Source organism: Microvirga rosea, assembly GCF_020595095.1.
GTDB classification, from domain to species: Bacteria; Pseudomonadota; Alphaproteobacteria; order Rhizobiales; family Beijerinckiaceae; genus Microvirga; species Microvirga rosea.
Genome location: NZ_JAJDOP010000003.1, coordinates 517302 through 629511 on the forward strand (window position 1 = coordinate 517302; position 112210 = coordinate 629511).

Sequence of the window (112210 nt, forward strand, 5' to 3'; positions counted from 1 at the left end):
ATCCGCCGAATTACACCTCTGCTCCAAGGCCAGAACCAGGCGCCACAATAAGGCGTCCGACTTTACGGATCTGTCATGGATTTCGCCCGGTCCTCCTCCCCAGGACCGGGCGAAATCATGAATTCTCAGGAGTAAAATCCAACTATTCGAAAGAAAATCGGTCGTTCTTCATTATTTAACCTTTTGATCTGACCTTAGGTTAACGCCATCAGTAATGAGAACTTTACGATGCTTGGCCTTCTGCGACGCGCGCCGCAACCGGTCACGCCAGACACGGACCTTCCATTGGAGGCTCCGCCTGTCACGCACCTCGATGGAAATCAAGGCAAGCTGGAGACGGAGGCGGTCGACGCGCTCGAGGGGGACGTTCTCAAAGCGATCTCCGGCGTCACCAGGGCCATTGCCGAGGCGGCCTCCGACGTAACCGCCGTTGAGCGTGACCTGGCGTCCATCCGCTCGCATCTCGGAGAGCTTGCCGCATCGGGCCAGTCCGCTTCGGCGGAAACCGTTTCGCTGGCCTCGTCCACCGAACGGCTCGCCGCGACTTCAGCGGAGATCGGCCGGGCCATGGATCGGGCCAGCGGTCGCATCGGCGATGCGGTCCATGCGGCGCAGAAAGCCAGCGAATTGATCGGGCAGCTTTCCGCCGCGACGGCGGAAATCGTCGGCATTGTCGACACCATTTCGGCAGTTGCCCGACAGACCAATCTGCTCGCGCTCAATGCTACCATCGAAGCCGCTCGAGCCGGGGAGGCTGGCCGGGGCTTTGCGGTGGTCGCCGGAGAGGTGAAGGCCCTGTCCGTAGAGACCGGCAATGCGGCGGATGACATTCGTCAACGGATCGCCCGCCTTCGCGACACGGCAGGCGCCTCGACGGCGGCCGTGATGGAGATCGCGAACGTCGTGCAGGACGTACAACCCGTCTTCGACACGGTCCGGGAGGCCGTGGGCGAGCAGGACGCCGCGATCAGCGAGGTCACACGCTTGGCAAGTTCCGCCTCCGGCAGCGTGAGCCAGGTGAGCGAGCGGGCGGCCGAAGTCGACCGCATCACTCTCGACGCCAGCGATCTCGCGCACCGGGCCGATATCGCCACGAAAGCCGCCGACAGCCTCGCGAAGGCCCTTGGAGAGCGGTTCATCACCGCCGTGCGCCAGAGCGAAATCGGCGACCGCCGCCAGTCCGATCGGTTCCCGGTCGATCGCGCGGTTTCCGTCCTCACCAAAGGACGCCACTTCCCGTCACGCAGTATCGATGTGAGCACGGGAGGTATTCTGCTCGCGCGCATTCCCGACATGCCGATGGAGCCCGGCCTCCAGGCGGAGCTCGACATTCGTGGGATCGGCAGGGCTTCGGTCCGCGTGGTGGCGACAAGCCCCATGGGGCATCACTGTTCCTTCGACGCGCTTTCCGCAGACAACCGCGCAAGGATTGACCGCTTCATCGGAGAAGTCGAGGCGAGCTACCGCCCGCGCATCATGCTGGCCCAGGAAACGGCCGCCAAGATCGAAGACTTGATCGCCAAGGCGCTCGCGGATCGGCGCCTCTCCCGCGAAGCCGTATTCGACACGGATTACCGCGCCATCGCCGGTACAAATCCTCTCCAGTACGAGACCACGTATCTGTCCGTCTTCGAGCGGCTGCTTCCGCCGGTACTCGAGCCGGTGCTCGCCTCCGATCCGAAGATGGCGTTCTGCCTCGCGATCGACCGCAACGGCTATATCCCGGTCCATAACAAGGTCTATTCCCAGCCACAGCGGCCGGACGACCCGGTATGGAACGCCGCGAATTCACGCAACAAGCGCATCTTCGACGATCGCGCCGGAATCACGGCGGCACGCTCGACCCGTCCCTTCGTCGTCCAGGCTTATGCCCGCGACATGGGCGGCGGAAATATCGTCATGATGCAGGAGGTCGATGCACCGATCCGCGTGCTCGGACGGCACTGGGGCGGGTTGCGGACTGCCTATCGGCTTTGAAACGGGCTCACCCTCGCGGGAATTCCAGCCCCATTTCCCGGTAGCGCTCGGGATCGTCGCCCCAGTTCTCGCGAACCTTCACGAAGAGGAAAAGGTGGATCGGCGCTTCGGCGATCTCGGCGATTTCTTTCCTGGCGGCCTGGCCGATGGCCTTGATGGTCTGGCCGCCCTTGCCGAGCACGATCTTCCGCTGGCTGTCACGTTCGACGAAGATCGTCTGCTCGATGCGCACCGAACCGTCCGGCCGCTGTTGCCATTGGTCGGTTTCCACGGTCGACTGATAGGGCAGTTCCTCGTGCAGCCGCTCGTAGATCTTCTCGCGGGTGATTTCGGCGGCCAGCATCCGCAGCGGCGCATCCGAGATCTGGTCTTCCGGATAGAGCCACGGCCCCTCCGGCATCATGCGCGCAAGCTCGGTCTTCAGCCGGTCCGTTCCATCGCCCTTCAACGCCGAGACCATGAAGGTATGGGCGAAGCCGACCCTCTCGTTGAGGGAGGCTGCGAGCGCCAGCAGCTTCGAGCGCTCGATCAGATCGATCTTGTTGAGGATCAGGACTTTCGGCTGCTTCAGTTCGGACAGTTTTTCCAGGATCGCGTCGGCTTCCTCATCGACGCCTTTGCGGGCATCGAGCAGGAGCGCGACCACATCGGCGTCCCCCGCCCCGCCCCAGGCGGATGTCACCATGGCGCGGTCGAGACGGCGCTTCGGCTTGAAGATGCCCGGGGTGTCGACGAAGATGATCTGCGCCTGCCCTTCAATCGCGATGCCGCGCACGAGGGCCCGGGTCGTCTGCACTTTGCGTGAGACAATCGAGACCTTGGAACCCACAAGCGCGTTCAAGAGGGTCGATTTCCCCGCATTGGGTGCTCCGATCAGCGCGACGAAGCCGGCCTTCGTGGATGTCTCGTCAGCCATGTGTGGAATCTTCCTGTGTCCAAACGTCTTCCCGGAGGAGAAGGCTTCGCGCTGCTTCCTGTTCCGCCGCCCGCTTGGAAGTGCCGAGGCCGAAGTCGCTCTCGAGGCCCTTCACCTTCACAGCCACGCGAAACTTCGGAGCATGGTCGGGTCCGGTCTGCTCCACGACCGCATAGGTCGGTGGCGGCAAGCCCTTGCCCTGTGCCCATTCCTGGAGAGCGCTCTTCGGGTCCCGGAGAGGACGGCGCGGCGCCTGGAGGAGCTCCTTGAAGGCGCCTTCCACCAACGCCGTCGCAGCGTCATAGCCGCCATCGAGAAAGACGGCTCCGATGATCGCCTCGCACACATCCGCAAGGATGGTCAGGTTCCGCCGCTCGCCTGATTGTGCCTCGCCAGCGCCGAGCTTGAGGTAAGGGCCGAGATCCCAGGCAATCGCCACTTCGGCACAGCTCTCACGTCTGACAAGCTCCGCCAGACGCCGGGACAATTCCCCTTCGGGCGCCTGCGGAAAGGCGTGATAGAGCATCTCGGCGACGATCAGTCCCAGGACGCGGTCCCCGAGGAATTCGAGCCGCTGATAGCTCTGCCCCCCGGCTCCCGGTGCGCTCACATGGGTCAGCGCTTCCGTAAGCAACTCCGGTCGCTCGAAGCGATAGCCGAGCGTTTCCTGCAATTGCTCCGGTTCGGGTGTACGCCGCGCCACGGATTAATGGATCCGCTCGAACATCCGGTTCCACCGGATATGGCTGGGCCATTCCCAGGGGCGCCAAAGCGAAGCATCCTCGTTGATGGAGAAGAAGATGATCTCCGCCCGGCCGACGAGATTTTCCGCCGGCACCTCGCCCACATTGGCTTCATCGCGGGAATCGGTCGAGTTGTCCCGATTGTCGCCCATCATGAAATAATGTCCGGGCTTAACGGTATAGACTTCCGTGTTGTCCCAGTAACCACGGTCGCCGTCGCGCTCGATGACGTAGTGGCTCGTGCCCTCCGGAAAGGTTTCCCTGTACTGCGGCACCGCCATCGTGCGTCCGTAAAGGTCGGTCGTCTTGTAGTCTTCGACCCGCTCCCGCTGGATCGGCTTTCCGTTGATGTGAAGGACGCCGCCGATCACCTGGATCTTGTCGCCGGGAAGCCCGACCACTCGCTTGATATAGTCGGTGGAGTTGTCCTTCGGCAGCTTGAACACGGCGATGTCGCCGCGCTTCGGCTGCGAGCCGAAGATGCGGCCCGAGAAAAGCGGTGGCCCGAACGGGATCGAATACCGGGAATAGCCGTAGGCGTACTTTGATACGAAGAGATAGTCGCCGATCAGAAGGGTCGGGATCAGGGAGCCCGAGGGAATATTGAAGGGCTGGAACAGAATGGTCCGGACGACCACGGCGATCAGCAGGGCCTGAAGGATGACCTTCACGGTTTCCCAAATGCCGCCTTCGTCTTTCCGGACGGCTTCGCCGGTGAATTTCTTGGCGTTTTCGCTCACGTCTGTCGTTCCATGCTTGAGGAATGAAAGGCCGCTCGGGCCGTCTCAAGTCGTCGCGGCGGTCTAGCCCATGCCGCGCCCCATCGCAACGCGGCGGATTTACTTTATGGGGACGGCTTCGATGATCACGAAGGCTTGAGCCAGGGGAGGATCATCCGTGAGGGAAACGTGCAGGATGGCCTCGTGCCCCTCGGGAATCATCGTTTTCAGTCGGGTCAGCGCCCCTCCCGTCAACTTCAACGTCGGCTTTCCGCTCCTCAGGTTGACCACTTCCATGTCGCGCCAGAATACACCGTGACTCAGGCCCGTGCCCAGGGCCTTGGCGCAGGCCTCCTTGGCGGCGAACCGCCGGGCATAAGAGGGAGCCCGGGCTGCGCGGCGGTCGCTCCGGGCGCGCTCGACCTCCGTAAAGATCCGATGCGTGAACCGGTCGCCGAAGCGCGCGATGGAACGCTCGATCCGGCGGATATCGCAAAGATCCGACCCGATTCCGACGATCATGGGGCCGTACCGCCCGGTGCTGCCGGGGACCCGGCCTGCCGGCGCCCCTCGTCCATGGCGGCCCGCATGCCACGAACGGCCTCGTCGAGACCGAGGAAGATCGCCTCGCCGATGAGCGAGTGTCCGATATTGAGCTCCGCGATCTGCGGGATGGCCGCCACGGGCCCGACCGACTGGAGATCCAGGCCGTGGCCTGCATGGATTTCAAGCCCGATCGAGGCCCCGTGCGCGGCGGCTCTGCGCAATCTTGCGAGTTCATGGGCAATCTTGACCTCGTCGCCTGCGGCGACAGCCTCGCAATAGGTCCCAGTATGAAGTTCGACGACGGGCGCCTTGAGTTCGCAGGCCGTGTCCATCACGTCGATCTCCGGCTCCACGAAGAGGGAGACGCGGATGCCCGCATCCTTCAGTTCTCCGATGGCCGGCCGCAGGTGCTCCGCCCCGCCGATGATGTCGAGCCCGCCCTCGGTCGTGCGTTCCTCCCGGTTTTCCGGCACCAGGCAGCACGCATGGGGCCGCAGCCGGGTCGCAATGCCGATCATTTCGGCCGTCGCGGCCATTTCAAAGTTCAACGGTACGAAAAGCTGGCGCTTCAGGCGCTCCATATCCTGGTCACGGATATGGCGCCTGTCCTCCCGCAGATGGGCGGTGATTCCGTCGGCGCCGGCCAGAACTGCGAGGTGCGCGGCCCTGATCGGATCCGGGTGGACGCCCCCACGGGCGTTACGGACGGTGGCGACATGGTCGATATTGACGCCGAGGCGAAGAGGAAGAGATGTCATAGAATGGTTGTAGCAGAGAGCCGCTTATTTCCTAGCCGTCCGTGAACCTGGCCTGCACCCTCTCACCCATAATCCGTGATCCGACCCGCTATCCCTTGCCATCCAAGGTCATATCGACTATAGCCCGCGCTTCGCGTTCGCTCCGGCCGGGGGCTGAACGGACGGTACGGCTTGGCCGTGCAGGGTTTTCAAAACCCGTCGTCCCGTGTCTCCGCCTTCGACAACCGCTCGGGCCTTGCAGGCTCGAAGGGCTTGGCGCCGATCGGACGCGCGAAACCGGCCCATGGCGTTCCTCAAAAACGACTGGGCTCAACTCAAACCTGAGAAAGGCCCACTATGCCTCTCTACGAGCATGTCTTTTTGGCTCGCCAGGACGTCACGTCCCAGCAGGTCGAAGCGATGGTCGACCAGTACAAGGACGTCATCGAGCAGAACGGTGGCAAGGTCGAGAAGACCGAAATGTGGGGCGTGAAGTCCCTCGCCTACCGGATCAAGAAGAACCGCAAGGCGCATTTCACGATGTTCAATCTCGACGCTCCCGCCCAGGCGGTTGCCGAGATGGAGCGTCAGATGCGCATCAACGAAGATATCCTCCGTTTCATGACCATCCGGGTGGAAGAGCTTGAAAGCGAGCCCTCCGTGATGATGCAGAAGCGCGACCGCGACGAGCGCAAGGACCGTGAGCGCCGCGAACGCGAAGGCGGATACGAGACCGAAGGCGAGGAGGCGTAACGATGGCTATGGGTGCTGGTGGCGGCGGTGGCCGTCGTCCTTTCTTCCGTCGGCGCAAGACTTGCCCGTTCTCGGGCCCGAACGCTCCGAAGATCGACTACAAGGACACGAAGCTCCTGTCGCGCTACATTTCCGAGCGCGGCAAGATCGTTCCTTCGCGCATCACGGCCGTTTCGGCCAAGAAGCAGCGTGAACTCGCCCAGGCGATCAAGCGTGCACGCTTCATGGGCCTGCTGCCCTACGTGATCCGCTAACAACCGGTAAGGCTGCGCTTGCGCAGCCTTCCTCTCACGTCGCCCGGCGGTGAAAACCCGCCGGGTCAGTTGGGGCCAGGAGCCTCTAACCCTGCAATCAGCAGCGGGACAGCGGGACCCATGAACTTTCTTCTTCCAGGCATCGGCGCGGGCCTTGTTTCGGCCCTTCTGACCGCGGTGATCGTGAAAGCGACCCCGCTGGCGGCCGTCCTGTATCTTCTGTCTCCCATTCCCGTCCTGATCGTCTCGCTCGGCTGGAACCACCGCTCGGGCCTCGTGGCGGCGCTTGTGGGCGGCCTCGCGATCGGTCTTGGAATCTCACCGCTGAGCGGGCTGGGCTTCGCCGTCGTGACGGCCCTTCCCGCCTGGTGGCTCGCATATCTCGCTCTTCTGGGGCGCCCGGTGGATGACGGCGTCATCGAGTGGTACCCGGTCGGGCGCTTGCTGACATGGGTCGCGGCGACCGCCGCGCTGACCGTCGTTGCCGCAGGATTGATCTCGACCCGCGTCGACTACGACGCTTTCCTGGCAAACGCCCGCGAAGTCGCCGAGGCCTTCGTGAACCTTCAGTTCCCGCAAGGCCAGCCCGACAGCCTGGACGCCGAGACGCGCGGCGAGCTCATCGAGGTCTTTTCCCGGCTCACGCCCTTCCTGTCGGCCCAGGGCTTCACGATCGTTCTGGCGCTCTACCTGTGGGCCGCCGCCAAGGTCGTGTCGCTGTCGAAGCGCCTGCCGCGGCCCTGGCCCTCCGTACCGGAACTGATCATGCCGCGGGCGGCGGCTCTCTTGCTGGCGGCCTGCGTGCTCGTGATGGCCATGTCGCTCGAGAATTTCCTCGGCGTCCTCGCGGCGGCCCTGGCCGGCGCCCTGTTCATGGCTTTTGCCCTTCAAGGGCTTGCGGCCATCCACGAGCGCACGCGCGGCAGCGCGGTCCGCGGGCTCATTCTTGGCGTGGTTTACGTCGTCCTTTTCGTGTCGCAGGGCATCCTGATGGTCGCCCTATCCCTTTTCGGCCTTGCCGATTCCGTTTTCAGACTGCGTCTTCGCCGACGCGGCAACGGGCGCGGGCCGAAACTGCCTCCCACCCTTTCCACCTGATCACGAACATTCAAGGAGAAAACCAATGGAAGTGATCCTTCTCGAACGCGTCGCAAAGCTCGGCCAGATGGGCGAAACCGTGAAGGTGCGCGACGGTTATGCGCGCAACTTCCTCCTGGCCCGCGGCAAGGCTCTGCGCGCCACCAAGGCCAACAAGGAGCATTTCGAGAACCAGCGCGCCCAGCTCGAGACCCGCAACCTCGAGCGCCGCAAGGAAGCGGAAGCCGTCGGCGAGAAGCTGAACGGGCAGAGCTTCACCATCATCCGTCAGGCTGGCGAGACGGGCGTGCTCTACGGTTCGGTTTCGACCCGCGACCTCGCCGAGATCATGACCAAGGACGGCTTCTCGGTCGATCGCAACCAGATCGTCCTCAATGCGCCGATCAAGACCCTCGGCCTTCACCCGGTGCCGGTTTCCCTGCATCCGGAAGTCGAGGTTCAGGTAACGATCAACGTCGCCCGCAGCCCCGAGGAAGCCGAGCGTCAGGCCCGCGGCGAGCAGGTCACGACCCGCGAGGAGACCAACCTCGACGATCTCGGCCTCGAAGTCGGCGCCGCGCTGGCAGAAGCCGGCGACGTGGAGCTCTGAGATCCGGAGCTGAGCGGCACTTGCGGCCGTTCACTTTTTGTTCCAAAATGGCGCTTTCCGTCGATTCGACGGGGAGCGCTTTTTCATTGGGAGACCAGGCAAGGACGCCCTGCCCTTCCGTGGAAAAGTACGGTGTGGGAATCGGGGACAACGAGGACAAACCACATCGAGACGGACGGAGTCCGAACCTGTGTCCGGGCGGTAACCTTTCGGTGCCCGAATCTGGTTTATGGATATCCGATCCCTGAACTCTTTTTCGGAGCGCCGGATGGCCACCGCCAATGCCCTGATCGCCCGCATCGACACGTCCGAGCCGCAATTTCGCGTTGCTCCGAGCAATATCGATGCCGAGCAGGCCTTGCTGGGCGCGATCCTCGTCAACAACGATGCCTATTACCGGGTGTCCGACTTTCTCGAGTCCTCGCACTTCATCGAGGACCTCCATCGGCGCATCTACGAAGTCGCCACGAGCCTCATCAAGGCCGGAAAGGTCGCGACCCCCATTACCCTGAAGACCTTTCTGGGCGACCAGGATCTCGGCGGCGTCACGGTTTCGCAGTATCTGGCACGCCTGGCGGCAGAGGCCACCACCGTCATCAATGCGGAGGATTACGGCCGCACGATCTATGACCTCGCGATCCGCCGGAACCTGATCACGATCGGCGAGGACCTGGTCAACGTCGCCTATGACGCCCCCGTAGAGACCTCTCCCAGAGACCAGATCGAAGAAGCGGAACGCCGGCTCTACGAGCTTGCCGAAACGGGCCGCTACGACGGAGGCTTCCAGCGCTTCTCGGACGCCCTGACCCAGGCCATCGACATGGCCGCGGCGGCCTACAAGCGCGAAGGCAAGCTGTCGGGCATTTCGACGGGCCTCATCGATCTCGACCGCACCTTGGGCGGCCTTCAATCGTCCGACCTTGTGATCCTGGCGGGCCGTCCGGCGATGGGTAAGACGTCGCTCGTGACGAACATCGCGTTCAATATCGCGAAAGCCTATCAGGCGGAGAAGCAGCAGGACGGCACCATGAAGACCGTGAACGGCGGGATCGTGGGCTTCTTCTCCCTCGAAATGTCGGCCGAGCAGCTGGCCACCCGTATCATCGCGGAGCAGTCGGGCGTCGCGTCCTACAAGATTCGCCGCGGCGACATGCGCGAGGACGACTTCTACAAGATCACGGAAGCTGCCCGGGAAATGCAGTCGATCCCGTTCTACATCGACCAGACCGGCGGCATCTCCATCGCCCAGCTGGCAGCCCGGGCCCGCCGCCTGAAGCGCCAGCGCGGGCTCGACGTGCTGATCATCGACTATCTCCAGCTCCTCTCTGCCTCCGCGAAGAAGGGCGAGAACCGGGTGCAGGAACTGACCGAGATCACCACGGGCCTCAAGGCGCTGGCCAAGGAACTCGCGGTGCCGGTCATTGCCCTGTCCCAGCTCTCGCGCCAGGTGGAAGCGCGCGACGACAAACGGCCTCAACTCGCGGACCTGCGTGAATCGGGCTCCATCGAGCAGGACGCGGACGTGGTCATGTTCGTTTACCGCGAAGAGTACTATCTAAAGAACAAGGAGCCGAAACCCGGCACCGAAGAGTACTTCAAGTGGCAGGCCGAAATGGACCAGGTCCACGGCAAGGCGGAGGTGATCATCGGAAAGCAGCGTCACGGACCGACCGGCACCGTGCAGCTCGCCTTCCAGGCGGACATCACCCGCTTCACCAACTTGGCGGACGAAGACAAACTTCCTGAACGGATGGGCGATTGAACAAGCATATTCCGCAGAAGGCGCCTCGGGTCTCCGTTTCGGACGACATGGCCGGGGGGCTTCTCCAGATCGACCTCGATGCGCTGGCGTCCAACTGGCGCAGGCTGCGTGATGCGGCCGGTGTCGAGACCAGCGCCGTGGTCAAGGCGGACGCCTACGGCACAGGCATCGAGCGGGCCGTTCCGGCCCTCGCCCGCGCGGGCTGCCGCACGTTCTTCGTCGCCCATTTGAGCGAGGCCGTCCGCGTCCGCGCGGTTGCCCTGGATGCGACGATCTACGTACTCAACGGCCTCCTGCCCGGCTCATGCGCCCATTATGCGGCCCATGATCTTCGCCCCGTTCTCGGATCCCACGAGGAAATTGCCGAATGGGCGGCCTTCAGCCGCGCACAAGGCCATCGCTTCCCAGCCGCGCTTCACGTGGATACCGGCATGAACCGGCTCGGCCTGACGGTGAGCGACGGGCTGACCCTCGCCGGCCGTCCGGAGCTGAAGGATTTTGAGCCAGCCCTTCTGATGAGCCACTTCGTGAGCGCTGAGGAGCAGGACAATCCGCTCAATGCCCAACAGATCGAGGCGTTCACGGCGGTCAGGAACACCCTTCCGAAGATCCCGGCGTCGCTCGCCAATTCGTCCGGCATCTTCCTTCCGCAAAAGCCGCATTTCGACCTCGCTCGCCCGGGTTATGCCCTCTATGGCGGCAATCCGACCCCGGACGCGGAAAACCCCATGCAGGCCGTCGTCGGCCTCGAAGGCCGGATCGTGCAGCTCCGCTGGGTCGAGGCGGGTGAGACCGTGGGCTACAACGGCCGCTGGACGGCGCAGAAGAAGCGCCGCGTCGCAACGGTCTCGATCGGCTACGCGGACGGTTACCCGCGCTCCGCGAGCGCCCGTGGCCATAGTGGAGAAACGGCCCTGGCGGGAATGGCGATCGTGGCGGGCCAGGCCTGCTCGTTCGCCGGAAACGTCTCCATGGACCTCCTGGCCGTCGACGTCACGGACGTCCCGGAAGCCCGGATTGCGAGGGGCGATCCTGTGACCTTCATCGGCGGCGCCCTCACCGTCGACGAAGTCGGCCGCCGTGCCGGGACGATCGGATATGAAATCCTGACGAGCCTCGGCTCGCGCTACCATCGGACCTATCGCGAGGCGACGGTCTGATGGCCAAGCGTCAAGCGTCTTTCGCGTGCCAGAACTGCGGCGCGGTCTACAATCGTTGGAAAGGCAAGTGCGAAGCCTGCGGCGGCTGGAACACGATCGTCGAAGAGACCGCCTCCTCAAATCCGATGGTCGGCCCGGTGGCGACGCGCCCATCCCGGGCGAAGGGCCGGATCTTCCCCCTCGAAGGCCTGTCGGGCGAAGCCAAAGAAGCTCCGCGCACGCCTTCCGGCATTGCGGAACTCGACCGCGTGACGGGCGGCGGCTTCGTCCATGGCTCGATCATTCTTCTCGGCGGCGATCCCGGCATCGGCAAGTCCACCTTGCTCATGCAAGCCTCGGCGGCTCTCGCCAAGCGCGGGGAGCGGGTCGCCTACATCTCCGGCGAGGAAGCGGTGGCGCAGGTGCGCCTGCGGGCCGAGCGGCTCGGCCTCGGTCAGGCCCAGGTCGAGCTGGCGTCTGAGACCAACGTGGAGGATATCGTCGCCACCTTGTCCCAGGGCCGTCCCCCGGCATTGGCGATCATCGACTCGATCCAGACCATGTGGACCGAGACCGTCGAATCCGCTCCAGGCACCGTGACCCAGGTCCGCGGCAGTGCCCAGGCGCTGATCCGCTTCGCCAAGACCACCGGAACGGCCGTGATTCTCGTCGGCCATGTGACCAAGGACGGTCAGATCGCCGGCCCTCGCGTCGTCGAGCACATGGTGGACGCCGTGGTCTCGTTCGAGGGCGATACCGGGCACCATTTCCGTATCCTGCGGGCGGTGAAGAACCGCTTTGGCCCCACGGACGAAATCGGCGTTTTCGAAATGTCGGACCAGGGCCTTCGCGAGGTTCCCAATCCCTCCGAGCTTTTCCTGGCCGGTCGCGATCTCGCGACGCCGGGAACGGCGGTCTTTGCCGGCATGGAAGGAACGCGTCCGCTTCTGGTCGAAATCCAGGCGCTCGTCGCGCCCTCCTCCCTTGGAACGCCGCGACGAGCCGTGGTCGGCTGGGATCCGGCGCGCCTTTCGATGGTGCTCGCCGTTCTGGAGGCCCATGGCGGGCTGCGGCTCGGCATGCACGACGTCTACCTCAATGTCGCCGGCGGCTTGCGCATTACGGAACCCGCCGCCGACCTTGCCGCAGCGGCAGCTCTCGTTTCATCCCTGTCGGGTTCACCATTGCCGCCGGACACGGTTTATTTCGGTGAATTGGGACTGTCCGGAGCCATCCGGCCCGTCGCCCAGGCGGAGGCAAGGTTGAAGGAAGCCGCAAAACTCGGCTTTGCCAATGCCGTTTCACCGGCTGCGCGGGCCGACAAGAAGAAAGAACGCCTGCCGCTGGCCCCGTCCTCGATCGGACACATCACCGATCTGGTCGCTGGCATCGCAGTCCGCCGGAAAGCGTCCTGAAGGCTTCGTCGGTGCGACCGACGAAATCGCCCTTTGATAAGCTTTCCTTGATTTGGATTTGATATATTATATCGTATAATGACTGATGAAGAGGCTCCGAAAGCTCGACAACCAAGCAAAGCCATCAACATATAAGCGAGGGGCCCATGGCTGCGACGATCACGCTTTCAAACACGAATATCGCCGAGGATATTGCCCCTGATCAGGTCATCGGCACGCTTCATGTGACCGGCGGGGCCAATGGCGAGACCTTCATCTACACCCTTGCCGACAGCATCGACGATCGGTTCGAGATCCGCCAGAACGCCACGACGAACGACTTTGAGATCGTCGTGAAGTCCGGTGGAGACGATCTTTTCAACTTCGAGCGGAATTCCTTAAATCACTTTGAGATCTCGATTTCAGCCGCCGGCAATCAAAATACCTCGATAGGCGCGACCTCGTTCACGATCAACGTGACCAATGTGAACGAGGCTCCGACCGATGTCTCGATCGCGGCGCCACGGACCCCGACGGTTTTTGAAAACGCCGCAAACGGGACCGAGATCGGGCCTCTCGATGCCGATGATCCCGATCTGAACGACACATTCACGTTCAAGCTGACGGACGACGCCGGTGGTCGCTTCAAACTCGATTCAACCGGAAAGAAACTGCTCGTTGCCGATGGCTCCAAGCTGGACTTTGAAACTGCGCCATCCCAGCAGATCAAAGTCGAGGTAAAGGATGCCGCCGGCCTGACCTTCGAGAAGACCTTGACGATCGATGTCATCAACAACGTCGACATTTTTACCGGCACATCCCGCAACGACAAGCTCAGCGGCACCGCCAGCATGGACTTTCTCTACGGGGCCGCAGGGAGTGACAAGCTTTACGGGCTTGCAGGCGACGATGTTCTGAATGGCGGCGCGGGAAAGGACATCCTCTACGGGGGTGCAGGCAAGGACCGCTTCTTGTTCGATACACCGGTCAAGAAGGGCCAGTTCGATCAAGTGATGGACTTCAACCCTGCGGACGATACGCTCCAGTTCAGCTTGTCTTCGATCAAGTCTTTCAAGATTAAAGCCATGAAATCTGGAAAATTAAACAAGAAATTCTTCACGTTGGGTGACCACGCAAAAGATAAGAACGACTTTGTCTACTATAATCCAAAGAACGGTTTCGTTTATCTCGACAGCGATGGCTCCGGCAACAAGAAAAGAGCGGAAATTCTAAAGCTCAAGCCTCATCTGAAGCTTACAGCTGACGATTTCATGTTTCTCTAAGGAATATCGATCAGAAACTTGTTATTCCGGCAGGGTTCCGCCGGAATTTCCCATAGGAGGTGGTCTCGCAAACCCGGCTCCCGAGGCCGCCTCCGCTGATATGCCCTCACGGACCGCCCTGCCTTTTAGCCCGTTCACGGGCAGTTGCCGGGCCGCATGGACTCACAGGGTGACGAAATGGTTTCTTGCGGCTATACACCCGACGCCTTAACCGCGTTTTGAGGCCGTTCCACCCGTTCCTGCGTCAGGCTTGACCCATGCCATTTTCAATTCTGGATCTTGTCGTTATCGGCGTTGTGCTGATTTCGGGTCTATTGGCAGCCGTTCGCGGCTTCACGCGCGAAGTCCTGGCGATTGTCGCCTGGGTCGCGGCCGCCGCAGTGGCCTGGTATCTGCATCCGGCGATCCTGCCCCTGGCGCAGCAATACATCCACAACCATACGGTCGCGCTTGTGGCCGCCATCGGCGGCATCTTCGTCGTCACGCTCATCATCGTGTCGATCATCACCGTTCAGATTTCCGACCTGATCCTCGATTCGCGGATCGGCGCCCTGGACCGGACCCTGGGCCTCTTCTTCGGGGCCGCTCGCGGCTTCCTGATCTGCGTCATCGGCTGGGCCTTCCTCGGCTGGCTCCTGCAGGGCAAGAACCCCGAGTGGGCCGTCACGTCCCGCACGCGCCCGGCCATGGAGAATACCCGTGACAGCATCATCGCCATGCTGCCGGACAACGCCGAGGCCCTGATTCAGAAGCTTCGCGAGAAGGGAGCAAGCCCAGAGGCCGAACCCGGCGAACCGGCCGAGCCCGATCCGCAGCGGACGAGCCCCGCTCCCGGCACGCCGGCAACTCCTCCTGCCCGCCCCGCCCAACCGCGCGGCTGAGCCTGACCGGGGCGAAGCTTGCACGGCTGATGCGTCGTCTTTGCAGGGGAGCCCTCGCAATAATCGTTGGCGATTGACGCAACGCTCATTAAATAGGGGCCTTACGCGCCGCCTGTGGTGCCACCCCAAGGAAATGACGATGTCTTCTCTGTCTGAGACGTGGCAGGTCCAACCCAAGACGGTGGACCTTGACCTCGACGGCGATACCTTGCGCGAAGAATGCGGTGTCTTCGGCATCTACGGACACCCGGATGCGGCCGCCATCACGGCGCTGGGGCTTCACGCCCTTCAGCACCGGGGCCAGGAGGCCGCCGGCATCGTCTCCTTCGACGGCCACGTCTTTCACCTGGAGCGCAAGCTCGGCCTCGTCGGCGACGGGTTCTCGGACCGCTCGGTGATCGAGCGCCTGGAAGGTCTCTCCGCCATCGGCCACGTGCGGTATTCGACCACCGGCGAGACGGTTCTGCGCAACGTACAGCCTCTCTTCGCGGAGCTTGACGGCGGCGGCCTCGCCGTGGCCCATAACGGCAACCTGACGAACGGCCTGACCCTACGCCGAAACCTGATCCGGGACGGAGCCATCTGCCAGTCGACCACCGACACGGAGGTGATCGTCCATCTCGTGGCCCGAAGCCGCCATGGGCGGGTCGTGGATCGTTTCCTGGAATCCATCAGGCAGATCGAAGGGGCCTATTCCCTCGTCGCCCTGACCAACAAGAAGCTGATCGGCGCCCGCGACCCGTTGGGCATCCGCCCGCTGGTGCTCGGCGAGCTCGACGGCCGCTACATCCTGACGTCCGAGACCTGTGCGCTCGACATCATCGGCGCCCGCTTCATTCGCGACATCGAAAACGGCGAATGTGTCGTGATTTCCGAGGACGGGATCGAATCCTTCCGATTCGCCCCCGAGCAGCCTCCCCGCCCCTGCATCTTCGAGTACATCTACTTCGCCCGCCCCGATTCCATCGTGAACGGCCGCAGCGTATACGCGGTCCGCAAGGGCATGGGTCATGAACTCGCCCAGGAAGCGCCCGCAGACGCAGACGTGGTCATTCCGGTGCCCGATTCCGGCGTCCCGGCCGCTCTCGGCTACGCCCAGAGCTGCGGCCTTCCGTACGAGCTCGGCATCATCCGCAACCATTATGTGGGCCGTACCTTCATCCAGCCGACCCAGTCGGTGCGAGAGCTCGGTGTGCGGATGAAGCACTCCGCGAACCGCTCGGCGATCGAGGGCAAGCGCATTGTCCTGGTGGATGACAGCCTCGTGCGCGGCACCACTTCGGTGAAGATCGTGCGCATGATGCGCGAGGCTGGAGCGAAGGAAGTTCACTTCCGGATTGCCAGCCCACCGATCACTCACCCGGATTTTTACGGCATCGATACGCCGGAGAAGGAAAAGCTGCTCGCGGCCACCCACAATCTCGAGCAGATGCGTGAGTATATCGGCGCCGACTCCCTGGCTTTCCTGTCCATCGAAGGGATCTACCGGGCCATGGGCGAGGCAGGACGCAACGCCGCGTTGCCGCAGTTCACGGATCACTGCTTCACGGGCGACTATCCGACACCCCTGACCGATCTGACGGTGGCGACGCCTCGCCGCCTGTCTCTCCTTGCAGAAGCTGACTGAGGATCCATGACCAAGCCTCTTGCGAACCGCGTCGCGGTCGTCACCGGCGCGTCGCGCGGCATCGGCCGCGCAGCAGCGCTCGCTCTCGCGGAAGCCGGAGCGCATGTCATCGCGCTCGCCCGCACCCAGGGCGCGCTCGAATCTCTCGACGACGAAATCCGCCAGAAGGGTTCGTCCGCGACCCTGGTTCCTGTGGACCTCAAGGACCTGGAGGCGCTCGACCGCCTTGGTGCGGCGATCTACGAGCGCTGGGGCAAGCTTGACATCCTTCTCGGCAATGCAGGCATTCTCGGCGAACTCGCCCCCATCACCCACGTCGACCAGCCCGTCTGGGACGCGGTGATGGCCATCAACGTCACGGCGAATTACCGTCTGATCCGCTCCCTCGACCCGCTGCTGCGCGCCTCCGATGCAGGCCGGGCCATTTTCGTGACCTCCGGTGCGGCGACCAAGTGCACGGCTTATTGGGGCGTCTATTCCGTGTCGAAGGCCGCACTGAACGCGCTCGTGCGCACCTACGCGGCCGAGACCCTGACCACCCCTGTAAAGGCGATGCTCCTCAACCCCGGACCGTTGCGCACGGCGATGCGGCGCACCGCCATGCCCGGAGAAGATCAGTCGACCCTCAAGACTCCCGAGGATCTGGCCCCGCACATCGTCAAGCTCGCCCTGCCCGACTGGAGCGAAACCGGCAAGATCTACGATTTCACGCAGGACGGAAAAGTTCTGACGCCGCAGATGCCGGCCTAGCGTCGTCGACATCAAACGGCGGGGCTCGCCCTGCCATCATTTCGCTCTTCTTCCAGAGCCCGGCCCTGAACGCGCAAGAACACCACGCTTCCGCAGCGAAGGCTTCGCCGAAGCCCGGCACCCTGCGTTCCTGAAAGACAAGGAAGGATGTCGCGGCCGATTTGGGAACCCGCGAGGCGGCCGACCCGCTTACTTCCGATCCTTGTCGAAGGGATTCTTGCCCATCCTCAAGGAGACGCGAATGGGCACGCCGGGCAACTCGAACGCTTCTCTGATGCCGTTGACGAGGTAGCGGGTGTAGCTTTTCGGAAGGGCGTCCAGCTGGTTTCCGAAGATCGCGAAATGCGGCGGCCGCGCCTTGACCTGCGTCATATAGCGGATCTTGATCCGCCGCCCGGAGACGGCTGGAGGCGGGTTGGCGTCGATGGCTTCGGTGAGCCATTGGTTGAGCCGCGCGGTCGCGATGCGACGGTTCCAGGTGTCGTAGACCTGAATGATCGCCTTCATCAAGCCGTCGATGCCGCTACCGGCAAGGCCGGACAACGGCACGACCGGAGCCCCCCTGACTTGCGGAAGGAGGCGCGTTGCCTTTTCCTTCAGGTCCTTCAGCAAGCCCGGCTGATCGGCAACCAGGTCCCACTTGTTGAGGCCGATGACGAGGGCCCGGCCTTCCTGCTCCACAAGATCGACGATGGACAGATCCTGCTTCTCGAAGGGGATCGTCGCATCCAGCAGCACGACCACCACTTCGGCGAACCGAACGGCCCGCAACGCATCGGCGACGGAGAGCTTTTCGAGCTTGTCTTCCACCCGGGCGCGTTTGCGCAGGCCAGCCGTGTCGAAAAGCTTGAAGGGCCTGCCGCGCCACGTCCAGTCGAGAGAGATGGAATCCCGTGTGATTCCCGCTTCCGGGCCGGTGAGAAGGCGCTCTTCGCCGACCATTCGGTTGATAAGCGTGGATTTTCCGGCGTTCGGCCGCCCGACGATCGCGACCTGCAGCGGCTTGTTCGGGTCCTCCTCCTCGCCCTCGGTCTCGTCCTGAGGGTCGGGGAAGTAAGGCATCAGAGCCTCGAACAGGTCCGCCATGCCTTCGCCGTGCTCGGCGGAGAGAGGAACAGGTTCGCCAAGGCCAAGCGAAAAAGCCTCATAGGCGCCAGCGAGGCCCGCTCCCCCTTCGGCCTTGTTGGCGATCAGGATCACAGGCTTGCCGGAACGGCGCACAAGCTCCGCGAAGGGCCGGTCGGCCGGCAGGATCCCGACCCGGGCATCGATGACGAAGAGGATCACGTCGGCGTCGCCGATGGCGGCTTCCGTCTGGGCGCGCATGCGTCCGAGGAGCGATTCTTCCGTCGATTCCTCAAGACCAGCGGTATCGACGATGCGGAATTCGAGATCGCCGAGCCGCGCCTCACCCTCGCGCCGGTCCCGGGTCACGCCCGGCCGGTCGTCAACGAGGGCGAGCTTTTTCCCAACCAAGCGGTTGAATAGGGTCGATTTGCCGACATTCGGCCGCCCGACTATGGCGACGGTCGCCGTCATGTCCTGCCTCACATTCCTTTATTGCGTCACCGCAACGGGGCCACCCGCCACCAGAGCCGTATAAACCGCAAGCCGCTGCTTCAACGCGCTCGGCGTCTCGCGGTCAGCGGCGATCTGGTCGAACCAGCGTCCCGCATAATCCATATCGCCGGCTTTAAGTCCGGAAAGGCCAAGAAGTTCGCGAGCCGAATGCCGCCAGGGATTTTCCGGCACCGCAAGACGCTCCAGATCCGGGCGGATCTTGGCGGGATCGGCCGTGTCGATCCGCAGCCAGGCGGCGCGCAGACGGGCGAGATCTTGCCAGAGGGCGCTCAGCTTTCCGTCCTTGGCGAGGGCATCATAGGCCGAAGCGCCGTTTTCGGCGTTCTGGCGGCCAAGTTCCGCGGCCAGCCGGAAACGGGCGAGCAGGCCGTAGCCGCTGTCGCCTTCCTTGGCGAGGCTCTCCAAGGCACTCTCGGCGTCCTTGCCCTTGTCGTCACGGGACAGCCTCAAGGCATCCTCGTAGCGCAGGGCGTCGGCCTGGGACCGCGTCTCCTGGTAATGTTCCCAGTAGCGCCAGCCGCCGACGGCGGCGACAACGAGAATCGCGGCGCCGATGATGACGCCGTTGTACCGCTTCCAGATCTGGGCGACCTGATCGCGGCGATATTCCTCGTCGACCTCGCGGATAAACTCGTCGTTCGGAGCCATGACACTCTTGCGGCCGGGACCGCCTCCTCAATCGAAGTGGGTCGCCTAGCACAGCCCCCCGCCGAAGGCGAGAGGCTGAAAGCGCCTCGGGCCGGATATCGCGGCCTTCAGCGCGCTCAAGCCCTTCCTGGAAGGACCGGAACCCCGATCAGAAGGGGATGGAGCCAAAAAACGAAGGCAAGATAGGCAATCGTCCCGATCACGATGGCGAGAGCATCATTCCGGTTATCATGGAGCCCGCCTTTGGCAGCCCCGTGCTCAGCCGCCACATCGCGATGCTTCGCGCTGATCCGGGCGAGCACGCCCCAGACCAGAATGGAGCCGAACAGGAGGATCGACCCGAGATCCCCATTGGCGAGGAGGTGCGCGAGAGCCCAGATCTTCACGCCTGCCAGCATGGGGTGCTTCAGGCGCCGCTTGATGCGTCCCGGTAGATACGCCGCCGCGACCATCACGAAAGCGAACCATACGAGAAGCAGCGCGAGATGCCGGGTCCAGACCGGCGGATCCCACACAGGAATGTAGCCTTCCGCCCGATAGCGCCCGAACCCGATGGCGATGAGCACGATGCCGGCCAGCGACAGGAGCGAGTAAAGGCCCTTGTACGGCCCCTCCCCGACCTTGGCGATCACGCCGGCTCTTGCTTGGCGTGCCATGCTGAAAGCGTGCGTCCCGATGAAAACGACTAAGCCGAGAACGAGCAGGGCCACGATACGATCTCCTGTGCCGGCGGCACCATAGCGACAGGGTCCCCGCTCCGCCATTGCCAAGCCCGAGGGCCACGGGACGCCTCACCTGCCTTCATATGCATTCGTTGCCGTGGGAAAGCCATTGACAAACCATAACTTTCAATGTCAGCCCCCCTTGTGACAGGAATGCATAGAGAGTACTCGCCTTAAGTCGAGTACGGTCAGGCCGTGTTGGCTCTAGCGGAGGCGATGTAACTTCGGTAGCTACACCCTGACAAAACCAACAACGGAATTCATCAGGGGACGAAACGGATGACAGCACTCCTGAAGCTGTCCCAGGCGATCGACGGTTTGAACGAGCGTCTAGGGAAAGTCGTGGCATGGGCCATCGTGGTGGCCATCCTGGTCTCCGCCATCAACGCCATCATTCGACGCATCTTCGGCGTCTCCTCGAACGGCTGGCTCGAATTGCAGTGGTATCTCTTCGGTGCCGTTTTCATGCTCTGCTCGCCCTGGACCCTGAAGGCGAACGAGCATATCCGGATCGACATCGTGTCGAACACGCTGTCCAAACGGAAGCGGGACTTGGTCGATATCTTTGGCCACCTGTTCTTCCTGTTCCCGTTCGTGACGATCATGCTGTGGCTCAGCGTGCCCTACTTCATCAGATCGTTTCAGTCCGGCGAGGTCTCCTCAAATGCCGGCGGCCTTCTGATCTGGCCCGCCAAGGGTCTCATCCTCCTCGGTTTCATTTTTCTTTTCCTGCAGTGGTTGAGCGAACTGATCAAACGCGTCGCCATCATGCGCGGCGATCTGGCTGACGTCGAAACAGTTCACAGCGCGGAGGCCGAGGCCGAGCGTCTCCTGACCGAGCTCGGAACCGCACAGGATCCACGTACCGGGACGCCTCCGGGCGACGGCATCAGCTAGTGTCCCAATCCAAACCATTGCTTTCCGCGTCCGGAGCTCTCCGTCCATGGCACAGTTGATTGCCCAGAACCTCGCACCGATCATGTTCGGTGCCCTTATCGTCTTCCTGCTGCTTGGCTATCCGGTCGCTTTTGCCCTGGCAGCCAACGGCCTCCTGTTCTTCTTCCTCGCGGTCGAACTGGCACCGCTTGCCCCTGATACGATCACGCTTTCGTGGCCGCTCCTTCAGGCGCTACCGGACCGCATCTTCGGCACCATGTCCAACGAGGTGCTCCTGGCCGTCCCGTTCTTCACCTTCATGGGACTGGTTCTTGAACGGTCCGGCATGGCGGAAGACCTTCTCGACACCATCGGCCAGCTGTTCGGCCCCGTGCGCGGCGGCCTCGCCTATGCGGTGATTTTCGTGGGTGCGCTGCTGGCCGCGACAACCGGCGTCGTGGCCGCATCCGTGATCTCGATGGGTCTGATTTCCCTGCCGATCATGCTTCGCTACGGGTATGACCGCCGCCTTGCATCAGGCGTCATTGCGGCATCAGGAACCCTTGCCCAGATCATTCCGCCTTCGCTCGTGCTCATCGTCATGGCGGACCAGCTCGGTCGCTCTGTCGGCGATATGTACGAAGGCGCCTTCATCCCGGGGCTCGTGCTCACGGCCATGTATGCGGGCTACGTGCTGTTGATGTCGATCTTCTACCCGAAGTCCGCCCCCGGCCTTCCGCCGGAAGCGATCGGATACCGTGAGCCCAATGGCGCTCGCGGCGTCTGGCAGCTCGGCATCCTCGTGCTCTTCTCCGGAGCGGTGGGCTATTATGCCCTGTCTCAGACGGAGATTCGGGGTGGATCGGATTTCGTCATCCTGACGATCTGTGCCTCGACGGTCGTTGCCCTGATCTGCGCCATCATCAACCGCTGGCTCGGTGCCAAGCATGTGATCGCCTCTGCGGTCCTCGCCGCCGCGCTCATTGCCGCCTATATTCTGCTTCGGAAGAACGGCCACGAGAACTATGGCCTCGTTGTCGAGATGTTCGTTGCCGGCGCCCTCTACTCGCTGTTCGTCGGGCTGGTGGAGCGACTGACGGGCCTTCGCCTCATGTCGCGTATGGCCGAGCAGGTCACTTTCGTGATGGTGCCCCCGCTCCTGCTCATCTTCCTCGTGCTCGGCACGATCTTCATCGGTGTCGCGACGCCGACGGAAGGCGGCGCCATGGGCGCCCTGGGATCGGTGATCCTTGCCGCGATCAAGCGCAAGCTCGACAACAATCCAAGCCGGTTCAACTGGACCCTCCTGCGCCAGGCAACTGAAGCGACCGCCAAGCTCTCGGCCTTCGTGCTCTTCATCCTGATCGGCGCGCGGGTGTTCTCGCTCACCTTCTACGGCGTGAACGGCCATATCTGGGTGGAGCACCTGCTCACGTCGCTGCCCGGCGGCCAGGTCGGCTTCCTCATCGTCGTGAACCTGCTCGTGTTCTTCCTGGCCTTCTTCCTCGATTACTTCGAGCTCGCTTTCATCATCATTCCGCTGCTGGGGCCCGCGGCCGAGAAGCTGGGGATCGACCTGATCTGGTTCGGCGTGATCCTCGGCGTGAACATGCAGACATCGTTCATGCATCCGCCCTTCGGGTTCTCCTTGTTCTTCCTCCGCTCGGTGGCGCCGAAGGAGCCCTATATCGATCGCGTCACGGGCAAGCGGATGGAGCCGATCACCACAGGCCAGATTTACTGGGGTGCCATTCCGTTCGTTATCATCCAGCTCATCATGGTCGGCCTCGTGGTGACCTTCCCGCAGATGGTCATGCATTATAAGTCGGCAGGCGCCACAGTGGACCCCGCAGCCGTGCAGAAGAAGCTCGACGAGCTGCTCGTCCCCGGGATCGGACCGGGTGGAGGCGATACGGGCCTCCCGCCCTTGAACTTCGATGAGCCGCCGAAGATCCAATAACGGCGGCGCTCAAGACAAATAGAAAAGGCAGGCACAACGCCTGCCTTTTTTGTTTCGTATGAGAACCGGAGTGCTTTCTCGACACCGCACGCCTGGACTGAGGCTTGGGTCCATTCCAGACAGGAGCAGCTTTGCCGCCCCTGCTTCCGATCAGAAGGTCGCCGTCATCGGATTGGGCCCGATCCGCCCATCCGCTGCATCGAGCTTGGCGATCCGATTCAGATCGTCCTCGTCGAGCCTGAAGCCGAAGACGTCGAAGTTCTCGACGATACGGCCCGGCGTCACGGATTTCGGGATCACGACCAGATTGTTGTCGAGATGCCAACGGATGATCACTTGAGCCGGGGTCCGGTCGTGCTTGGCGGCAATGGCGGCAATCACCGGATCCTGAAGCACCGTGCCCTGGCCGAGGGGGCTCCAGGATTGCGTGACGATACCGCGCTCGGCATGAGCCTCCCGGAGCGCCTTCTGCTGGAACCGGGGATGCAGCTCGATCTGGTTGAGGACCGGCGCCACGCCGGTTTCGCCGATGATGCGATCAAGGTGCTCGGCTTCGAAGTTCGACACGCCGATGGACTTGGCCCGTCCCTCCTCCTTCAGCCGCACGAAAGCACGCCACGTATCGAGATAGAGATTACGATGCGGCGCCGGCCAGTGGATCAAATAGAGATCGACATACTCGACCCCGAGACGCTTCAGGCTCTCGTCGAAGGCGGCCAACGTGGCGTCGTAACCCTGGTTGGCATTCCAGAGCTTCGTGGTCACGAAGACGTCGCCACGCGAAACGTCCGCAGCGCGGAGCCCCTCGCCGACCCCTCTTTCGTTCTCGTAAACCGCGGCGGTGTCCACATGCCGGTATCCGGCCTCGACGGCGGCCTGCACCGCCGACACGGCAACATCATCGGGCGTTTGCCAGACCCCAAGGCCGACCTGGGGAATGGATCGGCCATCGTGAAGCGGAATGTATGGCTGCTCAGACACGGGAACTCCTTTTCAATGAACCGAGATCGTCGGGCCTATAAGGCTGGATCCTGGGGAAACCTGGTCAGGCAATGGCTCGGAGCAAGCTCAGCCGAGAAACCGGAATGAATGGGACGATGCCGGCGCGACGATTTCGAACGAAATCACCCTTCTCCTTCTAGAGAGGGAACGTGTGGCGCTATTCCTCCAGCGCTCCGATCATCTCCACCCGTGTCGCATGGCGACCGCCCTCGAACTCAGCGCTCAGGAACGCGTCGACGATATCGAGCGCCAGCCCTTCGCCCACCACGCGCGCGCCTATCGACAGCATATTGGCATCGTTGTGCTGGCGGATCATGCGGGCTGAGAACGTATCGAGGCAGACCCCGCAACGGATGCCCTTGACCTTGTTCGCCGCCATCATGATGCCCTGGCCGGTGCCGCAGAGGATGATGCCAAGCCGGCAATCGCCGGAGGCGACGAGCCGCGCCGCCGCTTCGCCGTGCTGAGGATAGGGCGTGCTCTCCGGTGTCGTCGGCCCGATGTCGACCACCACCCAGCCCTGCGCCGCGACATGGGCGACGATGGCCTGCCGGAGCGGAATGGCGGCGTGGTCGCTGGAGAGGACGATACGGTTGTTGGCTGTCATGGAGAGGTCGTCCTATTTCCCGAAGCAATTTTGGCGGCTTGGCCGAGTTGGATCAGCTCGGCTTACTCCCACTCGATCGTGCCCGGCGGCTTCGACGTAATGTCGTAGGTCACGCGGTTGATCCCCTTCACTTCATTGATGATCCGGGTCGCGACGTTGCCCAGGAAGGTCATGTCGAACGGGAAGAAATCGGCCGTCATGCCGTCGATGGAGGTTACGGCGCGCAGCGCGCAGACATGGTCGTAGGTGCGCGCATCGCCCATCACGCCCACGGTCTTGACCGGGAGCAGCACGGCGAAGGCCTGCCAGATCTTGTCGTAGAGTCCGGCCTTGCGGATCTCCTCGAGATAGATCGCGTCGGCCTTGCGCAGGATCTCGAGCTTCTCACGCGTGATCTCGCCGGGCACCCGGATGGCAAGGCCCGGACCCGGGAACGGATGACGGCCGACGAAGGCCTCCGGAAGGCCCAGCTCACGGCCGAGCACCCTCACCTCGTCCTTGAAGAGTTCGCGCAGCGGCTCCACGAGCTTCATTTTCATGCGCTCCGGAAGCCCGCCGACATTGTGGTGGCTCTTGATCGTGACCGAAGGCCCGCCGGTGAAGGAAACGCTCTCGATCACGTCGGGATAGAGCGTGCCCTGAGCCAGGAAATCCGCGCCGCCGATCTTTTTGGCCTCCTCGTCGAACACATCGATAAAGAGCTTTCCGATGGTTTTGCGCTTCACCTCCGGGTCGGATACCCCTTCGAGGGCGCCGATGAAGAGGTCCTGCGCCTGCACGTGGACCAGCGGGATGTTGTAGTGATCGCGGAAGAGCGTGACCACCTGCTCGGCTTCGGACGCGCGCAAGAGGCCATGATCGACGAAGACGCAGGTGAGCTGATCGCCGATCGCCTCATGGATCAGGACCGCCGCGACGGCGGAATCGACGCCGCCCGAAAGACCGCAGATGACCTTGCCGTTCCCGACCTGGGCGCGGATGCGCTCGATCGCCTCCTCACGGAACGCCTTCATGGTCCAGTCGCCCCGGCAGCCCGCGATGTCGCGCACGAAGTTGCGGATCAAAAGCTCGCCCTGGGGGGTGTGCACCACTTCCGGGTGGAACTGGACGGCATAGAACTTGCGGCCCTCGTCCGCCACGATGGCGAATGGGGCGTTGGGCGAGGAGGCAAGCGGCTCGAAGCCTTCCGGGAGCTTGGTCACCCGGTCGCCGTGGCTCATCCAAACCGGGTACTTTTTCCCGACATGCCAGACGCCCTGGTAAAGCGGGCTCTCGGTCAGGATTTCGATTTCGGCCCGGCCGAACTCGGAATGATGGCCGCTCTCGACCTCTCCGCCGAGCTGCGCCGCCATGGTCTGCTGGCCATAACAGATGCCGAAGACTGGGACATCGCAGTCGAACACTTCCTGGGGCGCCCGAGGCGACGTTTCCATGGTCACCGATTCCGGGCCGCCTGAAAGGATCACCCCCTTCGGCTTCATCTCCCGCAGCGCCTCGGCCGCCTTCTGGAAAGGCACCACCTCCGAATAAACGCCCTCTTCACGCACCCTGCGGGCGATGAGCTGCGTCACCTGGGAGCCGAAATCGATGATCAGGATCTTGTCGTGGGACTGGGTCATGGGATGGTCTTGAGCCTCGGGACGTAAACAGCGATGGCGGGCATGCGGCTGACTTATGGATTTTTGACGAGAACGGCAACGTAGAAGCCGTCCGTGCCGGTGCGAAGCGGCGTCATCTGCCAGCCGATCCTGGTGGGACGAAGAAACTCCTTCAGAGAGGTCATTCCGGCCCTTTCAAGGATCTGATCCTGCGGCAGGGGTTGAATGTTCCGGGCTTCGGCGAGAAAAGCCGCCAACGCCTCGTCGTTCTCCTCCGGCAGGATCGAGCAGGTGATATAGGCGATGCGTCCGCCCGGCTTGGCCAGCTTTGCGGCGCGATCCAGCACGGCCGCCTGTTCCTTCCGACGGACCTCGAGGCTACCCGGCCGCAGACGCCATTTCGCATCCGGATTGCGTCGCCAGGTCCCGACGCCGGTGCACGGCGCGTCCACGAGAACGCAGTCGATCCGCCCGTCGAGGTCGGCCACCGCGTCCGCTCCGCCTCTCGGCGTGCGGACCTGCACGTTACGAACCCCGGCCCGGGTCAGGCGGTCATGGATGGGAGCAAGGCGCCGCGCATCGTTATCCGTGGCGTAGATCTGGCCGTGGTTGTCCATCATCGCCGCCAGCGCCAAGGTTTTTCCGCCCCCACCTGCGCACAGATCAACCACCTGCTCGCCAGACTCGACGGCCGAAAGAAGCGCCGCGAGCTGCGATCCCTCGTCCTGAATCTCGATCCAGCCCTTGAGGAATTCAGGCTCGGCTTGAACCGCCGGCCCGCGCCCGTCCTCGCCGGGCATGATCCGCAGACCAAGAGGAGAATGGGGAGTCTCGACCGCGCCTAGATGCGGCAGCGCGTCGTGAGCTTCCTCGCGGGACGCGACTTTCAGGGTATTGACCCGCAGATCGAGCGGCGCGCGAGCCGTCAGGGCTTCCATCTCACGAACGAGATCCTCGCCGAAGAGACGTTCCAGGGATGGGGCGATCCATTCGGGAAAATCCCCGGCCGCAGCGGGCGGGGCATCCTTCAGGCTCGCTGTAGAAAGCCGCGCCCGCTCCGCCTCGGTCAGGGGCTCCGGCGCAAAGCGCTCGCCGGAGAACAGCCGGGCGATAGCATCAACATCAAGGCCCCTTTGCAGCTTGAGCATGCCGAGAACGACGGCGCGCGGCGTCGCCTCGCCCATGATCCAGGAGGCGGAGGATTTGCGGCGCAGGGCATCATACACGAGGCTTGCGATGGCAGCCCGGTCCTTCGAACCAGCGAAACGGTGAGAGAGGCCCCAATCCTTCAAGGCATCTGTCGCGGGACGCCGGCGCGCGTCGATGTCAGCAAGAACCTCGATGGCGGCGGCAATGCGGGCTGCTGGCGTCATAGGAATACAACACTCGAGCTTGGCCGTGGAAAAGACATATTATTACCCAGTTTCGATCTCGATCCGGATCGTATGGAAGGACCTGCGTGCATGTCGCACGCGGTCTTGGAGCTCTTACTGATGTCGATCAAGCTGACTCGCATTCTTGCCGTCGGTGTTACTCTCGCCATTGCGGCGTGCGCCACCACGCCGCCGCCCGTCGTGGATACCAATCCGCCCCCGCGCAAGGCCTATGATGCCAAGACGCAGCTGGAAAGCGGCCGTCGATACTAAAGACGATGGCGGGATGTGCCTTCGCCCATCCCGCGCATCCTTGCCTGTTCACGAGCCGCCCGGACGGGCCCCCTGCCGGCCCGATCCTAAACGCCAAGCTCGGAGGCAAAAATCCGCAAGGCGAAGATGATCCACATGAGCATGAGGATCAGCACGCCGAGGAGAAACGCCATAAAGCGCTGAGACACTTTGTTCCCGGTGACATGGATGCCCGCGTGAACGAGGCGTGTCACAACGAACATCCACGACATCACGACGAAGATCAGGTCGGCCTTCTTGGTGATCAGCGCCAAGGTCACGATGGCATAGAACAGCACCGGCAGTTCGAACTGATTGTGATACGCGTTCGTCACTTTGAGAACGCGATCCGGCCAGTTGCGCTCGCCGAGCGCGATGTCCCGGACCTTGACCTCGCCGGCCTTGAGAAGGCCGATGCGGGAGCGCCCCATCCAGAAAAGAAGGACGAAGGTCAACCCGACCTGGACGAAGACCGGAAGAAGAACTGCGGTGATGCTCATGAATGCCCCTTTGAAGCCCTAGCTTAGCTGCGGGTCGGATAGTTAGGGCTCTCCCGGGTGATCGTCACGTCATGAACATGGCTTTCGCGCAGGCCCGCTCCGGTGATCCGGATGAACTGGGCCTTCTCCTGGAACTCCGGCAAGGTGCGGGCGCCCACATATCCCATCGAAGCCCGAAGGCCGCCGGCGAGCTGATGCAGAACCGCCGAGACGGGTCCTTTGTATGCCACCTGGCCTTCGACGCCTTCCGGAACGAGCTTGAGGGTGTCACGGACTTCCGCCTGGAAATAGCGATCCGCGGATCCTCGCGCCATGGCGCCCACGGAGCCCATGCCCCGATAGGACTTGTAGGAACGGCCCTGGTAGAGAAACACCTCGCCGGGCGTCTCGTCGGTGCCCGCAAGCAGGGAGCCGACCATCGCCGTGGACGCGCCGGCGGCAAGGGCCTTGGCGAGATCGCCCGAGACCTTGATGCCACCGTCCGCGATCACCGGAATTCCAGCCGCCGATGCCGCCTCGACGGCCTCCATGATCGCGGTGAGCTGTGGGACGCCGACACCGGCAACGATGCGGGTGGTGCAGATGGATCCGGGACCGATACCGACCTTCACCGCATCGGCGCCCGCGTCGATCAGAGCTTTGGCTCCCTCGCGGGTCGCGACGTTTCCGGCAATGACCTGGACGGCGTTGGAGAGTTTCTTGACCCGGGTCACGCTCTCGAGCACCCGGACGGAATGACCGTGGGCCGTATCGACGACGATCACGTCGACACCCGCATCGATCAGACGTTCGGAGCGCTCGAAGCCCTGTTCGCCGGTGGTCGTCGCGGCGGCGACCCGCAGGCGACCCTGCTCGTCCTTGGCGGCGTTGGGATGAGCGACCTGCTTCTCGATATCCTTGACGGTGATCAGCCCGATGCAGCGATAGTGATCGTCGACCACCAGGAGTTTCTCGATGCGGAACTGGTGCAGGAGGCGTCGGGCCTCATCCTGGTTGACGCCTTCCCGGACGGTGATCAGGCGGTCCTTCGTCATCAGCTCGGAAACGCGCTGGGACGGATTGTTGGCAAAGCGGACATCCCGGTTGGTCAGGATGCCGACAAGCTTGCCCTTGGAACCGGAAGGGCCCCGCTCGACGACCGGGATGCCGGAGATGCCATTTTGCTTCATCATCGCGAGCGCATCGGCCAGGGTCTCGTCCGGATGAATGGTGATCGGGTTCATCACCATGCCGGACTCGTAGCGCTTCACGAGGCGGACCTGCTCGGCCTGCGCATCGGGTTCCAGATTGCGGTGGATAACTCCGATGCCGCCGGCCTGGGCCATGGCGATGCCCATTCGCCCTTCCGTGACCGTGTCCATGGCGGAGGCGATGATCGGAAGGTTAAGGCGGATGGACTGGGTCAGCTGGGTTCCGACGTCGACATCAGCCGGCAGAACCTCGGAGCGCCCGGGCCTCAGCAGCACATCGTCGAAGGTCAATCCCTCGATGAGACGATCGGCGATTGAGGCCATGGCCAACTCCTTGATGAGAGAAATGGATCCGCGCTTGGCAGCGACGAGTTGGCGAGGGTCCGTAGCATGGGCCGTTCTTTTCGCAAAGCGGTAAAACCCTGTTGGATATGAAGATCTGCCGTGCAGATGTAACTCTATGCAAGTCGCGGCGAAGGCGCTAAGTGCCAAAGGTCATGCGCCCTTCCCGCCTCCTCCCTCTCATCATCGCCACCGCGCTGTTCATGGAGAACACGGACTCGACCGTGATCGCCACCTCGCTGCCGATGATCGCGCAGGATATCGGCGAGGATCCCATCGCCCTCAAACTGGCCCTGACGTCCTATCTCGTGGGCTTGGCGATCTTCATCCCGATCTCGGGCTGGATGGCCGACAAGTTCGGCTCCAAGACGATTTTTCGGGCCGCCATCGGCGTCTTCATGATCGGGTCCCTGTCCTGCGCCGCCGCAGGCTCCCTGGAAGGCTTTGTTCTTGCACGGTTTATCCAGGGAATGGGAGGCGCCATGATGGTGCCGGTCGGGCGCCTCGTGCTTCTGCGCAGCGTGCCGCGCCATGAGGTGGTGCAAGCCCTGGCGACCCTGACCATTCCGGCCCTGATCGGCCCCATCGCCGGCCCACCCCTCGGCGGGTTCATCACCACCTATTTCGACTGGCGCTGGATCTTCTTCATCAACATCCCGATCGGGATTCTCGGAATCGTTCTGGCGACGATCTTCGTCCCGGAAATCAAGGAAGAGGAGATCCCACCCTTCGATTTCACGGGGTTTATCCTGGCCGGTGCCGGCTTTGCCTTGCTGATGCTGGGCTTTGCTTCCGGGGGACGCCACATGATCCCCTTAAGCGTCTCGGTCGCCTGCGTCGTGATCGGCGCGATCAGCGTGATCCTCTTCATCAGGCACGCCCGACGCACGCCCCATCCGGTGCTCCAGCTCGGCCTGCTCCGGCTCCCGACCTTTCGGGCGAGCGTTACCGGCGGATCGCTCTTCCGGGTCGGCATCGGAGCCATACCGTTTCTTCTGCCGCTGATGTTCCAGGTCGGCTTCGGCCTGTCGCCCCTGGCGTCCGGCTCCCTCACCTTCATTGCGGCGGTCGGTGCGCTGTTCATGAAGACCATGGCGAAGCGCATTCTCGAACATGTCGGCTTCAAGCGCCTTCTGACCATCAATGCGGTGATCGGGGCGGCGTTCGTCGCCGCGAACGGGTTCTTCACCCCGACGACTCCGCACTGGCTGATCATGACCGTGCTTCTTGTGGGCGGCTGCTTCCGGTCCCTTCAGTTCACGAGCCTCAACGCCATTGCGTATGCCGAGGTGTCCAACCGTGACATGAGCTCGGCCACGAGCCTGTCGAGCGTCGCCCAACAGCTTGCGCTCAGCATGGGCGTCGCGCTCGGCGCGTCCGCTCTCGAAGGCGCGTCCCGCTTTCATGGGTCCCCGACCATCGTCGCGCAGGATTTCGGCCCGGCATTCTGGATCGTAGCCGCCGTCGCCGTGCTCTCGACCTTCGCGTTCATGGGGCTGCCGCACGATGCCGGCGCCGAGATGTCCGGTCACAAAGCTTTGAAACGCCAGACCCCGTCGTCCGGTATGGGCGATGGAACGGAAACGCCTTAAGGTTGAGCCTTCCGACCAGGGAGGCTCCGTTGGACCAGCGCATCATCGACCTTTACGACCATTTCACCCATGGCGGCATGAACCGCCGAGCATTTCTCGACCGCCTCGCCAGTCTCGCCGGAAGCGCGGCGGCTGGAGCCGCTCTCCTACCGATCCTCCAGAACAACTACGCCAAGGCCGACACCGTCGACGAGAAGGATCCGCGCATTACGGCCGAAATGGTCGATGTCCCGGGGGTCCAGGGCCTGAAAGGCTATCTTGTGCGCCCCAAGACGGGCGATCGTCTCCCGACCGTTTTGGTCATCCACGAAAACCGGGGCCTCAATCCGCACATCAAGGACGTGACCCGCCGTCTGGCGACGGACGGCTTTCTGGCGTTGGGCCTCGATTATCTGGCGCCCAAGGGCGGCACTCCCCAGGATGAGGACAAGGGACGCGAGATGATCGGTGAGCTCAAGCAACCCGATATCCTTGCCTCCAGCCGCGCCGCTGTCGCCTATCTGAAAGGCCTGTCCGGAGGCAATGGAAAGGTCGGGGCCGTCGGCTTCTGCTGGGGCGGGGGTGCCGTCAACAACCTGGCCGTCAACGACCCGGACCTCTCTGCGGGGGTCGCCTATTACGGCGGGCAACCCAAGGCGGAGGATGTTCCGAAGATCAAGGCGGCCCTCCTCCTGCACTATGGCGGCCTCGACGAGCGGATCAATGCAGGCATTCCAGCCTATGAGGAGGCCCTGAAGCAGTCGGGAAAGACTTACGAGATCCATGTCTATGAGGGCGCCAACCATGCCTTCAACAACGACACGAATGCCGCCCGCTACGACAAGGAGGCGGCCGATCTGGCCTGGAAGCGGACGGTCGCCTTCCTGAAGAAGAACCTCGCCTGACGCAGCCTCACGATCCCCCTTAACGTGAATTCAGGGGGCACGTCCTCACGGGCTGCCCCCTAGCCGTTTTGCCGACAGCTCCGCAGCGGGAGGGAATTTCCCTTGCCCCGTTAATGCCCGCCCTGGGCCGGGTCGTCGTCGAAGGCCTCGACCTGCACCCGCCGCCCGATCATGAAGGCGTCGGCGGCCAGCCGGAACGGCGCATCGTCGACCTCGACCCGGCCGCTCGCCAGCAGGGTCTCGAACCGCCGGTAGATCTCGGGGTATTCGTCGTCTCCCTCCTCGACAACGAGAGAGCCGTCGACTTCGAGCCGTCTGCCGCCATGGGAGAGCTTCAACAAGGGTCCGCCTTCGCAGTCGACCTCGATGTCCCAGGTCTGAGGCCCAGTCTGCCGCCAGTCGAATACGGCCTGGAGATCGGCCCCCTCGGTTCCGGTCGAGAGCTTGAGGCTCGCCGCGATGGGGGCGTCGCGGTTCTCGGGAAATTGCAGCACCGACTGCTTGATGAAAACCGGCTGCGGCATGATCTTCGTCACGATCGACAGAGCGTTGATGCCAGGATCGAAAACGCCGAAACCGCCTGCCTGCCAGATCCATTGCTGCCCGGGATGCCAATGGCGGACATCCTCTTTCCATGTCACCAGAAGGCGACGCACGGTGCGCCCCGCCAGCGTGTCGCGGGCGACATCCACCCCTCTGTTGTACTGGGCGTGCCAGGTCGTGAAGACGACCTTTCCCATTTCGCCGGCGATGCGTCGGAGATCTTCGAGCTCGCTCAACGTGGCGGCCGGGGGCTTTTCGAGCAGCACGTGCTTTCCCGCCTCGAGGACGTCCCGGGCGATGGCATGCCGAACCTGGGGCGGCGTGCAAATGGCAACCGCGTCGAGATCGGGCACCTCACGAAGCATTTCCCGGTAATCCGTGAAAGTGTGCTTGGCCTCGTCCGGCGTCAGCCCGCGCTGGCTGGCCACGGCCGTCAACTCGAAATTCGGATTGCTGCGGATGGCGGGAAGATGCTGATCCTGCGCGATCTTGCCGAAACCGATGATCCCGACCTTGAAAACCATGCGTCCATCCCCTTGTGCTGCTAGTCCCGAGGAACGGGCGCGTCAGTCCGACCGCATAGGTTCCGCTCGCCCTCGAAAACCGGTTGCCATGACGTAGAGTTCCGCCGAGTCCGCCCGGCTCGCGGCGGGCTTCACATGCCGGACCACCGCAAAATCGCGCTTCAGATCCGCCAGGAGCTGACCCTCGGTTCCGCCCTGAAACACCTTCGCGACGAAAACGCCGCCAGGAGCGAGGATCTCGCGCGCGAACTCGATCGCCGCTTCCGCAAGACCGATGATGCGCAGGTGATCCGTCTTCTTGTGACCGGTCGTGTTGGCGGCCATGTCCGACATGACGATATCCGCAGGCCCGCCGAGCAGATCGATCAGCTTCCCCGGAGCTTCTTCGTCGAGGAAGTCGAGCTGGATGAACTCCACACCCGGCATCGGATCGATCGGCAAAAGATCGATGCCGACCACCCTGCCCTTGTCGCCGACCTTGCGCGCCGCGATCTGGGACCAGCCGCCGGGAGCGGCTCCAAGATCGACCACGCGCTGACCGGGCTTGAGAATGTGAAATTTCTCGTCGATTTCCAGCAACTTAAAGGCGGCACGAGAGCGATAACCCTCGCGCTTGGCGCGCGCCACATAAGGATCGTTCAGCTGTCGCTCGAGCCACTTCTGCGAGGACAGGGACCGCTTGTTCGCGGTCTTGACCCTTTGCTTCAGGGTTCTGACACCCGATCCGGATTTCGATGTACTCACCGGCGGTTCTCCCGCCATACACTGTCTTCACGCATCATATTCATCAGGATTCCTTCGCGCAGCCCGCGATCCGCGATCCGAAGCCGATCCGCCGGAAAGGCCCGGCGGATCGCCTCCAGGATCGCGCAGCCGGCCAGCACCAGGTCCGCCCTGTCCTTTCCAATGCAAGGGTTTGCGGCGCGCTCCTGGAAATCGGAGGCGAGCAAGTTGTCGATAACGGCGGAAATGTCGTCGTCGGTCATCCACATTCCGTCAACCCGGCGACGGTCGTAGCGGGGGAGGCCGAGGTGAATGCCGCCGACGGTCGTGACGGTCCCGGAAGTACCGAGGAGATGGAAACCGGGCGCGCGTCCTGCTTCGGCGGCGACGAGGGCGAAGTCGAGGAGAAGCTCGGTCACCTCCTCGACCATGCCCTCGAAACTCTCCGGCGTCACGTCGATACCCCCATGCCGCTCGGCCAGGGTCACGACCCCGACGGGAAGCGAGTCCCACGCCCGGATCCGTTTGCAAGGATCCGCGAACATGTGAGGCGCAACCCCGTCGACCCAGGCAATTTCCGTCGATCCGCCACCAATGTCGAAGACGATCACGGAATGGGCCTTCGGGTCGGCCAGGGAGGCGCAACCGGTGACAGCCAGATAGGCTTCGGTTTTCCGATCGACGATCTCGAGATCGAGGTCCAGATCGGTCCTGACCCGCTCGATGAAATCCGGGCCGTTCGACGCAAGGCGACAGGCTTCGGTAGCGACCAGCCGCGCCCGCATGACATCCTTGGCGGCCATCTTGTCCCGGCAGATGCGCAGGGCGTCGATGGTGCGCTCAATGGCGTCCGCGCTCAGGTGATTGCCGAACCCCAAGCCCTCACCGAGCCGCACGATGCGGGAAAAGGCATCGACGACGCGAAATCCAAAATGCGCCGGCTCCGCAATGAGCAGGCGGCAATTGTTTGTCCCAAGATCGAGCGCCGCATAGCTGCGCGACGGGCGTCGGCGGCCATTCCGCCGTCCCGGTGCAGTATGGGTGCGATCGGCGCGCAAGGACGAATCCCCGACAGGCTCCGCTAGCGGCTTCGATCGACCTCCCTCTGCTTCGACGAGCGCATCGTACTTAACGGTCAAAACACTATCCCTGGCATCGAACCGATGCCCGTTTGGAATCGAGAGTAACAACCCCTTCGGCACTCTGCCAAGGGTTGGAGACAAGTTTTGGGCAGGAGCAGAAGGGGTGTTCTAGATGGAAAGAGCCCGGAATCGGTCCGTCAAACTCGCCAGAGTTTCGGCTCCGACATTGGCGAAAGCCACTCGCAAATGCTCCTCCTGCCCCGGTCCGAAATAACTTCCCGGCAGACAAAGAACACCGCGATCCACGGCGAGGCGCTCCGCAACCACTTGGGCCGGCGTGCCCGGAAATGGATGCTTCAAATAGGCGAAATACGCGCCGACCGATTCGACCTGCCATTCCGGAAGCGGCTCGAGAGCTTTCCGGAACACCGCCGCCCGATCGTTGATTTCCGACCGATTGGCCTCCCGCCAATCCCGAAGAGCGTCGATCGCCCAGGGCAAAGCCGCCTGCGCCACCCGTGGAGCGCAGATCTGGATGCAATCGAGGATCTTGGCGATCTGCTCGATGAGCCCGGCATCCGCCGTGACGGCGCCCGTCCGATGACCCGGGATGGCATAGGACTTGGAGAACGAATAGAGCTGAATCACGGTGTCGCGCCATTCACGTCCCGTGAAAAGGCCGTGCGCACGGTTCACACCGCGTGGGAGGAAATCCCGGTATGTCTCGTCGATAACGAGATAAATCCCGCGACGACGGCAAAGCTCGGCGAAGGCCTCGATCACGTGTGCCGGATAAACGGCGCCGGTGGGATTATTGGGCGTGACCAGAACGATGGCCTTCACTTTTCCGTCGATCAGGATCTCGGCATCCTCGACCTGCGGCACGAAGCCGGCCTCCGGATGACACGGCAGAGGCCGCGCCTCAATGCCGAGCATGTCGAGGCTCATCTGGTGATTGAAATACCAGGGCGTGGGCAAGAGAATGGCGTCCCCCTGCCGGGCCAGGAGCATCATGGTCGCGAAAAAGGCCATGTTGCATCCGGCGGTTACGGCCGTGTCGGCGGCCTCGATCGCGCCGCCATAGATCCTCGACAGCTCCGCTGCGTAAGCCTCGCGCAGAGCATGATCGCCGCTGATGGGTCCGTACTGCGCTCCTGCGGCGGATCCGGCCGATGACGCCAGGCGCTCCAGCAAGCCCTGATGGGGGGCGTTGCCGGGCACCGCTTGCGACAGGTTGATCAGCGGCCCGAAGGCCCCGGCATAGCGCTTCGTCCAGGCCTGCGCCTCAGGGATCGGCGGGCTTCCCACATCCGCGACCAGGGAATTGATGGGGTTGTGAACGGCGCTCGCCATGGAGATCGTTACCTTGCCAAAGAGAAATGGGCGGTCCGGCGAAGGTTCACCGAAACCGCCCATCCTTCAAGACAGATTCCTGACGAAACGTCAGGACCGAATCCGAAAATTATTTAGTCCTTGGCGCGCTCAACGTAGGAGCCGTCCTCCGTCATGATGACCACGCGGGTGCCGGCCTGGATATGAGGCGGCACCAGGGTGCGCACGCCGTTGGAGAGCATGGCGGGCTTGTAGGAAGAAGACGCCGTCTGCCCCTTCACGACCGGCTCGGTCTCGGTGATCTCAAGGGTCACGCGAGCGGGCAGCTCAATGGCGATTGCAAGGCCGTTGTGGGTCGACAGCATGACGGCCATGCCTTCCTGCAGGTAGGACTTCTGGTCGCCGATGATGTCTTCCGGCACGACCACCTGGTCGTAGGTCTCGGGATTCATGAAGTGGTAGCCCTCGCCGTCCGCATAGAGGAAGGTGTGCTCGCGGTCCTCCACGAAGGCACGCTCGACCTGCTCGGTCGTGCGGTAGCGCTCGGAGACCTTCACCCCGTCCGAGATCCGGCGCATGTCGAGCTGGGTCACGGGCGTGCCCTTGCCGGGATGGATGTTCTGCGCGGTAAGAACCACATAGAGCCTGCCGTCGATATCGACGACATTGCCTTTGCGGAGGGTTGAGGCGATGACCTTCACGGGAAGCTTTCCTTGTGACAGATAGGCACGTCCCCAGGGCCGGGTTATCCGGCCTTCTGCGACGCGTCAGAAATCTTTTCGGTGCCGCAACTAGCCTATCTTCGCGAAATTCGCCAGTCTGCCGGCCAACCTCTGAGTGAATTCTTGATACGAAGCAACGCCTCACCTGCCCCCTCTCCCTGGTGGACGCCTCATATTCACGCGGACCGGCGCCCGTTCCTGCTCGCCCGCAACCGAATTCAGGCGGCATTCCGGGATTTCTTCCTTCGGCAGGATTTCGTCGAGGTCGACACGGCGACCCTCCAGGTATCGCCCGGCAATGAGGCCCATCTCCATGCCTTTGCGACCGAAGCCTTGGGCATGGGCGGCGCGAGAACGCCGCTTTATCTCCACACCTCGCCGGAATTCGCCTGCAAGAAGCTCTTGGCAGCCGGGGAAACGCGGATTGCCTGCTTCTCCCATGTGTACCGCAACCGGGAGCGCGGCCCCCTCCACCACCCCGAATTCACCATGCTCGAGTGGTACCGGGCAAACGAGCCTTACGAAGCACTGATGCAGGATTGCGCAGAGCTCCTCGGACTGGCGGCTGAGACGGGCCGCGCCCGCAGCTTCGCCTATCGGGGCCTGACGGCGGATCCGTTCCTGGAGCCCGAACGCCTCACCGTCGCGGAAGCCTTTCATCGCTTCGCCGACATCGATCTCCTGTCTTCCATCGGCAGCGACGGGACAACAAACCGGGAGCAGCTGGCGGCCGAACTCAAGCGCGTCGGCTTGCGCCGGGCGGACGACGATACCTGGTCCGACCTTTTCAGCCGGGTGATCGTCGAGAAAATCGAGCCGCATCTCGGCCAGGGCCGGGCGACCATCCTTTACGAGTATCCCGTCGCCGAGGCGGCGCTGGCGCGGCCGACCCCGCACGATCCACGGGTCGCGGAACGGTTCGAGCTCTATGCCTGCGGGGTCGAACTCGCCAATGCGTTCGGAGAGCTGACGGATCCCACGGAGCAGCGGCGGCGCTTCGAAGGCGAGATGGCGGAGAAGATGCGCGTCTATGGCGAGCAATACCCCATCGACGAGGACTTTCTTTCCGCCCTGACCCTCATGCCGCCCGCCAGCGGCATTGCCATGGGATTTGATCGTCTCGTCATGTTGGCGACCGGCGCTGCGCGGATCGATCAGGTCATTTGGGCGCCGGTCCCGGAGACGGCCCCGTGAGCGGCACCGAGACGCTTCGAACCGCCCGGGACCTCGTCGATGCCGGCCTGCTTCCGGAAAGCCGCGCGCAGGAACTCAGCGCGGTCGCCGACCGCTATGCCGTGGCGATCACACCCGCCATGACGGCTCTGATCGACCACCAGGATCCGAACGATCCCATCGCACGCCAGTTCGTCCCCGACGCCGCAGAGCTCGTCACGACCGCCGAGGAGCGGGGCGATCCCATCGGAGATCTGGCGCATAGCCCGGTCGAAGGAATCGTTCATCGCTATCCGGACCGTGTCCTGCTCAAGGCCGTCCATGTCTGCCCGGTCTATTGCCGCTTCTGCTTCCGGCGGGAAATGGTGGGACCACAGGGGCTCGGGACCCTTTCGGCCGAGGCCATGGACAAAGCCTTCGCCTATATCGCCGGACACCAGGAGATCTGGGAGGTGATCCTCACCGGCGGGGATCCGCTGGTTCTCTCCCCGCGCCGCCTCGCCGAAATCACGGAGCGACTCGCGGTCATTCCGCATGTGAAGATCGTCCGGTTCCATACCCGCGTCCCTGTGGTCACCCCGGAGCGCGTGGATGCGGCCCTTGTCGAGGCGTTGAAAGCCAGCCGGAAAACCACCTATGTGGCTCTCCACGCCAACCATCCGAGGGAATTGACGGAAGCAGCCCGCGCTGCCTGCGCCCGCCTCGTGGATTCAGGAATTTCGATGGTGAGCCAGTCCGTTCTGCTGCGCGGCGTCAACGACGATCCCGACATTCTGGCGGATCTCATGCGCGCCTTCGTCGAAACGCGGATCAAGCCCTATTACCTCCACCACCCCGACCTGGCGCCGGGAACCGGACACTTCCGTTTGTCCATCGCAGAAGGGCAAGCGCTGGTCGCGGGCCTGCGGGGCCGGATCTCGGGCCTCTGCCAGCCCACCTATATCCTCGATATTCCGGGCGGCCACGGCAAAGCCGTCATCGCGCGAAATACGATCAGCCCCGAAGGTGACGGACGGTATTCCGTCTCGGATTTCAGGGGCCGCGAACACTTCTACCCGCCGGAGGACGCAGGTGCATAGAGCCCGGTTGACGAGAACTTCCGCTACGGGGACGTGATGCAATCGGAAGCCGTTCAGCCTACGCAACATTATCGTTTCTAGGGCCAGTCCCGCATCCAGGGTGCTTTCCACACGACCGAGCCCTAGTCGAATCCCGGTTTTGCGCCCCGCCCCTTCTTGATCTCCGAACGCTTGGATTTCGACTCGAGACGACGCTGTTTGGACGCAAGGGTCGGCTTCGTCTTGCGCCGGGGTTTGGGAACCTCCGTCGCCTGCCGGATGAGATCGACGAGGCGCTGGAGCGCATCCTCCCGGTTCCGTTCCTGGGTGCGGAAGCGCTGCGCGGTAATGACGATGACGCCGTCATTGGTCAGCTTGCTGCCGGCAAGCTTCATCAGCCGGATCGCCACCGGGTCCGGCAGGGACCGGGAGCGCCTGGCATCGAAACGCAGCTGAACGGCTGTCGCCACCTTGTTCACGTTCTGCCCGCCGGGACCCGACCCGCGAATGAAGGTTTCCTCGATCTCGGATTCATCGAGCGAAATGGTATCGGTAACCGGGATCATGAGGGCCTCGGGAGAGCGAACGAACGGAAATGCCGTTTCCACTCCGATCAATGATGGCAAGCCACGCGCTTGTCGAGGCTCAAGATCCGGTCTAAGCGCCTGCTGAACTTCCATAACCGTCCTGCCGACGGCACCGATTTCACCTTTCAGCCCGCACCGATTTTCCCCATGTCCGCCGTCCTCGCCAGCCTGATTCCCACCTTTCTCATCATGGCCACGGGCTGGCTGGCGCGGGCGACGAACTTCGTGGACGAAAGGCAGTGGAGCGGATTGGAGCGGGTGACTTACATCATCCTGTTCCCGGCCCTCATCATCGATACTCTGTCCCGGGCGGATCTGTCGTCCGTGCCGGTCCTTGGCGTCGGCGGCGCGCTGGTTTCCGCCATCCTGCTCATGGCCGTCCTCATGCTGGCCCTTCGGCCCGTCCTGGAACGCCGTCTCGGAGTCGACGGACCGAGCTTCACTTCGATCTTCCAGGGCGCGACGCGGTGGAACACCTTCATCGGCCTTGCGGTCGCCGGCAGCCTGTTCGGCCAACGAGGCGTGGCGCTGATCGCCGTCGCAATCGCCGCGATGGTGCCCCTGCTCAACCTCTTGGCCTTCTATGTTTTCATCCGCTACGCAGGCCGACCCCGTCAGAGCCCATTTGAGATTCTGCGGTCCTTCGTCACCAATCCCTTCATATGGTCCTGTGCCGTCGGCCTTGCCCTGAACCTGCTGGCGCCGCCCCTGCCGAAGCCGCTCTCGGCCTTCATCGACATGACCGGACGCGCAGCTCTTGCGGCGGGATTGCTCGTCGTTGGAGCAGGACTCGACATCCGCCGCCTCACAAGGCCAGGTTCGGCGCATTTCCTTGCGGCGGCCCTCAAGCTCGTCCTGCTTCCGGTCATGGCCGTGAGCCTCGCACGGCTGGCCGGCGTGTCGGGGGACGATTTGGTCGTAACGATCGTTGCGGCGTCGGTCCCCTCCGCGAGTGCGGCTTATGTCCTCGCGCGCCAAATGGGTGGCAATGCTCCGTTGATGGCCGAAATCCTGACCCTGCAAACCCTCCTGGCCATGGTGTCGATGCCCTTCTTGATTGCCTATCTCTGACGCATTACAACCAAAAGTTAAATTAGTGATCTTGTAATATTTCGGGTTGTATTGCTATCTAGAGCGTCCCTCGCAACTCAGATCGGCATACGCGACTCATGTCCAAAGCTTCGCTCCGCACCAGCAAGAAGAAGTCCACGGCACCGGCCACGAGCGAGCGGGGTTTGGCGGCAGGTTCCTCTCTCGTGGAGACGGCCCAGTACATCGCTGAATTTACGGCAGAACTGTCGTTTCTCGCCCGACGCTCGAACCTGGACCTTCTCGCCTACCTGCTCGATATGGCGCGACTGGAGGCGACCCGGAGCGTCCAGAGCAGCAAGAGGGAGCGATAGCGCTCAGCGGCCCGGCGTCAGAGAGACTGCATTGCCGCCATGCCTCTCGAGACGGCCGGCGATTTCAAGTTCGAGCAGGCTCATCTGGATGACGCGGATCGGGAGGCCGGTCTGGCGCACAAGATCGTCGACGGAAACCGGTGACGGACCAAGATAGTCTTCAAGACTTACGGTTGTGGGGACGGACACGGTTTCATCGAGGGTTCCAGCCTCTGGCTCGATGGCGCCGACAGGGGCACGGGGCACGCCCGGCAGATCCAGCTCGTCCCACAATTCTTCGGTCTGAACGAGATGGCGGGGTTCCTCCACGCCCGTCTCGGGGCGCAGACCGGCCGCAACAAGCGGCTCCAGCACGCTGGTGATATGATCGAGTTCAGCGCAGAGATTGGCCCCGTCGCGAATCAGGTCGTTGGTCCCCTCGGCCCGGGGATCGAGCGGAGATCCCGGGACGGCGAACACCTCGCGACCCTGTTCCAAGGCAAATCGCGCCGTGATGAGCGAGCCTGAACGGCGCGCCGCCTCGACAACCACAACTCCATAGGAGAGTCCGGAAACGATCCTGTTCCGGCGGGGAAAGTCACGGCCGCGCGGTTCCCACCCGAACGGCATTTCCGACACGATGGCTCCGCCATGGTCCACGATGGCCTCGACGAGAGGCTCGTTCTGAGACGGATAAATCCTGTCCTGTCCCCCGGCCAGGACGGCAACGGTCCCCGCCTCCAGGGCAGCCTTGTGGGCTCGCGTGTCGATCCCTCGGGCGAGCCCGGAAACAACGACGTAACCGGCCTCCCCCAGCTGCCGCGACAATCGCTCCGTGAAGGTCAGCCCGGACGCGGACGCGTTGCGCGAGCCGACCATGGCGACGGCCGGCCTCGATAGAACCTCGGTCGAACCACGGACCGCGATCAAGGGCGGCGCGGTGTCGACCGCTTGCAGCGCCTTGGGATATTCCGGCTCACCCATGGCGATGAAGCGTGCGCCCAAACGTGACGCAGCGGCCATCTCCTTCTCGGCTTCCGCCCGGCCCGTCACCTTGAGGACAAGCCGACCGCCGCGCCGTGCAAGGTCCGGCAAGGCTTCGAGCGCGGCCGATGCGCCGCCGAATTGGTTGATCAGAGCCCGAAAGGTCCTGGGCCCCACATTCTCGGAGCGGATGAGGCGCAGCCAGTCGAGCCGCTGTTCATCGGTGAGGCGGGACCCGCTCATCCTTTTTGTCCGATCTTGCCTTCGGTTCCGGCTACCAGACGGCTGATGTTCTCACTGTGCTTCCACCACAGCAGAACCACGAGAATGAGGATGACTCCGGCCATTTTCGGCTCGCCGAGAGCCCAGAGAACCAGCGGTGTCGCGGCCGTGGCCACCAGGGCCGCGAGGGATGAATAACGCTTGAGATAAGCAAGGCTGAGCCAGATGAGAGCGAAGACTACGGCTGCCAGCGGCATCAGTCCGATCAGAACACCGATGAAGGTAGCCACGCCCTTGCCGCCCTTGAAGCCGAGCCAAACGGGGAAGAGGTGGCCCAGGAACGCCCCGAGCGCCGCAATGGTTGCGAGATCCTGCCCCCATCGCCCGGCAATCAGGACCGCGACGGTCCCCTTCAGGGCGTCGCCGACCAGCGTCGCGGCGGCGAGACCCTTGCGGCCCGTGCGCAGCACATTCGTGGCACCGATGTTGCCGGATCCGACCTTGCGGATGTCGCCCAGCCCGGCCAAGCGGGTGAAGATCACGCCGAACGGAATCGAGCCCAGCAGATAGCCGAAGATCAGCGCGGCCAGGAGATGCAGGAGGTGGATATCGTCGGACATTCGGATCTCTTCAGTTCGGACGGCGGTCGAACACAATCCTGCCTGCAACCATCGTCACCGTCACCTGTCCTTCCAGACGGGCCTCGTCGAAAGGCGTGTTCTTCGAGAGCGACCTGAGGTGGCGTTTATCGAGCACATAGGGGGCGTCAGGATCGAACACGACAAGGTCGGCCGGGGCGCCCTGTTCCAGCCGTCCGCTTGGCAGGCCAAGGATTTCCGCCGGACGCGTCGAGAGGGCACGGAGAATTTTGGGGAGCGCCAGGCGCTCGGAATGGAGGAGCCGCAAAGCCGCGGACAGCAGGGTTTCCAGCCCCACGGCCCCGTTCGCGGCCTCAGCGAAGGGCAATCTTTTCGTCTCCACATCCTGTGGATTGTGATCCGACACGATGACGTCAACGGTCCCGTCCGCGACCGCTTCGATCATCGCCTGACGGTCGTCCTCGGTGCGCAGGGGAGGCGAGAGCTTCAGGAAAGTGCGGTAATCACCGATGTCGTTCTCGTTCAACGCGAGATTGTTGATGGAGACGCCGCAGGTGACCGGAAGCCCCCTCGCCTTCGCGTCACGGACGATTTCCACCGAATCGGCACAGGAGATCATCGCGGCGTGATACCGGCCGCCCGTGAGGCGCACGAGGCGGATATCCCGTTCGAGCATGATGGTTTCCGCCTCACGGGGAATTCCCGGCATGCCGAGCCTCGTGGCGAATTCGCCCTCGTTCATCACGCCGGTGCCGACGAGATCCGGATCCTCCACATGATGGACGATGAGGGCACCGAAATCGCGGGCGTAGGTCAGGGCCCGGCGCATGACCTGGGCGTTCGTGACGGAGCGCAGCCCGTCCGTGAACGCGACGGCTCCCGCTTCCTGAAGCAGGCCAATCTCGGCCATTTCCTCGCCCTTGAGGCCCTTCGTCAGCGCCGCAGCCGGGCGGATATGCACGATGGAGGTGTCGCGCGCGCGGCGCGTGACGAAGTCGACGATAGCCGGATCGTCCAGAACCGGATTGGTGTCGGGCATCGACACGATGGTCGTCACCCCTCCGGCAGCGGCCGCCTCCCCGGCGCTTTTCAGGGTTTCCCGATGGGCGGCGCCCGGCTCTCCGATAAAGGCGCGCATGTCGATCAGACCGGGCGCCAGGACCTGCCCGCCGCAGTCGATCACCCGGGCGTCGGCGGCGGCCTCGACCTGCGCGCCAAGGCCCTCGATGACGCCGTCTCGAACGAGCAAGGAGCCCCGCGTTTCCCGACCGCCGGCGGGATCGACCAGGCGCGCATTCGTGAAGAGGATCGGTTGTTCGCTCATGGCGCGTCTCATCGGTTGGGCAGATGGCTCGCGAGAGCCTCGAGCACGGCCATGCGCACGGCGACCCCCATCTCTACCTGCTCGCGAATGAGGGATTGGGCGCCATCGGCAACCTCGGACGAGATCTCGACACCCCGGTTCATGGGCCCAGGATGCATCACGAGGGCGTCGGGCTTGGCATAGGAGAGCTTTTCCTGATCAAGCCCATAGAACCGGAAGTACTCCTTCACGGACGGGACGAAGGACCCGTTCATGCGCTCCAGCTGGAGACGCAGCATCATGACGATGTCGGCGCCTTCCAGCCCCTGGCGCATGTCCGTAAACGTCTCGAAACCCAACCGCCCGATCACCGGCGGCAACAGGGTCGAAGGAGCCACGAGGCGGACCCGCGCTCCCATGGCGGCCAGCAGGATCATGTTGGAGCGTGCGACCCGCGAATGAAGAATATCGCCGCAGATCGCGACCGTAAGCCCCTGGATGCGCCCCTTGTTGCGGCGGATGGTCAGGGCGTCGAGCAGCGCCTGCGTCGGATGCTCGTGGGCTCCGTCGCCCGCATTGACCACCGAGCAGTCGACCTTCTGCGCCAAGAGATGAACCGCACCCGCCGCGTGATGGCGGACGATGATCAGATCCGGCCGCATGGCGTTCAGGGTCGCGGCGGTGTCGATCAGGGTTTCGCCCTTCTTCACGGAGGAAGAAGCCACGGACATGTTCATCACATCCGCGCCGAGGCGTTTTCCCGCGATCTCGAACGAGGATTGGGTCCGGGTCGACGGCTCGAAGAACAGATTGATCTGCGTTCGGCCCCGGAGGGTGGTTTTCTTCTTCTCGACCTGTCGGCTGACTTCGACCTGCGCATCCGCGAGATCGAGAAGAGCCTGAATGTCCAGCGGCGAAAGCCCCTCGATGCCGAGCAGGTGTCGATGGGGAAAAACGGAAGGGGGCGCGTTATTCATCTTAAAAAGATGGCTATAGGCGGAGTCGACCGGGGCGGCAAGCCAAGTCTCAAGCCAAGCCTGAAACCAACCCTGAAACCAAGTCTCAAACCAAGTCTCGCATCAAGGCCCGATCTAAGTCCGCGGCGGGGCCCCGCCCGGAGCATCCGCGATATGCCCCGCCCTTGACTTGAACATTATCCATCCGACACCTGGGCAGTCCGTGGAGGATAGGCGGATGGCAGGCGCAAAGACCAGAACGGCATCGAAGGAATCTGCGACGGACGCGGATCCGGGCCCTCAACAGCGCCCGCAATCCCTTCGCATCATCGACACACCCGGTATCACGGAGCAGTTCGCCAACCAGGTCCTCGATGTCTTCCTGGTGAACGGGCACACGATTTCCATGACGTTCGGGGCCAAGCGCACGGTGCGCGAGGAAACCCTGGGCGAGCGGGAAACGGTCATTGCCGTCAACGCCCGGCTGACGATCGATCTGGCCGCCGCAGAGGCCCTGAGGAGCGCCCTGACGAAAGTCATCGCCCTGACGAAGCCCCCGTCCGGCGGGGTGAACTGAATTCGGGTCGGAACCCTTACCGGTGCCGCCCGATCGATGGCATGATGGGGATCGGGAACAGGCTCATGGATACGCACGACGTCTTCAACCAACCTCCGGCCTTCGGCGACGTGAATCTCGTGACGTCGGATCCGGTTCTGACGGGAGCGCTGCAGGCCAACGGGATCGACCTTGAAGCCAGTCGTTTGACCGCCTTCGGCGAAGCCTGGGGGACGATGGAACGGCTGGACCTGGGACGCCTCGCCAACGAAAACCCGCCCAAGCTCAGGACCTTCGACCCGCGGGGCTTTCGCATCGATGCGGTGGAATTTCACCCGGCCTATCACGCGCTCATGCGGGCCAGCATGGAGGACGGGCTGCATGCGTCCACCTGGGACCAGGAGAGCCCGGCCCTCGGGACGGCAGGCGGCCATGTGGCGCGGGCGGCCCGCATCTACACGGCGGCGGGCGTCGAGAGCGGTCATATTTGCCCCATCACCATGACCCACGCATCGGTCGGAGCCCTTGCCGCGTCCCCGGACCGCCTCAAGGAATGGCTCCCGCGGATCGCCTCGCGCGAATACGACGCCAGATTCATCCCATTCTGGGAAAAGACGGCCGTCACCCTCGGGATGGGGATGACGGAAAAGCAGGGCGGCACCGATGTTCGCGCAAACACCACCCGCGCCGAACCGAAAGGAGGCGACGAGTACCTCCTGACCGGCCACAAATGGTTCATGTCGGCGCCCATGTGCGACGCCTTTCTCGTGCTGGCGCAGGCACCCGGAGGCCTGACCTGCTTCCTCGTGCCACGGTTCCGGCCCGACGGATCCTTGAACGCTCTCCACCTCCAGCGGCTCAAGGACAAGCTCGGCAACCGGTCCAACGCCTCCTCGGAGGTCGAGTTCGACCACGCCTTCGCGTGGCGGATCGGCGACGAGGGACGCGGGGTCCGGACGATCATCAGCATGGTTCAGCTGACCCGCCTCGACTGCGCCGTGGCCTCGGCCGGGCTCGTGCGCATGGGTCTCGCCTTGGCGGTCCATCATGCCCGGCACCGCAGCGTCTTTCAGAAAAAGCTCATCGACCAGCCTGCTATGCGGTCGGTTCTGGCCGATCTTGCGCTGGAGAACGAAGCAATGACGGCCTTGGCCCTGCGCCTTGCGCGCAGCTTCGATGAAGCCCCGCGTGACGAGGGAGAAGCGGGCTATTCCCGCCTCGTGACGCCTGCGGCCAAGTTCGGGATCTGCAAGGCCGCGCCGCGCCTTCTCTACGAAGCGATGGAATGCCTCGGCGGCAACGGCTACGTGGAGGAAAGCCCCCTGCCCCGGCTTTACCGTGAAGCGCCTGTCAACGCGATCTGGGAGGGCTCGGGCAACGTGATCGCCCTCGACATCCTGCGCGCGGAAACCAGGGAGCCCGAGGCCGCCACCGCAGCCCTCGAGAGCCTCATGAGCACCATTGCCGAACTGCCCGGCGCCGAGGAAGCCGCGCGGGACATCGTGCTTGCCCTTCATTCTCCCGAGGCGGAAGGGAAGGTCCGGCTGATTGCGGACCGCCTCTTCACCCTGGCCGCGACCGCCGCCCTCGCCGCATCCGCTCCACCTGAAATCACGGAGATTTATGCCCGGACCCGGCTCCTGCACCCGGCCCGCATGATCGGCGCGAACGATCTCGGCTCGGCGGCGAATGCCTTGCTTGACAGGAGTTTCGTCCCCATATGAGGGAGGCGGAAAACGGTTGGATTTGACTTGTCCGCGATCATCCACCACTTATCCCGCCCCACGACGGTCTAAGGGCTGACCGCCGATTTCGCCATTATCTTCGAGCTGTGCTCGCGGCTACTTTAGGAAGTCGCAATATGAAAGTTCTCGTCGTCGAGTCGCCTGCCAAGGCCAAGACGATCAACAAATATCTCGGCAAGGATTACGAGGTCCTGGCCTCCTTTGGGCATATCCGCGATCTGCCGGCCAAGGATGGCTCGGTCGATCCCGAGGCCGATTTCCGCATGATCTGGACCCTGGAGGACCGGGGTGCCAAGCGCATGTCCGAGATCGCCAAGGCCATCAAGGGCGCCGAGAAGCTGATTCTGGCGACCGACCCGGACCGTGAGGGCGAGGCCATTTCCTGGCACGTGGTCGAGGCGCTGCGTGAAAAGCGGGCCCTGAAGGACCTGCCCATCGAGCGCGTCACCTTCAATGCCATCACCAAGGACGCGGTCCAGACGGCGCTGCGCCAGCCGCGGGAAATCGATCAGGCGCTCGTGGACGCCTATTTGGCCCGCCGCGCCCTGGACTATCTCGTCGGATTTACCCTGTCTCCCGTTCTGTGGCGCAAGCTCCCGGGTGCCCGGTCGGCCGGCCGGGTCCAGTCGGTCGCCCTGCGCCTCGTCTGCGACCGTGAGCTCGAGATCGAGACCTTCAGGACCCAGGAATACTGGTCCTTGGTCGCCACCCTCGCGACCAAGGAAGGCGGCATCTTCGATGCCCGCCTCGTAGGCGCGGACGGCAAGAAGATCCAGCGTCTCGACATCGGCAGCGGCGAACAGGCCGAAGCCTTCAAGCGGGATCTCGAACTGGCGACGTTCTCGGTCGCCAATGTCGAGGCGAAGCCCGCCAAACGCCACCCCTACCCGCCTTTCACGACCTCCACGCTGCAGCAGGAGGCCTCCCGGAAGCTCGGCCTCGCACCGGCGCAGACGATGCGGATCGCCCAGCGTCTCTACGAGGGCGTCGATATCGGCGGTGAGACGGTCGGCATCATCACCTATATGCGGACGGACGGCGTCGACATGGCGCCCGAAGCGGTCCAGGCGGCCCGCCGCGTGATCGGCAAGGAATACGGGGAGCGCTATGTTCCCGGCGCTCCGCGGCGCTACACGACCAAGGCCAAGAACGCACAGGAAGCGCACGAGGCTATCCGGCCGACCGATATGGCCCGCCTGCCCAAGCAGGTGGCGAAGTATCTCGAGCCGGAACAGGCAAAGCTCTATGACCTGATCTGGACCCGTACCATCGCGAGCCAGATGGAATCGGCGGAGCTGGAGCGGACGACCGTCGACGTCACCGCCCAGGTCGGCCCGCGCAAGCTCGATCTGCGTGCCACCGGCCAAGTGGTGAAGTTCGACGGCTTCCTGACCCTCTACAACGAGAGCAAGGACGACGATCCGGACGAGGACGAGGGCCGTCTTCCGCCCATGAAGGCGGGCGATCCCCTGGAGCGCCGCCGGATCGCCGCGAACCAGCATTTCACCGAGCCGCCGCCACGCTACTCGGAAGCGAGCCTGGTCAAGCGCATGGAAGAGCTCGGCATCGGCCGTCCTTCCACCTACGCGGCCGTTCTTCAGACCCTCCGTGACCGGGAATACGTGCGCATCGAGAAGAAGCGCCTCGTCCCCGAGGACAAGGGCCGCATCGTGACCGCGTTCCTGGAGAGCTTCTTCCGTCGCTACGTGGAATACGACTTCACGGCCGATCTGGAGGAGCAGCTCGACCGGATTTCCAACAGCGAAATCGACTGGAAACAGGTTCTGCGGGATTTCTGGCGCGATTTTTCGGCCGCCATCGGCGAAACCAAGGAGCTCCGCACGACCGAGGTCCTGGAGGCGCTCAACGAGCTCCTCGGTCCCCATATTTTCCCGGACCGGGGCGACGGCTCGAACCCGCGCACCTGCCCGACCTGCGGCACCGGACAGCTCTCCCTGAAGCTCGGCAAGTTCGGCGCCTTCATCGGCTGTTCCAACTACCCCGAGTGCAAATATACGCGTCAGCTCGCCGCCTCCGGCGTCGATGGCGACGGGGAAGCCTCGTCCGAAAACGGTGGCACCCCCGGGGTGAAAGTCCTCGGCGACGATCCGGAGACCGGCCTGCAGGTGACCCTCCGCGACGGCCGTTTCGGACCGTTCGTCCAGCTCGGCGACGGCGAGAAGCCGAAGCGCTCCTCGATCCCGAAAGGCATGTCGCCGGCCCTCGTCGATCTCGACAAGGCGCTGAAGCTCCTGTCGCTCCCGCGGACCGTGGCGATGCATCCGGAATCCGGCGAGCCGATCCTGGCCAGCATCGGGCGCTACGGACCATATGTTCAGCACGGAAAGACCTATGCCAATCTCGGCAAGGACGACGATGTGCTGGAAATCGGTGCGAACCGTGCCATCGACCTCATCATCGCGAAGGAGAGCGGCGCTGGCGGCGGCTTCCGCCGCGGCGCGGCCGATCCCGGGCGCTCCCTCGGAGAGGATCCGGAATCCGGCAAGCCGATCGTGGTCAAAGCCGGGCGCTTCGGTCCTTATGTGACGGACGGTGAAACCAACGCCACCCTGCCGAGAACCGTGGCGGCGGAAGCGGTGACGCTGGACGAGGCCCTGGGCCTTCTCACGGCGCGCCGCGCCCTGGGAGGCTCGAAGAAGCCCGCCCGTGGCCGAAAGGCCGCGACCAAGGCGGCTGCCAAGAAAGCCCCCGCCAAGAAGGCCGCGTCGAAGAAGGCACCGGCCAAGAGCGCTGCTTCCAAGACAGGGACCAAGACCAAGGTTGCCAAAAAGACGGCAGCCGGCAAAGCTTCCGGGAAGACCGCCAAAGCTTCCTAGGAAACAGAATGGATTACCTGTCGCCCGAATCGATGGAGATCATGCTCCGCCTCGTGGTTGCCACGCTGGCGGGCATGATGATCGGGATCAACCGGGACTTGAAGAACAAGCCCATCGGCATGCGGACCCTGGGCCTCGTCGCCCTGAGCGCAGCCATGCTGGTTCTGTCGGGTTCCGTCTACAAGGGATTGATTTACGATCAGGATGCCGTCAGCCGCGTGGTTCAGGGCATTCTGACAGGCCTCGGATTTCTTGGAGCAGGCGTGATCCTGCGCGATCGCTCCCGCATGGAGGTCAAGGGCCTCACGACCGCCGCGACCGTCTGGGTCGCCGCGGCCCTCGGCATAACGGCCGGGCTCGGCGCCTGGATTCTCACGGCAACGGGATGCGCGATCGCACTGGTGCTGCTGGTTCTCGGCAAGCCGTTGGAATTGTCCGCGAATCGCCTGTTCGGTGGAACGTCAGAGGAGGAACCGAACAGCTAACCGGCGATCATGTAGAGGGCGGTCAGCGCAACGGCTGCGAGACCGGCGAGAAAAACGGTGATCGGCAGGCGCGTACGGGACGGCTCCAGGATTTCCGGCTCGTCGAAGGCGAAAGCCTCCCCGGCCGTGCGCGCGGCCCGGCTCAGATGGAGCTGTTGTGCCGTTCCCAAGGTCGTCCGCATCGTCACCGCGATTCTCCGTTAAGCTTCCGCTAAGCGTAACAAGCCAACGTGAATAAGAGCTAAACTGTTCCGGGCTTCCCGCAAAGATCACCTTTGGGTGAAAGGTTGACGACAAGGGGACTTCCCCGAAGGTGGATTTTATGGCTTTTGCTGCAGGGTCGCACTTCACGTTTACGTTTTGTTCTCTTATACATTGAAGAATGAAAACCAATGCCAAGAAACGCGAATCAGCACGGACGAAAGTCCCCATGACGGATAACGACGATCTCTTCGGGGGCGACTCGGCGCCTGGGAAAAGGGCGGCCGCCGCATCCGCCAGGGCTGCGAACGCGCGGGTTGCCCGCAGCGCCCCTCAGGGCACGCCGGGGGAAAGCGGCTACGACGCTTCCGCCATTGAAGTCCTGGAAGGGCTGGAGCCTGTCCGGCGCCGTCCGGGCATGTATATCGGCGGCACGGACGAGAAGGCTCTGCACCATCTCTTCGCGGAAGTGATCGACAATTCCATGGACGAGGCCGTCGCCGGCCATGCCAGCTTCATCGAGGTGGAGGTGGAGGAAGGCGGCTGGCTGTCCGTGACGGATAACGGGCGCGGCATTCCGGTCGACCCGCACCCGAAATTTCCGAAAAAGTCCGCCCTTGAAGTGATCATGACCACCCTTCACGCGGGCGGCAAGTTCGACTCGAAGGTCTACGAGACGTCCGGCGGCCTGCACGGTGTGGGCGTGTCGGTCGTGAACGCCCTTTCCGAGATCCTGGAGGTCGAGGTCGCCCGCGGGCAGACCCTTTATCGCCAGATCTTCTCGAGAGGCGTTCCGAAGACCAAGCTGGAGACGGTCGGGCGTGTTCTCAACCGGCGCGGCACGAAAGTGCGCTTCAAGCCTGACGCCCAGATCTTCGGCAAGGACGCTCATTTCCTGCCACGCCGCCTGTTCAAGATGGCGCGGTCCAAGGCCTACCTGTTCGGCGGCGTCGAAATCCGCTGGAAGTGCTCGCCGACCCTGCTCGAGGGGATCGACAACGTTCCGGCCGAGGCCACCTTCAAGTTCCCGAACGGCCTGAAGGATTACCTGGTTCACGACATCGAAGGAAAGGAACTGGTCACGGACCAGATCTTCTCCGGAAAGATCACCAAGCCCGGGAGCCACGGCTCCCTGGAATGGGCGGTCGCGTGGATGACGAACGAGGACGGGTTCTCGATCTCGTACTGCAATACGGTGCCCACTCCGGAAGGCGGAACCCACGAGAACGGCCTGCGTATCGCCCTCCTCCGGGCGCTCCGCGACCATGCCGAGCGTGTCGGCCAGCAGAAGCGTATGGCGGCCGTCACCACGGACGACGTGATGGCGACCTGCGCCTCCATGTTGTCGGTGTTCATCCGGGAGCCCGAGTTCCAAGGGCAGACCAAGGACAAGCTCGCGACCGTCGAAGCGGGCCGCATCGTCGAGGCCGCGATCCGCGATACGTTCGACCATTGGCTCGCTGCCTCGCCGCAGCAGGCCAACAAGCTTCTCGATTGGGTGATCGACCGGGCCGAAGAGCGCTTGCGCCGGCGCCAGGAAAAGGAAGTCGCCCGCAAGACCGCGACCCGCAAGCTGCGCCTGCCGGGCAAGCTCGCGGATTGCACGAATGCCGGTGCGAAAGGCTCGGAACTGTTCATCGTCGAGGGCGACTCGGCGGGCGGCTCCGCCAAGCAGGCGCGGGATCGGGGCACGCAGGCGGTTCTGCCCCTGCGCGGCAAGATCCTCAACGTCGCTTCCGCCGGGCGGGACAAGCTCCATCAGAACCAGCAGCTTTCGGACCTCGTCCAGGCGCTCGGCTGCGGCACGGGCTCCCATTACAAGGATGGGGACCTGCGCTACGAGAAGGTCATCATCATGACCGACGCGGACGTGGACGGCGCCCATATCGCGTCCCTGCTGATCACCTTCTTCTACCGGCAAATGCCGCGCCTGATCGACGAGGGCCATCTGTATCTCGCCGTTCCGCCTCTCTACCGGCTCACGCAAGGGACGAAATCGGCCTATGCCCGGGACGATGCGGATCGCGATCGCCTGATGAAAACCGTGTTCAAGGGCAACGGCAAGGTCGAGATCGGCCGCTTCAAGGGTCTCGGCGAGATGCTCCCGAGCCAGCTGAAGGAAACCACCATGGATCCCAGGAAGCGCCTGCTTCTGAAGGTCGTGGTCGAGGCCGAGACCCGTCCCGAGACGGGTGACGCGGTGGAAAGGCTGATGGGGAACAAGCCCGAAGCGCGGTTCACCTTCATTCAGGAGCGCGCCGCCTTCGCGGACGAAGCCGATCTGGACATCTGAGGAAGCTGCCCGCTCCGCCCCACGGATTTGTCGTCGACAACCGCCGCCCCTCTCAAGGGGCGGTTTTGCGTTCGGCGGAACCGACGATGGCGGCTGGAGCTACCGCCCGGGTCTCCGGTAGGTCGTCTGACGTGTGGGCTGAGTGTTGCCCGTCGCGGTCTGCAGACAGGTCAACACCTCCACGTAGCTCGGATAGCCGCCGATCCCGGTCTCCTCCACGCAGCGCTTTCGCAGCGGTTCGGAATAACTCGCCCACTGCTTCGCGAGATCGTCCCTGGCGGCCGTTTCGTCCCTCATGCAATTGGCCTGCGGGCTCTTGTCCTGAGCATCCAGGGCGACAGCCGCCTTGCAGGTGGACTGAATATCGAGCCGCGGAACCTCATCGGCCATGACCGGCGTCACGACGAGGATCAGCGGGAGGGCGAGATACCTGAGCATGGGAGGCTCCTTCGTGAACGGCTGATCAAGGAGCGGCAGTGCCAAGCCATCCGGTCAGCGTTGATCGATTAGGTATCGCTCCGGGCGCTTTCGCCTAGGGCAAAGCTCGGCAATTATTGAGAGGACTACCCCCAAAGAAAAATCGAAAAAAATTAAAATGCTTGCGGAACCTTTGAATATATCCGAACGTTGAAAGGCATCACCGGCTCATTCTGCCCCCACGGGCCGGTCCCTCAAAGGCTCCCGCAAGGGGCCTTTTTTTTGTTCTGCATCAGGCTCTTGGATCCCAAGCCTGACCTTGCGCGTCATCATGAACAGGTCCGGACTAGCCCGGACGGCAGCCGCATGCGACAAGTTTCATCGAACGCAAAGAGACTCCTCCTTGGCCAAGCGCACCAAATCCACCGCCCCGACCCTGCCCACCCGTGAAGATGTCGTGGCCTTCATCGCCAATGCTTCCGGCAAGGTCGGAAAACGCGAAATCGCCCGCGCCTTCAACGTCCAGGGCGGAGACCGGATCTGGCTCAAGCAGCTCCTGAAAGACCTCGAAATCGAAGGGATCGTCGACCGTCGCGGCAAGACCGTTCACAAAACGGGTCAGCTCCCGCCCGTGGTTCTGGCGGATATCAAGCGCCGCGACCGCGACGGGGAGCTTATCGCCGAACCCACGGAGTGGAACGAGGAGGAGTTCGGGCCCATTCCGACCATCGTTATCACCACGCCGCGAAAGCCCCGACCCGGCATGCCGGTCGCCGGCGTCGGCGACCGGGCGCTCCTGCGGGTCGATCCTCTCAAGGCGGGCGACGTCCATCGTTACGCCGGCCGTGTCACAAAGATCGTCGCCAAGAAGCAGGCCCAGGTTCTGGGCATTTTCCGGGCCCTGCCCGAAGGCGGTGGCCGGCTGGTGCCGGTGGACAAGAAATCCCGAGACCAGGAATTGCTGATCCGTCCCGGAGACGAGGCCGAGGCTCTCGACGGCGACCTGGTCGCTGCGGCGATCGTCAAGCACGGCCGCTTCGGTCTCCCGCACGCCAAGGTGAAGGAGCGCCTGGGCTCGGTGAAGTCGGAGAAGGCTGTCAGCCTGATCGCCATTCACGCGCATAATATTCCGAGCGAGTTTCCCAAGGACGTCCTGGCCGAAGCGGACCAGGCGCAGCACGTGACCCTGGCCGGTCGCGAGGACTGGCGCGACGTTCCCCTCGTGACCATCGACCCTCCGGACGCCAAGGACCACGACGATGCCGTTCATGCGGTCAGGGACGAGGATCCGCACAACGAGGGCGGCTTCATCGTGACCGTCGCCATCGCCGACGTGGCGGCCTATGTGCGGCCCGGCTCCGCGCTCGACCGGGAAGCACTGGAGCGCGGAAACTCGGTCTATTTCCCCGATCGGGTCGTTCCGATGCTGCCGGAGCGGATTTCCAACGACCTTTGCTCCTTACGCCCGCATCAGCCCCGCCCTGCCCTTGCGGTGCGAATGGTGCTCGGCGCCGACGGACGCAAGAAGAGCCACAGCTTTCATCGCGTCATGATGCGCTCGGCCGCCAAGCTCTCGTATCAACAGGCGCAGGCCGCCATCGACGGCAGGCCGGACGAGATCTCCGGCCCCATCCTCGATCCGATCCTGAAGCCACTCTGGGCGGCCTACGAGACCGCCAGGAAGGCGCGGGACATGCGCGAGCCTCTGTTTCTCGACCTGCCGGAGCGGAAGATCATCCTGAAACCCGACGGGACGGTCGATCGGATCTATGTGCCCGAGAGACTTGAGGCCCACCGGCTGATCGAAGAATTCATGATCCTGGCCAACGTGGCGGCGGCTGAAACCCTGGAGAAGGCTCAGTCGGATCTGATCTACCGCGTTCACGACGAGCCGTCGCTCGAGAAGATGCGCGCCTTGAGCGAGGTCCTGGCCTCGATCGGCCTGAAGCTGCCCTCGCAGGGAGCGCTGCGTCCGGAACTCTTCAACCGCATCCTGCGCAGCGTCGATGGGACCGAACACCAGCTTTTCATCAACGAAGTGGTGCTGCGCTCCCAGTCGCAGGCGGAGTATTCCGCGGAGAATTACGGGCATTTCGGCCTCAACCTCAGGCGTTACGCCCATTTCACCTCCCCCATTCGCCGGTATGCGGATCTTATCGTTCACCGCGCCTTGGTCCGGGCCCTCAAGCTCGGCCAGGACGGGCTCCCGGCCGACACGACCCGGGCCGAGCTGATCGAGGTGAGCGCGCGGATTTCGGCGGCGGAGCGGCGGGCCATGGCGGCCGAGCGTGAGACAATCGACCGCCTGATCGCGCACTTCCTCGCGGACCGGATCGGGGCCACATTCGACGGGCAGATTTCGGGAGTGACCAAGGCGGGCCTCTTCATCAAGCTCAATGAGACCGGCGCGGACGGCTTCGTTCCGGCGGGAACCATCGGGGCCGATTATTATCGGTACGACGAAAAGACCCATTCGCTTCGCGGCGAGCGCAGCGGCGAGACATACCGACTGGGAGACAAAGTCCAGGTGAAGCTGGTGGAAGCGGCTCCCGTGGCCGGAGCCCTGAGGTTTGAGCTTCTCTCGGAGGGCCGGTACAGCCGCAGGCCGGCAGGCTCTTCGAAAGCGCGCGGCGCCAAGGCATCGAAGAAGGCCGAGAAGTCCGGGCGCCGGGCGGCACCCAAGGTGAAGGTGAAAAGGCGCACCCGCGCCTGACGATAGGAAAAAGAATGCCCTGGACTTCCGAGACCGTGCCGTCCGAGACCGCGCCCGCCGAGCCCCAGACCCGCATGACGGCCATCAGGCGCGGCCTCGCCTGCCGCTGCCCCGCCTGCGGCGAGGGCCGCCTCTTCCGTGGCTTTCTGAAAGTCGTCGATTCCTGTGAGGCTTGCGGCGCGGAAATGCACCATCACCGGGCGGACGATCTTCCTCCCTATGTGGTGATCTTCATCGTCGGCCATCTCGTGGGATATGGAATCCTCACGGCGGAGACCCGTTTCGAATGGCCCCTGTGGGTCCATCTCGCCATCTGGCCCGCCCTCACGCTGGTTTTGTGCCTTCTTCTCATGCAGCCCATCAAGGGTGCTGTCGTCGGGCTGCAATACGCGCTAGGCATGCATGGATTCGGGGCCGCTCGCGCCCGCATGACAACGGCTGAGGAGACGACGTGTGACGGAGACGCTGGAGCTGATGAACCGTCGCGCCTCAGAGGCGCGTGACCCCGCTTACGCGAAAGTCCAGCCGAAGGACGCCGCCACTCTCGTCATCGTCGACCGCAAGGGCCGCCAGCCGAAGGTTCTCATGGGACGCCGCCACATGAGCCATCGGTTCATGCCGGGTGTCTTCGTGTTTCCCGGTGGGCGGATCGAACCCGGGGACCGGGGGATGTCCGTGACCGGCGCCCTTCACCCTCGCGCGGAGCAGACACTGATGGCGCGGGTCAGCCGCCCCTCCTCCCAGCGCAGCCGCGCCCTGGCCCTTGCGGCCATCCGTGAGACTTTCGAGGAAACCGGCATCCTGCTCGGCACGAAGGATTACGGCCCTCCGGAGCGCGCACCGGACGGGACTTGGGCGGCGTTCCGCGATCGGGGCGTCCTGCCGGATCTCGAGGCGCTTCAGGTCGTTGCCCGTGCCATCACCCCTCCGCGGCAGGTCAAACGCTTCGACACGCGATTCTTCGCCGTGGACCGAAATGCGGTCGCGGAGGTCTCCGACGGCGCCATAGGTCCCGATTCCGAGCTGGTGGAAACCGCCTGGGTCACCCTGGACAAGGCGAAGGGCCTCGACATCATGCCGATCACGAAGATCATTCTGGAAGAGCTGGAAGCCCGGATCGGCAACGGCTTCGGCCATGAGCTCCCGGTTCCGTTCTATTATCAAAGGCGCGGGCGCTTCGTTCGCGAGGAACTTTAGCCGGAGCCCCATCGCTCCTGCCCAGGAAACCCTTGACGAAACGGGTATAATCGGGCAAGGAGCAGCAGGATTTTCGGCCGGGTTCGCCCGGCCTTTGCGTTTCGGCCAAGAACCCTTCAGCCGAAGCACCGGATTTCAAGAGGTTTGACCATGGCCAAGGCTGCAACCATCAAAGTGAAGCTCGTCTCCACCGCCGACACGGGCTATTTCTACGTGACGAAGAAGAACTCGCGCACGATGACCGACAAGCTCGCAATGAAGAAGTACGACCCGGTCGCGAAGAAGCACGTCGAGTTCAAGGAAACCAAGATCAAGTAAACTTTCCTGCTTCTCAGCAGCTTAGATCAAAACCGCCTCCTCATCGGGGCGGTTTTTTTGTGCGCCCGAATGTGACGCCGCCCTACGGCTTCTCGGTGGCCCGGAAATCGAAAGCTTGGCTTGAAGCGGAGAACGCAGGCTGCGATAAGGCTCGCATTCCCAACCAGAGGCAGGAAATCCGTGCGTCCCGTTATCGTTGCCGTCTCTCTCGTGGTTCTTGGAACGCCCGCATCCGCAGAGGAGCCGGTCAGCTGCAAAAAAGAGCTGTCCACCCATGGATTGAAGATCCTTTGCACCAATCCGACCGATGCCGTTCGCAGGTGTCAGTTCGATATGGATGTCAGAACGGCAAGCCGTTCCGAACATATGCGGATGACGGGAGTGGTCGGCCCGAAAACGCGGGACACGGTGGCCTTTGAACACGGTCCCACGATCATGCGAGAGAAGATTCAGGCGGTTGAGAACGTCGAAGCCGTTTGCCGATGATGCTGCGGGCTCGCCCGCGATCCAGAAACGAATGCCGTCGACGACCGGGCCTGGAAAAAGAGGAGCCCGGGATGGCAGTTCATCCGTGCCTCTCCCAGGCTGACCCGCTGCTGCTGCAGAAACAGCTGTCGATTAAACTGCGCCTGTTTCCCAAGGAGAGCAACATTCCTCCCTGGGTAACCAGAACGAGCTTCAGTCCGCAGGAATGACCTGAGAGATGGCGGCTTCGACGGGCGTCAAGCGGACAATGCGCTCTAGGCCACCTTCTCCATGATGTCGGGGATGGCCTGAGCATGGTCGCGAGATGCCTTGCGGGCATGAAGCTGCGCCAGCTGGCCTTCGATCATCTGCAAGAGCGGCAAATGCTTCTCGCCGTGCTCGGCGACCACGGAGGAGAGAACCTCAAGCGCCTTCGTGAGGCGCTCTTCCGTGATCGTATCCTGGGAGTTCATGGGGCCGGTCATGGAAGATTCTCCGTCACTTACTCAACACTATGCGCGGAGCATGACTCGGAATCGTAAATGTTTCGTAGAGCAGTCCGCCCCGACCCGCACGGAAGCTGTTCAGCGGGCTTTGAGGGCGGAAGCATCCGGCACGAGTGAACCGTCCGTCAGAAGGAATGCCAGGCCCGCGCGCTGACATAGATTTCCTGCGGCGAGAGCCCGGCGATGGCGGCGATACGGCTTCTGGCGTCCTGCAGCACCATGTCGACCCCGATCTGAGCGCCGATGATCGGGCTTGCGGTGTGGCGCACCTCGACGACCGCAGCCCCGATCTCTTCAGGAGAGGCGATGTCGATACGGATATCGGCTCCTCCGGACATCAGAGGCGGAAGAGCGGTGGTGGAAAAGGATGGTGACGCCATCGAGGCCTCGATTAAGATTCGCCCCGAGAAACTAGTAAACAATTCCTTAACGCTCAACGCAGCCGAAGGAGATCGCGCAAGCTTCACGCAAGCTTCGGCCCGCCGTGTTCAGGAACCGAGCCTGAATCAAGACAGCGACGGCCTGAGGTCGAAGATCCGACCGTCTACGCAGAGCCGTGAATTTGCGTTGCTATTCTTGAGGGAAGCACATCGCCGAAAGCGAGTTGAGGTGGCCAGCTGGTGACGGTGTTGAGGAGGCAACATTCCGCCCCCAGCTGGCCGAGCCCACGAAGTCCCAGGAGATGCGGCGGACCTGAGCATCCGTAGGGCATGCCTGCTCCACATGAATGTGGAGAATATAGGCATGAACATATAGGAAACATTAGGCGACGCAAGCCTGTAAAGTCGCCCAAATGCGGGATTTGGCGGGAGGCTATCACGAGTTCTGTGGAAAACAAGAATCGTTTTAAAGAACCTGCGCCGTTATGGGCTGAGCGAAGGGGCGCCCTGCATAGCCTGCATTTCAGCCCTGCGGCCCGTCGGCATCCAGATAAGTCTTCACGGTCGCCAGAAACTTGGCCACCGAGATCGGCTTGGAGAGATAGGCCTCGCAGCCGCCTTCCCGAATCCGCTCCTCGTCGCCCTTCATGGCAAAGGCCGTGATCGCGATGACCGGAATCGACCTCAGCTCCTCGTCCGCCTTCAGCCACCGGGTGACCTCGAGGCCGGACACCTCCGGCAGCTGGATATCCATCAGGATAAGATCCGGCTTATGGGCCCTTGCCAGCTCCATGGCTTCAATGCCATGGCCCGTCTTGAGGGTGGCGTAGCCATGCGCCTCGAGGAGATCGTTGAATAGCTTCATGTTGAGTTCGTTATCCTCAACAATGAGCACGGTCTTCTTCATTACCGCTTTCCCAGGCTGCAAACCGGCTTCCCCGGCCCGCCACTTCATCCGATGATGATCCTAGATTGAAACCTATTGATGAAATGCAAATCCCGGGCATGAAAACACCTGTGAAGAAAATTTCCGTAGAGGAAGCCGAGCGCTTGGCGCTTGAGGCCTTTTCCCGCATCGCCGGGGACGAAGAGCGGCTCGGCCGCTTCCTGGCCATTTCGGGCCTCCAGGCCCAGACGATTCGCTCGGCTGCCGCAATGCCCGGATTTCTCGCCGGCATTCTGGATTATGTCGCGGCCGACGAGCGTCTTCTGATCGCCCTGGCGCAGGAGCTGGACACGAAGCCGGAGCGCATCATGGAGGCCCATCATACGCTTTCCCCTTCCGAGTTCGACTAGGAGCCCCGGGTGACCGCGCCGCTCTGCCGCGATTGTCTCACGCTCGCCGCTCGCACGGTCGGGCGCTGCTCCGCATGCGGGTCCCCTCGCCTGCTCCAGCATCCCGAGCGGGATCTGCTGACCTTCGCGCATGTGGACTGCGATGCCTTCTTCGCGGCGGTGGAAAAGCGGGACGATCCGAGCCTCGCGGACAAGCCGGTGATCATCGGCGGCGGAAAGCGCGGCGTGGTCTCGACGGCGTGCTATGTGGCCCGCACCTACGGGGTGCGCTCGGCGATGCCGATGTTCAAAGCCCTTCAGGCCTGCCCGCACGCGGTCGTCATCAAGCCCAATATCGACAAGTATCGTGTCGCCGGCCGGGCGGTGCGGGACATGATGTTCGAGCTCACGCCTCTGGTGGAGCCGGTTTCCATCGACGAAGCCTTTCTCGATCTGTCGGGCACGGAGCGCCTTCATCACGGCAGCCCCGCCCTCACCCTGGCGCGGTTCGCCAAACGGGTCGAGAACGAGATCGGCATCACCATTTCGGTCGGCCTGTCGTACAACAAGTTCCTGGCGAAGATCGCGTCCGACCTCGCCAAGCCCCGGGGCTATTCCATCATCGGCCGCCAGGAAGCCGCGGATTTTCTTGCCGACAAGCCTGTCTCGATCATTCCCGGGATCGGCGCCTCCGCTCAAAACCGGCTGGCCCGGGCGGGGATCACCACCATCGCGCAACTGCGGACTGTTCCGTTGAAAACCCTTTTCGAAGCACTCGGCCGTGACGCTCAGCGCCTGTCACGGATGGCTTGGGGGCAGGACGACAGGATGGTCAAACCGGAGCGGGAAACCAAGAGCATTTCGGCGGAGACGACATTCGACACGGACCTGAAATCGTTCGAGGACCTCGAGCCCGCCCTCTGGCGCCTTTCGGAGAAGGTGTCACGGCGGCTCAAGGCGGCGGACCTTGCCGGCCGCAGTGTCACGCTCAAGCTCAAAGACACGGAATTCAGGCTGCTGACCCGCACCCGCTCGGGGCTCCCGCCGACCCAGCTTGCACAGCGGCTTTTCGAGCCTGCGCGCCAGCTGCTGAAGGCGGCCTGCGACGGCACCGCCTATCGCCTCATCGGGATCGGGGCGGCGGACCTTTGCGACGCCGCGGAGGCCGACAAGGGCGATCTCGCCGACCAGAGCGTCGTGAAGCAGGCCCATATGGAATCGGCCATCGACCGGATCCGGGAGAAGTTCGGCGCGGCTGCCGTTCAGAAAGGCCTCGCCCTGCGCAAGCCTCAGCGCTGACAGGTATTCTGTTTCTGGACCGGCTGGAGCTGCAGGTTCTGAAGATCGCCCCTGAGGGTGAAGTCTCCGTAATCGAGCTTCAAGGCGCGGCTGATCCCGTTCTCATAGAGCTCGAACGAGACCCGATAGGCCGGCGTCTGATCCCCCGAACCCTCCGGGAAATAACTCACCGTTACCGGCCAGCGCGGCACCCCGGCCAGCACGTCCTGCCGGACCGCTTCCTCCAGATTGGCGCCGCCGCCAGGCTCGATCCGGTGGCCGATCACCGCGAGAGTGTCATAGACCTTCTTCCCGTCGTCGGAGCCGTCATAGACCTTGGTGGTCACGGTGGTGGTGCCGTTCCGGGCCGCCTCGATAAGCCGCTTGAGGTGCTCCGTGGGGAAGACCGCGCTTCCGCCGGCGGAGAAGCTCGCTCGCTTGGGCTGCTTGAGGTTGACGTTCAAGGAGCCATCGGGCTTGAGCTTCGCGTCGCCATCGACCCCGTCGCCGCCGCGTCCGCCGACCGAGGAAACCGTCTTGAAACGCATGGACAGACCGTCGCCGGCCTCGAAGGTCGCGGTCTGGGTGTCCAGGGTGCGGGAGCCGGTCTCGCCGCCGCTCAGGACCGTCACCTGCCGATAATTCAGCGTGTAGCCCTCACAGGCATCTCCGCCGAAATCCATGGCGATGCGGCCCCGCGCGCTGTCGATCCCCCGTGCTCCCTCGGAGCGGACAAGAGAAAGATCATAGACGGCCCGGTGGGCAATGAGCGGGACTGCGGGCTTTGCGACCTCCGCCATCGCTGGGGACAGCAGGACGAGGGATAGACTCGATACCGTCAACAGCAAACGCATGGATCCTCCTAGGATTCTCGCAACCAAGATAGAAGGGTCCTGTCGGCACGGCAATGTTCCAGCTTGCGTCTCTCTGGCTCATCCGCCACAACACGTCCGGATCATCCCAATCCGAGGCATTTATGAGCGCAGTTGAAAAGAAACTCGACGGCATGGGCATCACCCTGCCGACCCCGGCCGCCCCGGTGGCAAACTACGTGCCGTTCGTCCGGACCGGCAACCTGATCGTCATCTCCGGCCAGCTCTGCCTCGGAATGGACGGCAAGCTCGCCGACGCCCACAAGGGCAAGCTCGGCGCCGAAATCACCCCGGAGGTCGGCCAGCAGGCGGCGCGCCTTTGTGCCATCAATCTCCTGGCGCAGCTCAAGGCGGCGGTCGGCGACCTCGACCGGGTGGTGCGCTGCGTGCGTCTCGGCGGTTTCATCAACGCGGTCCCGACCTTCGCGGGCCTTGCTCCCGTCATGAACGGCGCATCGGACCTGATGGTGGAAGCTCTCGGGGACAAGGGGCGCCATGCCCGCTCGACGGTCGGCGTGGCTGAACTGCCCCTCGATGCCTGCGTCGAGGTTGAAGGGATGTTCGAAGTCCAATGAGCACGCCCAGCTGGCTCGTCGCGAAGCCCATCGCCCATCGCGGCCTCCACAACAAGGCCAACGGCATCATCGAGAACACGATTGGCGCTGCGGAAGCCGCTATCACGCACGGCTTTCCCATCGAGTGCGACGTTCAGCTCACGGCCGACGGCGAGGCGATCGTCTTCCACGACTTCGATCTCGGACGCCTGACCGGCGAGCAGGGACTGGTGATCGACCGCAGGCTCGATGACCTGACCCGGATCGACATCGCCGGATCGGTCAAGGGCGACAAGATTCCATCCCTCAAGGACTTCCTGTCGCTCATCGCGGGCCGTACTCCCCTCGTGATCGAGATCAAGAGCAAGTTCAACGGCGACCTGCGCCTCACCAAGCGCGTCTGCGAGATCCTGAAGGACTATACCGGTCCCTTCGTGATCAAGTCGTTCGATCCGGACATCGTCGCGGCGCTCAAGACCCTGGCGCCCGATGTGTCTCGCGGCATCATCGCCGAGCTGCATTACGCGTCGAAGACGGATGATTTCCTGACACCGGAGAAGAAGCACTACCTCGCCAATCTCCTGCATCTCGGCGAGTCGCAGCCGCATTTCCTGTCGTGGCACGTGAAGGATCTCCCATCCGCCCCACCCTATCTGTGCCGCCTCCTCGGGCGTCTTCCAGTGATGACCTGGACCGTGCGCAATCCCGAGGATCGCGCCCGTGCCGAGAAACACGCGGACCAGATGGTGTTCGAAGGCTTCATGCCCTGAGCCTGCGCGCTTGCGGACCGATTGCAAGGATCTCGCCATGGACCTAACTTTAGGGTCCATCAGCGAGATCCCCCTGCCGTGGCATTCCAAGTCAAAGTTGCGCAAGGACTGAAGGCGGTTCCGGCCGCCGCGTGGGATGCATGCGCCTTCGGCGGCAGCAATGCCGCAGGCGACGAAGATCCCCACAATCCCTTTGTGAGTCATGCCTTTCTCTCGGCCCTCGAGGATTCGGGGTGCGTCGGCGCGAAAACCGGATGGGCTCCCCTGCATGTGCTCGTGGAGGACGAAGCCGGGGCTCTTCAAGGGGCGGCCCCCTGCTACCTCAAGTCCCATTCCATGGGCGAATACGTGTTCGATCACGCCTGGGCCGATGCCTATACCCGAGCCGGCGGACACTATTATCCCAAGCTTCAGGTCTCCGTTCCCTTCACCCCCGTGAACGGTCCGCGCCTCCTCGCCGCGAACGACGAGCACGGCACCGTCCGCGCGCACCTGATCGCCGGTCTGCGGGCCCTGCGCGATCAGACGGGCGCCTCATCGATCCACGCGACCTTTCTGCAGCAGGCGGATCTGACGGCGCTGACAGCCCATAATTTCCTGAGGCGGGACGACCAGCAGTTTCACTGGTTCAACGAGACCTACGGGAGCTTCGAGGATTTCATTGGCGCTCTCGCATCCCGCAAGCGCAAAGCCATTCGGCGCGAACGGCGGGATGCCGTCGCAAACGGCATCACCATCGAATGGGTCACCGGCGCCGACATTACGGAAGCCCATTGGGACGCGTTCTTCGCATTCTATATGGACACCGGCTCACGCAAATGGGGCCGTCCCTACCTGAACAGAACCTTCTTCTCCCTGTTGGGAGAAAGGATGGCCGAGCGCATCCTGCTGGTCATGGCCAAACGCAACGGTCGATACATCGCAGGTGCCATCAACCTGATCGGAGACCGTCGGCTCTACGGTCGCAATTGGGGATGCATCGAGGATCATCCGTTCCTGCATTTCGAAGTTTGTTATTATCAGGCGATCGATTTCGCCATCGCCCGGGGGCTCGACCGGGTGGAAGCCGGTGCACAGGGCGAGCACAAGTTGGCGCGCGGTTATCGGCCGGTCATCACCTCGTCCGCTCATGATATCGCCGACCCGTCCTTGCGCGGGGCAGTGAAGGATTATCTCGACCAGGAACGGTCTTACGTCTCCGATGTGGCGGCGGAATTATCGACGGCAACGCCGTTTCGGCACCGCGACGAAGACCATTCCTGATCTCCTCCGGCCTGCCGAAGGCTCGACACGCGAGTGGGTCGAGAAACGAGGTCCCGGACGGTGGAGAGATTGAAATTTTATCCCGTCGTGGCATAGAACGCCGTGGACAGGACGGCGAGCGCCCCTCGACCGGCACACCGGATCAGACAAAAAGAGAGTGCGACGACGTGTTTGTGGTGCCCCCGCTACCCGAGAACGAGGCTGAGCGGCTCGATTTTCTTTACTCTTGCGGCATCATGGATACGCCGAAGGATGCGCGCTTCGACCGGCTGACGCGCCTTGCCGCGCTGTTCTACCGGGCTGATGTCGCCTTCATCGGCTTCATCGATGACAAGTATCAGTGGATGAAGTCCATGAGTGCGGACAAGGTGGCACCTTGGATCGAGCGGGACAAGAGCGTCTGTCAGCTGGTCATCGCATCCGGCGAGCCCTTGGTGATCGGCGACATGAAGACGGATTCCCGTCTGGCCGGACACCCGATCGTGCCTCACCTTCCCTTTCGTTTTTATGCCGGTGTCCCGCTCCTGACGGACGAGGGAGCGGCGGTCGCTTCGCTCTGCGTCCTCAAACGCGAGGCTCAGGACACTTCCGATTTCGATCTGACGCCGCTGGAGGATTTGAGCGCCATTGCGATGGACGAACTCGAGCTGTGGCGCCGCAACGCCGACCTCGCACGTCTGGTCGATACCGATGCCCTGACCAAGCTCGCGAACCGGCGTGGTTTCGATACGGCGCTCGATCGTGCGGTTCGGCGCGCCCGTCGTACCGAGAAGCCCCTTGCCCTGCTGCTGCTGGATCTGGATTTCTTCAAACGGCTCAACGATACCCTGGGCCACCCGGCTGGGGACGAGGTTCTGCGACGCTTCGGAGGCCTGCTTGGGCAAATGGCGCGCCGTCCGGATGATGTCGCCGCGCGCTACGGTGGCGAGGAGTTCGCCCTTATTCTCGGGGATACGGATGCGGCCGGTGCCGAGACCATCGCCCATGAGCTGCAAGGTATCCTCGCAGAGGCGGCCATGGCGCATCCGGAAGGGATCGACGGTCGTGTCAGCGTCAGTATCGGGATCGCCTGCCTCAACCCGGGGACGGACGATGACGCCGATCGTCTCGTCGCTCGCGCGGATCAAGCCCTTTACGTCGCCAAGCAGAACGGGCGCGCCCGGTGCTCCATCTATCAATGAGATAAGCCAGGACCTATAGGGGCCTTACTCCCCGAGGCCCGCACTCCCTTACCGCCGTCGCGAACGGAGGGGACTTAAAGGGCGTGCATGATCGTCCGCACGCCGTCGATCATGGCCGAGGTCGAGGTCCCGAGTGCATTCATCACGAGTTCGAAGGCCCAATAGCAGCCGAAAACGATCAGGGGCACGAGGATCCAGGCAAGGACCTCCTCGAACCAGACCCGACGGCGCCGCCGAGCCCGGCGCTGTTCGCGCCAGGTCGGCTTCGCCTTCGTGATCGTCGGAGCAGCCTCGAGAGGCCCTTCGTGAAGCTCGGTCGTCATGCCTTAACCAGCGGAACCTTGGGTACGGTGCGGATGCCTCCGCCACCATTACCATCGGATCCTTTCGGCTTCACGGCTTTTTTCGCCTTGGCGCCCGAGGCGGACTTCGCCCGCGGCTTGCGCTTGACGACGTCCTTCTCCGGCTTCGGCTTCACCGGCCCCTCGAGATACTCGAAACCGAGGGTCTGAAGGCCGATTTCGTCCGACTTCACGACCACCCGCACGGCGCCGCCGTCCTTCAGACGTCCGAAGAGAACGTCGTCGGCGAGAGGCGTCTTGATGGTCATCTGGATCAGCCGTGCCATCGGCCGGGCGCCCATGGCTTCGTCATAGCCATGCTCGGTCAGCCAGTCGCGGGCCTCATCCGTCAGCTCAATGGTGACGTTGCGGTCCGCAAGCTGGGCTTCGAGCTGCAGAACGAACTTGTCGACCACCTTCTGAACCACTTCCTTGGGCAGGTGCCCGAAGGAAATGATGGCATCGAGCCGGTTGCGGAATTCCGGCGCGAATAGCTTGTTCACGGCTTCCGTATCGTCTCCCTCCCGCTTGGTACGGGTGAAGCCGTAGGCCGGGCGAGCCATGTCGGCGGCGCCCGCATTCGTGGTCATGATGATGATCACGTTGCGGAAATCGACCTGCTTGCCGTTGTGGTCCGTCAGTTTCCCGTGGTCCATGACCTGGAGCAGGATGTTGAACAGATCCGGATGCGCCTTCTCGATTTCGTCGAGGAGCAGGACGCAATGGGGATGCTGATCGATCCCGTCGGTCAGAAGACCGCCCTGGTCGAAGCCCACATAGCCGGGAGGCGCGCCAATCAGACGGCTGACCGTGTGACGCTCCATGTACTCGGACATGTCGAAGCGCAGCAGCTCGACGCCCAGGGACGAAGCGAGCTGCTTCGCGACCTCGGTTTTACCCACACCGGTCGGGCCAGCGAACAGGTAGGCGCCGATCGGCTTCTCCGGATCGCGCAGGCCCGCGCGGGCCAGCTTGATGGCCGATGTCAGGGAATCGATGGCCTTGTCCTGCCCGTAGACGACACGGCGCAGAGTCTCCTGGAGATTGGCCAAAACCTCCGCATCGTCCTTGGACACGGTCTTTGGCGGGATCCGCGCCATGGTGGCGATGGTGGCCTCGATCTCCTTGATGCCGATCGTCTTCTTCCGGCGGTTTTCCGGCAGCAGCATCTGAGACGCCCCGGTCTCGTCGATCACGTCGATCGCCTTGTCCGGGAGCTTCCGGTCGTTGATGTAGCGGGCGGACAGTTCCACCGCGGCCTTCACGGCCTCGTTGGTGTAGCGGAGCTTGTGGAACTCCTCGAAGTATGGCTTCAAGCCCTTCACGATCTCGATCGCGTCCGGAACCGTCGGCTCGTTCACGTCGATCTTCTGGAAGCGGCGGACCAGCGCCCGGTCCTTTTCGAAATACTGGCGGTATTCCTTGTAGGTCGTCGAGCCGATGCAGCGCAGCGTTCCCTGCGCCAGAGCCGGCTTCAGAAGGTTCGAGGCATCCATCGCGCCGCCGGACGTGGCGCCGGCGCCGATCACCGTATGGATCTCGTCGATGAACATGATCGCGTTCGGATGCGCCTCAATCTCCTTCATGACCTGCTTCAGGCGCTCTTCGAAATCGCCGCGATAGCGCGTTCCAGCCAGAAGCGTGCCCATGTCGAGAGCGAAGACCGTTGCGTCCTTCAAAACCTCGGGCACCTCGCCCCGGACGATCTTGCGCGCAAGACCTTCCGCAATGGCGGTCTTGCCGACACCCGGATCGCCCACCAGAAGCGGATTGTTCTTCTGGCGACGGCACAGGACCTGGATGGTCCTCTGCACCTCGGCCTCGCGTCCGATCAGCGGATCGATCTTTCCGTCCTTCGCCTTCTTGTTCAGGTTGACGCAGTAAGCTTCGAGCGCGTCTCCCTTTTTCTTGGCGCGGGTTTCGGATTCATCCGAAGTCGGGCGTTCGCTCGACTCCTCCTCGGTCCCACGCGGCGTCCGCCCCTCGGTGAGGCCTGGACGCTTGGCGATCCCGTGGCTGATGTAGTTGACCGCATCGTACCGGGTCATGTCCTGCTCTTGCAGGAAGTACGCCGCGTGGCTTTCCCGCTCGGCGAAGATCGCAACGAGCACGTTGGCGCCCGTCACCTCGTCGCGGCCGGAAGACTGAACGTGGATGACAGCGCGCTGAATCACGCGCTGGAAACCGGCTGTAGGTTTCGAGTCCTGCCGCCCGTCGGCGACGAGGTTTGCCAGCTCCGTGTCGACGTACTCCACAAGGTTGCGGCGAAGGAGCTCAACATCGACGTTGCACGCGCGCATCACCGCCGCCGCGTCCTGATCGTCGATCAGGGCGAGCAACAGGTGCTCCAGGGTCGCGTACTCATGGCGGCGCTCGCCCGCGAGGGCGAGGGCTCTGTGGAGGGCTTGTTCTAAACTGCGAGAAAAGCTCGGCAACGGCTTATCCTTTAATGAGATGTGATCTCGATTAATTCTTTTCCATCACACATTGCAGCGGATGCTGGTGCTTGCGGGCGAAGTCCATCACCTGCGTCACCTTTGTCTCCGCCACTTCGTAGGTAAAAACTCCACACTCTCCCACGCCGTTCTGATGCACATGCAACATGATCCGGGTCGCATCTTCGCGGTTCTTGTTGAAGAAGCGCTCCAGCACATGAACCACGAACTCCATCGGAGTGTAGTCGTCGTTCAGAAGGAGAACGCGGTACAGGTTGGGTCGTTTCGTGCGGGGCTTGGCTTTCGTGACAATTGCCGTCCCCGTCCGTCCGTCATCCCCACCGGGAGACTGGGAACCGGCACCGGACACGGGAAATGCCTTCGACCGAACCGAGGCGCCCTGTAGTATCCGCAGCATGATTGTTCGACCGACCCTTTTCATCTGGCTATGACCCCGCAGCCCTTCATTATCTTTCGGCCGCGACGCATCTCCAAATGTATAGTCGCTCCGTTCGGTTCGCTAGATCAACCAGATGGGTCGTCGCAGCCGTCTGCGAAAGAGCGACATGTTGGCCGACACGGGGTCACAGACCCGTGATGGAGCGGCCTGACCGGCATTTTGGGCACTCCGGCAAGCCCTAAATGCAAAATGCCCGGCTTTGAGCCGGGCATCTGAGCAATTTGAAGCGGTTGTCGCTGCGGAATTAAACCGACTTGGGCACCAGACCTTCGTAGGGCTTGAAAGCTTCGGTCGCGAGGGCGGAATAGAATTCCCCGACCTTGGCCGTGTGGCTGACGAACCCGTCATAAGACTTGCGGACGAAATCCGTCTGGATCTCGACGGCCTTGTCCAGGGTGCGCGCACCCATAAGCTGCTCCAGCGCGGAGGATCCGTGCTGGAAGCTATTCTTGGCGAACTCGGCGGAGTCAGCCGCCAGCGTCTGCGCGCCGCGGGACAGGGTGCCCATCACCTTCACGGTGGCGTCAAAATGGTCTTGGCTGAACTTCTGCAACTGGTCGAAAGGCTGGATCATCTTAAACCTCAGCTATTAACTTTTCGCTGGCGAAAAGCTTCGCCAGATGCGACAAATATAGATATATGCACTGCACAAAAAATTGTCAACAAAATTGTGCAATGCACAATATGTTTTGAGTCGAATCTGGTCCTGTTAACCCCCCCGTAACCGCAACCTCTTACCGTTGAGAAGTGTGTTGTACCGGCAACGATCTCCAAAAGGAGCGGCCGGTACGGAGCCTGAGACCAGTGTAGACAGGGACGGTTACAGGATGAATTCGGTTCGCGTTTGGGTCGGTTGTCGGAAATGGGTTGCAGTCGTCGGTGTCGCCGCATCGGTCGCTGTCGCTCTGAGTTCTCCTGCCGAGGCCGCTCGCCGCAAGTCGCGGGGCGGCGGTTATAGCCCGCCCTACGCCTCGATCGTGGTCGATACGAAGACCGGCAGGGTCCTCGATGGCGAGAATGTCGATGCCCCTCGGATTCCGGCCTCGATCACCAAGGTCATGACCCTTTATCTGCTGTTCGAGCAGCTCGAGCGTGGCAAGGTCCGCCTGGACACGCCTCTCGAGGTGTCGGCGAACGCCGCCGCACAGGCGCCGACCAAGCTCGGTGTTCGGGCCGGCTCCACCATCGAGGTCGAAGACGCCATCATGGCGATGGTGACCCTTTCCGCCAACGACGTATCCGTGGTCGTGGCTGAAAACCTCGGCGGGTCGGAAGAGGCTTTCGCCCGCCAGATGACCCGTAAGGCGAGAGAGCTCGGCATGAACTCCTCGACCTTCTACAATCCCCACGGCCTGCCCCATTCCCCGCCGAACATCACAACGGCCCGCGACCTGTCGATCCTTGGGCGCGCGATCCAGGACCGTTTCCCGAAGTACTTTTCCTACTTTCAGACCACATCCTTCAAATACGGCTCGCGGACCATCCGCGGCCACAACCGCCTTCTCGGGAAGGTCGAGGGTGTGGACGGCATCAAGACCGGATACACTCGCCTGTCGGGCTTCAACCTCCTGACCTCGGTCAATACGCCGTCCCGGAGCATCGTGGCCGTCGTGCTCGGCGGCCGGTCGGCATCGCTCCGTGACCAGCAGATGGCATCCCTGATCGAAGAGCAGCTGCCCCGCGCCTATGCAGGTGCCCGGGTAGCCCCGCCCATAACCGAGAACAGCGCAGTCGCCGACCAGTCGCCGCCGCCCGTGGCCCAGCCGGTCGTCGTTGCGGACGCTTCGCCGACGCCGAGCATCAAGATCGAGGCGGCCGCGCCTGAGCCTGCAGCCCCTCCCCCGCCCGCCCGCAAGCCGCTTGATCTGAACAGCCTGCGGCCGGTCGTCGCCTCCGCAACCGGCGCCAGCAGCACCACGACCCCCTCGTCCACCGGACCCGCGGTTCGCTGGCAGAAGGGCCCGCAGCCGCTGCCGCAGAACACGCAGGCCTATGCATCGCTCGACAATGCTGGCCCGTCCGACAAGGAAAAGGCCGCCCTGCTGGCGAAGATCGACAACCGCACGACCACGTCCGCGATCCCGGCACAGGCTCCCGTAAAGACAGCTTCCGTGAAGCCGGAAGCTTCGGAGCCGAAGCCGGCGGCCCGTCCCGCCGTTACAGGCTGGATCATCCAGCTCGGCGCGACGGATGACGAGGACAAGGCAAAGGCCATGCTGGACGCTGCGCGCAGCAAATCCGGCCGCCTGCTGGCCAAGGCTTCACCGTTCACCGAAAAGGTCACGCAGAAGGGCTCGACGCTTTACCGCGCCCGCTTCTCCGGCTTCGATGAGTCCGACGCCGCCGAGAAGGCCTGCAAGGTCCTGAAGAAGAGCGGCTTCGCCTGCTTCGCGGCTCGCAGCTCTTAAGCTCCCTTTAAAACTCTGTCTGCTTGAATTGCCCTCACGACGGCATGTACCGCCGTCGTGTTCCCGATACCGGATCGCGCGTGGAGTATCAGCGATGTCGGCTCAACAAGACCTCTCGGGCCTCGTTCACACGGGCCGCCAAATGCGCCGTCCCCCCCTGGTCGGGATGGAGTTTCTTCATGAGCGTCCGATACGCATGTCGGATCTCATCGACGCTCGCGCCCGGCTGAAGCCCCAGGACCTGATAGGCTTCCTCTTTCGACATCGCGCCCGTTTGCGCATGAGTGCGCGTCCGCGTGTCGCCATCGCGCTGTGCGTCTTCACGCCAACCGGCAAACCGGCGGTTAAGATAAGCCTCTAAAAGGGCCACGCCTTCCGGATCGAAAGATCGGCATTCCTCGTAGACCCTGCGAAGCTCGGCCTGATCGAGATCCCCCAAGTTGCGCCCTGCCTGGGAGCCGGCAAGGACGAGGCCCCCCAGCGCTCCGGTGCCATGGTCGATTTCCATCTCGATCATGGCGGAGCGAAATCGGGAGAAGCGGCCCTGGGTCCCCATGCGCTGCCGCCACGGCAGCCGGATGCCGCTCCATCCGAGCGCCCATGCGCCAAAGCCTCCGACGAGAACGGCCATGTCGAATCGCCCGCGCAGCGCAAGCAACCCTGCCGCGCCGAGGGCGAGAAGTCCGCCAATGACCTTGAGCCCCTTGGCGACCGCCGCCGCATCCGTGCGGACGAGTATTTTCATGAACCACCACAGAAGGGCGGCAACGGCGATCCCGTAAAACAGCATCATGTTTTTTGTTCCCGCTCCTGATGTGGGCGGAGATGGGCAAATTGTAAACATGAGAGAAGGGAACGCTCACATAAGTCATGGCCGAGCGGCAACGCGTCGGCGCCGCGTAGGGAGGTGCGTCACAACAGCGCCCTCGCCTCCAAGGGGGTCACTTCAGCCCATCGCTATAGGCGACCTCATCCCGAAGCCACGCGATCGCAGCGGCCATCGAGGCTTGAAGGATTCATGCACAAGGAGAAGGTTCTCATGTCTGCCGACGAGAACCTTCGGCTGTCGCGCGCGAGGCCTCAACCAAAAAGAAGCAAGCTTATTTCTGGGCATGATCCGCATTTTCAGCGGACGATCGGTGCCTCGTCAATGGAGAACCCGGACTGTGCCGCGCTGCTTTTCACGCTCCCAGGCCTGCACCGCAACCCCATTGATGCCCCCGTCATGGAGACGATCGCTGAGATCGATGAAATGGCGCTCGGTCGCTTCTACGTCGATCTCGATCTGCTCGTCTTCGACGACATCGAGTTCTGATGCGGCATAGCGCTCATAAGCCGCGGACATTTCCGCATAGGCGAACGCAACAGGAAGCGTTCGAAAGATGGTGGAGAATTCTTCGTCCAGGTCACCGGTTTCGAGATCTCGCATCTGAACGAGATAACCGTCCGCATGTTCACAGACTTCATAACGCCAGTGCCGGCCTTCGGATGCAGTCAGAAGCATCGCAACCTCCACTCAACTGAACTGCAAAGCCAATGCGAATCGCGGCACTGCGGTTCCATGAGCGGAAATGGATCGAAAGACTAATACCGGAAACCGGTCTCCGCGCGGACGCTGCCACCGATTCGCACCTGCGTCCCGCCACCGAGGTCGATGAAGCCGTTTTCCCTGCGGAGGCCTTCCTGGGGAGCCCGATTCTTTGCGTCGCGAAGATCTTGGGACTGGCACTCGGGCGGGACTTGAAGAGCCACGCCTGGAGGCGCCTTCGGCATGCGGCATTCTTTCGCCATGGCGGCGTCCGTCGAGGCGAGGACCAGAACGGCGGTTCCCAGCAGAAGCGAATATCGTCCCAAACCTGTCATCACAGCAGCCCCAGCTCAGCCAACTCGCGGCGCATGTCTTCAGGCATCTTAGCGAGATCGCCGGCCTTCCCGTCAATATCCCGAGGCGCATCTTTAGGGGGCAGGTATCGCCACCCCTGAAAGGGGCGATAAGGCCTGGGCTCGACCGGCAAAACCGTCGATTGCAGCACCAGGCGACAGCGGCCGATCCCGTCCGCATCGGTGAACGGCCTGATATCCAGGAGCGATTGCCGGCATGCGATCTGACCACGGATCACCCAGTACAGCGAGCCGCCGTCCAGAAGCTCCTCCATGCGTTTGGGGACCATACGGGTGGTATGTGTCTGTTCATAGTCGCGCCCGAGACGCCGGTGATGCGCCCGGTTTTCCTCGATCCATTCCTCAAGATCGGTAATCGAGTCGCAGCCGACGCAAAGTTTGATCAGATGAAGGGGCATAACATCAACCAATCACGGATGAGGCAGCCTGAGAAGCAGGCGCGGCGCCGCATCCCTATTCTTCCGTTTTCAGAACGATCAGCCGCGCGCCTTCGGCAACCTGCGCGCCCGGTTCCGCAGCAATTTCCGCGACCTCCCCGTCCATGGGCGCGAGAAGAGCATGCTCCATCTTCATCGCCTCCACGATCGCGAGGCGCTGGCCCTTCTCGACGCGTTCGCCGGGCGTGACGAAGACCGCCACCAGCTTCCCGTGCATCGGCGCTTTGACGGAGTTTCCTGCGTTCAGATGCTCCAGATCCACGTTGAAGGGATCGTAAAGCGATACGCGGGTTTGCCGGCCATTGCGGAGGACGATGACGCCGTCGTCGGTGAGAACGAAGTTCTCCATGTCGGCGGACATATCGTGGTCGAGCGCCCGGGACACGCCTGAGCCCCAGAACGCCGCAAGATCGACATTACCCTGGTCTTGACCCGACCTGCTCCACTCCAGGATGACGTCGGTTCTTTCCCCGTCCACTTCGACGGGAAGTCCTTGCCGCCGCGCACCGCTCAATTGGAAAGCATCGTGGTGCTCCCACGGTGAGGACGAAGAGTCATGCCGCATCAGCGAGCGATAGTTTTCGGTATCGATAAAGGCTTCGACGAGCCGGAGCGCGCCGAGGCGAACGGCCTCTGGGTCCGTTTCCTGCGGAACGGCTCCAAGCATGTTCAGATTGCGGTCGATGAAGCCGGTATCGAATCTCCCTGCCTTGAATCCGTCCGCCTCGCACAGCTTCTTGAGGAAAGTCACGTTGGTCTTCGGACCCGCGACGAGCGTTTCGCCGAGGGCGTGCGCGAGAGCGGCGAGCGCTTCCTCACGCGTCGGCGCATGGGCGATGACCTTCGCGATCATCGGATCATAGAAGGGTGTGACCTCGTCTCCGGTCTGCACGCCCGTGTCGATACGGATGTTCTCGCTCTCGGGAAAGTCCAATGCCCAGAGCTTCCCGGTCGACGGCAGAAACTCCTTCTCCGGATCCTCGGCATAGAGGCGCGCCTCGACGGCGTGCCCTTTGATGACGAGATCATCCTGCGCAAACGGAAGCCTTTCGCCGGACGCGACTCTGAATTGAAGCTCCACGAGATCAAGACCGGTGATCGCCTCCGTGACCGGGTGTTCCACCTGAAGGCGCGTATTCATCTCCATGAAGTAGAAGCGATCGGGGTGCAGCCCCTCGCGTCCGTCGGCGATGAACTCGACCGTCCCGGCTCCGACATAGCCGACGGCGCGCGCGGCCTCGACCGCGGCTTTTCCCATGATCGCACGCATCTCGGGGGTCATGCCGGGTGCAGGCGCTTCCTCGATGACCTTCTGGTGGCGGCGCTGAAGAGAGCAATCGCGCTCGAAAAGATGCACCACGTTGCCATGGCCGTCGGCGAAGATCTGGATTTCGATGTGCCGTGGCGAGAGAATGTACTTCTCGATGAGAACGCGTGGGTCGCCGAAGGCATTCTGCGCCTCGCGCTGAGCGCTTTCCAGAGCCGCGTCGAAATCCGCCGGTGTCTCCACCCGCTTCATGCCCTTGCCACCGCCCCCTGCGACGGCCTTGATGAGAACCGGATAGCCGACCTCGTCAGCGGCCCCCCGGAGGAAATCGACCTCCTGACGTGTGCCATGGTAGCCCGGCACTACCGGTACGCCGGCTTTCTGAACGAGCGCCTTCGCGGCGTCCTTCAAGCCCATGGCGCTGATCGCCGAGGCAGGCGGCCCGATGAACGCGATTCCGTTCTGAGCGCAGGCTTCGGCGAACTCCGCCCGTTCGGACAGGAATCCATATCCCGGGTGAATGGAGGCGGCTCGAGACTGTTTGGCAACTTCGATGATGCGATCGATGCGCAAATAACTCTCGCGCGCGGATGCCGGACCGATCAGGTACGCCTCGTCCGCCATTTTGACGAACAATGCGTCGGCATCGGCCTCGGAGTACACTGCGATGGTCCGCAGGCCGAGGCGTTCGGCGGTGCGGATGATCCGACATGCAATCTCGCCGCGATTGGCGATCAGGACGCTCTCCAGCATGGGCCCTCCCTGGTCCGGGACATAGAGCCCGGTTGACTGACACCTAGAGCAAAACCCGCCGGTCTTGTCACGCCCTGAACGACAGAAGCGCCGGACCCAACTGGTTGCGTCCCGCGACCGCAGTCCCTGGTCGTGCCGTCGCTATTCCGGTCAAAGCCTCCGGGGATTGCCCCAATCCGGTCGTGATACGGGCGGACTTGGTCAATGATGGGGACAATATCAACCCGGCTGTCTTCCCGGAGGCAGGCCTGCCTCGGGAGGCCATCAAGCTGGTCGGGGAAACGAGATCATGGAGTTCCGGCTGCGGATATTGCGCTCTCCGAAATCGGGAGGATCATATTTCGGTAAGTCTGGCGCTCACGAGCCTTGGCCTCAAGCGCAAGGCTGCCGATGATTTCCTGGCCAAAAATCCTTCAGCGCGCTTCCGCTTTGAACAGCCCTAGCCGGCAGCGCCGTCTTATCCATTCTGCGATTTCCGGCTTTATTCCAAAAAAGCACTGAGTGCCCTCTTGCCGCCGCTCCCAGCTCCCGCTACCTTCTTGTTGCAAATAGCTTGCAACTGCAGAAAGATCACGATGGACGCGTCGCGCCCCACTTCCCTTGCTCCCGAGGCCGGCTGGCGCCACGCCCGTCACGCACCTTCCCTGCCGGAGGTCAGCCGGTCGATCGCGGTGAGGCCCGGTTCGAAATGGCGTCGCGCTTTCGCGTTCCTGGGCCCGGGCTATCTGGTGGCCGTCGGCTATATGGATCCGGGGAACTGGGCGACCTCCCTCGCCGGCGGCTCCCGCTATGGCTATGCCCTTCTGTCCGTTGCGCTCATCTCCAACGTCATGGCGATCCTGCTTCAGGCGCTCTGCGCCCGTCTCGCCGTAGCCACCGGCCGTGATCTGGCGCAGGCCTGCCGAGATGCCTATCCGAAGCCGGTTTCCTGGTTTCTCTGGCTTCTGGCCGAGTTCGCCATCTGCGCGACCGACCTTGCGGAAGTGATCGGCACGGCGATCGGCCTTAATTTGCTTTTCGGATTGCCGCTCGAGATCGGCGTCGTCGTCACTGCCCTCGACGTTTTCCTCATTCTTTACCTCCAGAACCTGGGCTTCCGTTGGGTAGAGGCCTTCGTCATCGCCCTGCTCGGGGTGATCGCCTTGTGCTTCGGCGTTCAGATCGCCCTCGCGGATCCGGAATGGGGCGGCGTCTTGCGCGGCTTTGCGCCGACGACCGAGATCGTGACCAACCCGGACATGCTCTATCTCGCCCTCGGAATTCTGGGCGCCACGGTGATGCCGCATAACCTTTATCTTCACTCCGGCATCGTTCAGACCCGTGCTTATGGTGAGACATTGCCTGAGAAGCGCGAGGCGCTGCGCTATGCGACCCTCGATTCCACCATCGCGCTGATGTTTGCGCTCACCATCAACGCTTCGCTTCTGGTTCTCGCGGCTGCCGCCTTTCACAAGACGGGCCGGACTGAGATCGCCGAGATCGGAGAAGCTCACACCCTGCTGGAGCCGTTGCTCGGCGCCGCCATCGCCCCGACTCTCTTCGGGATCGCCCTGCTCTGTTGTGGCCTGAACTCCACCGTCACGGCCACGATGGCGGGACAGATCGTCATGGAAGGCTTCATCAACTTCCGCCTTCCTCCGTGGATCCGGCGGCTCGTGACGCGCGGCCTCGCCATCATCCCGGCAGCGGCCGTGACAATCGCCTACGGGGAAAGCGGCACAGCGCGGCTCCTGATCCTGAGTCAGGTCGTTCTCAGCCTCCAGCTTCCCTTTGCAGTCATCCCGCTCGTAACGCTCACGGCGTCGCGAACCAAGATGGGCGTGCTCGTCGCACCGCGTTGGTTGACCGGATTGGCTGTGATCATTGCAGCGGTCATCGTTGTGCTGAACGTGAAACTCTTAGTGGATTTCGTCATGGGATGAGGCTGACCGGTCACGGTGGAGACGATATGGTCGCCGCCCCAACAACCGATTCTCGTCTGTCATGATCCTCATTCGCCCCTCGACGCCGCAGGACCTCCCTGCCCTTTTCGTAATCTGGAAGGAAGCCGTTTCGGCAACTCACTCCTTCCTCACCGAGAGCGATATTGCATTTTATGCGGAGCAGGTCCGGGACAGTTACCTGCCCTCTCAGTCGTTCTGGGTTGCAGTCGATTCAGAGGGCCATCCCACGGGCTTCATGGGCATGACAGGCCCCAAGATCGATGCCTTGTTTGTGCATCCGTCCAACCACGGACAGGGAATTGGTCGCGCCCTGGTCGATCACGCGGCGTCGTTGGAAGCAGGATTGCTCGTTGACGTGAACGAGCAGAACGAGGGTGCCTGCTCTTTCTATGGAAAGCTGGGCTTCCGACAGATCGGACGGTCGGACCTCGACGATTCCGGCAAGCCCTTTCCGATTCTCAAGCTGGAGCGGCTGGCTCCCGCAAATGAAAAGGGCCGCTGAGAAGCGGCCCTTTTTCTTATGCTTCCTGAAGCCGCTTCAGGGCTTCTTCCATTTTGGCCTTCCGGGCAGCAGCATCGTCACGCCGTTCGCGCTGCTCATCGATGACCTCTTCCGGGGCCCGCTTGATGAAATCGGCGTTTCCAAGCTTGGCATCGATCTTTCCGATGTCCGCATCCGCTTTCTGGATTTCCTTGGCAAGGCGGGCGCGCTCGGCGGCCAGGTCGATCACACCCTCGAGCGGCAGAGCCGCGACTTCGCCGCGGATCAAAAGCTGAATCGAGCTCTTTGGAGCGCTGTTCACGAAGCTGATGTCCGAGATACGCGCCAGACGCCGAATGATGTCGCCCCAGCGGCCTGCGCGGCTTTGCACGTCCGCGGATGAGGCGACCAGAGCGAGAGGGATCTGAGCCCCTGCCGGCACGTTGGTCTCCGACCGGGCGGAGCGGATCTCCGTGACGAGATCGACCACCCACCCGATCTCCGCCTCGGCCTGCGGATCGATGAGGTGATCGAGCTTCGACCATGGAGCAAGCGCCAGGATCGTCTCGCGCCGGGGCCCTTCCTGACCTTTCACGTCCCACAACTCTTCCGTCATGAACGGCATGAAGGGGTGCAGAAGCTTGCAGATCTCGTCGAAGATGAACGCAATCGTCGCCCGCGTTTCATCCTTGGCGGCGGAGTCCGGTCCCTGGAGAACGGGCTTTGCGAGTTCCAGCGTCCAGTCGCAGAAAACGTTCCAGACGAACCGGTAGGCGGCGAGAGCCGCCTCGTTGAACTTGTAAGCCTCGATACCCGCAGCCACTTCATTGATGGCTTTCGCGCACTCGCTGAGCGCCCACTTGTTGAGCGTCTCCTTCACGGATCGGGGATCGAAACCCGCGACCCGCCGGCACTCGTTCATTTCGGCAAAGCGCGCCGCGTTCCAGATCTTGGTTGCGAAATTGCGATAGCCTTCGACCCTCTGCAGACTGAGCTTGATGTCACGCCCCTGAGCCGCCATCGCGGCCAATGTCATGCGCAGAGCGTCGGCGCCATACTGGTCAATGGCCTCGAGCGGATCGATGACGTTGCCTTTCGACTTCGACATCTTCGCGCCCTTCTCGTCCCGGACGAGGGCGTGAATGTAAACCGTGTCGAAGGGCACTTCCTCCATGAAATGGAGGCCCATCATCATCATGCGGGCGACCCAGAAGAAGATGATGTCGAAGCCCGTCACAAGGGTATTTGTCGGGTAGTAGCGCTTGAGCTCCGGCGTGTCATCCGGCCAACCGAGGGTCGAGAAAGGCCAGAGCGCCGACGAGAACCAGGTGTCGAGAACATCTTCGTCGCGGCGAAGCGCAACATCCCGACCGTGCCTTGCCTTGGCTTCAGCCCTGGCATCGTCCTCGGTATGGGCGACGTAAATATTGCCCTCGTCATCGTACCAGGCGGGAATCTGGTGCCCCCACCAGAGCTGACGGGAGATGCACCAGGGCTCGATATTCTCCAACCACTGGAAATAAGTCTTTTCCCAGTTTTCAGGGACGAACTTGGTGTTCCCCTTGCGAACGGCCGCGAGAGCCCGGTCAGCCAGGGGCTTCACGTTCACATACCACTGATCCGTCAGGTAAGGCTCGATGACCACGCCCGAGCGATCGCCGTGGGGAACCACATGGGTATGGGGCTCGACCTGAACGAGAATTTCACGCTCCTCGAGGAGCGAGACGATCCGCTTGCGTGCCTCGGCGCGGTCCAGACCATCGAGAGCTAAAACGTTATCGAGATCGTCCGATGCCGGCACGTCCGCCAGGAACTCGTCATTGCCCTTGAGGGTAAGCTGGGCCTCGGTGTCGAAGATATTGATCAGCGACAGCTTGTGACGGCGCCCGACCTCGAAGTCGTTGAAGTCGTGGGCCGGTGTAATCTTGACAGCGCCGGTGCCTTTCTCCGGATCGGAGTACTCGTCCGCCACGATGGGAATACGACGCCCCACGAGAGGAAGGATTGCGAATTTACCGACCAGGTCCTTGTAGCGCTCGTCGTCCGGATGGACGGCAACCGCCACGTCTCCGAGCATGGTCTCGGGCCGCGTCGTCGCAACCGTGATGAAACGGTCGGGCTGCCCTTCGATCGCATAGCGGATATGCCAGAGACTGCCTTTGACCTCGACCTGCTGGACCTCGAGATCCGAGATCGCGGTCTGGAACTTCGGATCCCAGTTGACGAGGCGCTTGTCCTTATAGATCAGGCCCTGCTTGTAGAGATCGACGAAAACCTTCAGGACCGCCCGCGACAAGCCCTCGTCCATGGTGAAGCGTTCCCGCGACCAGTCGCAGGATGCTCCAAGGCGCTTGAGCTGGTCCTTGATCCGCCCGCCGGACTCGTCCTTCCATTCCCAAACACGCTTGACGAACTCGTCGCGGCCAAGGTCCCGTCGATGGATCTGACGCTCCATCAGCTGCCGCTCCACGACCATTTGGGTCGCGATGCCGGCATGGTCCATGCCGGGCTGCCAGAGCACGTCACGCCCGCGCATCCGCTCGAACCGGCACAGAATATCCTGGATCGTATTGTTCAGGGCATGCCCCATATGGAGCGAACCCGTCACGTTCGGCGGGGGGATGACGATCGTATAGGGGGATGCGCTCTTACGATCCTCACGGCCTGCCTTGAAAGCTTCCGCCTCCTCCCAGCGGGAGGAAATACGCGCCTCGACGGCGGCGGGATCGAACGTCTTGTCCATCATGGTGAGTACCGACAGTTTGGCGCGAAATGGCGCACATCATGTCGGCTACAAACCGGACGGATCGGGCGAAGTCAACCGATCGGCGTGAAACTCAGCGGCGTCCGCGGGAAATGCGCTCGATTTCGGCTTGAACGAGCCGTTCCACGAGAGGCGGAAGATTTTCATCGAGCCAGTCCTTGAGCAGCGGCCTGAGCATCCCCGCAACGAAATCCTCCATGCTCTGAGGATTTCTGGACGGCACGCTCGCCCCGAGCTTGCTCAAGGACGCCGCGACGGCGGCATCGGGACCGCCCGACAGGAGCGCATCCTCATCAGAGGGCGGCCGATGGGCATCCTCAGGGGCAGCCGACCTCTCAAAGGAGGACGGGGAGTACGACACCGGCTCGGAAAACGGCTGAGCTTCGGCTGCAACCGTCAAGGGGGCCGACGTCTCGTCAAAACCGGGTATCTCGAAAGCGTTTCCCGCTCCCAGGTCGAGAGGAAGAATGTCCTCGCCCACGGTATCGCCGGAACCTTCAAACGCACTCCCCCGATCTTGGGATTCAAGAACGGTCAGAGGAATAAGAGGAGCGACAGGCTCGCGCTCCGCAGGCTCCCGAATCGAACGGAACGGCTGTGCCTCCGAAAATCGGCTGGAGCTCGTTGCACGAAGCTCCTCCTGGTCATCCGCAATAATACGCCGGATCGACGCCAGGATCTCTTCCATCGAAGGCTCATGCGCCTTCTGATTGACTGCACTCATACGCCGCATCCGCTTAAAAGATTATAGAATCAAACGCTTTCAGAAGCGTTCAGTATTTCACGGGCGTAAGGAGAAGCAAGCGAGGCAGCGCTCTTGGGAAGGGCGCTGCCGATCTTTTTTCATCGTAGATTAACGGCCATCAGGCGTCGTCAAACCGCCCCACAGGTCCTTGACCTGATCGTAGTGGATCTTCGGGCTGTAATGGTTCACGGAAAGGCCGAGGCTGCGCGAGTTCAGCCGGCCCATGGCCTGCGCGACCGCATAGGACGCCACCACACGATCACGCTGTGCGGTGATAAGGGTGACGCGCGCCGTCAGGAGTTCCTGCTGCGCGTTGAGGACATCCAGCGTCGTACGCTGGCCAACCCGGGCTTCCTCGCGAACACCGTTGAGCGCCGTCTCCGATGCGTCGATCTGCGCCTGAGCGGCGACGATCTGGGCACGGGCAGCTTCAAGCTGCCCCCAAGAGGAAATCACGGCGGCCCGGACCTGGTCCCGCACCGAATCAGCCTCGAGGCGACGCTGGCCCACTGTCTCCTTGGACTGCCGGGTCGTCGCATAAGCGACGCCGCCGTCATAAATCGGAACCGTCAACTGAGCGACCACCGAAGCGGCCAAGGCCCGATCGCCGTTGGTCTGGTTGTCGTATCGCTGAGCGACATTGCCCTGAAGACCCAACTGCGGGGCCAGGGCGCCCTGATCGATCCTGACCTGAAGCTCGGCGACATCCACCCCGTGCTCCGAGGCCTTGATCGCCGGATGCTCGTTCAAGGCAACCTTCAGAGCCGAATCCACGGTCTTGGGGAGCAAACGGTCCAGCGGGCGTCCCGGCGCAAGCGACCGAGGCTCGACGCCGATCACCTGGCGATACTGCGCAATGCTGGTCCGGAGATTCGATTCTGCGAGGCTCACCTGCGAACGGGAGGCCGCCAGGCGGGACTCGGCCTGAGCCACGTCCGTACGGGTAACTTCGCCGACATTGAAACGATCGCGGGTCTGGCGGAGCTGCTCGTCCAGAACTTCGACGTTGTTCCTCTGAAGGTCCAGGATCGCGGTGTCGCGCAGGACGTTCATATAGGCCGTCACGCCGTCGAACAGGGTGTTCTGCTCGTTGTTGCTCAGGGTTTCACGGGCGCCGAGGACCGACGATTCGGCCTGGCGGACGGAGTTCTCCGTGCGAAAGCCGTTGAAGATGGACTGATTGATCTCAACACCGAAACCCCGCGGGGTCAGGTAGCTGTCACCGCCGCCGCCCACTGCGGAATTTCCCGGGCGCTTCACGTTGGAATAGCTGCGGCCGATATCGGCGGAGGCGTTAACCTGCGGCCGATAGCCGGACTTCGCCCGGGCCACGTTCTCGTCAGTCGCCCTGACGCTCGCCCGCTGGGCGTTGAGAGACGGGTTATTCCCATAGGCACGAGCCAGGGCGCTGTCCAACGTCTCTGCCGACACGCCGGACGCACTCATCAGTACGAGGACCGAAGTCATGGCGCCGAAGAAACCTCGGCTCCTGTTGAAAAATCGCTTCTCGTTCACGCCCACCTGCCTATCGGTCCAAAGCGGCTAACCCGCCTACCTTAGCATTGAATTTCTTAACCAAAACGACTCAAAGCGAAACAATACCGATGGGATGCGCCACGGCAATCATGTGGAGGTGCCTCGACGCGAAAATTGAGCGTGTGGCGCAAAAAGGCGACACTGTTCGCTAGGTCAGAAGACAAATCCAGGCTTGGCAGCAAAAGCAGCCAAGCTGGGGGCAGCCGCATCGAAGAGGCTGCGCTCACTGAAAGCATTGCCCGACCGCACATAGATCATCGCCCGCGCCGAACGGCCCCGCCCCTTCACGCAGACGAGACGACCAAGATCAGCAAGTTGCTGGAGAAGAGTATCCGGCCGCTCATCGACTGCGCCATTGATCAGAATGGCGTTGTAGCCACCCTCTTCCGGGCTACCTTTCTCGAGAGGACCAGCCTTGACGGTCACGGAGCCGAAGCCTGCACCTTCGAGACTCTGCCGTGCGGCAGCCGCCAGCACCTCGTCCGATTCAAGGGCCGTGACCTTGGCGCCGAGCTCGCACAGAACGGCGGAGGCGTAACCCCGGCCGCAGGCGACATCGAGAACCTTGACCCCCGGCTCGATCTCCAGCGCCTGAATCAGACGAGCGAGAACCATGGGGGTCATCATGAAACGCTTTTCGCCGCCTTCGCCGACCGGAATATCCTGGTCGATATAGGCGAGCTCCTCGCGACCGGACGGAACGAAGCGCTCCCGCGGGACGATGCCCATGGCATCCAGAAGCGGGATGTCGTTCACGTCGAAAGTGCGCAACTGGCTATCAACCATTGTCCGGCGCGCTTGCGAGAAATCGACCATGGAGATTGCCTCAGAAATGAGATGGAGGCCTCGCCCGGAATCGAACCGGGGTGCAAGGATTTGCAGTCCTCTGCGTAACCACTCCGCCACGAGGCCATCCGGGGCGTGCCGCGAACGCGACGGGGGCTCCATAGCAGAGCGCAGGCCCAAAGAGCAACAGTCCGTTTTATGTCACGAGACAGACGCAAGGGGCTTGCAACCCGCTGAACCCGTGGTATATGCCACCCCACCTCAGGCCGACGCGGCGTCTGGTTCTCCAGTGCCCCGGGGCCACCGAAGGGATGACCGATCCTTTCGGGAAGAGATGGCTTATTCCGGCGTGGCGCAGCGGTAGCGCAGCGGACTGTTAATCCGTTGGTCGTAGGTTCGAATCCTACCGCCGGAGCCAATTTCCCCAGAAAACTGTTTCACAACGCTCAAGATAACGATCCACTGCGGCTACGCTTGGGCGCGGCGCGCTCGCGCGGTTATTTTCATGGGGAAAGCGTGATGGGGAAAAGCCTGCCCGGCCCTGCTCTCGTGTGGTTTCGCGACGATTATCGCCTCTCCGACAACCCCGCCCTGACCGCTGCAATTGCAACCGGCGCGCCGATTCTGTGCTTTTTCATCCTCGACGAATCGTCGCAGGGCATCCGTCCGATGGGAGGGGCCGCCCGGTGGTGGCTGCACGGATCCCTGGACGCCCTGGATCGCTCCCTCAGGGCCCTCGGAGCCGAGTTGATTCTGTTCAGAGGACCGGCCGAGGAGATTGTCGATCGAATCGCGGCCACGGCAGCTCCGTCGGGCGTGTTCTGGAATCGGCGGTATCTGGCGGCCGAAGTCGCCGTCGATGCCGCGATCAAGAAAGCGCTTCTGGAGAAAAATATCGATGTTCGGAGCTTCAATGGCCGCCTGCTTCACGAACCTTGGGAGATCAAGAATCAGGCGGGCAGACCTTTTCAGGTTTTCACCCCCTACCTCAGGGCGGTTTCCGCTCAGCCCGTTCCGGCGCCCCTGCCTGCGCCCAAGAGCATGACACCCGGGCACTGGCCCGAAGCCCTCACGAGATTCGCCGTGGCGCTGGAAGACCTATCCCTGGAGCCGAAACGACCGAATTGGGCCGACGGGTTCGGGAAACACTGGAGCCGAGGCGAGGCCGCCGCGCGCCGCAATCTCGGCGATTTTCTGGAAACGAACCTGACTGGATACGGAGCAAGGCGGGATATCCCTGCCCTCGACGGCACCTCGCGCCTATCTCCTCACTTGCGTTTTGGCGAGCTCAGTCCGCGGCAGGTCTGGCACGCGGCGACGGCGCGGAAGGACGCGAGGGAAGCCGATACGGCCAAGTTTCTCAGTGAAGTGATCTGGCGGGATTTCTGCCATCAGCAGATTTTCGATAACCCGGATCTCGCCGATGAACCATTCAGCCCGCGCTTCAAACACTTCCGCTGGACTCACGACAGGTCACTCCTGGACGCTTGGCGAAAGGGGCTGACGGGCTACCCGATCGTTGACGCGGGCATGCGCCAACTCTGGCGAACCGGTTGGATGCACAACCGCGTCCGCATGATTGTCGGATCATTCCTGGTCAAGCACTTGCTGACGGATTGGCGAGAGGGCGAATCCTGGTTTCGCGACACCCTTGTGGACGCGGATCCGGCGAATAACGCGTTCAACTGGCAATGGGTCGCCGGGTCCGGGCCCGATTCGGCGCCCTTTCACCGTATTTTCAATCCGATTACCCAGGGTGAAAAGTTCGATCCCGAAGGCGCCTATGTCCGAAGGCACCTGCCGGAACTCGCGGATCTGCCAGCCTCCTTCATCCACAAGCCGTGGGAGGCCCCGCGCGACGTTCTTCGAAGCGCGGGCATCGAACTCGGCAAGTCCTACCCTTTGCCGATCATCGAGCACGGCCAGGGGCGGGAACGGGCTCTCCAGGCCTATCGCGAGTTGTGCGGAAAAGCTGAGTGAACGGCGCCATTCGGCTTGACCCGACAGGGGCCTTCGGCCCAGCATCTCGGCCCCGCCGACGGCAGTCGATATGCACTTTCAAGGACGCCCCATGACAAAGCCCCTTTTTCGGGATGATGCCTACGCCCAATCCTGCCAAGCCACGGTGACTGACGTAACCCCGGACGGCGGGGTGATCCTCGACCAGACCGTTTGCTATGCTCAGGGCGGCGGGCAGCCCGGAGACGTGGGCGTCATCCGGCATGGAGGGCGGGAGCTGCCCATCAGCAACACGATCTATAGCCCGGATCGCACACGGATTGTTCATCTCATGGGCGAAGGCGCCGCGGGCGCCTTTACGGTCGGTGACAAGGTCGATGTCGTTCTCGACTGGCCGCGCCGCCTGAAACGCATGCGCGTTCACACGGCTCTTCATTTGCTGAGCGTTGTTCTTCCCTATCCGGTGACGGGCGGCGCGATCGGAGACGGAGACGGCCGGCTCGACTTCGACATTCCCGATTCCGGCCTCGACAAGGCAGACCTCACCGAGAAAATTAACGAGCTGATCAAGCGAGACGCACCGGTGACGGAGCGCTGGATCACCGACGAGGAGCTGGATGCGAATCCTGGGCTCGTCAAAACCATGTCCGTGAAACCGCCGCGCGGATCGGGGCGTGTTCGTCTTGTCGAGATCGCGGGGATCGACCTTCAGCCTTGCGGCGGCACGCATGTGCGCCGCACCGGCGAAATCGGGACTGTTGCGATCACTGATATCGAGAAGAAGGGCAAGCAGAACCGGCGGGTGCGCCTGTCACTGATCGATTGAGTTTAGCCGCTTACGGGAACAGTCCTATGTCCGAACCTTTTGTGTCGACCGCCTGGTTGGAAGAGCACTTGAGTGATCCAGATCTCGTGGTCGTGGATGGTTCCTGGTACCTGCCGACTTTGAACCGAGATCCCCAGGCCGAGTATCTGGCTGGGCACATTCCTGGCGCGGTGCGCTTTGATATCGACAAGGTCAAGGATCAGGCATCGTCCCTGCCGCACATGCTTCCGTCGCCCGAGGATTTCGCCGCGGCGGTTGGCGTGCTCGGCATCGGGAACACGACCCAGGTCGTCATCTACGATGGGGCGGGACTACGCTCGGCCCCCCGCGTCAGATGGACATTCAGGGTCTTCGGCGTCCGCAATGTCGCGATTTTGGAAGGAGGGTTCCCCGCTTGGAAGGCTGAAGGAAGACCGATCGAAACAGGCGAGGAACGCCCGCGAAAGCCCCAAGTCTTCACTCCCCATTTCGTTAAATCCGCAGTTGCGGACAGCGGTCGGATTCTCGAACTTCTCAAATCCGGAGAAGCTCAAATCGTCGATGCGCGTCCGGCCGACCGCTTTCGGGGCGAAGGTACAGAACCTCGCCTCGGACTTCGCAAAGGACATATGCCTGGAAGCCTGAATGTCCCCTTCGAGGAAGTGCTCGATGGCGGCCGGTTGAAAGACGCAGCCTCTCTCCGGCAGGCATTCCAGCATGCCGGCGTGGACCTCGATCGCCCGATCGTTACGAGTTGCGGCTCCGGAGTCACGGCAGCCATCCTGGCGCTTGCCCTGGAAACCCTTGGGCGCCCTGCGCAATCCCTCTATGACGGCTCGTGGTCGGAGTGGGGCGCGCGCGAGGATTTGCCCATCGAGACGGGACCTGGAAGGAAAGCGTGATACAGCCCACATTCGGGTCGAACCGCCAAAACAAAACGCCCCGGTTGCTTCCGGGGCGTTTTGTTTTGGGTAATGCCGTTCGGATCAATGGAGGATCTGAGCGAGGAACTGCCGCGTGCGCTCGTGCTGCGGATTTTTGAAGAACTCGTCCGGAGTGTTCATCTCCACGATCTGTCCGTAATCCATGAAGATCACCCGATCGGCCACCTGACGGGCAAACCCCATCTCGTGCGTGACGCACAGCATGGTCATGCCCTCCTCGGCCAGCCCCACCATGGTGTCGAGCACTTCCTTCACCATCTCGGGATCGAGCGCCGAGGTCGGTTCGTCGAACAGCATGATCTTGGGGTTCATGCACAAGGAGCGGGCAATGGCGACACGCTGCTGCTGACCGCCGGAAAGCTGTCCCGGATACTTGTTCGCCTGCTCGGGGATCTTGACCCGGGTCAGGTACCTCATGGCGATCTCTTCCGCGTCCTTCTTGGGCATTTTCTTGACCCAGATCGGCGCAAGTGTGCAGTTCTCAAGAATCGTGAGGTGCGGGAACAGGTTGAAATGCTGGAACACCATGCCGACATCCCGGCGCACCTCGTCGATCCGTTTGAGGTCGTTGGTCAACTCGGTTCCGTTGACCACGATACGGCCTTTCTGGTGTTCTTCCAGCCGGTTGATGCAGCGGATCATCGTCGATTTGCCGGACCCTGATGGACCGCAGATCACGATACGCTCGCCACGGCGAACATTCAGGTTGATGTCCCGGAGAACGTGGAATTCTCCATACCATTTGTGTACGCCGATCATCTCGACGGCGGCCTCGGCCCTTGGATCGATGGCCGTGGAACGGGTTTGTTGGGCTGTCATTGTGCTTGCCATGGATATCACCGTGTCTGGCCTGCTGCGAGGCGCCGCTCCACGCCGATCGAATAGCGCGACATACCCCAGCAGAAAATGAAGTAGAAGAGCGCGGCGAACGCATAGCCCGTGTAGCTGATGGTCGGCGCCGCCCAGTTGGGATCGATGCGGGAAGACTCGATGGCCCGGATAAGGTCGAAGATGCCGACCACCGACACCAGCGAGGTGTCCTTGAACAGGCCGATGAAGGTGTTCACGATCCCGGGAATGACGATGCGCAGGGCCTGCGGCAGGATGATGAAGACCATCATCTGCGGATAGTTGAGTCCGAGGGACATCGCGCCTTCGTACTGCCCCTTCGGCATGGCCTGCAGACCGCCGCGCACGACCTCGGCCATGTAGGCCGATGCGAAGATCGCGGTTCCCACGAGAGGCCGCACGAGCCGGTCGACGCCGGTATCGGGCGGCAGGAACAGCGGAAGCATCGTATTCGCCATGATCAGGACGGTAATCAGCGGCACCCCGCGCACGAACTCGATGAAGATCACCGAAGCGAGGCGCAGGATGGGCAGCTTGGATCGGCGCCCGAGCGCTAGAAGAATGCCGAACGGCAGCGAGAATACGATGCCGACGGTCGCCACCAGGAGCGTGACCAGGATGCCGCCCCACAGGGAGGTTGGGACAGGTAGCAGCCCGAAGTCCCAGTCGATGAACGCGAGCGTGACCCCGACGGCGGCCACGATCGCGGCTGCGGCGATGAGCGCTGTCCTGATCGAGGTGCCGAGCAGAGAGGCGGCTCCGGCCAGGAGACCGATGAGCACCAGGCCCACAACCGCGAACTTGATCCAGAACCCGAGGCCGAAATCCGCATTCCCACCGGTCAGCAGGATATAGGATGCGATCGGAAAGACCCAGAAGAAGTACACGGCGCCGAGGTCACGGCGTGGCGCCCGCAGCCACAGGAGCCAGCCGACCCCGATGGCGAGGAGCAGGAAGAAGATGTTGACGCGCCAGCGCTCCGGAGCTGGGTAGGAGCCGTAGGTGAAGAAGTTGATTTTCTCGACCACGAAGGCCCAGCATGCCCCGACCGGATGGCCGACCATATCCTCGCGGCAGGCAGCCCGATCGGTCCCCGTCCAGACCGCGTCCAGGAACAGGAAGCGGACGACGGGCGGAATGATCACATAGAGGAGATAGAGAACGGCCAGCGTGAGCAGGGCGTTGAGCGGGCTCGAGAACAGGTTCTCCCGCATCCAGGCCAGCGGCCCCCGCGACAGAGTCGGGGGCGGCGAGGCTTCGATCTTGTCGGACCGGACGTAGTGGCGCATGTCGACGGCGGTGGTCATGGGAAGCTCCTACCGTTCAACGATCGCCACACGGCGATTGTAGATGTTCATGACGAACGAGGTCACGAGACTGATGGTCAAGTACACTCCCATTGTGATCACCACCACTTCGATGGCTTGGCCCGTCTGGTTGAGGACCGTACCCATGAAGACCTGCACGAGATCCGGATAGCCGATCGCGACCGCGAGGGACGAGTTCTTCGTGAGGTTCAGATACTGGCTCGTGAGCGGCGGGACGATCACCCGCATGGCCTGCGGCACGACCACCAGCCGGAGCGTCTGGCCGGGCTTCAGTCCGAGGGAACCGGCCGCCTCTGATTGGCCTTTCGAGACCGCCAGGATACCAGCGCGCACGACCTCTGCGATGAAGGCCGCCGTATAGGTGGTGAGGCCCACGAGCAGCGCTACGAACTCCGGTAGGATCTGCATGCCGCCTTGAAGGTTGAAGGTTCCCTTCCGCGGCAGGTCGAAGCTGATCGGATTGGTGGCCGTCAAGGCAAGCACGATCCAGGTGAGAATCGGCAGGCCGAGCACGAGACCAGCCGTAACGAGACCCACGCGGTACTGGCGCCCTGTCGCCGCCTGCTGCTTCCTGGCCCAGCGGCGAAACACGAATGCGACTGCGAGGCCGATCGCCAGGGCAACCAGGATCGCCGACACGTCGGAGGCGAAGATTGGCCGCGGCATGAAGAGACCGCGCGCGTTAAGGAAGAATCCGCCTCCCATTTCCAGGGAATTGCGGGGCTGCGGCAGCGGTCCGAGCACTGCGATGTACCAGAACAGCAATTGAAGCAGCAGAGGGATATTGCGTAGAGTCTCCACGTAGACCATGGCGACCTTCGCAACCATCCAGTTGGTCGACAGCCGCGCGATGCCGACAGTGAAGCCCAGTATGGTGGCGAAAACGATGCCGATCGCCGAGACCACGAGCGTGTTCAGCAGGCCGACGATGAAGGCGTCACCGTAACTGGACCCGGCAGCGCTGAACGGGATCAGCGACTGGCTGATGTCGAATCCGGCCGTGTTTTCGAGGAATCCGAACCCGGAGGCGATCTTCGCCCGCTGCAGGTTTTCGTAGGCGTTCGTCCCCGCCTTGTAGAACAGGTAAGCGACGATGACGACGAGAAGAATCTGATAGAATGCGGCGCGCACTCTCGGGTCGTACAGAAACGACTTTTTTGGCGACTCCGCCTGACTGACTACGCTGTTCACCGAACCCATCCTTTTAGGCTTGTTGTTCTTGGGTCGTCTCCGTCCCTATCCGACCGCGCCGCCTCTGAACGGTCACGGTCGATAGCGGCGCCCGGATTGCTCCGGGCGCCCTGCCCCACGCCCTTTAGCGGATCGGGAGGCCGTATTGCAGACCGCCTTTGGTCCAAAGCGCGTTCTGGCCGCGCTTGATCTTCAGCTTGGAGCCTTCGCCGACATTGCGCTCGAAGCTCTCGCCGTAGTTGCCGATGTGCTTGATGATGCGCACGGCCCAGTCGTTCGTCAGGCCGATGGCCTCGCCGAACTTGCCTTCGGTGCCGAGCAGGCGCTTGATCTCCGGATTGTCGGAGCTCTTCATCTGATCGACATTGGCCTTGGTGACCCCGAGCTCTTCGGCGTCGAGCATGGCGTTGAAGGTCCAGCGGACGATATCGGCCCACTGGTTGTCGCCATGGCGCACTGCCGGTCCGAGAGGCTCCTTCGAGATGATCTCGGGGAGAACGATATGATCGTCCGGGTTCGAGGCGCGCAGGCGCTCGGCGTAGAGGCCTGAAGCGTCTGTCGTGAACGCGTCGCAGCGGCCGGCATCATAGGCCTTGAACGTCTCGTCCGAGGTCGCGAAAGCGACGACTTCGTACTTCATGTTGTTGGCGCGGAAGTAGTCCGCGAGGTTCAGCTCGGTCGTCGTGCCCTGCTGGGTGCAGATCGAGGCGCCGTTCAGCTCCTTCGCGGAGGACACGCCAAGCTTCTTGCGGACCATGAAGCCTTGGCCGTCGTAGTAGTTGACGGCGGGGAAGTCGAGGCCGAGTTGGGTGTCACGTGACATCGTCACGGTGGAATTACGCGAAAGAACGTCCACCTCACCCGACTGGAGCGCCGTGAAGCGATCCTTGGCGGCAAGCGGAATGAAACGAACCTTTGTCGGATCGTCGAAGATCGCGGCCGCGATGGCGCGGCAGAACTCGACGTCGAGACCAGTCCAGTTGCCTTGGGCATCCGGCAGACCGAAGCCCGCAAGGCCCGTATTCGAGCCACAGGTCAGGTATCCCTTCTGCTTGACGCTCCCGAGGGTCGCCTGGGCCGAAGCGCCCGTCGTGATCAGGCCGGCCGTCAAGAGGCCGAAGGCAATCGAGGCGATAGCCTTTTTCATGTCGATATAGTCTCCCAAATTACACTTGGCTCGGCGAAATGTTCGCAGCCCAGCCGAGTTCCCTGACGCACCGGTACGCCCTGTTGTCGAGCGATACGGTATCCCAACTATCACATTCCATGATTGATCACTGGTCAAGTCTTGATGGTTGCCACTTTCGGCCGGGGTTGACGTGGATACCGGCCGGGCCTCACATCGAAGCCCCCTCATCAACTGCCTGAAATCATGACAAAGCCCCCTCCGAAAACAGCCGATCTGGGTGAACGCACCCGCCTCGTCCATGCCGGTCGCGACCCGTCCGAGCAGCACGGTTTCGTCAATACTCCCATCTACCGCGGCTCGACCGTCCTCTATCCCACGACCGATGATCTCCTGCATAGGCGCGGCCGTTATTCCTACGGAACGAAGGGGACACCGACGACGGATTCCCTGGAGAAGGCCTGGACGGAGATGTCCGGAGCTGCCGGAACGGTACTCGCGCCATCCGGATTGGCCGCCGTCACTCTCGCGCTCATGTCCTGCCTGAAGTCAGGCGATCATCTGCTGATGACGGATTCGGTTTATCGGCCCACCCGGATCTTCTGCGACGGAACGCTGAAGAAATTTGGTGTGGAAACTACCTATTATGATCCGCTCGTCGGATCCGGCATCGAATCGCTCATGCGGCCGAACACGGCCGCTGTCTTTACGGAAGCGCCTGGCTCGCAATCTTTTGAGATGCAGGACATCCCGGCCATCGCCGAGGTGGCGCACCGCCGTGGCGCGGTCGTCATCATGGACAACACCTGGGCGACCCCCCTCTTCTTCCCCCCCCATGACCGGGGCGTCGACATCGCGATCGAGGCCGGCACCAAGTACCTGAGCGGCGGCTCGGACCTTCTCCTCGGCCTCGTTTCAGCCAATGAGCAACATTTCAAGGCCTTGCGCGATACCTACGATGCCTTTGCCATGTGCCCCGGCCCGGAAGATGTCTTTCTTGGTTTGCGCGGGCTCCGCACCATGGCGCTACGCCTGCGCGAGCATGAGAAGCAGGCCCTGGATATGGCCCACTGGCTCGCGGCAAGACCAGAGGTGGCGCAGGTCCTTCATCCGGCCCTTGAGACATTTCCCGGCCACGCGATCTGGAAACGCGACTTCAAAGGATCCTCGGGCCTGTTCTCGGTCATTCTGAAGCCATCGTCCGACCGCGCTCTGGCGGCCATGCTGGACGGCCTCACCCTCTTCGGAATGGGCTATTCCTGGGGTGGTTTCGAGAGTCTCGTGATTCCATTTGATTGTGCGACCTACCGCACCGCAACCCAATGGACACCCGGAGGCCACGCATTGCGCTTCCACATCGGTCTGGAAGACCTCGACGATCTCAAGCGCGATCTCGAAGCCGGCTTCGCACGCCTGCGGGAAACGGACGCGAAGGCCGCTTGACCGGATATGCGGCTGCGGGAAGGGTTACCCCGCAGCCGTTTCAGCCTCTGTTTCCGCCTCCGCCGCAGCCTTCGCGCGAGCTTGGGCCTTGGTCTTGGCTTCCTTGGAGATCAGCATCAGGTTTCGGACATAGATGAAGATCGAGAACAGTTGGCCGAGGATGATCACAAGGTCGCGTCGGGCGAAGCCATAGATCAACGTCATCAGCCCTCCGGAAATGGAGAGAAACCAGAATCCGACCGGAATGACGCTGCGTTCGGCCTTTTCGCTCGCGATCCACTGCACAAGAAAACGCGCACCGAAGACGAACTGAGCAAGCACCCCGAAAGCGGCCCAAAGATCGAACCGCGCGATAACGACATCATAAAGATAAAGGCCGATATCGTGTGACAAGCGAATGAGCATCAGATGATCTCCCGGGCAGCCGGAACACGACGGCGCCGGCGGATCAGCCACCAGACGCCGGCAAGGTCGAGAATGCCGACCCAGAGCCGGTCAAACATTCCATATTTGGATTGGCCCGCGTGACGATGGCGATCCACCACGTCCACATGGGCAATGGCGTGCCCCTCGCGCTTGACCAGGGCAGGCATGAACCGGTGAAGAGCATCAAAATACGGCAGGCGCAGATAGACATCCCGACGAAATGCCTTGAGGCCGCATCCCGTATCCCGCGTTCCATCCTTCAAAACGAGGCCACGAACATTGTTGGCGATCCGCGACTGCCAGCGCTTATAAGCACCCTTGCGACCGACCCGCTGGCCCGCGGCAAGAGCGATTTTCGGATCGTCCAGGGCCGCTACGAGTTGAGGGATGAAGGCGGGATCGTTCTGCCCGTCACCATCGAGAGTCACGATAATTGCTCCATGCGCCGCCTGAACTCCTGTCCGGACGGCGGCACTCTGTCCGCAACTCACCTCGTGTTTCACAAGACGCAGCCAAGGGCGGGCCGAACGGGCCTTGAGAACAGTTTGTGCCGTGTCGTCCGTCGAGCCATCGTCGACGTAGATGACCTCGAAAGGCCCGAGAGGCGTGCATGCGGCCTCGATTTCATTCACGAGAGTGAGAACATTTGGAGCTTCGTTCTTGACGGGCACGACAACACTGATGCGGGGCGCTGAAGCAATTTCACTCATGGTTCAAGGCCCCTCAGGCCACCTCTGGTCATAGGGCCCCATCCTTACGGACTGACCGCGTAGGCTCCGATATCGAGCCTCCGCCCACTGTTGATGTTGAAGCCGGCAATACGGGTCGAAAGCGCCGGCTGCAGGCCGAGGCGCTCGTTTTCCGCCCGGAACGCTGCATCGAAGCGCTTTTCCACGAAAACCATCCGGCACCCGCCCTGCTTGAGGAAGGCGGAAGCCTCCTCCCCGGTTTCCAGCATCTCGAGATTTGTGCCGACAAGGAATACCAGACTCGGCTCCCGGTAGCCCAGCGTGGCAACGGCAGGGTCGCTGCAATTCGCATTCCGCGCGGCCTCGGCCAGACGGGGTGACAGTTTCAAGGAGCGCAGGTCAAGCTGCGCGAATCCGAACACGCCGACGGACAGGCAGGCCGCGGATACGAATCCGACCCAAAGGCTCTTGAGGACTTCATTCCTGATAAAGAGAAACCATGCATAGAGGGCGATCAGGGATGACGCGATCAACGCCGGAAGCGCCCGATACGGCAACGTATGGTCGAAGCTCCAGTTGATGAGGGAAAGCCCGACCGTAAGCCCAAGAGGTATAAGAGGGATGAGGATTGTGGCGAACTTGGCCGCCGGGCGATGCGGGCCCACGAAATGGCGCAGGATCGCGATAACGGTGATGATCGCGACCGCAGGATAAAGAGGCATCACGTAATGGGGCAGCTTGGTTGGAACTGCCTCGAAGATCAGCCAAGACGGCACGAGCCATGCGAGGCAGAAGGCCGTCGCATCCTCACGGCGATGGGTCCAGGCAAAAGGAACGGCGATGGCCGCGAAGATCGCGCCCGGCCAGAACGTCGCGAAAAACGCCAGAAGGTAGAACCCCGGTGGCGCCCAGTGATAGCGCTGGGCCGTCCCGACCTTGCCGAGCATGTCGTGACCGACGGCTTCCGAATAGAACGCGCCGCCGGACTTGAGGGCAATCGCCACGAACCATGGGAGCACGACCAGCAGCGTAAAGGCTGCCCCGAGCCCCGGACGCAGGGTCAGGAGCCAGCGGAAGGAGCGTTCCCGATAGGAGAGAATGGCAGCCGTCAGCCCCGCGAACATCAGGATCAGAGGGCCTTTGATCAGGATTCCTGCCGCAAATCCGGCCCAGAAGATCATCAGGGCCCGTTTCGGGAGGACGCCCGCCCCTCGTCCGAAATAGGCTCGGGCCAGCCCTCCCATAACGGCCACCGAGCAGGCCGTAAGGGCCGCATCGGTCTTGGCAAGGCGCGCCTCGACCATCAGGATGATGGAGGTTGCCATGAGGGCGGCGACGAGGAATGCCCCTCGCCTTCCCAGAAAGGCAAGGGCAGCCCAATAGGTGAGAAGGACCGTCGCAAGGGCGCCGACAAGGGACGGGATGCGGTAAAGAGCGATCGTGGTCCGAGCTTCGGATACGCCGAGCGTTTTGCCGAGGGCGACGCTGGCGCTCTGAAGCCAGTAGATACCGACCGGTTTCTTATGCCGAGCTTCGTCCTGGAAGCGAATGTCCACGAATTCGTGGGTTTCCAGCATCTGCTTGGAAGCCTGCGCGTAACGCGGCTCATCCCGGTCCATGGGGTGGAGCGAGACGAATCCCGGCAAAAAGCAGACGAGGGACAGCAGGACGAGGACGAGGCAAAGCCGGAAATGGCTTCGCTCGACGGCGTTTGCGACCTGCGCCAACGAAAGATGGCGCAGGGAAAGACGCTGCTGAGGGACCATACCGTCCATTCAAAGCTCCGGCGAAACCGCCTTGTGGATCGAGAGACCTCGCAAGGGAACAGGCCCCTTCGAAACGCGCTCATGTCTCTCAAAGCTGAAGGGAAGTCAAATGGACGGAAGGTAGCGGTTCCGAAGTCTCCGGGCCGGGTCGTCTATGGTTACGGCGATATTTCGTGCTAAACGCCGCCACCTTATCCCATTATGAGCGTCTTTGGAGGGCCGGCATGGCTGAAAGCGGGCTAATCTCGATTCCGAGTCCGGTCTCCGTCCGCGAAACCGTGGACCGGGTTGTCGCCCTCCTTGAAACGAAGGGGCTGACGATCTTTGCCCGCATCGATCACGGAGCCAATGCCGACCGGGCGGGAATAGACCTTCGCCCGACCGAACTTCTGATCTTCGGCACCCCTCAGGCCGAAACACCTCTCATGCAGGCGCGTCAGACCGTCGGGCTCGATCTACCGTTGAAAGCGCTGGCTTGGGAAGACGAACACGGCAAGGTCTGGCTGACCTACAACGACCCAGCTTGGCTGGCACAGCGCCATGACCTGGGGGAGGCGAACACGGCGGCCATCTCGGCGATCACAGCCGGAATGAACCAGATCGCCAACGCACTCAAAGGTTGATGCCAGCCTTTAAAAGCGCCGCCCGCCCCTCCGGCATGGAGCGACCGCACCCCTTTCAGACGTCGGCCATGCGCCGCGCCGCGTCACCCATGTCCCCGGCGCAGAGATAAATGATCGCCTCCAAACTGGCACCTGGGCCGTTTTGATGTAGGAAAGGACATACCCGCGAGTAAGGGACTGACCCGGACGCGCCAGCGGAACCGAAGTCCCTCTCTCTTGACCGAGGAACGAGATGAGCACTTCCCTTCGCACGGACTACCCACTCCCGACGGCACCAACCTATGAGGATGTCGTTGCGGCAGCCCAACGCATCGAGGGATTCGCCCATCGCACGCCCGTCCTCACGTCGCGGACGGCGGACGCCCGAGCGGGGGCAACGCTCTTTTTCAAAGCGGAAAACCTGCAGCGGGCGGGGGCCTTCAAGTTCCGCGGGGCCTATAATGCCATTGCACGGCTGCCGGAGGACGCGCGGAAGCGTGGCGTCGTGGCGTTCTCTTCCGGGAACCACGCACAGGCCATCGCCTATGCGGGCCAGCTTCAGAACGTGCCGCGCGTCATCATCATGCCGCACGACGCCCCGGCCATGAAGATAGCCGCCACGAAAGCCTATGGGGGCGAGGTCGTTCTCTTCGACCGCTACAAGGAAGACCGGGAGGAGATCGGGCGGCGCCTGTCGGCGGACCGGGGCCTCACCCTTATCCCCCCTTATGACCACGAGGACGTTATCGCGGGACAGGGCACCGCGGCCAAGGAGCTGATCGAGGAAGTGGGCCCACTGGACATTCTTCTCGTCTGTCTCGGTGGGGGCGGCCTTCTAGCCGGATCCGCGCTCGCCGCAAAAGCGCTTTCCCCGCAATGCTGCGTCTTCGGGGTCGAGCCCGAGGCCGGCAACGACGGCCAGCAGTCGTTTCGGTCAGGGTCCGTCGTCAGGATCCCGGTTCCGACCACCATCGCGGACGGCGCGCAGACGACCTATCTCGGGTCGAGAACCTTTCCGATCATCCAGGCTCTGGTGGACGACATTCTGACGGTTTCGGATGCCATGCTGATCGACGCCATGCGCTTTTTCGTCGAGCGCATGAAGATCGTCGTCGAGCCCACCGGTTGTCTGGCGGCAGCGGCGGCCCTCAATGGACTTCTTCCGGCCCAGGGGAAGCGGATCGGGGTCATCCTCAGCGGTGGAAACGTCGATCCGCGGGCACTTGCGGGTTTCCTGACGGCGTGACCGGTCCTTCGGCTCTGCGTCCGGCACTTTGGCTGCTGGTGCTGATTACCTTTAGCGGCACCCTGGCCATGCACATGTTCGTGCCGGCCCTGCCCAATGCGGCCCGGGATCTCGGCGCGAGCGTGACGGCGACGCAGATGACGATCAGTCTCTATATCGTCGGACTGGCGGTGGGGCAGCTGGTCTATGGCCCGCTCTCCGATTGCTTCGGCCGCCGGCCGATCCTTCTCGGCGGCCTTGTGCTCTATACGGCAGGCGGCCTGGCCGCCCTTGTCGCGCCCGAGGTTCACATTCTGATCGGCGCCCGGCTGATCCAGGCTCTCGGAGGGTGCTCCGGCCTTGTCCTCGGAAGGGCGATGGTCCGGGACACTGCGGGGTCGGAGGATGCAGCGCGACGGCTCGCCTTCATGAACCTGATGGTGACGGTCGGCCCCGGTCTTGCTCCGCTGGTTGGCGGAGCACTTGCTGCAACCCTGGGCTGGCGGTCGATCTTCATTGTTCTGAGTGCCTTGGGAGTGGCCAATCTCATCCTCACATGGCGCCTGCTTCCCGAAACCGGGCGTCCAAGCAGGACAATCAGCGTTCTCTCCCTGGGATCCGACTATAAGCACCTCCTATGCTCGCCGGCATTTCTCGGCTTCTCGATCGGGGGCGGTTGCGCCACCACGTCGATGTACGCATTCATCGCGGCTGCTCCCTTCATCTTCGTCGATCAGCTGCATCAGCCGCCACAGGAGGTGGGACTCTATCTCGGCGTTCTGGTGGTCGGCGTTTCCGCCGGCAGCGCCCTTGCGGGCCGCCTGATCGGCCGCATTGCCATCGAGCGGCTGATGATCGGCGCTAACATGGTCAGTGTCGCCGGTGCGGTCATTTTCCTGATTACGGTGCTGACGGGCCGCATGACGGTTCCGACCACCATCGGCCTCATGATCCTCTTCACCCTGGGAGCCGGCATGGCGAGCCCGGCTGCGCTGACCAAAGCCATCAGTGTCAATCCAAAGGTCATCGGATCCGCCGCAGGACTATACGGCTTTACGCAGATGGTGGTTGGAGCGGTTTGCACCTCCCTGTCGGGCCTCGGCGGGAATCCTGCCATGGCCGCGGGAGGCGTGCTGGCGGCGGCGGGACTGGTGGGCCAGGTCGCCTTCTGGATTGCGCTGCGGAACGAGGCGCGATTTCGCCCCCTGCCGGAGATCGAGCCGCCGGCATCATGCGGAAAGGGATGACGCGATGAAGAGAGTTATCGACATCAAAACGGATGACGGGATCGCTCCGGCGGCCATTTTTCATTCCGATGACGAACGGCGGCCGTCCACCCTGCCCGACCGGCCCGGCATCGTCCTTTACATGGATGCCTTCGGGCCTCGCCCGGCTCTCGATGCCATAGCGCAGCGCCTCGCCAACCATGGGTATGCGGTTCTCCTCCCGGATCTTTTTTACCGCTACGGCGCCTACGGACCGTTCGATGCGAAGAGAGCGTTCACGGAGGAACAGACCCGCCCCGTGCTGATGGGCATGATCCGCGGCACGAGTCAGGAGGCAACGCGCCGTGATACGGCTGCCTTTCTGAGGGTCCTCGAACAGGAAGGCGTGAAAGGGCCCGTGGGCACGGTCGGCTATTGCATGGGCGGATCGAGAGCTCTCAACGCGGCCGCGGCCTATCCTGAGCGTATCGTAGCGGCCGCCAGTTTCCACGGAGGCCATCTCGCCGGCGAGACTCCGGACAGCCCTCACCGCCACGCGGCCACCATACGGGCGAAGGTCTATGTCGGGAGCGCGGGAGTCGACAAGAGCTTTCCTCCGGAGCAATCGGCTCGGCTGGCGCAGGCCCTGAGAGAAGCAGAAGTCGATCATGTGATCGAAAACTATGTCGGAATGGACCACGGATGGGCCGTTTCAGACCACAATGAATATAATCCGGAAGGGGCGGAGCGACATTGGAAGCGGCTCCTGACGTTCTTTGAAGAGGCCCTGGGATAGTTCTGTCTCTGTTCGAGCATCTCCGTCACGAGCAGTGTGCCGATGCGCCGGTTGCTCACGGCTCCCTAAGCGAGATAGTTGAGGCTTATGTCTTGCCGAGCGCTTTCGGTGGCACAAATAAGCATGACCGCAAGGGTGCGTGGCTGACCTTCCCTTTGCCGAAGCTCATGGGACACGCCAGCTTGACTGCACCAACAGACCGAAGCTGCAGGTCGGAGAAGGTCGATGCCGCATCAGAGAGTCTTGGTTGTTGCCACATCGCATGACCGTCTGGGGAGCACGGATCATCGAACAGGCGTATGGCTCGAGGAACTCGCGACCCCCTACTATGCCCTCCTTGATGGCGGCGCCGAGGTCACACTGGCATCGATCAAGGGCGGCGAAATTCCTTTCGACCCCCGGAGCCTGCCATCCGAGGGCGGGGAAGGAACTGCGGATCAGCAGGATATTCCCGCCTCGGTCGAGCGGTTCCTTGCGGACGAAGAAGCTGTACGAGGGGCTCAACATTCTCCGTCGATCGTCGACATCGATCATACGGTCTTTGATGCGATCTTTCTGCCGGGCGGACACGGTCCGATGTGGGACGCCGCCGACGATCCGGTCCTTGCCCGGATCCTCGGCGCGATGTTCGACGCCGGCAGGATCGTGGGTGCCGTCTGCCATGGGCCGGCCGGTCTCGTGTCGGCGAAGCGTGAGGACGGCAAGCCTCTCGTCGAAGGACGAAAGGTCTCGTGTTTCACCAATACCGAAGAGGAAAATGTCGGACTTACCAAGGTCGTCCCGTTTCTCCTCGAGGATCGGCTGAAGCAGCTTGGCGGGCAATTTCAGCGGGGACCCGATTTCGAGGCTTTCGCCATCAGGGACGGCAACCTGATCACCGGCCAGAACCCCCAGTCCTCGGAGCTGGTCGCGCGCTACGTGCTGGAGGCGTTGGAGCCTGTCAGCTGAACCAGCCTCTTCTGGCTTCCCACCCGCCGCCCCGTGCTTCGATGCATATTGCCAACCGGTGACGACAGACCGAAGGGATGACTTCCCTCGGGACGTTCAGGTTGCTTATGTTCGAGCGGCTGTTGATTGCCCCGCCATCCGTCCGACAAGAGGAGGCTCGAAGCATGAGTCTTGAATCCGTCCGTGCCTTTTTCGCCCAGAACGCTCCAGAGATCCGTATCATCGAGAAGGCTACGAGTACGGCAACTGTCGCTCAGGCGGCAGAGGCCCATGGGGTGGAACCCGGCCGGATCGCCAAGACCCTGTCTCTTCGTGTTGGTGAGCGTAGCTTCCTGCTGGTCACACGAGGTGATGTTCGGCTCGATAATCGCAAGGTGAAGACCGTGTTTGGCGGCAAAGCCTCCATGTTGGACGCGGAACAGGTCCAGGCGCTGACGGGCCATCCTGTCGGAGGAGTGTGCCCATTCGGCCTCGCAACGCCACTCCCGATCTTCTGCGACATCTCCCTTAAGGCCTTCGATGAAGTGGTGCCGGCCGCGGGCGCCACTTACACGGCGGTTCGGATCGATCCTCAGAAGATGGCGGACCTCGTCAACGCTGACTGGGTCGATGTCTGCCAGGAGCCTCAACATCATACGGAACGCGCGGCCGAATAAAGGCGCCGAACTTGGACCCCATGAAACAAGGAAGCGTTGACGAACGGCCGCATGTTGCAGAGCGGCACCGGCTATCTCTTACGGCGAGGACAATATGAGCCGCCTTTTCGAGCCTCTTTCCATCGGGCAACTCCGTTTGGACAATCGGATCATCATCGCACCGATGTGCCAATACTCTGCGGAGAATGGCGATGCCTCGGACTGGCACATGATCCATCTTGGCCAGCTGGCCTTATCGGGAGCGGGCCTGCTGATCCTCGAAGCAACCGCCGTCTCTCCGGAAGGGCGCATCTCGCCCCAGGATCTCGGTCTTTACTCCGATGAGAACGAAGCAGCCCTGGCACGGGTTCTCAAAGCCGTACGGACCTACTCGGCCATGCCGATCGCAGTGCAGCTGGGCCATGCCGGGCGCAAGGCGTCGAGCCGCCGCCCCTGGGAAGGTGGCACGCAAATCGCGCCGAACGAGCCGATGGGATGGAAGACCATCGCGCCTTCCTCCGCTCCTCATGCTCCGGGTGAAGACGTACCGGCAGCGCTGGATCGCAGCGGACTTGCCCGGGTCCGGGATGATTTCGTAACGGCCGCAAGACGTGCGGCCCGCCTTGGCATCGACGGGATCGAGATCCATGGCGCTCACGGATATCTCCTCCATCAGTTTCTGTCCCCAATTGCCAACAAGCGCGACGATGAATACGGCGGAAGCCTCGAAAATCGCATGCGCTTCCCTCTGGAAGTGTTCGATGCGGTTCGAGACGCCTTCCCGTCGGAGCGCCCCGTATGGATGCGCATATCCGCGACCGATTGGGTGCCAGGGGGTTGGGACATCGAAGGAACCGTTACGCTCTCCAGGGTGCTCAAAGCGCGTGGCTGCGCCGCCATTCACGTGACAACGGGCGGCGTTTCGCCTGAACAAGCCATAAAGCTAGGGCCCGGATACCAAGTGCCCTATGCGCAGAGGGTCAAAGCCGATGTCGGACTGACGACAATCGCAGTCGGATTGATCACGGATCCTCAACAGGCCGAGTCCATCATCGCCAACCATGAAGCCGATGCAGTGTCTCTCGCCCGTGCCATGCTCTACGATCCTCGCTGGCCTTGGCACGCCGCCGCGGCTCTCGGCGCACAGGTTCACGCCCCTCCTCAATACTGGCGCTCTCAACCGCGAGAACACAAGGATCTCTTTAAGGCCACGGAATTTGGCCAGCGCTAACACTCTTCCAAGCAATGCGGATCACTATGCCGGGAGCCATTGAAGGATATTTGCTTTAGGCTTGGCAGCAACCATGCAACCTGCCCCTGACCCGAGATGTCCGACTACTCGGGACAGAAAACACGCCGGTGTTTAATGTGCACATCCAGCATTCTCCCAGCGCAATTTATGGAAAGATAAGATTCTGCCAGTATCCTTGCACTCAACAATAATATCCCATGCGATGGAGAGCATGCTCTCATCACGACTTGGGATAAGCCTGTGCCTTGAGAGCTTCCACGGTTTTGAAAGCATATGGAGGAACGATGACAGATGATGAAGTCGAGATAATCGCCGCAGAGCTTGCAAAGGCCGGCGGCCATTCCTGGTACCCTGGCCGTGAGCGTGGGCCATTCAAGGTCGTGGCGGATCGCTATCGCGATCGAGCACGGCTCGCGATCGCCGCCCTCGATCGTTATCGCATCGGCAAATCGGGTGCTCCACTACCTGAAAATAGCGCCGAAGAGTACGATCTTCATGAAGGCCAAGCTCGCAGGCCATCCCTGGAAAAGGAAGAGCTCGCTGTCGGCAGCATCGTCTTATATCGCCCGCCAGGAGACAAAAGATTCTACCAGTGCCGGGTGGAGCAACTCGATGGCGACCGTGCCTATCTGGTACCCGACATGAAAATCTGTACGGGCTGGGTGGATATCAAGAACCTCTTCGACGCCGCTGCAGACACACAGCCGGAAGGCTAACGACGAGGCAAAAACTACCTTGGCAGTACCGAAAACAATTTAAAACTATTCTCACAATATTGTTTCAAAGGTAGCATTTTATTGACAGATGCTGCTCACTTGTTTTTAAGCGTCAGTTTCATCGATGCTGGTTTTTGCCGTGCGCTATTTCTTCAATCTTACAAACGGACAAGACGCCATTCGCGATGAAGAAGGAATGGAAGTGTCTGACGTCCAGTCCGCGCTGGCATCGGCCATGGAAGCCATCGAAGAGCTGCGCGCCGCCGACCCGTCTTACAGTCAAGATTGGCGTGGTTGGAATCTCGAAGTCGTCGACGCGGCCGGACGCCTCATCCAGCGCTTCCCTCTGGTTGATTCTGCGGCGCATTGATTGCGCCAAGCTAGGGCATAGAGCGTACCCTCGCCCCACCGTCAGGCTCTACGGCTTTGCGATAAAGATGCCATGTGGCGTGGCCCAGCACCGGCATGACGATGGCAAGACCGACGAAAAGGGGAATGCATCCGATCAGAAGCGCGACGGCGACGATTAATCCCCACAAGGCCATTGTCACGGGATTCACAGCCACAACCTTGATCGACGTATAGATCGCGACCGCCAGCCCCACATCCCGATCGAGAAGCAGCGGAAACGAGATGGCGCTGATGCTCAAAACCGTGACTGCAAAGACAAAGCCGATCGCGTTTCCGAGGAGGATCAGGCGCTGACCCTCAGATGTTGTCAGGACTTGGTGGAAGAAATTGGCATAATCCGGCGTCGCATACCCGAAAAGCGATTCATAAAGCGCCCTGGCGCTGCCGAGCCAAGCGAGGAATATGACGAGAAGCACAATGCCAAGCCCGATGATGGATGGCATCGAAGGAGACCGCAACACGTCGAATGCGTCCCGCCAGGTTGTTGACAGCCCCAGCTCGCGTCGCCTGCTGATTTCATAAAGACCCACGGCCGCGAATGGTCCGACGAGCGCAAAACCGGAAGCAAGAGGATAAAGGAGCGGCAACGCATTGTTGCTGAACGTCAGGGCAGCCAGACAGGCGCCGATGACCGGATACATTAATCCAATGAAGATGAGGTGCGAGGGCATCGCCCAAAAATCATCAAAGCCCTCTATCAAGGCTTCTCTCAGATCGGCGGGGGTAATCTTCCTGACGACAGGATGAACCGGGACTTCACCCGCACCAGCAACGACATGGAAATTGGCCATAACAGCTCCTTCCAAGGCTGAGGACAACCGGTCGGATGACGGCGCACGTACGAAGGCCACGCTTATCCGCGACCAGTCTTTCGACAATATAGGCCGATTTAGCGCAGATGTCGCCGTCGAAGCATACAGCCCGCAATCACGTGATCTCTGTCGAGGATATGGTTCCTTCGCGGTGCTTATCCGCGGCCGATGTCTAGGGTGTTCCAGCTCCCAGGCTTCGTGCAGGGTAGCGCAAGGTGGGATCGAACGGGTTTAGATGGTGCCCAAGAACCTCCGCTTCTTTCTGCAGGAGGCTTGCCACGACCGGAAGCCGGTCGTCGCGCAGGCGCTCAGCCAAGGTTCCGATGCTGATCGCGGCAACAGCGCGGCCCCCGGCATCACAGATCGGGACGCCGACACCCGCCATTCCGGGAATGAGCCCGGTGTTGATGCTGGCCCAACCGGTTTTCCGGACATTCTCGATATGCATTCTCAGGCCAACCTCGTCCAGAAAGCCCCGATCGAGAAGACGCGGCACATTAAATCTGATGACGGCCTCGCGCTCGTCCTCGGGCAAATAGGCAAGCATGGCGAGACTGCCCTGTCCGAGGCCGAGCGGCACCTTGCCACCGATATCGCCTGTGAAGGACCGGATCGGAAATGGGCCCTCCACCCGGTCCAGGCACACTGCGTCGAACCCATGACGCACGAGGAGAAATACCGTATCGCCAAGCGTCGCGGAGAGACGCAGAAGAGCAGGCCTTGCCAGATTGCGAAGGCCGTCCGCATGCCCGGCTTTCGCGGCGAGCACGAAGAAGTCGAGGGCTAGCCGGTACTTTCGCGTCGATCCGATCTGTTCAACGAAACCCTCCGCCATCAAGGCTTTCATCGCCCGGTGGACGCTGGGCTGGGTCAGGCCGCTTGCTTCGGCAATGTCCGTCAACCGCATCCCCTGGGGATCCCCGGACCCAAGCAATTTGAGAAGACCCAGAGCGCGGCGGAACCCCGAAGCGCCATTTTCGTTTTCCGGAATTTTCTTTGTCATCGACCGCCATTTGTTTCACATAGCGGAACAAAAATCAAAAATATTCCGCATACTGAAATGCTAACGTTGACTTAGATCATAATCTTAGCCGTCATATCAATCCAAGCGTTGCGCCCTGAGAGCGCCTGCAAATCCGGCGCTGGAAATGATCTGGAGGATCGCTTGGCATTTTTGAACCTCGAGCAGGTTTCCAAGGATTTTGGCCCGGTCACCGCCGTGTGCAACGTGAGCCTTGGCATCGAAAAGGGAGAGTTTGTTTCTCTCCTGGGCCCGTCCGGCTGCGGCAAAACCACGACGTTGCAGATGATCGCGGGCTTGGTCGAACCCAGCGGCGGCAGAATCTCTCTCGATGGTCGCGACATCACCTATGAGAAACCCAATCGCCGGGGCTTGGGGGTGGTTTTCCAGAGCTATGCTCTGTTTCCTCATATGACGGTTGCGGAGAATGTCGCGTTCGGCCTCGAGATGCGTCGTGTCCCGCGCAGCGAGCGGAATGAGCGGGTTCGCGAGGCGCTTTCCCTCGTGCAGCTCGCATCGTTCGCGGATCGATACCCTCGGCAACTCTCTGGAGGCCAGCGGCAGCGCGTTGCCATTGCCCGCGCCTTGGTGATTTCCCCGCCGGTTCTGCTTCTTGACGAGCCCTTGTCCAATCTCGACGCGAAGCTGCGGGAGGAAATGCAGTTCGAACTCCGTCGCATCCAGCGGAAGGTCGGTACAACGACCATAATGGTGACGCACGATCAGGCGGAGGCCCTTTCCATCAGTGATCGTGTCGTGGTCATGGAGGCCGGGCGTATGACGCAGGTCGACGCGCCGTACCGCCTTTATGAGCAACCCTCGAACGCCTTCATTTCCTCCTTCGTCGGAAAGACCAATCTTCTCGCGGGCAAATGGCGGCGCAACGGCGCATCCGCCTATGTGGAAATCAAGGGAATTTCCTTAGAGGCGCCGATAGCCGACCTCAGCGACGCGGCTCCTGTCATGCTGTCGATTCGGCCCGAGAAGATTCTGCTGCGCGAACCGGGGGCCGGACGCCTCGATGGGCGCGTGACGAACCGTTTCTTCCTCGGAAGCCAGTGGCTCTTCACCATAGAGACCGTCGCAGGAACAATGACGGTTGCAATCCCCAATCAAGGGGGAGACCCGCCTCTTGAGGGCTCCGCCGTCGGACTGGATTGGACGCTCACCAATCTCCGCGTCATTCCGGACACAGCAAACCTCTGAGGAGCAAGGATGATACGGCGCTCCCCATTCACATTTGCTCCCTGGCTGCTCGCAGGACCTGGGGCCCTTTTCTTTTTCGGCCTCGTCATACTGCCTCTGTGCCTGACCGTCATCCTGTCATTCCATGCCTATGATCATTCGAAAGGCATACAGGACACCTTCACGCTCTCTCATTACGCCGCCGTCGTCACCGACGAGTACTATTTAAGCATTTTCCTGCGCACCTTGAGGATTTCCGCTCTCACGACCTTGATCTGTGCGGCAATCGGCGTGCCCGAAGCCTATATCCTGTCACGAATGCGGGACCCATGGCGGTCCGTCTTTCTTCTCGTCATCATCGGCCCGCTGCTCGTCTCGGTTGTTGTAAGAGCCTTCGGTTGGAGCATGTTGCTCGGCTCTCAAGGCATCTTGAACCAAGCCCTGCATCTGTTGGGCCTCCCATCCGCCAAAATTCTCTACACCGAGACGGCAATCGTCATCGCTCTCGTTCACGTGATGCTGCCGTTCATGGTGATCCCGGTATGGACGGCGCTTCAGAAGCTCGACCCGATGGTGGAGGCAGCGGCCTGGACGCTTGGCGCATCGAGATTCACGGCCCTACGCCGAATTGTCATGCCTCAGGTTTCTCTCGGCGTGCTTTCCGGCAGCCTCATCGTCTTCGGTTTGTCAGCCAGCGCCTTCGCGGTCCCTGCCCTTCTGGGCGGACGCCGCCTCAAGATGGCGGCAACCCTGGTTTATGACGAATACCTGCAGGAGCTCAACTGGCCCCTCGGAGCCGCGATAGCCATCATTGTCCTCGTGGCCAACCTTTGCATTATGCTCGCTTACAATCGCATGATCGAGGTTCGCGCGAGACGGACCTTGGGGTAACGGACATGCAGCGAAACGGCCCCATTGCTCTCGCGTTTCACATTCTCGTCGTCACTTTTGTGCTGGCGCCACTCGTCATCATCTGCCTCGTCGCATTCACGCCGGAAAACACGCTGACTCTGCCGACGACCGGGATATCCTTGCGCTGGTTCAAGGCGGTTTTCGCTCATCCCGACTTCGTAACTTCGTTTTGGAATAGCATTTGGCTTGCGACGATTTCCGCAACGCTCTCGGTCGCCCTCGCAGTTCCGGCGGCCCTTGCGATTAGTCGTTACAGCTTTCCAGGGCGGGATTTCTTGAACGCTCTGTTTCTTTCCCCGCTGATTATCCCCCATCTGGTTCTGGGAGTTGCGTTCCTTCGTCTCTTCGCACTCATCGGCGTCGGCGGCAGCTTCGCCTGGCTTGTGGCAACCCACATCATTGTCGTGACGCCCTATGTCCTGCGTCTGGTACTTGCAGCCTTATCGGGACTGGACCGCAGTGCTGAGCAGGCGGCAAGAACTCTTGGTGCCGGCGAGTGGACGACCTTCCGCCGCATCACGGCTCCGATGATCCTGCCCGGTATAACGGGCGGATGGCTGCTCGCGTTCATCAACAGCTTCGACGAATTGACAATGTCGATCTTCGTCACTTCGCCGGCCACCGTCACGCTGCCTGTACGCATGTACATGTACGCCACGGAATCCATCGATCCCATGATGGCCGCCGTTTCAGCTCTCATGATCGCCCTCACTGCTGTCGCCATGCTGGTTCTCGATCGCACATTCGGGCTCGATCGCATTCTTGTCGGACAGCGCTAGGGAGAATGAAAATGGCTCTTCTCAAGCGCCTCGTCCGACAGAACTACCCGGAAGTCCCCTTCACGCTCGACGGGGTCTCCTGCGTCGGCCGTTCCGGCGACACCGTCCTCACGGCTGTTCTCACGCACGCTGATCGGCTCCGCCACAGCGACTTTTCCAAATCACCGCGCGCAGGCTTCTGCCAGATGGGTTCATGCCAGGATTGCTGGATCCTTACAGCGGACGGCAGGAGAATTCGCGCCTGCGCCACGATTCTGGAGCCCGGAATGACGCTTCTTACGGGATTGGAATAAAGGCCGTGAAAGAGAGAGTTCGTCCGCTCATCATTGGCGCAGGGCCGGCTGGAATCCGAGCCGCGGAGGCTCTTGTCGATGCGGGCATCAAACCCGTCGTCGTGGATGAGGCTCCCTTAGGTGGCGGGCAGATCTATCGTCAGAGAATTGTCCCGGACGAACGCACAGCCCGCGATCTCTATGGCTCGGAGGCCGGCAAAGCGACAGCGCTTCATAAGACCCTCGCGGGGCTTCAAGACCGCATTGATTATCGTCCCAGAACACTCGCATGGAACATCCGAGACAATATTGCCGATGTCATGACCGATGGCCGGGGCGGGAGAATCCCGTTCAGCCATGTGATCCTGTCTACTGGGGCTACGGACCGTGTTTTGCCCATTCCTGGTTGGACGCTCCCAGGTGTCTTCACCCTCGGCGGCGCGCAGATCGCTTTGAAATCGCAAGGTTGCGCCATCGGTGAGCAAATCGTTTTCCTCGGGTCCGGCCCCCTGCTCTATCTCGTCGCTTGGCAGTATATGAAGGCTGGCGGGCATGTTGCTGCTGTTCTCGATACGGCGCCGCTTTCCGCGAAGTTCCATTTGCTGCGCGGATTACTCTTGTATCCAGGCATTGTCGTCCGTGGCATCCGCTATGTGGCGGACCTCATGGCGAGAGGAGTGAAGGTAAGGTTCGGAATCGAGCCTGTCCGTATCGAGGGCGATACGCAGGTTAAAGGACTTGTCTGGCGGGACCGCGGAACCGATCACCATATCGCGTGTGATGCTGTCGGTTATGGATTTGCTCTTCGTTCAGAGACGCAGCTCGCCGATCTTGCAGGCTGCCAGTTTGTTTTCGACAAGAGGGATCGTGCGTGGCAGCCTGTGTGTGACGGAGCCGGACGCTCCAGCAAACCGGGCATCTACCTCGCGGGAGATGGCGTCCGGATCAGCGGCGCGGATTCTGCCGAGCTGGCGGGAGAAAGAGCCGGTCTAGCGCTTATTGAGGATTGCGGCTTTCCAGTCGACAAAGTGAGAATTGAAGTCCTGGAGCGCAGACTGAACAGGGTTCAACGCTTCCGCGGCATTCTTGAACAAGCATTTCCCTTCCCGGAAAGCTTGGTGAGAAGTCTTGCGGATGACGTCCTCCTCTGCCGTTGCGAAGAAGTATCAATCGGGAATGTGCGCAGCAGTGCCCAAAAATTTGACATTACAGATCTGAACCGTCTGAAAGCACTGACCCGCGTCGGAATGGGGCGATGTCAAGGGCGCGTCTGTGGCAGCGGAGCCGCAGAGATCCTCGCTCACGCCAGCGGGAGATCCCTTGAAGATGTCGGCCGGCTTCGGTCGCAGCCCCCGATCAAACCGCTCCCACTCGATCTTTCCTCAGACGGAGAAGCTGCATGAATGCAGTTGTCGTGACGGACGTGGCCATCATCGGCGGCGGCCTCGTCGGCAGCTCAGCTGCGCTTGCATTGAGGCGAATGGGATTTTCGGTGGTTCTGCTCGATAAAGGCTTCTGTGGGGCACAGGCGAGCGGGGTGAATTATGGTGGCGTGCGGCGGCAAGGCCGTCCGCCCGAGCAGATACCGCTGTCTCAGCGGGCTCACGCGATTTGGCCACGTCTGCGGGAGGTGATTGGAACAGACGGAGAGTTCATCCGCTCCGGGCACCTGAAGCTTGCCCGAACCGAAGCCGAGATGGCCTCCCTTGAAGCCTATGCCGCTCGGGTTTCAAGGCATGACCTCGGTTTGGAGCTTATCGGACACAACGGGCTACGCGAACGTTTCCCATGGATCGCGGACGATGTGGTTGGCGCATCCCTCTGT

112 protein-coding genes, 2 tRNA genes and 1 pseudogene (2 of these 115 only partly in view) are annotated in these 112210 nt (G+C 62.4%); 62 read left to right on the forward strand and 53 right to left on the reverse strand.

What is annotated here, in order from left to right:
- Together LJD17_RS10395 and LJD17_RS10400 are read left to right on the forward strand one after the other, a co-directional pair.
- Positions 1 to 51 carry the 3' end of an OmpA family protein gene (locus LJD17_RS10395; protein WP_227384091.1) on the forward strand. Its footprint begins 915 nt before the window's first position, so only the last 51 of its 966 coding nucleotides appear in the window; its start codon lies off the left edge, out of view; the stop codon is at positions 49 to 51.
- Positions 52 to 228: 177 nt separating this feature from the next.
- On the forward strand, positions 229 to 1977 hold the full coding sequence (locus tag LJD17_RS10400; protein WP_227384092.1) for a methyl-accepting chemotaxis protein: 1749 nt from the start codon (positions 229 to 231) through the stop codon (positions 1975 to 1977).
- Positions 1978 to 1984: 7 nt separating this feature from the next.
- Here the strand turns inward: LJD17_RS10400 and era are convergent, their stop codons facing one another.
- The 5 genes from era to LJD17_RS10425 form a co-directional block, all read right to left on the reverse strand.
- Positions 1985 to 2893 (reverse strand): GTPase Era, encoded by a 909-nt coding sequence (era, locus tag LJD17_RS10405; protein ID WP_227384093.1) that lies wholly within the window; start codon positions 2891 to 2893, stop codon positions 1985 to 1987.
- Positions 2886 to 3596 (reverse strand): ribonuclease III, encoded by a 711-nt coding sequence (gene rnc, locus LJD17_RS10410; protein ID WP_227384094.1) that lies wholly within the window; start codon positions 3594 to 3596, stop codon positions 2886 to 2888. Before rnc ends, era begins: the two co-directional genes overlap by 8 nt.
- Positions 3597 to 3599: 3 nt before the next feature.
- Positions 3600 to 4376: a signal peptidase I gene (gene lepB / locus LJD17_RS10415; RefSeq protein ID WP_406600788.1), complete on the reverse strand. Its 777-nt coding sequence runs from the start codon at positions 4374 to 4376 to the stop codon at positions 3600 to 3602.
- Positions 4377 to 4475: 99 nt separating this feature from the next.
- Entirely contained in the window at positions 4476 to 4877 is a 402-nt protein-coding gene (gene acpS, locus LJD17_RS10420) for a holo-ACP synthase (RefSeq protein WP_227384095.1), read from the reverse strand.
- Positions 4874 to 5659 carry a pyridoxine 5'-phosphate synthase gene (locus LJD17_RS10425; RefSeq protein ID WP_227384096.1) on the reverse strand — a complete coding sequence of 262 codons (786 nt, stop codon included), beginning with the start codon at positions 5657 to 5659 and terminating at the stop codon, positions 4874 to 4876. The genes acpS and LJD17_RS10425 overlap by 4 nt, the downstream gene beginning before the upstream one ends.
- Positions 5660 to 5995: 336 nt before the next feature.
- Between LJD17_RS10425 and rpsF the strand changes: the two genes are divergently transcribed.
- The 11 genes from rpsF to LJD17_RS10480 all read left to right on the forward strand — a co-directional run bounded on the left by rpsF (position 5996) and on the right by LJD17_RS10480 (position 17168).
- On the forward strand, positions 5996 to 6391 hold the full coding sequence (rpsF, locus tag LJD17_RS10430; protein ID WP_227384097.1) for a 30S ribosomal protein S6: 396 nt from the start codon (positions 5996 to 5998) through the stop codon (positions 6389 to 6391).
- A 2-nt stretch (positions 6392 to 6393) separates the two neighbouring features.
- Complete coding sequence (gene rpsR / locus LJD17_RS10435; protein WP_224313220.1) at positions 6394 to 6645, forward strand: 30S ribosomal protein S18; 252 nt, start codon at positions 6394 to 6396, stop codon at positions 6643 to 6645.
- Between the two features lie 120 nt (positions 6646 to 6765).
- Positions 6766 to 7743: a DUF2232 domain-containing protein gene (locus LJD17_RS10440; protein WP_227384098.1), complete on the forward strand. Its 978-nt coding sequence runs from the start codon at positions 6766 to 6768 to the stop codon at positions 7741 to 7743.
- A gap of 25 nt (positions 7744 to 7768) precedes the next feature.
- Positions 7769 to 8332 (forward strand): 50S ribosomal protein L9, encoded by a 564-nt coding sequence (gene rplI / locus LJD17_RS10445; RefSeq protein ID WP_227384099.1) that lies wholly within the window; start codon positions 7769 to 7771, stop codon positions 8330 to 8332.
- A 268-nt stretch (positions 8333 to 8600) separates the two neighbouring features.
- Positions 8601 to 10094, forward strand: a complete 1494-nt coding sequence (locus LJD17_RS10450) for a replicative DNA helicase (protein WP_227384100.1) — start codon at positions 8601 to 8603, stop codon at positions 10092 to 10094.
- A gap of 47 nt (positions 10095 to 10141) precedes the next feature.
- The gene (alr, locus tag LJD17_RS10455) at positions 10142 to 11254 is read left to right on the forward strand and encodes an alanine racemase (protein WP_227384307.1); all 1113 of its coding nucleotides are present in this window, start codon (positions 10142 to 10144) and stop codon (positions 11252 to 11254) included.
- Positions 11254 to 12648 (forward strand): DNA repair protein RadA, encoded by a 1395-nt coding sequence (radA, locus tag LJD17_RS10460; RefSeq protein WP_227384101.1) that lies wholly within the window; start codon positions 11254 to 11256, stop codon positions 12646 to 12648. Before alr ends, radA begins: the two co-directional genes overlap by 1 nt.
- Before the next feature lie 146 nt (positions 12649 to 12794).
- The gene (locus tag LJD17_RS10465; RefSeq protein ID WP_319799690.1) at positions 12795 to 13910 is read left to right on the forward strand and encodes a hypothetical protein; all 1116 of its coding nucleotides are present in this window, start codon (positions 12795 to 12797) and stop codon (positions 13908 to 13910) included.
- Between the two features lie 257 nt (positions 13911 to 14167).
- Positions 14168 to 14791, forward strand: a complete 624-nt coding sequence (locus tag LJD17_RS10470; protein ID WP_227384102.1) for a CvpA family protein — start codon at positions 14168 to 14170, stop codon at positions 14789 to 14791.
- Positions 14792 to 14930: 139 nt separating this feature from the next.
- On the forward strand, positions 14931 to 16418 hold the full coding sequence (purF, locus tag LJD17_RS10475; protein WP_227384103.1) for an amidophosphoribosyltransferase: 1488 nt from the start codon (positions 14931 to 14933) through the stop codon (positions 16416 to 16418).
- A gap of 6 nt (positions 16419 to 16424) precedes the next feature.
- Positions 16425 to 17168: an SDR family NAD(P)-dependent oxidoreductase gene (locus LJD17_RS10480; RefSeq protein WP_227384104.1), complete on the forward strand. Its 744-nt coding sequence runs from the start codon at positions 16425 to 16427 to the stop codon at positions 17166 to 17168.
- A gap of 189 nt (positions 17169 to 17357) precedes the next feature.
- Here LJD17_RS10480 and der read toward each other — a convergent pair whose 3' ends face one another.
- The 3 genes from der to LJD17_RS10495 form a co-directional block, all read right to left on the reverse strand.
- Positions 17358 to 18707 carry a ribosome biogenesis GTPase Der gene (gene der / locus LJD17_RS10485; RefSeq protein WP_227384105.1) on the reverse strand — a complete coding sequence of 450 codons (1350 nt, stop codon included), beginning with the start codon at positions 18705 to 18707 and terminating at the stop codon, positions 17358 to 17360.
- A gap of 18 nt (positions 18708 to 18725) precedes the next feature.
- Positions 18726 to 19397, reverse strand: coding sequence for a tetratricopeptide repeat protein (locus LJD17_RS10490; protein ID WP_227384106.1), 672 nt, complete (start codon positions 19395 to 19397; stop codon positions 18726 to 18728).
- A gap of 116 nt (positions 19398 to 19513) precedes the next feature.
- Entirely contained in the window at positions 19514 to 20107 is a 594-nt protein-coding gene (locus LJD17_RS10495) for an NnrU family protein (RefSeq protein WP_227384107.1), read from the reverse strand.
- Between the two features lie 291 nt (positions 20108 to 20398).
- On the opposite strand from LJD17_RS10495, the gene LJD17_RS10500 reads away from it, so the two are divergent.
- Both LJD17_RS10500 and LJD17_RS10505 read left to right on the forward strand, forming a co-directional pair.
- The gene (locus tag LJD17_RS10500; RefSeq protein ID WP_227384108.1) at positions 20399 to 21016 is read left to right on the forward strand and encodes a TRAP transporter small permease subunit; all 618 of its coding nucleotides are present in this window, start codon (positions 20399 to 20401) and stop codon (positions 21014 to 21016) included.
- A gap of 46 nt (positions 21017 to 21062) precedes the next feature.
- Positions 21063 to 22955, forward strand: a complete 1893-nt coding sequence (locus LJD17_RS10505) for a TRAP transporter large permease (protein WP_227384109.1) — start codon at positions 21063 to 21065, stop codon at positions 22953 to 22955.
- A gap of 150 nt (positions 22956 to 23105) precedes the next feature.
- Here the strand turns inward: LJD17_RS10505 and LJD17_RS10510 are convergent, their stop codons facing one another.
- From LJD17_RS10510 to LJD17_RS10525, 4 genes are all read right to left on the reverse strand, one after another.
- A complete protein-coding gene (locus LJD17_RS10510) occupies positions 23106 to 23936 on the reverse strand; it encodes an aldo/keto reductase (protein ID WP_227384110.1) in 831 nt (276 codons plus the stop codon).
- A 178-nt stretch (positions 23937 to 24114) separates the two neighbouring features.
- Positions 24115 to 24564 carry a ribose 5-phosphate isomerase B gene (gene rpiB / locus LJD17_RS10515; protein ID WP_227384111.1) on the reverse strand — a complete coding sequence of 150 codons (450 nt, stop codon included), beginning with the start codon at positions 24562 to 24564 and terminating at the stop codon, positions 24115 to 24117.
- 62 nt (positions 24565 to 24626) lie between these two features.
- Complete coding sequence (gene guaA, locus LJD17_RS10520; protein ID WP_227384112.1) at positions 24627 to 26183, reverse strand: glutamine-hydrolyzing GMP synthase; 1557 nt, start codon at positions 26181 to 26183, stop codon at positions 24627 to 24629.
- A gap of 53 nt (positions 26184 to 26236) precedes the next feature.
- The gene (locus LJD17_RS10525) at positions 26237 to 27535 is read right to left on the reverse strand and encodes an RsmB/NOP family class I SAM-dependent RNA methyltransferase (protein ID WP_227384113.1); all 1299 of its coding nucleotides are present in this window, start codon (positions 27533 to 27535) and stop codon (positions 26237 to 26239) included.
- A gap of 90 nt (positions 27536 to 27625) precedes the next feature.
- On the opposite strand from LJD17_RS10525, the gene LJD17_RS10530 reads away from it, so the two are divergent.
- A complete protein-coding gene (locus LJD17_RS10530; protein WP_227384114.1) occupies positions 27626 to 27808 on the forward strand; it encodes a hypothetical protein in 183 nt (60 codons plus the stop codon).
- 86 nt (positions 27809 to 27894) lie between these two features.
- Here the strand turns inward: LJD17_RS10530 and LJD17_RS10535 are convergent, their stop codons facing one another.
- Both LJD17_RS10535 and guaB read right to left on the reverse strand, forming a co-directional pair.
- Positions 27895 to 28326, reverse strand: a complete 432-nt coding sequence (locus tag LJD17_RS10535) for an MAPEG family protein (protein WP_227384115.1) — start codon at positions 28324 to 28326, stop codon at positions 27895 to 27897.
- 23 nt (positions 28327 to 28349) lie between these two features.
- Positions 28350 to 29840: an IMP dehydrogenase gene (gene guaB / locus LJD17_RS10540; RefSeq protein ID WP_227384116.1), complete on the reverse strand. Its 1491-nt coding sequence runs from the start codon at positions 29838 to 29840 to the stop codon at positions 28350 to 28352.
- A 173-nt stretch (positions 29841 to 30013) separates the two neighbouring features.
- On the opposite strand from guaB, the gene LJD17_RS10545 reads away from it, so the two are divergent.
- Positions 30014 to 31450 carry a DHA2 family efflux MFS transporter permease subunit gene (locus LJD17_RS10545; protein ID WP_227384117.1) on the forward strand — a complete coding sequence of 479 codons (1437 nt, stop codon included), beginning with the start codon at positions 30014 to 30016 and terminating at the stop codon, positions 31448 to 31450.
- 29 nt (positions 31451 to 31479) lie between these two features.
- Positions 31480 to 32334 carry a dienelactone hydrolase family protein gene (locus LJD17_RS10550; protein ID WP_455030347.1) on the forward strand — a complete coding sequence of 285 codons (855 nt, stop codon included), beginning with the start codon at positions 31480 to 31482 and terminating at the stop codon, positions 32332 to 32334.
- A 110-nt stretch (positions 32335 to 32444) separates the two neighbouring features.
- Here LJD17_RS10550 and LJD17_RS10555 read toward each other — a convergent pair whose 3' ends face one another.
- The 5 genes from LJD17_RS10555 to efp form a co-directional block, all read right to left on the reverse strand.
- A complete protein-coding gene (locus LJD17_RS10555) occupies positions 32445 to 33401 on the reverse strand; it encodes a Gfo/Idh/MocA family protein (protein ID WP_227384118.1) in 957 nt (318 codons plus the stop codon).
- A gap of 42 nt (positions 33402 to 33443) precedes the next feature.
- Entirely contained in the window at positions 33444 to 34145 is a 702-nt protein-coding gene (locus LJD17_RS10560; protein WP_227384119.1) for an RlmE family RNA methyltransferase, read from the reverse strand.
- Positions 34142 to 35182, reverse strand: a complete 1041-nt coding sequence (locus LJD17_RS10565) for a Ppx/GppA phosphatase family protein (RefSeq protein ID WP_227384309.1) — start codon at positions 35180 to 35182, stop codon at positions 34142 to 34144. The genes LJD17_RS10560 and LJD17_RS10565 overlap by 4 nt, the downstream gene beginning before the upstream one ends.
- A 192-nt stretch (positions 35183 to 35374) precedes the next feature.
- A complete protein-coding gene (locus tag LJD17_RS10570; protein WP_227384120.1) occupies positions 35375 to 36559 on the reverse strand; it encodes an aminotransferase in 1185 nt (394 codons plus the stop codon).
- Between the two features lie 113 nt (positions 36560 to 36672).
- Positions 36673 to 37239 (reverse strand): elongation factor P, encoded by a 567-nt coding sequence (gene efp, locus LJD17_RS10575; RefSeq protein WP_227384121.1) that lies wholly within the window; start codon positions 37237 to 37239, stop codon positions 36673 to 36675.
- 147 nt (positions 37240 to 37386) lie between these two features.
- Here efp and epmA point away from each other — a divergent pair, with 147 nt between their 5' ends.
- Together epmA and LJD17_RS10585 are read left to right on the forward strand one after the other, a co-directional pair.
- Positions 37387 to 38454, forward strand: a complete 1068-nt coding sequence (epmA, locus tag LJD17_RS10580) for an EF-P lysine aminoacylase EpmA (RefSeq protein WP_227384310.1) — start codon at positions 37387 to 37389, stop codon at positions 38452 to 38454.
- Entirely contained in the window at positions 38451 to 39512 is a 1062-nt protein-coding gene (locus LJD17_RS10585) for a lysine-2,3-aminomutase-like protein (protein WP_227384122.1), read from the forward strand. The genes epmA and LJD17_RS10585 overlap by 4 nt, the downstream gene beginning before the upstream one ends.
- 122 nt (positions 39513 to 39634) lie before the next feature.
- Here the strand turns inward: LJD17_RS10585 and arfB are convergent, their stop codons facing one another.
- A complete protein-coding gene (arfB, locus tag LJD17_RS10590) occupies positions 39635 to 40057 on the reverse strand; it encodes an alternative ribosome rescue aminoacyl-tRNA hydrolase ArfB (protein ID WP_227384123.1) in 423 nt (140 codons plus the stop codon).
- A gap of 168 nt (positions 40058 to 40225) precedes the next feature.
- On the opposite strand from arfB, the gene LJD17_RS10595 reads away from it, so the two are divergent.
- Both LJD17_RS10595 and LJD17_RS10600 read left to right on the forward strand, forming a co-directional pair.
- Positions 40226 to 41149, forward strand: coding sequence for an AEC family transporter (locus LJD17_RS10595; RefSeq protein ID WP_227384124.1), 924 nt, complete (start codon positions 40226 to 40228; stop codon positions 41147 to 41149).
- Positions 41150 to 41247: 98 nt separating this feature from the next.
- On the forward strand, positions 41248 to 41481 hold the full coding sequence (locus LJD17_RS10600; RefSeq protein ID WP_227384125.1) for a hypothetical protein: 234 nt from the start codon (positions 41248 to 41250) through the stop codon (positions 41479 to 41481).
- 3 nt (positions 41482 to 41484) lie between these two features.
- On the opposite strand, the gene dprA is transcribed toward LJD17_RS10600, so the two are convergent.
- The 4 genes from dprA to LJD17_RS10620 are packed head-to-tail and all read right to left on the reverse strand — an operon-like array spanning position 41485 to position 45545.
- Entirely contained in the window at positions 41485 to 42687 is a 1203-nt protein-coding gene (dprA, locus tag LJD17_RS10605; protein WP_227384126.1) for a DNA-processing protein DprA, read from the reverse strand.
- Positions 42684 to 43286: a glycerol-3-phosphate 1-O-acyltransferase PlsY gene (plsY, locus tag LJD17_RS10610; RefSeq protein ID WP_227384127.1), complete on the reverse strand. Its 603-nt coding sequence runs from the start codon at positions 43284 to 43286 to the stop codon at positions 42684 to 42686. The genes dprA and plsY overlap by 4 nt, the downstream gene beginning before the upstream one ends.
- A gap of 10 nt (positions 43287 to 43296) precedes the next feature.
- On the reverse strand, positions 43297 to 44589 hold the full coding sequence (locus tag LJD17_RS10615; protein WP_227384128.1) for a dihydroorotase: 1293 nt from the start codon (positions 44587 to 44589) through the stop codon (positions 43297 to 43299).
- Between the two features lie 8 nt (positions 44590 to 44597).
- Positions 44598 to 45545, reverse strand: coding sequence for an aspartate carbamoyltransferase catalytic subunit (locus LJD17_RS10620; RefSeq protein WP_227384129.1), 948 nt, complete (start codon positions 45543 to 45545; stop codon positions 44598 to 44600).
- Between the two features lie 217 nt (positions 45546 to 45762).
- On the opposite strand from LJD17_RS10620, the gene LJD17_RS10625 reads away from it, so the two are divergent.
- From LJD17_RS10625 to LJD17_RS10640, 4 genes are all read left to right on the forward strand, one after another.
- Positions 45763 to 46101, forward strand: coding sequence for a hypothetical protein (locus LJD17_RS10625; RefSeq protein WP_227384130.1), 339 nt, complete (start codon positions 45763 to 45765; stop codon positions 46099 to 46101).
- Positions 46102 to 46166: 65 nt separating this feature from the next.
- Complete coding sequence (locus LJD17_RS10630) at positions 46167 to 47804, forward strand: isovaleryl-CoA dehydrogenase (RefSeq protein ID WP_227384131.1); 1638 nt, start codon at positions 46167 to 46169, stop codon at positions 47802 to 47804.
- 137 nt (positions 47805 to 47941) lie between these two features.
- The gene (topA, locus tag LJD17_RS10635) at positions 47942 to 50662 is read left to right on the forward strand and encodes a type I DNA topoisomerase (RefSeq protein WP_227384132.1); all 2721 of its coding nucleotides are present in this window, start codon (positions 47942 to 47944) and stop codon (positions 50660 to 50662) included.
- Between the two features lie 8 nt (positions 50663 to 50670).
- A complete protein-coding gene (locus tag LJD17_RS10640) occupies positions 50671 to 51147 on the forward strand; it encodes an MgtC/SapB family protein (protein ID WP_227384133.1) in 477 nt (158 codons plus the stop codon).
- On the opposite strand, the gene LJD17_RS10645 is transcribed toward LJD17_RS10640, so the two are convergent.
- Entirely contained in the window at positions 51144 to 51335 is a 192-nt protein-coding gene (locus tag LJD17_RS10645) for a hypothetical protein (RefSeq protein WP_227384134.1), read from the reverse strand. The genes LJD17_RS10640 and LJD17_RS10645 overlap by 4 nt on opposite strands.
- Positions 51336 to 51577: 242 nt before the next feature.
- On the opposite strand from LJD17_RS10645, the gene parE reads away from it, so the two are divergent.
- Complete coding sequence (gene parE / locus LJD17_RS10650; protein ID WP_227384135.1) at positions 51578 to 53641, forward strand: DNA topoisomerase IV subunit B; 2064 nt, start codon at positions 51578 to 51580, stop codon at positions 53639 to 53641.
- Positions 53642 to 53740: 99 nt separating this feature from the next.
- Here parE and LJD17_RS10655 read toward each other — a convergent pair whose 3' ends face one another.
- Complete coding sequence (locus tag LJD17_RS10655) at positions 53741 to 54079, reverse strand: hypothetical protein (RefSeq protein WP_227384136.1); 339 nt, start codon at positions 54077 to 54079, stop codon at positions 53741 to 53743.
- A gap of 382 nt (positions 54080 to 54461) precedes the next feature.
- Here LJD17_RS10655 and rnr point away from each other — a divergent pair, with 382 nt between their 5' ends.
- The 6 genes from rnr (at position 54462) to LJD17_RS10685 (ending at position 58981) form a co-directional block, all read left to right on the forward strand.
- A complete protein-coding gene (gene rnr / locus LJD17_RS10660) occupies positions 54462 to 56771 on the forward strand; it encodes a ribonuclease R (protein WP_227384137.1) in 2310 nt (769 codons plus the stop codon).
- Positions 56772 to 56785: 14 nt separating this feature from the next.
- On the forward strand, positions 56786 to 57274 hold the full coding sequence (locus LJD17_RS10665; RefSeq protein ID WP_227384138.1) for a DUF983 domain-containing protein: 489 nt from the start codon (positions 56786 to 56788) through the stop codon (positions 57272 to 57274).
- Positions 57225 to 57968, forward strand: coding sequence for an NUDIX hydrolase (locus LJD17_RS10670; protein WP_406600789.1), 744 nt, complete (start codon positions 57225 to 57227; stop codon positions 57966 to 57968). The genes LJD17_RS10665 and LJD17_RS10670 overlap by 50 nt, the downstream gene beginning before the upstream one ends.
- 150 nt (positions 57969 to 58118) lie before the next feature.
- The gene (gene rpmG, locus LJD17_RS10675) at positions 58119 to 58286 is read left to right on the forward strand and encodes a 50S ribosomal protein L33 (protein WP_227384139.1); all 168 of its coding nucleotides are present in this window, start codon (positions 58119 to 58121) and stop codon (positions 58284 to 58286) included.
- A 180-nt stretch (positions 58287 to 58466) separates the two neighbouring features.
- Positions 58467 to 58772 carry a hypothetical protein gene (locus tag LJD17_RS10680; RefSeq protein ID WP_227384140.1) on the forward strand — a complete coding sequence of 102 codons (306 nt, stop codon included), beginning with the start codon at positions 58467 to 58469 and terminating at the stop codon, positions 58770 to 58772.
- 71 nt (positions 58773 to 58843) lie between these two features.
- Positions 58844 to 58981, forward strand: coding sequence for a hypothetical protein (locus LJD17_RS10685; protein ID WP_227384141.1), 138 nt, complete (start codon positions 58844 to 58846; stop codon positions 58979 to 58981).
- Positions 58982 to 59026: 45 nt separating this feature from the next.
- On the opposite strand, the gene LJD17_RS10690 is transcribed toward LJD17_RS10685, so the two are convergent.
- The 3 genes from LJD17_RS10690 to LJD17_RS10700 form a co-directional block, all read right to left on the reverse strand.
- Complete coding sequence (locus tag LJD17_RS10690; RefSeq protein ID WP_227384142.1) at positions 59027 to 59236, reverse strand: hypothetical protein; 210 nt, start codon at positions 59234 to 59236, stop codon at positions 59027 to 59029.
- 146 nt (positions 59237 to 59382) lie between these two features.
- The gene (locus LJD17_RS10695; RefSeq protein WP_227384143.1) at positions 59383 to 59637 is read right to left on the reverse strand and encodes a hypothetical protein; all 255 of its coding nucleotides are present in this window, start codon (positions 59635 to 59637) and stop codon (positions 59383 to 59385) included.
- 523 nt (positions 59638 to 60160) lie between these two features.
- Positions 60161 to 60544, reverse strand: coding sequence for a response regulator (locus LJD17_RS10700; RefSeq protein WP_227384144.1), 384 nt, complete (start codon positions 60542 to 60544; stop codon positions 60161 to 60163).
- A gap of 110 nt (positions 60545 to 60654) precedes the next feature.
- On the opposite strand from LJD17_RS10700, the gene LJD17_RS10705 reads away from it, so the two are divergent.
- Both LJD17_RS10705 and LJD17_RS10710 read left to right on the forward strand, forming a co-directional pair.
- On the forward strand, positions 60655 to 60933 hold the full coding sequence (locus tag LJD17_RS10705; RefSeq protein WP_227384145.1) for a DUF3572 domain-containing protein: 279 nt from the start codon (positions 60655 to 60657) through the stop codon (positions 60931 to 60933).
- 9 nt (positions 60934 to 60942) lie between these two features.
- Positions 60943 to 62211 (forward strand): DNA polymerase IV, encoded by a 1269-nt coding sequence (locus LJD17_RS10710; RefSeq protein ID WP_227384146.1) that lies wholly within the window; start codon positions 60943 to 60945, stop codon positions 62209 to 62211.
- Here LJD17_RS10710 and LJD17_RS10715 read toward each other — a convergent pair.
- Positions 62202 to 63044, reverse strand: coding sequence for a cell envelope integrity EipB family protein (locus LJD17_RS10715; RefSeq protein ID WP_227384147.1), 843 nt, complete (start codon positions 63042 to 63044; stop codon positions 62202 to 62204). The two genes, LJD17_RS10710 and LJD17_RS10715, sit on opposite strands and share 10 nt — an antisense overlap.
- Before the next feature lie 122 nt (positions 63045 to 63166).
- Here LJD17_RS10715 and LJD17_RS10720 point away from each other — a divergent pair, with 122 nt between their 5' ends.
- From LJD17_RS10720 to LJD17_RS10735, 4 genes are all read left to right on the forward strand, one after another.
- Positions 63167 to 63637 carry a RidA family protein gene (locus LJD17_RS10720; RefSeq protein WP_227384148.1) on the forward strand — a complete coding sequence of 157 codons (471 nt, stop codon included), beginning with the start codon at positions 63167 to 63169 and terminating at the stop codon, positions 63635 to 63637.
- A complete protein-coding gene (locus LJD17_RS10725; RefSeq protein ID WP_227384149.1) occupies positions 63634 to 64386 on the forward strand; it encodes a glycerophosphodiester phosphodiesterase family protein in 753 nt (250 codons plus the stop codon). Before LJD17_RS10720 ends, LJD17_RS10725 begins: the two co-directional genes overlap by 4 nt.
- A 78-nt stretch (positions 64387 to 64464) precedes the next feature.
- On the forward strand, positions 64465 to 65649 hold the full coding sequence (locus LJD17_RS10730; protein WP_227384150.1) for a GNAT family N-acetyltransferase: 1185 nt from the start codon (positions 64465 to 64467) through the stop codon (positions 65647 to 65649).
- Between the two features lie 167 nt (positions 65650 to 65816).
- A complete protein-coding gene (locus LJD17_RS10735; RefSeq protein ID WP_227384151.1) occupies positions 65817 to 66830 on the forward strand; it encodes a sensor domain-containing diguanylate cyclase in 1014 nt (337 codons plus the stop codon).
- Positions 66831 to 66904: 74 nt separating this feature from the next.
- Here LJD17_RS10735 and LJD17_RS10740 read toward each other — a convergent pair whose 3' ends face one another.
- From LJD17_RS10740 to LJD17_RS10755, 4 genes are all read right to left on the reverse strand, one after another.
- A complete protein-coding gene (locus tag LJD17_RS10740) occupies positions 66905 to 67153 on the reverse strand; it encodes a hypothetical protein (protein WP_227384152.1) in 249 nt (82 codons plus the stop codon).
- Complete coding sequence (clpA, locus tag LJD17_RS10745; protein WP_227384153.1) at positions 67150 to 69606, reverse strand: ATP-dependent Clp protease ATP-binding subunit ClpA; 2457 nt, start codon at positions 69604 to 69606, stop codon at positions 67150 to 67152. Before clpA ends, LJD17_RS10740 begins: the two co-directional genes overlap by 4 nt.
- Before the next feature lie 31 nt (positions 69607 to 69637).
- Positions 69638 to 70024, reverse strand: coding sequence for an ATP-dependent Clp protease adapter ClpS (gene clpS, locus LJD17_RS10750; RefSeq protein WP_227384154.1), 387 nt, complete (start codon positions 70022 to 70024; stop codon positions 69638 to 69640).
- 286 nt (positions 70025 to 70310) lie between these two features.
- Entirely contained in the window at positions 70311 to 70640 is a 330-nt protein-coding gene (locus LJD17_RS10755) for a phasin family protein (RefSeq protein WP_227384155.1), read from the reverse strand.
- Between the two features lie 253 nt (positions 70641 to 70893).
- On the opposite strand from LJD17_RS10755, the gene LJD17_RS10760 reads away from it, so the two are divergent.
- Positions 70894 to 72474, forward strand: a complete 1581-nt coding sequence (locus LJD17_RS10760) for an SPOR domain-containing protein (protein WP_227384156.1) — start codon at positions 70894 to 70896, stop codon at positions 72472 to 72474.
- A gap of 88 nt (positions 72475 to 72562) precedes the next feature.
- Here the strand turns inward: LJD17_RS10760 and LJD17_RS24235 are convergent, their stop codons facing one another.
- From LJD17_RS24235 to LJD17_RS10785, 5 genes are all read right to left on the reverse strand, one after another.
- Entirely contained in the window at positions 72563 to 73267 is a 705-nt protein-coding gene (locus LJD17_RS24235; RefSeq protein WP_319799691.1) for a J domain-containing protein, read from the reverse strand.
- A gap of 354 nt (positions 73268 to 73621) precedes the next feature.
- Complete coding sequence (locus LJD17_RS10770; protein WP_227384157.1) at positions 73622 to 73978, reverse strand: hypothetical protein; 357 nt, start codon at positions 73976 to 73978, stop codon at positions 73622 to 73624.
- 80 nt (positions 73979 to 74058) lie between these two features.
- Positions 74059 to 74337, reverse strand: coding sequence for a hypothetical protein (locus LJD17_RS10775; RefSeq protein WP_227384158.1), 279 nt, complete (start codon positions 74335 to 74337; stop codon positions 74059 to 74061).
- Entirely contained in the window at positions 74337 to 74774 is a 438-nt protein-coding gene (locus LJD17_RS10780) for a DUF1489 family protein (protein ID WP_227384159.1), read from the reverse strand. Before LJD17_RS10780 ends, LJD17_RS10775 begins: the two co-directional genes overlap by 1 nt.
- Before the next feature lie 55 nt (positions 74775 to 74829).
- A complete protein-coding gene (locus LJD17_RS10785; RefSeq protein WP_227384160.1) occupies positions 74830 to 76833 on the reverse strand; it encodes an acetyl/propionyl/methylcrotonyl-CoA carboxylase subunit alpha in 2004 nt (667 codons plus the stop codon).
- A gap of 575 nt (positions 76834 to 77408) precedes the next feature.
- On the opposite strand from LJD17_RS10785, the gene LJD17_RS10790 reads away from it, so the two are divergent.
- Both LJD17_RS10790 and LJD17_RS10795 read left to right on the forward strand, forming a co-directional pair.
- The gene (locus tag LJD17_RS10790; protein WP_227384161.1) at positions 77409 to 78755 is read left to right on the forward strand and encodes an Nramp family divalent metal transporter; all 1347 of its coding nucleotides are present in this window, start codon (positions 77409 to 77411) and stop codon (positions 78753 to 78755) included.
- Between the two features lie 61 nt (positions 78756 to 78816).
- Positions 78817 to 79278, forward strand: a complete 462-nt coding sequence (locus LJD17_RS10795; RefSeq protein WP_227384162.1) for an acetyltransferase — start codon at positions 78817 to 78819, stop codon at positions 79276 to 79278.
- Positions 79279 to 79294: 16 nt separating this feature from the next.
- Here LJD17_RS10795 and LJD17_RS10800 read toward each other — a convergent pair whose 3' ends face one another.
- The 5 genes from LJD17_RS10800 to LJD17_RS10820 all read right to left on the reverse strand — a co-directional run bounded on the left by LJD17_RS10800 (position 79295) and on the right by LJD17_RS10820 (position 85214).
- Complete coding sequence (locus tag LJD17_RS10800) at positions 79295 to 82003, reverse strand: valine--tRNA ligase (RefSeq protein WP_227384163.1); 2709 nt, start codon at positions 82001 to 82003, stop codon at positions 79295 to 79297.
- A gap of 91 nt (positions 82004 to 82094) precedes the next feature.
- The gene (locus LJD17_RS10805) at positions 82095 to 82745 is read right to left on the reverse strand and encodes a PopZ family protein (RefSeq protein ID WP_319799692.1); all 651 of its coding nucleotides are present in this window, start codon (positions 82743 to 82745) and stop codon (positions 82095 to 82097) included.
- A gap of 129 nt (positions 82746 to 82874) precedes the next feature.
- Entirely contained in the window at positions 82875 to 84233 is a 1359-nt protein-coding gene (locus LJD17_RS10810) for a TolC family outer membrane protein (protein WP_227384314.1), read from the reverse strand.
- A gap of 222 nt (positions 84234 to 84455) precedes the next feature.
- Positions 84456 to 85118 (reverse strand): protein-L-isoaspartate O-methyltransferase family protein, encoded by a 663-nt coding sequence (locus tag LJD17_RS10815; protein WP_227384164.1) that lies wholly within the window; start codon positions 85116 to 85118, stop codon positions 84456 to 84458.
- Between the two features lie 22 nt (positions 85119 to 85140).
- A tRNA-Cys gene (locus LJD17_RS10820) sits at positions 85141 to 85214 on the reverse strand.
- Positions 85215 to 85431: 217 nt separating this feature from the next.
- Between LJD17_RS10820 and LJD17_RS10825 the strand changes: the two genes are divergently transcribed.
- From LJD17_RS10825 to sseA, 4 genes are all read left to right on the forward strand, one after another.
- Positions 85432 to 85506: transfer RNA gene (locus LJD17_RS10825), tRNA-Asn, on the forward strand.
- Between the two features lie 101 nt (positions 85507 to 85607).
- Complete coding sequence (locus LJD17_RS10830) at positions 85608 to 87068, forward strand: cryptochrome/photolyase family protein (RefSeq protein ID WP_227384165.1); 1461 nt, start codon at positions 85608 to 85610, stop codon at positions 87066 to 87068.
- A gap of 91 nt (positions 87069 to 87159) precedes the next feature.
- Positions 87160 to 87873, forward strand: coding sequence for an alanyl-tRNA editing protein (locus LJD17_RS10835; RefSeq protein ID WP_227384166.1), 714 nt, complete (start codon positions 87160 to 87162; stop codon positions 87871 to 87873).
- 26 nt (positions 87874 to 87899) lie between these two features.
- Entirely contained in the window at positions 87900 to 88754 is an 855-nt protein-coding gene (gene sseA / locus LJD17_RS10840; RefSeq protein ID WP_227384167.1) for a 3-mercaptopyruvate sulfurtransferase, read from the forward strand.
- Positions 88755 to 88838: 84 nt separating this feature from the next.
- Here sseA and LJD17_RS10845 read toward each other — a convergent pair.
- From LJD17_RS10845 to LJD17_RS10860, 4 genes and pseudogenes are all read right to left on the reverse strand, one after another.
- Positions 88839 to 89549: pseudogene (locus LJD17_RS10845) on the reverse strand (amino acid ABC transporter ATP-binding protein); the annotation flags it as partial.
- 83 nt (positions 89550 to 89632) lie between these two features.
- Positions 89633 to 90952, reverse strand: coding sequence for an amino acid ABC transporter permease (locus tag LJD17_RS10850; RefSeq protein WP_227384168.1), 1320 nt, complete (start codon positions 90950 to 90952; stop codon positions 89633 to 89635).
- Positions 90953 to 90961: 9 nt separating this feature from the next.
- Entirely contained in the window at positions 90962 to 92173 is a 1212-nt protein-coding gene (locus LJD17_RS10855; RefSeq protein WP_227384169.1) for an amino acid ABC transporter permease, read from the reverse strand.
- A gap of 115 nt (positions 92174 to 92288) precedes the next feature.
- Positions 92289 to 93311 carry an amino acid ABC transporter substrate-binding protein gene (locus tag LJD17_RS10860; protein WP_227384170.1) on the reverse strand — a complete coding sequence of 341 codons (1023 nt, stop codon included), beginning with the start codon at positions 93309 to 93311 and terminating at the stop codon, positions 92289 to 92291.
- 225 nt (positions 93312 to 93536) lie between these two features.
- Between LJD17_RS10860 and metC the strand changes: the two genes are divergently transcribed.
- Entirely contained in the window at positions 93537 to 94733 is a 1197-nt protein-coding gene (gene metC, locus LJD17_RS10865; protein ID WP_227384171.1) for a cystathionine beta-lyase, read from the forward strand.
- Positions 94734 to 94757: 24 nt separating this feature from the next.
- Here metC and LJD17_RS10870 read toward each other — a convergent pair whose 3' ends face one another.
- The 3 genes from LJD17_RS10870 to LJD17_RS10880 are packed head-to-tail and all read right to left on the reverse strand — an operon-like array spanning position 94758 to position 97623.
- Positions 94758 to 95138, reverse strand: a complete 381-nt coding sequence (locus LJD17_RS10870; protein WP_227384172.1) for a lipid-A-disaccharide synthase N-terminal domain-containing protein — start codon at positions 95136 to 95138, stop codon at positions 94758 to 94760.
- Positions 95138 to 95869, reverse strand: a complete 732-nt coding sequence (locus LJD17_RS10875; protein ID WP_227384173.1) for a glycosyltransferase family 2 protein — start codon at positions 95867 to 95869, stop codon at positions 95138 to 95140. The genes LJD17_RS10870 and LJD17_RS10875 overlap by 1 nt, the downstream gene beginning before the upstream one ends.
- 44 nt (positions 95870 to 95913) lie before the next feature.
- Positions 95914 to 97623, reverse strand: coding sequence for an ArnT family glycosyltransferase (locus LJD17_RS10880; RefSeq protein ID WP_227384174.1), 1710 nt, complete (start codon positions 97621 to 97623; stop codon positions 95914 to 95916).
- A gap of 215 nt (positions 97624 to 97838) precedes the next feature.
- On the opposite strand from LJD17_RS10880, the gene LJD17_RS10885 reads away from it, so the two are divergent.
- The 9 genes from LJD17_RS10885 (at position 97839) to LJD17_RS10925 (ending at position 105363) form a co-directional block, all read left to right on the forward strand.
- Positions 97839 to 98237, forward strand: a complete 399-nt coding sequence (locus LJD17_RS10885) for a DUF302 domain-containing protein (protein WP_227384175.1) — start codon at positions 97839 to 97841, stop codon at positions 98235 to 98237.
- Positions 98238 to 98469: 232 nt separating this feature from the next.
- Positions 98470 to 99462, forward strand: coding sequence for a threo-3-hydroxy-L-aspartate ammonia-lyase (locus LJD17_RS10890; protein WP_227384176.1), 993 nt, complete (start codon positions 98470 to 98472; stop codon positions 99460 to 99462).
- Positions 99459 to 100688: a multidrug effflux MFS transporter gene (locus tag LJD17_RS10895; protein WP_227384177.1), complete on the forward strand. Its 1230-nt coding sequence runs from the start codon at positions 99459 to 99461 to the stop codon at positions 100686 to 100688. The genes LJD17_RS10890 and LJD17_RS10895 overlap by 4 nt, the downstream gene beginning before the upstream one ends.
- 4 nt (positions 100689 to 100692) lie before the next feature.
- Positions 100693 to 101442: a dienelactone hydrolase family protein gene (locus tag LJD17_RS10900; RefSeq protein WP_227384178.1), complete on the forward strand. Its 750-nt coding sequence runs from the start codon at positions 100693 to 100695 to the stop codon at positions 101440 to 101442.
- 225 nt (positions 101443 to 101667) lie between these two features.
- On the forward strand, positions 101668 to 102390 hold the full coding sequence (locus LJD17_RS10905) for a type 1 glutamine amidotransferase domain-containing protein (RefSeq protein WP_227384179.1): 723 nt from the start codon (positions 101668 to 101670) through the stop codon (positions 102388 to 102390).
- A gap of 164 nt (positions 102391 to 102554) precedes the next feature.
- On the forward strand, positions 102555 to 103046 hold the full coding sequence (locus tag LJD17_RS10910) for a YbaK/EbsC family protein (protein ID WP_227384180.1): 492 nt from the start codon (positions 102555 to 102557) through the stop codon (positions 103044 to 103046).
- Positions 103047 to 103140: 94 nt separating this feature from the next.
- Positions 103141 to 104256, forward strand: a complete 1116-nt coding sequence (locus LJD17_RS10915; RefSeq protein ID WP_227384181.1) for an NADH:flavin oxidoreductase/NADH oxidase — start codon at positions 103141 to 103143, stop codon at positions 104254 to 104256.
- 305 nt (positions 104257 to 104561) lie between these two features.
- Positions 104562 to 104993: a hypothetical protein gene (locus tag LJD17_RS10920; protein WP_227384182.1), complete on the forward strand. Its 432-nt coding sequence runs from the start codon at positions 104562 to 104564 to the stop codon at positions 104991 to 104993.
- Positions 104994 to 105117: 124 nt separating this feature from the next.
- Entirely contained in the window at positions 105118 to 105363 is a 246-nt protein-coding gene (locus tag LJD17_RS10925; RefSeq protein ID WP_227384183.1) for a DUF6894 family protein, read from the forward strand.
- A gap of 10 nt (positions 105364 to 105373) precedes the next feature.
- On the opposite strand, the gene LJD17_RS10930 is transcribed toward LJD17_RS10925, so the two are convergent.
- Together LJD17_RS10930 and LJD17_RS10935 are read right to left on the reverse strand one after the other, a co-directional pair.
- On the reverse strand, positions 105374 to 106195 hold the full coding sequence (locus tag LJD17_RS10930; RefSeq protein WP_227384184.1) for a DUF2189 domain-containing protein: 822 nt from the start codon (positions 106193 to 106195) through the stop codon (positions 105374 to 105376).
- 193 nt (positions 106196 to 106388) lie between these two features.
- Positions 106389 to 107219, reverse strand: a complete 831-nt coding sequence (locus LJD17_RS10935) for an IclR family transcriptional regulator (protein WP_227384185.1) — start codon at positions 107217 to 107219, stop codon at positions 106389 to 106391.
- Between the two features lie 162 nt (positions 107220 to 107381).
- Between LJD17_RS10935 and LJD17_RS10940 the strand changes: the two genes are divergently transcribed.
- The 6 genes in view from LJD17_RS10940 to LJD17_RS10965 are tightly spaced (at most 11 nt apart) and all read left to right on the forward strand, a layout consistent with a single transcriptional unit that may run on beyond the window.
- On the forward strand, positions 107382 to 108443 hold the full coding sequence (locus tag LJD17_RS10940; protein ID WP_227384186.1) for an ABC transporter ATP-binding protein: 1062 nt from the start codon (positions 107382 to 107384) through the stop codon (positions 108441 to 108443).
- A gap of 9 nt (positions 108444 to 108452) precedes the next feature.
- Positions 108453 to 109313 (forward strand): ABC transporter permease, encoded by an 861-nt coding sequence (locus tag LJD17_RS10945; RefSeq protein ID WP_227384187.1) that lies wholly within the window; start codon positions 108453 to 108455, stop codon positions 109311 to 109313.
- A gap of 5 nt (positions 109314 to 109318) precedes the next feature.
- The gene (locus LJD17_RS10950) at positions 109319 to 110113 is read left to right on the forward strand and encodes an ABC transporter permease (RefSeq protein WP_227384188.1); all 795 of its coding nucleotides are present in this window, start codon (positions 109319 to 109321) and stop codon (positions 110111 to 110113) included.
- 11 nt (positions 110114 to 110124) lie between these two features.
- Positions 110125 to 110406, forward strand: a complete 282-nt coding sequence (locus LJD17_RS10955; RefSeq protein WP_227384189.1) for a (2Fe-2S)-binding protein — start codon at positions 110125 to 110127, stop codon at positions 110404 to 110406.
- Between the two features lie 5 nt (positions 110407 to 110411).
- Positions 110412 to 111788, forward strand: coding sequence for an FAD/NAD(P)-dependent oxidoreductase (locus LJD17_RS10960; RefSeq protein WP_227384190.1), 1377 nt, complete (start codon positions 110412 to 110414; stop codon positions 111786 to 111788).
- Positions 111785 to 112210, forward strand: partial view of an NAD(P)/FAD-dependent oxidoreductase gene (locus LJD17_RS10965; protein ID WP_227384191.1) — the 5' end (the start) only. The gene runs 717 nt beyond the window's last position; only the first 426 of its 1143 coding nucleotides appear in the window; its start codon is at positions 111785 to 111787; its stop codon lies beyond the right edge, outside the window. Before LJD17_RS10960 ends, LJD17_RS10965 begins: the two co-directional genes overlap by 4 nt.

Bases quoted from the DNA above. Each gene is read 5' to 3' on its own strand.
- LJD17_RS10625 (WP_227384130.1), top strand. From the start codon at position 45,763: ATGGCAGGCGCAAAGACCAGAACGGCATCGAAGGAATCTGCGACGGAC.
- LJD17_RS10800 (WP_227384163.1), bottom strand. From the start codon at position 82,003: ATGATGGACAAGACGTTCGATCCCGCCGCCGTCGAGGCGCGTATTTCC.
- LJD17_RS10915 (WP_227384181.1), top strand. From the start codon at position 103,141: ATGAGCCGCCTTTTCGAGCCTCTTTCCATCGGGCAACTCCGTTTGGAC.
- alr (WP_227384307.1), top strand. From the start codon at position 10,142: ATGGCCGGGGGGCTTCTCCAGATCGACCTCGATGCGCTGGCGTCCAAC.
- LJD17_RS10955 (WP_227384189.1), top strand. From the start codon at position 110,125: ATGGCTCTTCTCAAGCGCCTCGTCCGACAGAACTACCCGGAAGTCCCC.
- LJD17_RS10700 (WP_227384144.1), bottom strand. From the start codon at position 60,544: ATGAAGAAGACCGTGCTCATTGTTGAGGATAACGAACTCAACATGAAG.
- rpsF (WP_227384097.1), top strand. From the start codon at position 5,996: ATGCCTCTCTACGAGCATGTCTTTTTGGCTCGCCAGGACGTCACGTCC.
- guaA (WP_227384112.1), bottom strand. From the start codon at position 26,183: ATGACCCAGTCCCACGACAAGATCCTGATCATCGATTTCGGCTCCCAG.
- LJD17_RS10620 (WP_227384129.1), bottom strand. From the start codon at position 45,545: ATGAATAACGCGCCCCCTTCCGTTTTTCCCCATCGACACCTGCTCGGC.
- LJD17_RS10785 (WP_227384160.1), bottom strand. From the start codon at position 76,833: ATGCTGGAGAGCGTCCTGATCGCCAATCGCGGCGAGATTGCATGTCGG.
- LJD17_RS10740 (WP_227384152.1), bottom strand. From the start codon at position 67,153: ATGACGACCGAGCTTCACGAAGGGCCTCTCGAGGCTGCTCCGACGATC.
- parE (WP_227384135.1), top strand. From the start codon at position 51,578: ATGACGGATAACGACGATCTCTTCGGGGGCGACTCGGCGCCTGGGAAA.
- arfB (WP_227384123.1), bottom strand. From the start codon at position 40,057: ATGATCCCGGTTACCGATACCATTTCGCTCGATGAATCCGAGATCGAG.
- LJD17_RS10930 (WP_227384184.1), bottom strand. From the start codon at position 106,195: ATGGCCAATTTCCATGTCGTTGCTGGTGCGGGTGAAGTCCCGGTTCAT.
- LJD17_RS10425 (WP_227384096.1), bottom strand. From the start codon at position 5,659: ATGACATCTCTTCCTCTTCGCCTCGGCGTCAATATCGACCATGTCGCC.
- LJD17_RS10760 (WP_227384156.1), top strand. From the start codon at position 70,894: ATGAATTCGGTTCGCGTTTGGGTCGGTTGTCGGAAATGGGTTGCAGTC.
- LJD17_RS10835 (WP_227384166.1), top strand. From the start codon at position 87,160: ATGACAAAGCCCCTTTTTCGGGATGATGCCTACGCCCAATCCTGCCAA.
- rplI (WP_227384099.1), top strand. From the start codon at position 7,769: ATGGAAGTGATCCTTCTCGAACGCGTCGCAAAGCTCGGCCAGATGGGC.
- LJD17_RS10885 (WP_227384175.1), top strand. From the start codon at position 97,839: ATGGCTGAAAGCGGGCTAATCTCGATTCCGAGTCCGGTCTCCGTCCGC.
- LJD17_RS10695 (WP_227384143.1), bottom strand. From the start codon at position 59,637: ATGGCGTCACCATCCTTTTCCACCACCGCTCTTCCGCCTCTGATGTCC.
- clpS (WP_227384154.1), bottom strand. From the start codon at position 70,024: ATGCTGCGGATACTACAGGGCGCCTCGGTTCGGTCGAAGGCATTTCCC.
- LJD17_RS10790 (WP_227384161.1), top strand. From the start codon at position 77,409: ATGGACGCGTCGCGCCCCACTTCCCTTGCTCCCGAGGCCGGCTGGCGC.
- LJD17_RS10770 (WP_227384157.1), bottom strand. From the start codon at position 73,978: ATGCTTCTGACTGCATCCGAAGGCCGGCACTGGCGTTATGAAGTCTGT.
- metC (WP_227384171.1), top strand. From the start codon at position 93,537: ATGACAAAGCCCCCTCCGAAAACAGCCGATCTGGGTGAACGCACCCGC.
- topA (WP_227384132.1), top strand. From the start codon at position 47,942: ATGAAAGTTCTCGTCGTCGAGTCGCCTGCCAAGGCCAAGACGATCAAC.
- LJD17_RS10685 (WP_227384141.1), top strand. From the start codon at position 58,844: ATGGCAGTTCATCCGTGCCTCTCCCAGGCTGACCCGCTGCTGCTGCAG.
- LJD17_RS24235 (WP_319799691.1), bottom strand. From the start codon at position 73,267: ATGATGCTGTTTTACGGGATCGCCGTTGCCGCCCTTCTGTGGTGGTTC.
- LJD17_RS10950 (WP_227384188.1), top strand. From the start codon at position 109,319: ATGCAGCGAAACGGCCCCATTGCTCTCGCGTTTCACATTCTCGTCGTC.
- LJD17_RS10780 (WP_227384159.1), bottom strand. From the start codon at position 74,774: ATGCCCCTTCATCTGATCAAACTTTGCGTCGGCTGCGACTCGATTACC.
- rpmG (WP_227384139.1), top strand. From the start codon at position 58,119: ATGGCCAAGGCTGCAACCATCAAAGTGAAGCTCGTCTCCACCGCCGAC.
- dprA (WP_227384126.1), bottom strand. From the start codon at position 42,687: ATGAGCGGGTCCCGCCTCACCGATGAACAGCGGCTCGACTGGCTGCGC.
- LJD17_RS10935 (WP_227384185.1), bottom strand. From the start codon at position 107,219: ATGACAAAGAAAATTCCGGAAAACGAAAATGGCGCTTCGGGGTTCCGC.
- LJD17_RS10890 (WP_227384176.1), top strand. From the start codon at position 98,470: ATGAGCACTTCCCTTCGCACGGACTACCCACTCCCGACGGCACCAACC.
- LJD17_RS10505 (WP_227384109.1), top strand. From the start codon at position 21,063: ATGGCACAGTTGATTGCCCAGAACCTCGCACCGATCATGTTCGGTGCC.
- LJD17_RS10880 (WP_227384174.1), bottom strand. From the start codon at position 97,623: ATGGACGGTATGGTCCCTCAGCAGCGTCTTTCCCTGCGCCATCTTTCG.
- LJD17_RS10720 (WP_227384148.1), top strand. From the start codon at position 63,167: ATGAGCGCAGTTGAAAAGAAACTCGACGGCATGGGCATCACCCTGCCG.
- rpsR (WP_224313220.1), top strand. From the start codon at position 6,394: ATGGCTATGGGTGCTGGTGGCGGCGGTGGCCGTCGTCCTTTCTTCCGT.
- LJD17_RS10900 (WP_227384178.1), top strand. From the start codon at position 100,693: ATGAAGAGAGTTATCGACATCAAAACGGATGACGGGATCGCTCCGGCG.
- LJD17_RS10440 (WP_227384098.1), top strand. From the start codon at position 6,766: ATGAACTTTCTTCTTCCAGGCATCGGCGCGGGCCTTGTTTCGGCCCTT.
- guaB (WP_227384116.1), bottom strand. From the start codon at position 29,840: ATGGCCTCAATCGCCGATCGTCTCATCGAGGGATTGACCTTCGACGAT.
- LJD17_RS10910 (WP_227384180.1), top strand. From the start codon at position 102,555: ATGAGTCTTGAATCCGTCCGTGCCTTTTTCGCCCAGAACGCTCCAGAG.
- LJD17_RS10500 (WP_227384108.1), top strand. From the start codon at position 20,399: ATGACAGCACTCCTGAAGCTGTCCCAGGCGATCGACGGTTTGAACGAG.
- der (WP_227384105.1), bottom strand. From the start codon at position 18,707: ATGACGGCGACCGTCGCCATAGTCGGGCGGCCGAATGTCGGCAAATCG.
- plsY (WP_227384127.1), bottom strand. From the start codon at position 43,286: ATGTCCGACGATATCCACCTCCTGCATCTCCTGGCCGCGCTGATCTTC.
- LJD17_RS10905 (WP_227384179.1), top strand. From the start codon at position 101,668: ATGCCGCATCAGAGAGTCTTGGTTGTTGCCACATCGCATGACCGTCTG.
- LJD17_RS10640 (WP_227384133.1), top strand. From the start codon at position 50,671: ATGGATTACCTGTCGCCCGAATCGATGGAGATCATGCTCCGCCTCGTG.
- LJD17_RS10920 (WP_227384182.1), top strand. From the start codon at position 104,562: ATGACAGATGATGAAGTCGAGATAATCGCCGCAGAGCTTGCAAAGGCC.
- LJD17_RS10490 (WP_227384106.1), bottom strand. From the start codon at position 19,397: ATGGCTCCGAACGACGAGTTTATCCGCGAGGTCGACGAGGAATATCGC.
- LJD17_RS10715 (WP_227384147.1), bottom strand. From the start codon at position 63,044: ATGCGTTTGCTGTTGACGGTATCGAGTCTATCCCTCGTCCTGCTGTCC.
- LJD17_RS10775 (WP_227384158.1), bottom strand. From the start codon at position 74,337: ATGACAGGTTTGGGACGATATTCGCTTCTGCTGGGAACCGCCGTTCTG.
- LJD17_RS10450 (WP_227384100.1), top strand. From the start codon at position 8,601: ATGGCCACCGCCAATGCCCTGATCGCCCGCATCGACACGTCCGAGCCG.
- LJD17_RS10830 (WP_227384165.1), top strand. From the start codon at position 85,608: ATGGGGAAAAGCCTGCCCGGCCCTGCTCTCGTGTGGTTTCGCGACGAT.
- LJD17_RS10815 (WP_227384164.1), bottom strand. From the start codon at position 85,118: ATGGTCGATTTCTCGCAAGCGCGCCGGACAATGGTTGATAGCCAGTTG.
- LJD17_RS10465 (WP_319799690.1), top strand. From the start codon at position 12,795: ATGGCTGCGACGATCACGCTTTCAAACACGAATATCGCCGAGGATATT.
- LJD17_RS10875 (WP_227384173.1), bottom strand. From the start codon at position 95,869: ATGAGTGAAATTGCTTCAGCGCCCCGCATCAGTGTTGTCGTGCCCGTC.
- era (WP_227384093.1), bottom strand. From the start codon at position 2,893: ATGGCTGACGAGACATCCACGAAGGCCGGCTTCGTCGCGCTGATCGGA.
- LJD17_RS10850 (WP_227384168.1), bottom strand. From the start codon at position 90,952: ATGACCACCGCCGTCGACATGCGCCACTACGTCCGGTCCGACAAGATC.
- LJD17_RS10870 (WP_227384172.1), bottom strand. From the start codon at position 95,138: ATGCTCATTCGCTTGTCACACGATATCGGCCTTTATCTTTATGATGTC.
- LJD17_RS10725 (WP_227384149.1), top strand. From the start codon at position 63,634: ATGAGCACGCCCAGCTGGCTCGTCGCGAAGCCCATCGCCCATCGCGGC.
- LJD17_RS10690 (WP_227384142.1), bottom strand. From the start codon at position 59,236: ATGACCGGCCCCATGAACTCCCAGGATACGATCACGGAAGAGCGCCTC.
- LJD17_RS10615 (WP_227384128.1), bottom strand. From the start codon at position 44,589: ATGAGCGAACAACCGATCCTCTTCACGAATGCGCGCCTGGTCGATCCC.
- LJD17_RS10860 (WP_227384170.1), bottom strand. From the start codon at position 93,311: ATGAAAAAGGCTATCGCCTCGATTGCCTTCGGCCTCTTGACGGCCGGC.
- sseA (WP_227384167.1), top strand. From the start codon at position 87,900: ATGTCCGAACCTTTTGTGTCGACCGCCTGGTTGGAAGAGCACTTGAGT.
- LJD17_RS10400 (WP_227384092.1), top strand. From the start codon at position 229: ATGCTTGGCCTTCTGCGACGCGCGCCGCAACCGGTCACGCCAGACACG.
- LJD17_RS10480 (WP_227384104.1), top strand. From the start codon at position 16,425: ATGACCAAGCCTCTTGCGAACCGCGTCGCGGTCGTCACCGGCGCGTCG.
- LJD17_RS10535 (WP_227384115.1), bottom strand. From the start codon at position 28,326: ATGAGCATCACCGCAGTTCTTCTTCCGGTCTTCGTCCAGGTCGGGTTG.
- LJD17_RS10655 (WP_227384136.1), bottom strand. From the start codon at position 54,079: ATGCTCAGGTATCTCGCCCTCCCGCTGATCCTCGTCGTGACGCCGGTC.
- acpS (WP_227384095.1), bottom strand. From the start codon at position 4,877: ATGATCGTCGGAATCGGGTCGGATCTTTGCGATATCCGCCGGATCGAG.
- LJD17_RS10555 (WP_227384118.1), bottom strand. From the start codon at position 33,401: ATGGTTTTCAAGGTCGGGATCATCGGTTTCGGCAAGATCGCGCAGGAT.
- LJD17_RS10925 (WP_227384183.1), top strand. From the start codon at position 105,118: ATGCTGGTTTTTGCCGTGCGCTATTTCTTCAATCTTACAAACGGACAA.
- LJD17_RS10545 (WP_227384117.1), top strand. From the start codon at position 30,014: ATGCGCCCTTCCCGCCTCCTCCCTCTCATCATCGCCACCGCGCTGTTC.
- LJD17_RS10665 (WP_227384138.1), top strand. From the start codon at position 56,786: ATGCCCTGGACTTCCGAGACCGTGCCGTCCGAGACCGCGCCCGCCGAG.
- LJD17_RS10630 (WP_227384131.1), top strand. From the start codon at position 46,167: ATGGATACGCACGACGTCTTCAACCAACCTCCGGCCTTCGGCGACGTG.
- radA (WP_227384101.1), top strand. From the start codon at position 11,254: ATGGCCAAGCGTCAAGCGTCTTTCGCGTGCCAGAACTGCGGCGCGGTC.
- LJD17_RS10810 (WP_227384314.1), bottom strand. From the start codon at position 84,233: ATGACTTCGGTCCTCGTACTGATGAGTGCGTCCGGCGTGTCGGCAGAG.
- rpiB (WP_227384111.1), bottom strand. From the start codon at position 24,564: ATGACAGCCAACAACCGTATCGTCCTCTCCAGCGACCACGCCGCCATT.
- LJD17_RS10470 (WP_227384102.1), top strand. From the start codon at position 14,168: ATGCCATTTTCAATTCTGGATCTTGTCGTTATCGGCGTTGTGCTGATT.
- LJD17_RS10755 (WP_227384155.1), bottom strand. From the start codon at position 70,640: ATGATCCAGCCTTTCGACCAGTTGCAGAAGTTCAGCCAAGACCATTTT.
- LJD17_RS10805 (WP_319799692.1), bottom strand. From the start codon at position 82,745: ATGAGTGCAGTCAATCAGAAGGCGCATGAGCCTTCGATGGAAGAGATC.
- LJD17_RS10600 (WP_227384125.1), top strand. From the start codon at position 41,248: ATGTCCAAAGCTTCGCTCCGCACCAGCAAGAAGAAGTCCACGGCACCG.
- LJD17_RS10525 (WP_227384113.1), bottom strand. From the start codon at position 27,535: ATGACGCCAGCAGCCCGCATTGCCGCCGCCATCGAGGTTCTTGCTGAC.
- purF (WP_227384103.1), top strand. From the start codon at position 14,931: ATGTCTTCTCTGTCTGAGACGTGGCAGGTCCAACCCAAGACGGTGGAC.
- LJD17_RS10945 (WP_227384187.1), top strand. From the start codon at position 108,453: ATGATACGGCGCTCCCCATTCACATTTGCTCCCTGGCTGCTCGCAGGA.
- LJD17_RS10570 (WP_227384120.1), bottom strand. From the start codon at position 36,559: ATGGCGAGCGCCGTTCACAACCCCATCAATTCCCTGGTCGCGGATGTG.
- LJD17_RS10855 (WP_227384169.1), bottom strand. From the start codon at position 92,173: ATGGGTTCGGTGAACAGCGTAGTCAGTCAGGCGGAGTCGCCAAAAAAG.
- LJD17_RS10530 (WP_227384114.1), top strand. From the start codon at position 27,626: ATGTCGCACGCGGTCTTGGAGCTCTTACTGATGTCGATCAAGCTGACT.
- LJD17_RS10795 (WP_227384162.1), top strand. From the start codon at position 78,817: ATGATCCTCATTCGCCCCTCGACGCCGCAGGACCTCCCTGCCCTTTTC.
- LJD17_RS10595 (WP_227384124.1), top strand. From the start codon at position 40,226: ATGTCCGCCGTCCTCGCCAGCCTGATTCCCACCTTTCTCATCATGGCC.